At 59.7% G+C, this 115,343-nt stretch carries 101 protein-coding genes, 1 other RNA gene and 1 riboswitch (1 of these 103 cut by a window edge); of the genes, 73 read left to right on the forward strand and 29 right to left on the reverse strand.

Annotated elements, in window-relative coordinates; genetic code table 11:
• Positions 1-86, reverse strand: partial view of a hypothetical protein gene (locus LK493_RS03070; RefSeq protein ID WP_227790092.1) — the 5' portion only. Its footprint begins 1,210 nt before the window's first position; 86 of the gene's 1,296 nt are visible here — the first part of the coding sequence; the start codon lies at positions 84-86; its stop codon lies off the left edge, out of view.
• Positions 87-226: 140 nt separating this feature from the next.
• Positions 227-1,189 carry a hypothetical protein gene (locus tag LK493_RS03075; protein WP_227790093.1) on the reverse strand — a complete coding sequence of 321 codons (963 nt, stop codon included), beginning with the start codon at positions 1,187-1,189 and terminating at the stop codon, positions 227-229.
• 203 nt (positions 1,190-1,392) lie between these two features.
• On the opposite strand from LK493_RS03075, the gene LK493_RS03080 reads away from it, so the two are divergent.
• The 5 genes from LK493_RS03080 (at position 1,393) to LK493_RS03100 (ending at position 8,213) form a co-directional block, all read left to right on the forward strand.
• Positions 1,393-3,372: an NAD(+) synthase gene (locus tag LK493_RS03080; protein ID WP_227790094.1), complete on the forward strand. Its 1,980-nt coding sequence runs from the start codon at positions 1,393-1,395 to the stop codon at positions 3,370-3,372.
• Between the two features lie 118 nt (positions 3,373-3,490).
• Entirely contained in the window at positions 3,491-4,654 is a 1,164-nt protein-coding gene (locus LK493_RS03085) for a pyridoxal phosphate-dependent aminotransferase (protein WP_006234344.1), read from the forward strand.
• 201 nt (positions 4,655-4,855) lie between these two features.
• Positions 4,856-5,806, forward strand: a complete 951-nt coding sequence (locus LK493_RS03090; RefSeq protein WP_006234343.1) for an L-lactate dehydrogenase — start codon at positions 4,856-4,858, stop codon at positions 5,804-5,806.
• 130 nt (positions 5,807-5,936) lie between these two features.
• Positions 5,937-7,097, forward strand: coding sequence for a DUF2974 domain-containing protein (locus LK493_RS03095; RefSeq protein WP_006234342.1), 1,161 nt, complete (start codon positions 5,937-5,939; stop codon positions 7,095-7,097).
• Positions 7,098-7,208: 111 nt separating this feature from the next.
• Entirely contained in the window at positions 7,209-8,213 is a 1,005-nt protein-coding gene (locus tag LK493_RS03100; RefSeq protein ID WP_022094136.1) for a nucleoid-associated protein, read from the forward strand.
• Positions 8,214-8,458: 245 nt separating this feature from the next.
• Here the strand turns inward: LK493_RS03100 and dapD are convergent, their stop codons facing one another.
• The 3 genes from dapD to dapA are packed head-to-tail and all read right to left on the reverse strand — an operon-like array spanning position 8,459 to position 12,260.
• Entirely contained in the window at positions 8,459-9,178 is a 720-nt protein-coding gene (gene dapD / locus LK493_RS03105) for a 2,3,4,5-tetrahydropyridine-2,6-dicarboxylate N-acetyltransferase (RefSeq protein ID WP_227790095.1), read from the reverse strand.
• Positions 9,179-9,217: 39 nt separating this feature from the next.
• Positions 9,218-9,958 (reverse strand): 4-hydroxy-tetrahydrodipicolinate reductase, encoded by a 741-nt coding sequence (gene dapB, locus LK493_RS03110; protein WP_227790096.1) that lies wholly within the window; start codon positions 9,956-9,958, stop codon positions 9,218-9,220.
• The gene (gene dapA / locus LK493_RS03115; RefSeq protein ID WP_006234337.1) at positions 9,951-12,260 is read right to left on the reverse strand and encodes a 4-hydroxy-tetrahydrodipicolinate synthase; all 2,310 of its coding nucleotides are present in this window, start codon (positions 12,258-12,260) and stop codon (positions 9,951-9,953) included. The genes dapB and dapA overlap by 8 nt, the downstream gene beginning before the upstream one ends.
• Positions 12,261-12,325: 65 nt before the next feature.
• A riboswitch (Lysine riboswitch) is annotated at positions 12,326-12,494 on the reverse strand.
• A 144-nt stretch (positions 12,495-12,638) separates the two neighbouring features.
• On the opposite strand from dapA, the gene LK493_RS03120 reads away from it, so the two are divergent.
• The 7 genes from LK493_RS03120 to LK493_RS03150 all read left to right on the forward strand — a co-directional run bounded on the left by LK493_RS03120 (position 12,639) and on the right by LK493_RS03150 (position 17,414).
• On the forward strand, positions 12,639-13,826 hold the full coding sequence (locus LK493_RS03120; protein WP_227790097.1) for an N-acetyldiaminopimelate deacetylase: 1,188 nt from the start codon (positions 12,639-12,641) through the stop codon (positions 13,824-13,826).
• A gap of 102 nt (positions 13,827-13,928) precedes the next feature.
• Positions 13,929-14,210: a type II toxin-antitoxin system RelE/ParE family toxin gene (locus tag LK493_RS03125; protein WP_006234335.1), complete on the forward strand. Its 282-nt coding sequence runs from the start codon at positions 13,929-13,931 to the stop codon at positions 14,208-14,210.
• Entirely contained in the window at positions 14,182-14,523 is a 342-nt protein-coding gene (locus LK493_RS03130; RefSeq protein ID WP_050766086.1) for a HigA family addiction module antitoxin, read from the forward strand. The genes LK493_RS03125 and LK493_RS03130 overlap by 29 nt, the downstream gene beginning before the upstream one ends.
• 29 nt (positions 14,524-14,552) lie before the next feature.
• Positions 14,553-14,876 carry a hypothetical protein gene (locus LK493_RS03135; protein WP_227790098.1) on the forward strand — a complete coding sequence of 108 codons (324 nt, stop codon included), beginning with the start codon at positions 14,553-14,555 and terminating at the stop codon, positions 14,874-14,876.
• A 164-nt stretch (positions 14,877-15,040) separates the two neighbouring features.
• Positions 15,041-15,484, forward strand: coding sequence for an FxLYD domain-containing protein (locus LK493_RS03140; RefSeq protein WP_006234331.1), 444 nt, complete (start codon positions 15,041-15,043; stop codon positions 15,482-15,484).
• A gap of 32 nt (positions 15,485-15,516) precedes the next feature.
• Entirely contained in the window at positions 15,517-15,939 is a 423-nt protein-coding gene (locus LK493_RS03145) for a hypothetical protein (RefSeq protein WP_006234330.1), read from the forward strand.
• 98 nt (positions 15,940-16,037) lie between these two features.
• Complete coding sequence (locus LK493_RS03150; RefSeq protein WP_227790099.1) at positions 16,038-17,414, forward strand: serine/threonine protein kinase; 1,377 nt, start codon at positions 16,038-16,040, stop codon at positions 17,412-17,414.
• A 37-nt stretch (positions 17,415-17,451) separates the two neighbouring features.
• Here LK493_RS03150 and LK493_RS03155 read toward each other — a convergent pair whose 3' ends face one another.
• Together LK493_RS03155 and LK493_RS03160 are read right to left on the reverse strand one after the other, a co-directional pair.
• The gene (locus tag LK493_RS03155) at positions 17,452-18,585 is read right to left on the reverse strand and encodes a coiled-coil domain-containing protein (protein WP_055287231.1); all 1,134 of its coding nucleotides are present in this window, start codon (positions 18,583-18,585) and stop codon (positions 17,452-17,454) included.
• Positions 18,586-18,819: 234 nt separating this feature from the next.
• Positions 18,820-19,452 carry an MOSC domain-containing protein gene (locus LK493_RS03160; protein WP_227790100.1) on the reverse strand — a complete coding sequence of 211 codons (633 nt, stop codon included), beginning with the start codon at positions 19,450-19,452 and terminating at the stop codon, positions 18,820-18,822.
• A gap of 222 nt (positions 19,453-19,674) precedes the next feature.
• On the opposite strand from LK493_RS03160, the gene LK493_RS03165 reads away from it, so the two are divergent.
• Together LK493_RS03165 and LK493_RS03170 are read left to right on the forward strand one after the other, a co-directional pair.
• Positions 19,675-20,931, forward strand: a complete 1,257-nt coding sequence (locus LK493_RS03165) for a carboxylate--amine ligase (RefSeq protein WP_035137907.1) — start codon at positions 19,675-19,677, stop codon at positions 20,929-20,931.
• A gap of 84 nt (positions 20,932-21,015) precedes the next feature.
• Positions 21,016-21,762, forward strand: a complete 747-nt coding sequence (locus LK493_RS03170) for an aspartate/glutamate racemase family protein (protein WP_040358337.1) — start codon at positions 21,016-21,018, stop codon at positions 21,760-21,762.
• Between the two features lie 125 nt (positions 21,763-21,887).
• Here LK493_RS03170 and LK493_RS03175 read toward each other — a convergent pair whose 3' ends face one another.
• The 5 genes from LK493_RS03175 to LK493_RS03195 form a co-directional block, all read right to left on the reverse strand.
• Positions 21,888-22,634 (reverse strand): energy-coupling factor transporter transmembrane component T family protein, encoded by a 747-nt coding sequence (locus tag LK493_RS03175; RefSeq protein ID WP_227790101.1) that lies wholly within the window; start codon positions 22,632-22,634, stop codon positions 21,888-21,890.
• Entirely contained in the window at positions 22,627-24,378 is a 1,752-nt protein-coding gene (locus LK493_RS03180; RefSeq protein ID WP_227790102.1) for an ABC transporter ATP-binding protein, read from the reverse strand. The genes LK493_RS03175 and LK493_RS03180 overlap by 8 nt, the downstream gene beginning before the upstream one ends.
• Positions 24,379-24,591: 213 nt before the next feature.
• Positions 24,592-25,164: a hypothetical protein gene (locus LK493_RS03185; RefSeq protein ID WP_227790103.1), complete on the reverse strand. Its 573-nt coding sequence runs from the start codon at positions 25,162-25,164 to the stop codon at positions 24,592-24,594.
• A 390-nt stretch (positions 25,165-25,554) separates the two neighbouring features.
• Positions 25,555-27,519 carry a C69 family dipeptidase gene (locus tag LK493_RS03190; protein ID WP_148345576.1) on the reverse strand — a complete coding sequence of 655 codons (1,965 nt, stop codon included), beginning with the start codon at positions 27,517-27,519 and terminating at the stop codon, positions 25,555-25,557.
• A gap of 408 nt (positions 27,520-27,927) precedes the next feature.
• On the reverse strand, positions 27,928-28,845 hold the full coding sequence (locus LK493_RS03195) for a diacylglycerol/lipid kinase family protein (protein ID WP_227790104.1): 918 nt from the start codon (positions 28,843-28,845) through the stop codon (positions 27,928-27,930).
• Between the two features lie 98 nt (positions 28,846-28,943).
• Between LK493_RS03195 and rnd the strand changes: the two genes are divergently transcribed.
• The 9 genes from rnd (at position 28,944) to LK493_RS03240 (ending at position 37,961) form a co-directional block, all read left to right on the forward strand.
• Positions 28,944-30,077 (forward strand): ribonuclease D, encoded by a 1,134-nt coding sequence (rnd, locus tag LK493_RS03200; RefSeq protein WP_227790105.1) that lies wholly within the window; start codon positions 28,944-28,946, stop codon positions 30,075-30,077.
• A gap of 64 nt (positions 30,078-30,141) precedes the next feature.
• Positions 30,142-30,846 (forward strand): zinc metallopeptidase, encoded by a 705-nt coding sequence (locus LK493_RS03205; protein WP_227790106.1) that lies wholly within the window; start codon positions 30,142-30,144, stop codon positions 30,844-30,846.
• Between the two features lie 115 nt (positions 30,847-30,961).
• Positions 30,962-32,413 (forward strand): exodeoxyribonuclease VII large subunit, encoded by a 1,452-nt coding sequence (xseA, locus tag LK493_RS03210; protein WP_408583388.1) that lies wholly within the window; start codon positions 30,962-30,964, stop codon positions 32,411-32,413.
• 42 nt (positions 32,414-32,455) lie between these two features.
• Positions 32,456-32,722 carry an exodeoxyribonuclease VII small subunit gene (gene xseB / locus LK493_RS03215; RefSeq protein ID WP_117773930.1) on the forward strand — a complete coding sequence of 89 codons (267 nt, stop codon included), beginning with the start codon at positions 32,456-32,458 and terminating at the stop codon, positions 32,720-32,722.
• A gap of 49 nt (positions 32,723-32,771) precedes the next feature.
• On the forward strand, positions 32,772-33,107 hold the full coding sequence (locus LK493_RS03220; RefSeq protein WP_227790107.1) for a histidine triad nucleotide-binding protein: 336 nt from the start codon (positions 32,772-32,774) through the stop codon (positions 33,105-33,107).
• A 41-nt stretch (positions 33,108-33,148) separates the two neighbouring features.
• Entirely contained in the window at positions 33,149-34,039 is an 891-nt protein-coding gene (locus LK493_RS03225) for a LysR family transcriptional regulator (RefSeq protein ID WP_196025611.1), read from the forward strand.
• A 119-nt stretch (positions 34,040-34,158) separates the two neighbouring features.
• Positions 34,159-35,319: an MFS transporter gene (locus LK493_RS03230; protein ID WP_196025612.1), complete on the forward strand. Its 1,161-nt coding sequence runs from the start codon at positions 34,159-34,161 to the stop codon at positions 35,317-35,319.
• A 120-nt stretch (positions 35,320-35,439) separates the two neighbouring features.
• Complete coding sequence (locus tag LK493_RS03235; protein WP_006234305.1) at positions 35,440-36,618, forward strand: acetate/propionate family kinase; 1,179 nt, start codon at positions 35,440-35,442, stop codon at positions 36,616-36,618.
• Positions 36,619-36,782: 164 nt separating this feature from the next.
• Positions 36,783-37,961 carry an acetate/propionate family kinase gene (locus LK493_RS03240; RefSeq protein WP_227790108.1) on the forward strand — a complete coding sequence of 393 codons (1,179 nt, stop codon included), beginning with the start codon at positions 36,783-36,785 and terminating at the stop codon, positions 37,959-37,961.
• A gap of 350 nt (positions 37,962-38,311) precedes the next feature.
• Here LK493_RS03240 and pta read toward each other — a convergent pair whose 3' ends face one another.
• Positions 38,312-39,292, reverse strand: a complete 981-nt coding sequence (pta, locus tag LK493_RS03245; RefSeq protein WP_195535875.1) for a phosphate acetyltransferase — start codon at positions 39,290-39,292, stop codon at positions 38,312-38,314.
• 231 nt (positions 39,293-39,523) lie between these two features.
• On the opposite strand from pta, the gene glf reads away from it, so the two are divergent.
• Together glf and LK493_RS03255 are read left to right on the forward strand one after the other, a co-directional pair.
• The gene (glf, locus tag LK493_RS03250; RefSeq protein WP_022094097.1) at positions 39,524-40,726 is read left to right on the forward strand and encodes a UDP-galactopyranose mutase; all 1,203 of its coding nucleotides are present in this window, start codon (positions 39,524-39,526) and stop codon (positions 40,724-40,726) included.
• Positions 40,719-41,750, forward strand: a complete 1,032-nt coding sequence (locus tag LK493_RS03255; RefSeq protein WP_227790109.1) for a glycosyltransferase family 2 protein — start codon at positions 40,719-40,721, stop codon at positions 41,748-41,750. Before glf ends, LK493_RS03255 begins: the two co-directional genes overlap by 8 nt.
• Positions 41,751-42,126: 376 nt before the next feature.
• Here the strand turns inward: LK493_RS03255 and LK493_RS03260 are convergent, their stop codons facing one another.
• The 5 genes from LK493_RS03260 to ppk1 form a co-directional block, all read right to left on the reverse strand.
• The gene (locus LK493_RS03260) at positions 42,127-43,128 is read right to left on the reverse strand and encodes a P1 family peptidase (RefSeq protein ID WP_227790110.1); all 1,002 of its coding nucleotides are present in this window, start codon (positions 43,126-43,128) and stop codon (positions 42,127-42,129) included.
• Between the two features lie 101 nt (positions 43,129-43,229).
• Positions 43,230-43,811, reverse strand: a complete 582-nt coding sequence (locus tag LK493_RS03265; RefSeq protein ID WP_117635392.1) for a Maf family protein — start codon at positions 43,809-43,811, stop codon at positions 43,230-43,232.
• Positions 43,808-44,350, reverse strand: coding sequence for a DJ-1 family glyoxalase III (locus LK493_RS03270; protein WP_138374490.1), 543 nt, complete (start codon positions 44,348-44,350; stop codon positions 43,808-43,810). The genes LK493_RS03265 and LK493_RS03270 overlap by 4 nt, the downstream gene beginning before the upstream one ends.
• A gap of 106 nt (positions 44,351-44,456) precedes the next feature.
• Positions 44,457-45,785, reverse strand: a complete 1,329-nt coding sequence (gene rlmD / locus LK493_RS03275) for a 23S rRNA (uracil(1939)-C(5))-methyltransferase RlmD (protein WP_227790111.1) — start codon at positions 45,783-45,785, stop codon at positions 44,457-44,459.
• A 98-nt stretch (positions 45,786-45,883) separates the two neighbouring features.
• Complete coding sequence (gene ppk1 / locus LK493_RS03280) at positions 45,884-48,379, reverse strand: polyphosphate kinase 1 (protein WP_227790112.1); 2,496 nt, start codon at positions 48,377-48,379, stop codon at positions 45,884-45,886.
• A 556-nt stretch (positions 48,380-48,935) separates the two neighbouring features.
• Between ppk1 and arcA (LK493_RS03285) the strand changes: the two genes are divergently transcribed.
• The 32 genes from arcA (LK493_RS03285) to LK493_RS03440 all read left to right on the forward strand — a co-directional run bounded on the left by arcA (LK493_RS03285) (position 48,936) and on the right by LK493_RS03440 (position 85,486).
• Positions 48,936-50,177: an arginine deiminase gene (arcA, locus tag LK493_RS03285; RefSeq protein WP_227790113.1), complete on the forward strand. Its 1,242-nt coding sequence runs from the start codon at positions 48,936-48,938 to the stop codon at positions 50,175-50,177.
• A gap of 149 nt (positions 50,178-50,326) precedes the next feature.
• A complete protein-coding gene (locus tag LK493_RS03290) occupies positions 50,327-51,451 on the forward strand; it encodes an aminotransferase (RefSeq protein WP_195363478.1) in 1,125 nt (374 codons plus the stop codon).
• Between the two features lie 574 nt (positions 51,452-52,025).
• Positions 52,026-53,267, forward strand: a complete 1,242-nt coding sequence (gene arcA, locus LK493_RS03295) for an arginine deiminase (RefSeq protein ID WP_227790113.1) — start codon at positions 52,026-52,028, stop codon at positions 53,265-53,267.
• A gap of 105 nt (positions 53,268-53,372) precedes the next feature.
• Positions 53,373-54,368, forward strand: coding sequence for an ornithine carbamoyltransferase (gene argF, locus LK493_RS03300; protein ID WP_006234279.1), 996 nt, complete (start codon positions 53,373-53,375; stop codon positions 54,366-54,368).
• A gap of 138 nt (positions 54,369-54,506) precedes the next feature.
• Positions 54,507-55,994, forward strand: a complete 1,488-nt coding sequence (locus LK493_RS03305; RefSeq protein ID WP_408583389.1) for a YfcC family protein — start codon at positions 54,507-54,509, stop codon at positions 55,992-55,994.
• 554 nt (positions 55,995-56,548) lie between these two features.
• Positions 56,549-58,030, forward strand: coding sequence for a DUF1846 domain-containing protein (locus LK493_RS03310; protein WP_022094206.1), 1,482 nt, complete (start codon positions 56,549-56,551; stop codon positions 58,028-58,030).
• A 256-nt stretch (positions 58,031-58,286) separates the two neighbouring features.
• Positions 58,287-58,625 carry a helix-turn-helix domain-containing protein gene (locus LK493_RS03315; protein ID WP_161115922.1) on the forward strand — a complete coding sequence of 113 codons (339 nt, stop codon included), beginning with the start codon at positions 58,287-58,289 and terminating at the stop codon, positions 58,623-58,625.
• Between the two features lie 178 nt (positions 58,626-58,803).
• Positions 58,804-60,465 carry a CTP synthase gene (locus LK493_RS03320; RefSeq protein ID WP_227790114.1) on the forward strand — a complete coding sequence of 554 codons (1,662 nt, stop codon included), beginning with the start codon at positions 58,804-58,806 and terminating at the stop codon, positions 60,463-60,465.
• Between the two features lie 2 nt (positions 60,466-60,467).
• On the forward strand, positions 60,468-61,409 hold the full coding sequence (gene xerD / locus LK493_RS03325) for a site-specific tyrosine recombinase XerD (protein ID WP_172677979.1): 942 nt from the start codon (positions 60,468-60,470) through the stop codon (positions 61,407-61,409).
• Positions 61,410-61,871: 462 nt separating this feature from the next.
• Positions 61,872-62,306, forward strand: coding sequence for a division/cell wall cluster transcriptional repressor MraZ (locus LK493_RS03330; protein ID WP_006234269.1), 435 nt, complete (start codon positions 61,872-61,874; stop codon positions 62,304-62,306).
• 20 nt (positions 62,307-62,326) lie between these two features.
• Positions 62,327-63,292, forward strand: coding sequence for a 16S rRNA (cytosine(1402)-N(4))-methyltransferase RsmH (gene rsmH, locus LK493_RS03335; RefSeq protein ID WP_227790115.1), 966 nt, complete (start codon positions 62,327-62,329; stop codon positions 63,290-63,292).
• 90 nt (positions 63,293-63,382) lie between these two features.
• The gene (locus LK493_RS03340; protein ID WP_022094483.1) at positions 63,383-63,853 is read left to right on the forward strand and encodes a hypothetical protein; all 471 of its coding nucleotides are present in this window, start codon (positions 63,383-63,385) and stop codon (positions 63,851-63,853) included.
• A 182-nt stretch (positions 63,854-64,035) separates the two neighbouring features.
• Positions 64,036-65,736, forward strand: a complete 1,701-nt coding sequence (locus tag LK493_RS03345) for a peptidoglycan D,D-transpeptidase FtsI family protein (protein ID WP_321573264.1) — start codon at positions 64,036-64,038, stop codon at positions 65,734-65,736.
• A 126-nt stretch (positions 65,737-65,862) separates the two neighbouring features.
• Positions 65,863-67,287 carry a UDP-N-acetylmuramoyl-tripeptide--D-alanyl-D-alanine ligase gene (locus tag LK493_RS03350; RefSeq protein ID WP_227790116.1) on the forward strand — a complete coding sequence of 475 codons (1,425 nt, stop codon included), beginning with the start codon at positions 65,863-65,865 and terminating at the stop codon, positions 67,285-67,287.
• A 3-nt stretch (positions 67,288-67,290) separates the two neighbouring features.
• On the forward strand, positions 67,291-68,310 hold the full coding sequence (gene mraY / locus LK493_RS03355) for a phospho-N-acetylmuramoyl-pentapeptide-transferase (RefSeq protein WP_006234262.1): 1,020 nt from the start codon (positions 67,291-67,293) through the stop codon (positions 68,308-68,310).
• A 9-nt stretch (positions 68,311-68,319) separates the two neighbouring features.
• Positions 68,320-69,726, forward strand: a complete 1,407-nt coding sequence (gene murD, locus LK493_RS03360; protein ID WP_227790117.1) for a UDP-N-acetylmuramoyl-L-alanine--D-glutamate ligase — start codon at positions 68,320-68,322, stop codon at positions 69,724-69,726.
• Between the two features lie 35 nt (positions 69,727-69,761).
• Positions 69,762-71,255 carry a putative lipid II flippase FtsW gene (gene ftsW, locus LK493_RS03365; protein WP_227790118.1) on the forward strand — a complete coding sequence of 498 codons (1,494 nt, stop codon included), beginning with the start codon at positions 69,762-69,764 and terminating at the stop codon, positions 71,253-71,255.
• Positions 71,245-72,360: an undecaprenyldiphospho-muramoylpentapeptide beta-N-acetylglucosaminyltransferase gene (murG, locus tag LK493_RS03370; RefSeq protein ID WP_227790119.1), complete on the forward strand. Its 1,116-nt coding sequence runs from the start codon at positions 71,245-71,247 to the stop codon at positions 72,358-72,360. The genes ftsW and murG overlap by 11 nt, the downstream gene beginning before the upstream one ends.
• 97 nt (positions 72,361-72,457) lie before the next feature.
• Entirely contained in the window at positions 72,458-73,876 is a 1,419-nt protein-coding gene (gene murC, locus LK493_RS03375) for a UDP-N-acetylmuramate--L-alanine ligase (protein ID WP_227790120.1), read from the forward strand.
• 5 nt (positions 73,877-73,881) lie between these two features.
• Positions 73,882-74,793: a UDP-N-acetylmuramate dehydrogenase gene (murB, locus tag LK493_RS03380; protein ID WP_006234257.1), complete on the forward strand. Its 912-nt coding sequence runs from the start codon at positions 73,882-73,884 to the stop codon at positions 74,791-74,793.
• Between the two features lie 424 nt (positions 74,794-75,217).
• Complete coding sequence (locus tag LK493_RS03385) at positions 75,218-76,006, forward strand: cell division protein FtsQ/DivIB (RefSeq protein ID WP_227790121.1); 789 nt, start codon at positions 75,218-75,220, stop codon at positions 76,004-76,006.
• Between the two features lie 199 nt (positions 76,007-76,205).
• Entirely contained in the window at positions 76,206-77,360 is a 1,155-nt protein-coding gene (gene ftsZ / locus LK493_RS03390) for a cell division protein FtsZ (RefSeq protein WP_022094491.1), read from the forward strand.
• Between the two features lie 210 nt (positions 77,361-77,570).
• Positions 77,571-78,371: a polyphenol oxidase family protein gene (locus LK493_RS03395; RefSeq protein WP_227790122.1), complete on the forward strand. Its 801-nt coding sequence runs from the start codon at positions 77,571-77,573 to the stop codon at positions 78,369-78,371.
• Positions 78,368-79,204, forward strand: a complete 837-nt coding sequence (locus LK493_RS03400) for a phosphate ABC transporter substrate-binding protein (RefSeq protein WP_055251678.1) — start codon at positions 78,368-78,370, stop codon at positions 79,202-79,204. The genes LK493_RS03395 and LK493_RS03400 overlap by 4 nt, the downstream gene beginning before the upstream one ends.
• Position 79,205: 1 nt before the next feature.
• Positions 79,206-80,132: a phosphate ABC transporter permease subunit PstC gene (gene pstC / locus LK493_RS03405; protein WP_117769999.1), complete on the forward strand. Its 927-nt coding sequence runs from the start codon at positions 79,206-79,208 to the stop codon at positions 80,130-80,132.
• Between the two features lie 3 nt (positions 80,133-80,135).
• A complete protein-coding gene (gene pstA / locus LK493_RS03410) occupies positions 80,136-81,041 on the forward strand; it encodes a phosphate ABC transporter permease PstA (RefSeq protein WP_006234250.1) in 906 nt (301 codons plus the stop codon).
• Between the two features lie 12 nt (positions 81,042-81,053).
• Positions 81,054-81,857 (forward strand): phosphate ABC transporter ATP-binding protein PstB, encoded by an 804-nt coding sequence (pstB, locus tag LK493_RS03415; RefSeq protein ID WP_089571588.1) that lies wholly within the window; start codon positions 81,054-81,056, stop codon positions 81,855-81,857.
• A 92-nt stretch (positions 81,858-81,949) separates the two neighbouring features.
• A complete protein-coding gene (locus LK493_RS03420; protein WP_006234247.1) occupies positions 81,950-82,807 on the forward strand; it encodes a phosphate signaling complex PhoU family protein in 858 nt (285 codons plus the stop codon).
• A 119-nt stretch (positions 82,808-82,926) separates the two neighbouring features.
• On the forward strand, positions 82,927-83,664 hold the full coding sequence (locus tag LK493_RS03425) for a YggS family pyridoxal phosphate-dependent enzyme (protein ID WP_117746754.1): 738 nt from the start codon (positions 82,927-82,929) through the stop codon (positions 83,662-83,664).
• Between the two features lie 60 nt (positions 83,665-83,724).
• Complete coding sequence (locus LK493_RS03430; RefSeq protein WP_006234245.1) at positions 83,725-84,447, forward strand: cell division protein SepF; 723 nt, start codon at positions 83,725-83,727, stop codon at positions 84,445-84,447.
• A gap of 57 nt (positions 84,448-84,504) precedes the next feature.
• Positions 84,505-84,750: a YggT family protein gene (locus tag LK493_RS03435; protein ID WP_227790178.1), complete on the forward strand. Its 246-nt coding sequence runs from the start codon at positions 84,505-84,507 to the stop codon at positions 84,748-84,750.
• Positions 84,751-84,811: 61 nt separating this feature from the next.
• Entirely contained in the window at positions 84,812-85,486 is a 675-nt protein-coding gene (locus tag LK493_RS03440; RefSeq protein ID WP_227790123.1) for a DivIVA domain-containing protein, read from the forward strand.
• Positions 85,487-85,652: 166 nt separating this feature from the next.
• Here the strand turns inward: LK493_RS03440 and LK493_RS03445 are convergent, their stop codons facing one another.
• The 3 genes from LK493_RS03445 to LK493_RS03455 all read right to left on the reverse strand — a co-directional run bounded on the left by LK493_RS03445 (position 85,653) and on the right by LK493_RS03455 (position 88,203).
• Positions 85,653-86,183, reverse strand: coding sequence for a nitroreductase family protein (locus LK493_RS03445; RefSeq protein WP_227790124.1), 531 nt, complete (start codon positions 86,181-86,183; stop codon positions 85,653-85,655).
• 279 nt (positions 86,184-86,462) lie between these two features.
• Positions 86,463-87,086: a DUF47 domain-containing protein gene (locus LK493_RS03450; protein ID WP_138112201.1), complete on the reverse strand. Its 624-nt coding sequence runs from the start codon at positions 87,084-87,086 to the stop codon at positions 86,463-86,465.
• A 67-nt stretch (positions 87,087-87,153) separates the two neighbouring features.
• The gene (locus tag LK493_RS03455) at positions 87,154-88,203 is read right to left on the reverse strand and encodes an inorganic phosphate transporter (RefSeq protein ID WP_117655139.1); all 1,050 of its coding nucleotides are present in this window, start codon (positions 88,201-88,203) and stop codon (positions 87,154-87,156) included.
• Between the two features lie 250 nt (positions 88,204-88,453).
• Here LK493_RS03455 and LK493_RS03460 point away from each other — a divergent pair, with 250 nt between their 5' ends.
• The 4 genes from LK493_RS03460 to LK493_RS03475 all read left to right on the forward strand — a co-directional run bounded on the left by LK493_RS03460 (position 88,454) and on the right by LK493_RS03475 (position 91,564).
• Positions 88,454-88,792 carry a hypothetical protein gene (locus LK493_RS03460; protein WP_117746758.1) on the forward strand — a complete coding sequence of 113 codons (339 nt, stop codon included), beginning with the start codon at positions 88,454-88,456 and terminating at the stop codon, positions 88,790-88,792.
• 79 nt (positions 88,793-88,871) lie between these two features.
• A complete protein-coding gene (locus tag LK493_RS03465; protein ID WP_117746759.1) occupies positions 88,872-89,567 on the forward strand; it encodes a Bax inhibitor-1 family protein in 696 nt (231 codons plus the stop codon).
• A gap of 137 nt (positions 89,568-89,704) precedes the next feature.
• A complete protein-coding gene (locus LK493_RS03470) occupies positions 89,705-90,826 on the forward strand; it encodes a TIGR02452 family protein (RefSeq protein WP_227790125.1) in 1,122 nt (373 codons plus the stop codon).
• Positions 90,827-90,904: 78 nt separating this feature from the next.
• Positions 90,905-91,564, forward strand: coding sequence for an SGNH/GDSL hydrolase family protein (locus LK493_RS03475; protein ID WP_138339890.1), 660 nt, complete (start codon positions 90,905-90,907; stop codon positions 91,562-91,564).
• Positions 91,565-91,625: 61 nt separating this feature from the next.
• On the opposite strand, the gene thiD is transcribed toward LK493_RS03475, so the two are convergent.
• Positions 91,626-92,456, reverse strand: coding sequence for a bifunctional hydroxymethylpyrimidine kinase/phosphomethylpyrimidine kinase (gene thiD, locus LK493_RS03480; protein WP_227790126.1), 831 nt, complete (start codon positions 92,454-92,456; stop codon positions 91,626-91,628).
• Between the two features lie 182 nt (positions 92,457-92,638).
• Positions 92,639-93,973, reverse strand: a complete 1,335-nt coding sequence (gene thiC, locus LK493_RS03485; RefSeq protein WP_195620580.1) for a phosphomethylpyrimidine synthase ThiC — start codon at positions 93,971-93,973, stop codon at positions 92,639-92,641.
• Between the two features lie 171 nt (positions 93,974-94,144).
• Here thiC and LK493_RS03490 point away from each other — a divergent pair, with 171 nt between their 5' ends.
• On the forward strand, positions 94,145-94,666 hold the full coding sequence (locus LK493_RS03490) for a hypothetical protein (RefSeq protein ID WP_227790127.1): 522 nt from the start codon (positions 94,145-94,147) through the stop codon (positions 94,664-94,666).
• 136 nt (positions 94,667-94,802) lie between these two features.
• Here LK493_RS03490 and LK493_RS03495 read toward each other — a convergent pair whose 3' ends face one another.
• Positions 94,803-95,612 (reverse strand): YaaA family protein, encoded by an 810-nt coding sequence (locus tag LK493_RS03495; protein ID WP_195620582.1) that lies wholly within the window; start codon positions 95,610-95,612, stop codon positions 94,803-94,805.
• A gap of 102 nt (positions 95,613-95,714) precedes the next feature.
• The gene (locus tag LK493_RS03500; RefSeq protein ID WP_227790128.1) at positions 95,715-97,112 is read right to left on the reverse strand and encodes an aminopeptidase; all 1,398 of its coding nucleotides are present in this window, start codon (positions 97,110-97,112) and stop codon (positions 95,715-95,717) included.
• 166 nt (positions 97,113-97,278) lie between these two features.
• Between LK493_RS03500 and polA the strand changes: the two genes are divergently transcribed.
• The gene (polA, locus tag LK493_RS03505) at positions 97,279-100,029 is read left to right on the forward strand and encodes a DNA polymerase I (RefSeq protein ID WP_138112213.1); all 2,751 of its coding nucleotides are present in this window, start codon (positions 97,279-97,281) and stop codon (positions 100,027-100,029) included.
• Between the two features lie 345 nt (positions 100,030-100,374).
• Here polA and LK493_RS03510 read toward each other — a convergent pair whose 3' ends face one another.
• On the reverse strand, positions 100,375-101,202 hold the full coding sequence (locus LK493_RS03510; protein ID WP_227790129.1) for a Cof-type HAD-IIB family hydrolase: 828 nt from the start codon (positions 101,200-101,202) through the stop codon (positions 100,375-100,377).
• A 554-nt stretch (positions 101,203-101,756) separates the two neighbouring features.
• Between LK493_RS03510 and LK493_RS03515 the strand changes: the two genes are divergently transcribed.
• From LK493_RS03515 to ndk, 4 genes are all read left to right on the forward strand, one after another.
• Positions 101,757-102,983 (forward strand): argininosuccinate synthase, encoded by a 1,227-nt coding sequence (locus LK493_RS03515; protein WP_227790130.1) that lies wholly within the window; start codon positions 101,757-101,759, stop codon positions 102,981-102,983.
• A 233-nt stretch (positions 102,984-103,216) separates the two neighbouring features.
• Positions 103,217-103,387: a hypothetical protein gene (locus LK493_RS03520; protein WP_227790131.1), complete on the forward strand. Its 171-nt coding sequence runs from the start codon at positions 103,217-103,219 to the stop codon at positions 103,385-103,387.
• A gap of 118 nt (positions 103,388-103,505) precedes the next feature.
• Positions 103,506-104,936: an argininosuccinate lyase gene (gene argH, locus LK493_RS03525; protein WP_195232051.1), complete on the forward strand. Its 1,431-nt coding sequence runs from the start codon at positions 103,506-103,508 to the stop codon at positions 104,934-104,936.
• A 377-nt stretch (positions 104,937-105,313) separates the two neighbouring features.
• A complete protein-coding gene (gene ndk / locus LK493_RS03530) occupies positions 105,314-105,718 on the forward strand; it encodes a nucleoside-diphosphate kinase (RefSeq protein ID WP_055251725.1) in 405 nt (134 codons plus the stop codon).
• 182 nt (positions 105,719-105,900) lie between these two features.
• Here ndk and rpiB read toward each other — a convergent pair whose 3' ends face one another.
• Positions 105,901-106,368, reverse strand: coding sequence for a ribose 5-phosphate isomerase B (gene rpiB, locus LK493_RS03535; protein ID WP_227790132.1), 468 nt, complete (start codon positions 106,366-106,368; stop codon positions 105,901-105,903).
• 269 nt (positions 106,369-106,637) lie between these two features.
• Here rpiB and LK493_RS03540 point away from each other — a divergent pair, with 269 nt between their 5' ends.
• Positions 106,638-107,957, forward strand: a complete 1,320-nt coding sequence (locus tag LK493_RS03540) for an L-cysteine desulfidase family protein (RefSeq protein ID WP_227790133.1) — start codon at positions 106,638-106,640, stop codon at positions 107,955-107,957.
• On the opposite strand, the gene LK493_RS03545 is transcribed toward LK493_RS03540, so the two are convergent.
• Positions 107,954-108,712 carry an HAD family hydrolase gene (locus tag LK493_RS03545; protein ID WP_227790134.1) on the reverse strand — a complete coding sequence of 253 codons (759 nt, stop codon included), beginning with the start codon at positions 108,710-108,712 and terminating at the stop codon, positions 107,954-107,956. The two genes, LK493_RS03540 and LK493_RS03545, sit on opposite strands and share 4 nt — an antisense overlap.
• A gap of 315 nt (positions 108,713-109,027) precedes the next feature.
• Here LK493_RS03545 and rpsA point away from each other — a divergent pair, with 315 nt between their 5' ends.
• From rpsA to LK493_RS03560, 3 genes are all read left to right on the forward strand, one after another.
• Positions 109,028-110,194, forward strand: coding sequence for a 30S ribosomal protein S1 (rpsA, locus tag LK493_RS03550; protein WP_022095232.1), 1,167 nt, complete (start codon positions 109,028-109,030; stop codon positions 110,192-110,194).
• Positions 110,195-110,536: 342 nt separating this feature from the next.
• An RNA gene (rnpB, locus tag LK493_RS03555) (RNase P RNA component class A) lies at positions 110,537-110,898 on the forward strand.
• Positions 110,899-111,167: 269 nt separating this feature from the next.
• Positions 111,168-111,806 carry a YigZ family protein gene (locus LK493_RS03560; protein WP_227790135.1) on the forward strand — a complete coding sequence of 213 codons (639 nt, stop codon included), beginning with the start codon at positions 111,168-111,170 and terminating at the stop codon, positions 111,804-111,806.
• Between the two features lie 67 nt (positions 111,807-111,873).
• On the opposite strand, the gene LK493_RS03565 is transcribed toward LK493_RS03560, so the two are convergent.
• Positions 111,874-112,320, reverse strand: a complete 447-nt coding sequence (locus tag LK493_RS03565) for a C-GCAxxG-C-C family protein (RefSeq protein ID WP_227790136.1) — start codon at positions 112,318-112,320, stop codon at positions 111,874-111,876.
• A gap of 230 nt (positions 112,321-112,550) precedes the next feature.
• Here LK493_RS03565 and LK493_RS03570 point away from each other — a divergent pair, with 230 nt between their 5' ends.
• Positions 112,551-113,834 carry an O-acetylhomoserine aminocarboxypropyltransferase/cysteine synthase family protein gene (locus tag LK493_RS03570; RefSeq protein ID WP_227790137.1) on the forward strand — a complete coding sequence of 428 codons (1,284 nt, stop codon included), beginning with the start codon at positions 112,551-112,553 and terminating at the stop codon, positions 113,832-113,834.
• A gap of 141 nt (positions 113,835-113,975) precedes the next feature.
• Positions 113,976-115,280: an MFS transporter gene (locus LK493_RS03575; RefSeq protein ID WP_227790138.1), complete on the forward strand. Its 1,305-nt coding sequence runs from the start codon at positions 113,976-113,978 to the stop codon at positions 115,278-115,280.
• Positions 115,281-115,343: the final 63 nt, after the last annotated feature.

The raw sequence follows: 115,343 nt of genomic DNA on the forward strand, positions 1-115,343 counted from the left end.
CCGCACCCAATCGCGTCGCGCAGCAGGCGATACAGATAGATGTGGTTGCCCAGCGAAAGCGTGGACCTAACTATTGTCTTGCTCATGGCAAATCTCCTCTTTACACATGTAAAGCATCTTACCATCGCATAGCGTTCGCCATGGCGGCGCCCAAGGCAAACGGGCGCGAACCGCTTTCGATTCGCGCCCGTTGTACAGGTCGGTTATCTATGAGAGGCAAATGTACTTAGTTGCCCGATGCCGTGCCTTGGCTCGAGTTGTCAGATGCCGTGCCGGACGCGGTTCCACTCGAGCTGTTCGAGCCGTTGGTGTTGTTGCTGTCTGCTGTGCCCGTTCCCGAAGTGGTGTCGCTCGTCTGGCCGCCCGTGCTCGGCTGCGAACCGCCAGTCGTTTGGCTTGAGTCGGTCGTGCCGGACGGCGTGCTACTGCTGGCCGTAGAGGAATCGGTGCCCTGCGATTGGTTTTGGGTGTTCGAGAACGAATTGGCAGAGGTAGAACTGTCTTGCGTATCGTCCGTCTGCGCCTGCTGATCTTGCGACTGGGTGTTGCCATTTGCATCGCTCTCGGTCGTGCGCGACGAAAGGATTGGCTCGGGGCGCTCGCCCAGACCCTCACCGGCGGTGGTTATAAGGATGGCGCCGGTGCAGGCGATGACCGCGACGATGGCGATGGCGATCGAGAAGACGATGACCTTCTTTTGCGTCTGGCTGCGCTCTGCCGCGGCCTTGGCGCGCAGGCTGTTAGGGGCGACGCGCGCCGTGGTCGCACGCCCCGCAACCTGGCGCATCTCCTGCGTAGTCGCGGCGCCGCCCAGGTGCTCCTCGGCATTAAGCTCAACGGGCTCATAGGCGCCGGCGGGGTAGTCGACGTCGGCGTGCGTACCTTTGAGGGCTTTGGCGCTGGCAGAGATAAAGTGGCGGTAGACCTGCGAGGACACAACGGTGATGACCGAGCTCACGGCGGCGCCAATTACTGAACCAGCGATGCCAATCTTGGAAGCAAGCGCGACACTTGTGGCGGCGGCTGCGGCGCCAGCGATGATCTGAGGAATGGAAATGTCATCGAACAGGCCCTTTTTGGGCGCGATGGCCATGGTCTGTCCGATGGAATGGTTTTCGTGCACGCCGTTGTTGAGCGCGGCCGGTGTCATGACGCGCGTGCGCGGCGCGTCGGTGTACTTGGTTGTCATACGGGGTCCTCCCGGTGTAAATCTGCTTCGTTTCGTGTAGCCATCAGGGTACCCACCAGATGTGAATCGTACGTGACATTTAACAGATACCATCAACTCATCAATTGCTCACCAAGTTGGTGGGATGCGGTTACACCCGGCGGTTGAACTACAATAGGACTTGCTAATTGTTGTGAATGGCGTCTACGCACGGGAGCATTCTTATGAATCTTCACCTTTCTCAGTCTGATGGCTTTTTGCGTGTGGCGGCGGCATCGCCGCAGATTCGCGTTGCCGATGTCGAGGGCAATGCCGAGGTTGCGTTGGCAGCTGTTCGCGAGGCTGCCGAGCGCGGCGTTCGTGCTCTGGTGCTGCCCGAGTTTAACCTGACCGGCTATACCGCGGCCGACCTGTTCCATAACCGCACGCTGCTGCATGCCTGCGAGACCGCGCTGGCACATGTTCTCGATGAAACCCGTGAGCTGCCGATTGTCTTTACCATCGGTCTTCCCGTTGCAGTTGCCGAGAATATTTACAACTGTGCCGCCGTGTGCTGTGCGGGCGAGCTTTTGGGCCTCACGGCCAAGAAGTATCTGCCCAACTATGGCGAGTTCTACGAGCGCCGCTGGTTTGCTCCGGCGCCCGCAGATCCCGTGTGGGTCGAGTTTGCCGGTCAGGGTCCGGTTCCGCTGGGTTCGGGACTTGTCTACCGCTGCTGTGATGAGGGTGCCGAGGATATGGTGCTGGGCGTTGAGGTCTGCGAGGACCTGTGGGTGCCGGCGCCCCCTTCGACCGAGATGGCGCTTGCCGGTGCGACGGTGATCCTCAATCCGTCGGCTTCGGACGAGATTATCGGTAAGGCGGATTACCGCCGCAGCCTCATTTCCAACCAGAGCGCGCGCCTGTACTGCGCCTATGCCTACGCGGACGCGAGCGAGGGCGAGTCCACGACCGACATGGTCTTTGCGGGCGAGAACCTCGTCTACGAAAACGGCTCCAAGCTCGCCGCGACCAAACTGCTTACCTGCGATATGGCCATCGCCGACGTTGACCTTGACCGCCTGGTTGCCGAGCGCCGTCGCTCGACGACGTGGACGCGCGCGGACGATGCGCCGGAGGCCACGACCATTGAGTTTTCGTTTGAGGGCGTGCTGGCCGAAGAACCTGTCTTGCGCGATGCCTGCGATATCGACCGCGTTTTCCCGCGCGCGCCCTTTGTGCCGGCCGACCACGGCGACCTGGCCGAGCGCTGCGAGACCATCCTCGACCTGCAGACTGCGGGCCTCAAGACCCGCCTCGCCCATACGGGTACCAAGGCTGCGGTCATCGGCCTTTCGGGCGGCTTGGACTCCACGCTGGCACTGCTTGTGACCGTGCGTGCCTTCGATGCACTGGGGCTGTCGCGCACGGGTATCACGGCGGTTTCCATGCCCGGCTTTGGCACGACGCACCGCACTAAGTCCAATGCCGAGTCGCTCGCTCGTGACTTGGGTGTGAGCTTCCGCGAGGTCTCAATCCATGCTGCCGTGGAACAGCACTTTAAGGATATCGAGCATGATCCGGCCGTGCAGGACGTGACCTACGAGAACAGCCAGGCGCGCGAGCGTACGCAGATTCTGATGGATCTGGCCAACCAGGCTGGCGGTTTTGTCATCGGCACGGGCGACCTGTCGGAGCTGGCGCTCGGCTGGGCTACCTATAACGGCGACCACATGAGCATGTACGCCGTCAACGCGAGCGTGCCTAAGACGCTTGTGCGCCATCTGGTGCGCTATGCGGCCGATGTGTTTGGCGGGCGTATTGCCGAGACGCTGCTCGACATCCTCGATACGCCGGTGTCCCCCGAGCTTCTGCCGCCCACGGGCGACGGCGAGATTGCGCAGAAGACCGAGGATTTGGTGGGCCCGTATGAGCTGCACGACTACTTCCTCTACTACCTGCTGCGTTTTGGCTTTGAGCCGGGCAAGATCTACCGCATGGCGCTCAAGAGCTTCGAGGGCGTCTACGACGCCAAGACCGTCCACACGTGGCTACGTACGTTCTACCGTCGCTTCTTTGCCCAGCAGTTTAAGCGCAGCTGCCTGCCCGATGGTCCCAAGGTGGGTTCGGTGACGCTCAGCCCGCGCGGCGATTGGCGTATGCCGAGTGACGCTAGCTCGCGTCTGTGGCTTGCGCAGATCGACGCGCTCAATCCAGTTGACTAAGGTTGGCTAAATTGAACCAATACGGGGGTTGCAAGCGTTACACTTTTGCAATCTGATGGCCCGTATCGCGCGGTGCTCTTGTCGGAGCGCCGCGTTTTTTATATCGAAAGGTGGCACCATGCAGGCATCGCAGCGTCTCGACCGCTTTGGCGCGGAGGTCTTCGCCTCGCTCAACAACAAGCTTCTCGCGCTGAAGGCTCAGGGCAAGACCATTTACAACATGAGCGTGGGCACGCCCGACTTTAAGCCGTACGACCATGTGGTCGAGGCGCTCACGCAGGCAGCCCAAGATCCCGAGATGTGGAAGTATGCCCTGCGCGACCTGCCCGAACTCAAGCAGGCCGTGTGCGATTACTATGAGCGTCGCTTTGGCGTTTCGGGCATTACGCCGTCTATGGTGCAGTCGTGCAACGGCACGCAGGAGGGGGTGGGCCATTTGGGCCTTGCCCTGCTCGATCCGGGTGACACCATTTTGGTTCCCGATCCGTGCTACCCGGTCTTTGAGGCGGGTGCCAAGATCGCCGATGCCAAGCTCGAATACTATCCGCTGGTTGCCGAGCACAATTACCTGCCCTATGTGGCGGGTATCGATCCCGAGGTTGCCGATCGTGCCAAGTACATGATCGTGTCGCTGCCCGCGAACCCGGTCGGCTCGGTGGGCACGCCCGAGGTCTACGAGGAGATTATCGCCTTTGCCCGCGAGCATGATCTGTTGATCGTCCATGATAACGCGTACTCCGACATCGTGTTTGACGGCGAGCCCGGCGGCAGCTTCTTGCAGTATCCCGGCGCGCTCGAGGTGGGCGTTGAGTTCTTCTCGCTCTCCAAGTCGTTTAACGTCACCGGTGCCCGCATCGGCTTTTTGGTCGGTCGCGAGGATGTGGTCTCTGCCTTTGCCAAGCTGCGCGGCCAGATCGACTTTGGTATGTTCTTCCCGATTCAGAAGGCCGCCATCGCGTGCCTGAACGGTCCGCGCGATGAGGTCGAGGCGCAGCGTCTGAAGTACCAGGAACGCCGCGATGCCCTGTGCGACGGTCTTGAGGGCCTGGGCTGGGAGCGTCCCAACGCGCATGGCTCTATGTTTGTGTGGGCCAAGCTTCCCGGTGGTCGCACCGATTCCATGGCGTTTTGCGAGGAGCTCATGGAGAAGGCCGGCGTTGTGGTGACGCCGGGCGCGAGCTTTGGCCCTTCGGGCGAGGGGCACGTGCGCATGGCGCTGGTCCTGCCGCCCGATCAGATCGCTTTGGCTGTCGAGGCCATTCGCGAGGCGGGCCTGTATTAGAAACCTATTTCGACTCGTCAATAGCTCGAAACCGATTTCGTGCAGTTATTTTACGAATTCTGCAAACAATTTCGGTAAACGGTCGATTTTTGGCTGCGAATAGGAGCATAATCAAAGTCCCGATTGGATGTATTGGGATTACGGCAAGCCGCTCGGGTCGTTCCCGGGCGGCTTGTTTGTGGAGAGAGATGGGAGTTTCTAATGGTTAACGAGAAGAAGGTCGCTATTGTCGGCTGCGGCTTCGTCGGTTCGTCTTCGGCGTTCGCTCTGATGCAGAGCGGTCTGTTCTCCGAGATGGTCCTCATCGACGTGGACAAGAACCGCGCCGAGGGTGAGGCTCTGGATATCGCGCACGGCATGACGTTTGCCGAGCCGATGAAGATCTACGCCGGCGATTATTCCGATGTCGCCGACGCCGCCATGATCGTCGTCACCGCTGGCGCTGCCCAGAAGCCCGGTGAGACCCGCCTGGACCTGGTCAACAAGAACGTTAACATCTTTAAGTCCATTATCCCCGAGATTAAGAAGTCCGGCTTCGACGGCATTCTGCTAATCGTCTCCAACCCGGTTGATGTTCTGACCTATGCTGCCATCAAGATGTCCGGCCTGCCCGAGGGCCATGTCATCGGCTCCGGTACCGTGCTCGACACTGGCCGTCTGCAGCAGATGCTTGGTGCCCACGTCGAGGTTGACCCGCGCGATGTCCAGGCCTATGTCATGGGCGAGCACGGCGACTCCGAGTTTGTCGCTTGGTCCAGCGCTCAGGTTGCTGGCGTTCCGCTGAACACCTTCTGCGAGCTTCACGGTCATCTGGAGCACGAGGCTGCCGAGAAGCGTATCGCCGAGGACGTTAAGAACTCCGCCTACACCATCATCGAGAAGAAGCACGCCACCTACTACGGCGTCGCCATGGCCGTTAAGCGCATCTGCACCGCTGTTATGCGTGATGAGCAGACCGTTCTGCCCGTTTCCTCGCTCATGGTGGGCGAGTATGGCCTGTCCGATCTGGCCATCTCCATGCCGACGGTCGTTGGCCGCGACGGCGTCGTCTGCCGCGTCCCCGTGCCGCTGAACGATGACGAGCAGCATGAGCTCACCGCCTCCGCCAAGGCCCTCAAGGACATCATCGACAGCGTCGACTTCTCCTGCTAAATTCGGCTCGTTTGGGCAACAGGCTACAATGAAAGGCGTCCGGGCCACACGGTCCGGGCGCCTTTTTAGTGCGAGGGGGGGGTCAGGTTACTTTGCACCACCCCAATGCACCATAGTTGATGGGAGGGCCATGTCGGATTCGCCTAATTTTTTGACCTATGCCCAGACGGCGTTTGATCCGTTTGAGGAACGGCCGTTCTGCGCGGTGGATAGCCTGGTCTTTGCGTGGTTGTCCTATTTGCGTTTGCCGGGTGATATGGCGGAGCTGACGAACTGGCAGGGCCTAGACGTACGCGAGCTGCTGCGCGCCGAGTGCTACCAAGACATGATTGGCGACCTGTGGGATCCGGAGGGGAGTCGTGCCCTGTTGGAGGCTGTGGCAGCAAGCCCTCGCTACCGTGGCGTTCGTGTTTGCGGCTATCGTAGCGTGAGTGATGCCGAGACAACGGAGCAGTTTGCGGCCATGACGTTCCGATTTCCGGCGGGGTTTAGCTATCTTGCCTTCCGGGGGACCGACAGCACGATTGTGGGCTGGAAAGAGGACTTTAACATGGCGTTCCGGTGTCCTGTGCCGGCCCAGGAATCCGCGGCGCGTTATGTAGACGAGGCGGCGGATGCGATTGACGGGCCGCTTTTGTGCGGAGGTCATTCCAAGGGTGGAAACCTTGCGGTGTACGGTGCGGCGATGTGCCCCGATGTCGCCCGTGAGCGAATCGAAAGGGCGTATTCCCATGATGGCCCGGGCTTCGTCGAGGAGTTTCTGAGCGGCAACGCCTTCGCCGATCTATCCGGTCGAATCGACAAGACGCTACCTCGGTCGTCGATCTTTGGCATGATGTTCGAGACACAGGAGGACTATGCCATCGTTGAGAGCACCGAGTTCAGCCTGCTTCAGCATAATCCCTTTAGCTGGGTGGTTGATGGTCGCGACTTCGTGTACTGTGAGCGCCTGTCCGCCGGTGCTCGATACGTTGATGGCTCCATTCGCGAGATGCTGCTTGCGGTGTCGCCTAACGAGCGCGAGCGTTTTGTAGATGCGTTGTTCTCCGTGCTTGAGGCTACGGGTGCTGAGCGGTTTGCGGATATCGCTGGGAATCTACGCGAGAGCCTGCCCGTGATGCTCCAGGCTGCGCAAGGCTTTGACAAGGATACGCGACGCTTTGTCTCGCAGACTATCGTTGCGATTCTTAAGTGTGCGCTTCTGCCCAAACGTCCCCAGATCGACATGCCCGCTGCCGGCAAGAGCTTGGCAGAACAGCTCGAGGCTTGGCAGTCCGAGCTCCTGCGCTAACCATTGGTGCAAAGCAACCTGTCCCCGATGCACCAATCTTCGATGCGCCTGGGGCGGGATCGACCGCTATACTGGTTCGTGCCGAAATCGATCTAGAACGGAATGCCGTATATGAAAATCAATCACGCGATTCTGCATATCCTGGACTTTGACTCTGCCGTCAACGTTATGAGCCAGCGCGAGCTCGATATCGAGAGCCGCACCGTGCGTAATTTCGTAACCACGCACCTGCGGCGCGCTCGTACCTCGGCCGACAACAAACGCGCCACGTTTGCCGAGAACTCTGCGTTTGGTGGTGAGCTCAAGGGCTATTTCTTTGGCGAGCGCGAGTTCGTGGACCTGTCGCAGCAGATTGCGGAGTTTATCTCCTCCGAGCTCACCAAAGCCGAGAAAGCCGAGTCCACCGACGTGCTCGTGGCTGATTTTGACGACGATGAGGATGCCCGCTGGTTTGCCGTGATGCTGCTGGGCTCCAAGCAGGCTTTTATGCACGAAGTGGGCCGCGAAGAGGGGGAGGTGCGCAACGACATCGCGCGCCACTACGCCATTCTGCCGAACCCCTCGCAAAAGGTGCCGAGCTATGCAATCGTGCGTGCAAGCACCATGGAGATCGGCTATGTGGATAAGAAGCGCAAGATTGCCGGCGAGGATCGCATGCTCATTCCCGATGGCCTGCTGCAGTGCGACACGGGGGTATCGGGCAAGGAGGTCATCGACACCGTGACGCGTGTGGTCGAGGAAGTCGCCGAGGAGCACGGTGCCAACACGGCCGTGGCGCTCGCCAAGGTTAAGGCTGCCGTTGCCGAGAAAGTCGAGGATGACGAGGAGCTGCCGCCTTGGGATATCGTCGATGAGGTCTTTGAGGACGAACCAGTTATCAAGGAGAGCGTGCGCGCGGCACTGACTGAGGAGAAGGTGCCTGAGCGCGTTCCCGTGGAGCGCAAGCAAGTTGAGCGCGCGGCCGTGCGCAATCACAAGATCCGTACCGACACGGGCATCGAGATCAGCTTCCCGGCCGAGATGGGTTCGAACTCCGAGTACATCGAGTTCGTCAATGAGCCCAACGGCCTCATCTCCATCGAGCTCAAGAATATCGGGTCAATTGAGAATCGATAAACTGCGCTTGGACGCTGCAAAAATAAAGGCCGAAGCCCCGGATGAGGGCTTCGGCCTTTTTACTTGGGGCTGAATTACGTTGCAGGTCGAGCATACGTCAGCGAAAACGACCCAGAGCGAGCAAGGTGACGTGAAAGAGGAGGGCATCGACCTTCTGGTCATGCCCGACGATTGAACGTCAGATTGCCGCTTAGGGGCGTTTGCAGCGTCGAGCCGTTACGCGGTTTGGTAAAACCGCGTAACTTCTACAGCTGGCGCAGGCCCTCTTCCAGGCCGGTCTTGCTGTCGGTCTTCTCGTCGCGCATCTTGATGACGCGGGCGGGGACACCGGCCACGACGGCGCCGGCGGGGACGTCCTCGACGCACACGGCGCCGGCGGCAACTACAGCACCCTTGCCCACGTGCACGCCTTCCAGGACCACGGCGTTTGCGCCGATCATGACATCGTCCTCGATGATGACGGGCGTGGCGCTGGCGGGCTCCACAACGCCTGCCAGCACGGTGCCGGCGCCGATGTGGCAGTTCTTGCCCACGGTGGCGCGACCGCCCAGCACGGCGCCCATATCGATCATGGAACCCTCGCCGATAACGGAGCCGATGTTGATGATGGCGCCCATCATGATGACGGCACGGTCGCCAATCTCGACGCGGTCGCGGATGATCGCGCCCGGCTCGATGCGGGCGTTGATGCCCTTAAGGTCGAGCATGGGCACGGCGGAGTTGCGGCAATCGTTTTCAACGTCGTAGTAATCGATGGAATCGGCATTGGCGTCCAGGATGGTCTTGAGCTCGTCCCAGTCGCCAAAGACGGTCTTGCCGCGACGGCCGCCGTAGACATGTGCGTCGCCCCAGGCAACCTTCATGCCCGGCTTCTCGCGCACGTACAGCTTGACGGGCGTCTTTTTGGGCGCGGTGGCGATGTAGTTGATAATCTCCTGTGCATCCATCTCGGCTGCGTTGCTCATTTGCTATCTCTCCTTTGGGTGGATTCGGTTGATACCTGGTTAGGCAAACATGACCTTGTCGAACGTATAGAAGCCGGGTTCGCGGGTGACGAGCTTCTGCGCGGCTGCCAAGGCGCCGTTGACAAAGATCTGACGGCTCGTGGCGCGGTGGGTGAGCGTGACCTCCTCGTCCTGGCCAAAGAAGCTCACCTCGTGCACGCCGGCGACGGTGCCGCCGCGCAGCGAGTGCATACCGATTTCCTTGGGATCGCGTGCTCCGCACATGCCCTCGCGGCCATAGACGGGGTGGTAGCCTGCCTCGGGCTCGGCTTCGACGACGGCGTCGAGCAGCAGCTTGGCAGTGCCGCTGGGGGCGTCGACCTTTTTGTTGTGGTGCGTCTCGACGATTTCGCAGTCAAAGCCGGGCAGCTCGCGTGTAGCCTGCGCTACCAGATGGCGCAGGGCTGCGATACCGATGGAGTAATTGCCCGAGTGCATAACGCGGGTGTTCTGGCCCAGCTCACGCAGGCGGTCCATCTGCTCGGGGGTGTAGCCTGTGGTGCCTGAGACCAACGCCGCGCCCGTGCGCTCGACATAGGCGACGACGGCGTCGAAGGTCGCGACGTTCGAGAAGTCGATGATGACGTCGGCAGCCGGTGCGTTCTCGAGCTCGCTCAAATCGAAGCCAATCTGGGCCACGATATCAAAAACGGGCTGCCCGGCGGCGTCGACAATGCCTTCGGCGGTAGTGCGGATGAGCGAGCCCATGCGGCCCGTTCCCATAATGACGGTCTTAATCAAGTAGACCAGCTCCCTTCAGAGCATCGGTAAGTGCGGCTCGCGTGTCGTCTGCCATGGGGCACAGCGGCATACGGTAGTTTGCCTCGATCATGCCCATCTGGGCGAGCGCTTCCTTGACGGGGATGGGGTTGACCTCGCTAAAGAGGGCGTTGATGAGCGGCTGGCCGGCAATCTGGATATCGCGGGCGCGCGCTACGTCGCCGTCCAGATAAGCGCGGCACATGTCGTGTACAAGCTGCGGCTGCACGTCGGCCCACACGCTGATGGTGCCCGAAGCGCCCAGGCTCATGAGCGGCACTGTGAGTGCATCCTCGCCCGAGTACATGCGGAAATCGTCGGACAGCAGGTGGGCGATCTTGGCCGCGTAGGCGACGTTGCCCGAGGCCTCCTTGATGCCCATGATGTTGGGGTGCGCGGCTAGGCGCTCTACGTTGCGCTCGCTGATACCGCAGCCGCAGCGGCCGGGGATGTTGTACAGGATGCAGGGGATGTCAACGGCATCGGCGACGGTCTTAAAGTGCTGATAGATACCCTCTTCGTTGGACTTGTTGTAGTAGGGGGTAATGAGCAGCAGGCCGTCGGCTCCCAAGCCCTGGTAAGTAAGCGACTTGGTGAGCATGGTCTGCGTGGAGTTGGAGCCTGAGCCGGCGATGACGGGGACGCGTCCTGCAACATGCTTGACCACGGCGGCGACGACGGAGTTGTCCTCGTCATCGGTCATCGTGGCGCTCTCGCCGGTGGTGCCCAGGGTGAGAATGGCGTCGGTGCCATTTTGCAAGTGGAAATCGATAAGGCGCTCGAGCGCGTCAAAGTCGACACTGCCGTCCTTTTTAAACGGCGTAACCAGGGCGACGATTGAGCCCTCGAGATTGCGGATGTCCATGTTCTTCTCCTTCGCCTCCGCGATCTGGATGCGTTTGTTCCATTGAGCTGCGACTGCCAGGCGCTCGTCTTGGGCGCGACGGCGGGCGCTTTCGGCGCGCGACTTGGCCAGCAGCTCTCGGCCGCACGGCAGCACGTCGAGCGTGGAAAAGTAATCGCCCGGGCGCTCGGCGCGGCGGATGAGGTCGGCCGCGCCATCGGGGCGCAGCAGGACCTCGGCGGAGCGCAGACGTCCGTTGTAGTTGTAGCCCATGGAGTAGCCATGCGCACCGGTATCGTGGATTACAAGCAGGTCACCCATGTCGATATGCGGCAGCTCGCGGTCGATGGCGAACTTGTCGTTGTTTTCGCACAGGTTGCCCGTGATATCGTACGTGTTCGTGACGGGAGCTGCGGACTTGTCGGGGCCACCCGGCTGGCCCATCACTGTAACGTGGTGGTAAGCGCCATACATGGCAGGACGAATGAGGTCGACGGCACTTGCGTCCACGCCGATATAGTCTTTGTAGATCCGCTTTTCGTGAATGGCCTTGGTGACCAGGCACCCGTAGGGGCCCATCATAAAGCGGCCCATCTCGGTGCAGATCGCCACATCGCCCATGCCGGCGGGAACCAGGATCTCGTCGTAGGCCGCGTGTACACCCTCGCCGATGGCGTGGATGTCATTGGCCTGCTGCTCGGGCAGGTAGGGGATACCCACACCGCCGGACAGATTGATAAAGGCGACATGTGCACCGGTCTCGCGCTCCAGGCGCACGGCAAGTTCAAAGAGGATTCGCGCGAGCTTGGGGTAGTAATCGTTGGTGACGGTGTTGCTGGCAAGGAAGGCATGGATGCCAAAGTCCTCGGCGCCCTTGGCCTTGAGCATGCGGAAGGCATCAAAGAGCTGCTCGGTGGTCATGCCGTACTTGGAATCGCCCGGGTTGTCCATAATGCCGTTGGAAAGCTGGAACAGGCCGCCCGGGTTAAAACGGCAGCTCACCGTCTTGGGGATGGGTCCCGCGACGCGCTCGTAAAACTCAATGTGGCTGATATCGTCGAAGTTGACGATGGCGCCCAGCTTGTCGGCAAGCTCAAAGTCTGCCGCCGGCGTGTCGTTGGACGAGAACATGATGTCATGGCCGGTGATGCCCAGCGAGCGGGCGATCATGAGCTCGGTATAGCTCGAGCAATCGCAGCCGCAGCCGTATTCGTTGAGAATTGAGATAAGGGCCGGGTTGGGGTTGGCCTTGACGGCAAAGTACTCCTTAAACCCCGGGTTCCACGCAAAGGCGTCGCGCACTTCTTGCATGTTGCGGCGGATACCCGCCTCGTCGTATAGATGAAACGGCGTGGGGAACTGCTCGACGATATGCTCGAGTGTCTCCTTGTCCACAAACGGCTGCTTGGCCGCATATGCCTCGTTGGGGGTCAATGCCATGTCCCGTAAACCTCGCTATCCAGACGGCGCCATCTGCGCATCGAATCCGCATAGCGTGGACCCAATGTCCGGATAGCGCTCCCGCATTGCTGCAGACAGTCCTGCGAGTGTTTCCCGCAGGCCCACCAGGCTGTTCGTGCCCGAAAAACCCAGTTCGGCGGGTTTCGCCTCCCCGCGGGGTCAAAGTCTGCCGACTCGCCCGCGGCTCTTCGTGCCCGCGCCTCTATCAAGTGGTAAAGACCCTACCACGTTGCACTTTACCAAACAAGAGTATTCGTATATAACGTTTAAAAAATGCAGCATCATGCTAGAAACGAGGGCGCCACAATCCTGCGTCACAATAGGTGACAACTGAGTTGCCCCATGAAAGGAATCCCCATGACCGAGCTCCAAGAACTCCGTCGCTATCGCCGCGATCTCCATCGCATTCCGGAGCTCGATTTCGATCTTCCGCAAACCATTGCCTATATCGAGGGCGTGCTGGCACCGCTCACCTGCGAAGTGACCCATCCGTGCCCCAGCTGCGTCTGCGCTTTCTTCGACGCCGGCGTTGATGCCGCGCATGCCACGGCGATTCGCGCCGATATGGATGCGCTGCCCATCGCGGAGGCGACGGGAGCGGCCTTTGCCTCAACCCATCCCGGCAAGATGCACGCTTGCGGACATGACGGACACATGGCCATGGCGCTTGCCGCCGCGACGTATGTCGACCGTACGATTCGCGAGCATCCGGGCGCCATTAGGCGCAATGTTCTCTTTGTGTTCCAGCCGGCCGAGGAAACGACCGGTGGTGCCAAGACGGTATGCGAGAGCGGTGTGTTCGAGCGCTATGGGGCCGACCGCATTTTTGGCTTCCATGTGTGGCCCGATCTGCCCGCCGGCACGTTGGCGAGCTGCCCCGGTCCGCTGCTAGCGCGTTCGAGCGAGACGCATGTGCACATTCACGGGACGAGCATCCATATCGCCAAGACCTACGGCGTTCCCGTTGGCGAATCGCACGATGCGGCATTGGCGGCTGCCAAGTTCTTGGTTTCCGAGCGCGAACTCATGGACAAGCTGGGTGCCGACGAGCCCTGCATTGGTAAGTTCGGCTTGCTGCAGGCCGGTACCGTCTGCAATGCGGTGGCAGGGGAGGCCCATGTTGCCGGCAGCCTGCGTGTGTTTACGGACGACATGTTCGACCGTGCGCGCGAGGGCGTACGCCGTGTACTCGACGAGGCGTGCACCGCAACGGGCTGCACGTATGATCTCGACTTTGCCGAGGGCTATCCACCGGTCGATAACGACCCCGAGCTGTTTGCCAACATCACGCCTGCCTTGCCCGGGCTGCAGCTTGTAGAGGAGCCGCTGTTAATTGCCGAGGACTTTGCTTTCTATCAGCGCCATCTGCCGGGCGTGTTCTTCTTGCTGGGCACGGGTATGCCAGAGGACCAAGACAACCCGAGTGATTCGGATGGCTGCCCCGCCTATGCCACAAGCGCTCTGCATACCGATAGCATGCTCTTCGACGAGGAAATCCTACTCAAAGGCCTCGATGTCTACAAACGATTACTTTCGCTTGACTAAGGCGTGAAGGACTATTTGTTCTAGAAAACACGAACAAACGTACGATATAATAGAGATGTAAGTCTATAGAAACGTTTGACGTTACTAACGTAAGGCGATACTATGATTGCATCGTATAAAGATGAGGATACCGAACGCTTTGCCATGGGTGTGCGGGTCAGGAGGTTCGTGCCCTTTGAGCGTGTTGCGTTGAGGAAGATTCGCCAACTGCAGGTTTGTGCTTCACTTGATGATCTTCGCGTTCCACCGGGCAACCGCCTGGAAGCTTTGAAGGGCGATCGTGCCGGTCAATATAGCATCCGTGTTAACGAGCGCTATCGGGTCTGTTTTGAGTGGAGACAGGAGATGGCTTGGAATGTCGAAATCGTCGATTATCACAAGTGATGAGACTTCGGCCGATTTGCTGTCGCCGGTGACTCCTGGTGAGCTTCTCAAAGAGGAGTTTCTTGTTCCCATGGGCATTTCTCAATATCGCCTTGCGAAAGAGACTGGGATTCCGGCTCAGCGTATCGGGCAGATTGTCTTGGGAAAACGTCGCGTGACGGCCGACACCGACCTCCGTCTTTGCCGTTATTTTGGCCTGACGGATGGTTATTGGCTGCGCGCTCAGGTGGCGTTTGACCTTGAGGCCGAGAAAAGGCGGATCGAACCGGAACTCGACAAGATCGTTCCTGTTCAGCAGGCTATCGCACTGTAGTGCTCAAAGATGATGGGGGTGGCGCGGCGATGAGGCGACGCCGACAGTCTGCCGTATATAGTCCGGGTGGATGCGGGTGCGGTTTGCTGCTGCTTCCGGTTATTGCTGTGAGCATTGGCGTGATGTTTGCGCTTGCCGGGCTTGCCGCGGCGGCGCTCGTGCTGTTTATCACTGCCATCGGCGTGACGATTTGGCTCTGCCGCAATCGCGAGCAACGCCGTGCCGACGGTAAAACCAATGTCGGCTGGGTCGTCTTTCTGATCATTGCGTACCTGCTGAGTGCCAGCTACCTTGTTTTCTTTGTCCTGTTGATGATCAGTGCCTTTACCGGGGAATCCGTCACGGTGGGTTGATGCACTGCCAGCAGACGGTCGCGCGCAGTGCGTTTGCTCGGCGTTTGGATAACTGCATTGGTCGTTTACCGCAGCCTTAGCTCTCAGCTAATGAATTCAAGTTCAATCCTTCCTACGATGTGCTGTGTACCGGCACGGTAGCCGGATCGTAGGAAGGATGAATAATGGCAAAAGAGGGAAAGAAGCCAATCGGCAAGATTGTCCTAGGCATCATCGTGGTGCTGGTTATTGTCGGTGCCGTGGGCTCTATGGGCGGCAACTCAACCGATTCGTCTGCGAGCGATTCGGCAAAACCTGCCGAGACGACACGGCAGGCTGAGGAGCAAAAAGAACCGCAAGAACCGTATACCATTGCTGACGAGGCTGAAGACACTTCCAATCAGTTTACCTATAAGATCACGGGCACCCTGACCAATAACACGGACAAGGAAAAGAGCTACATTCAGATTGAATATGTTCTGTATGATGCCGATGGCAACCAGGTTGGAACGGCTCTTGCAAACACCAATCATCTGAAGGCGGGCGGCTCCTGGAAGTTCGAGGCGCTGGGTACGGTGTCTCCCGACCAGGTTGCTAGCTGGGAGCGTTCGGACGTAAGCGGTTTCTAGCATGTTGCATGCACTGGGGGAGGTGAAGTCGTATGTCCGATAAAAAGCTGACCGAGGAGTTGCTCAATGAGCTTCTCGATGCGCCGAACATCGATGGCTATATCAGGGAGCACGACTTTGCCGCCCCGTCGCTTTCGGACTACCTGAAGCAGCTACTGCAGGAAAAGGGCTTGGAGCGCTCGCGCGTGGTCCGTATGGCTGATCTCAATGAGACCTTTGGCTATCAGATTTTTACCGGTGCGCGGCATCCGAGCCGCAATAAGGTGCTGCAGATTGCCTTTGCGATGGCGCTGACGCTCAAAGAGACTAACCGTGCGCTGACGGCTGCCGGGGTAAGCGTCCTTAACTGCAAGGACCGCCGCGATGCGATTATCATCTTTTGCATCGATCGCGGGTGCAGCCTCCAAAAGGTCAACGAGGAGCTGTATCGCTTTGGCGAGGAGACGGTGAGTTAGCGGCTGATATCTGAGCCGGCGGAGCTGCCGAACAACGATGCAAACGAACGGGGCGCGGATGCCATGGGGTGTCTGCGCCCTGCGCTATGATGGAGGCTATGGATACTCAGACCCCAACATATTCCGATGACGAGCTGACCGCAGCGCTTGCCGAGCACCTGGCGTCGCTCGATTGCGACGACAACTATCGCGTGGAGCGTGTACTTAAGCGCTCGACCGTTGAAACAACCGAGCTCGTGTACTTTGAAGGAACCGGCGGTGGCTCGCTCGGCCCCTTTGTCCGTAAACGCATCGATGCTTCGGCTCAAATCGGCGGGGCATACGAGCGTCTGTTTGCCGTTCAGCGTGCAGGCAGGCGTTTTGAGCACCTGCCCAGAATCGTCGATTGTCGTCGTGTGGGCGACGAGCTCAACGTGGTTATGGAATACATCGAAGGGGAGACGCTCGGGGCGCTGGTGGACCGTCTGGGAGCCACCCCCGATTATGCGTGTGAATTGTATCCTGTCCTTTGCGACGCCGTGGGCGAGCTCCATACCGGTTTTGCAATGGCGGGGGAGACGTCGGCGCCGGTGATCCATCGTGACCTCAAGCCGTCGAATATCATCGTGACAGGTGCCAACTATACGCCTGATGACGGCCTGACGTTTTCATCGCTGGTGATTATCGACCTGGGGATCGCGCGCGTATGGCACGATGGCGCCGATGCCGACACCGTCAAGTTTGGCACGCGACCCTATGCGCCGCCCGAGCAGTATGGGTTTGGGCAGACGAGCGTGCGAAGCGACGTCTACGCACTTGGCGCCCTGTTGTTCTTCTGCTTGACGGGAGTCGACCCTAAGCCAGGGCTCGAAATGCGCGAGCAATGCGAGGCGCGCGGCATTCCCACTCCACTTGCCGATGCCGTCTGCATGTCGATGGCGCTCGACCCGGCCAAGCGTTTTGCGAGTGCGGAAGCGTTGGGACGGGCGACGCGCGCGGCATACGATCTGAGTCGCCCCGTGCGGCCTCCTGCGCCGCCTGTCCGAACTCCGGCCTCGGAGACGGTGTTGACGCCCCAAGGGCTCCAGAACCCCGCAGGGCCTCCTGGCCCTGCCGCCTCCGCTGCATGCGGCCTGCTCTCTCGCGTTCCGGAGTCTCTGGGCCGCATTTGGAATACGCTCGTCTGCTTCTCGCTGCTTGTGTTCTTTGCCGGAAGTCACTTTGCCGTCTTTCACCCCACCGGAGCAAACCAAAGCTACCCGACGTGGCTTCTCATAATCGAGTATTTTTTCTTTGTCGATGGCCTTATGGTGCTTATGCATTTCGCACTGCTCGATAAGCGCCGTCTTCGTCGGCGATTCGCACTGCTCGACAGCTATCGCGGCAAGAAACTCGCGAAACTCTGGCTCAAGGCATTGGGTGTGCTGCTCCTATGCATGATTGTCATAGTCGCGGTTGCCAATGCGACCGGCGTCGTCGATACCTCCGCTACCTAAAAGAAAAGGACCCCATTGGGGCCCTTTGCAGTTGCACTTAGATGCGGTTCATCTGAGCGGCGACTTTGTTGTACCAGTCCTGCCACGTGGGCGGGCAGTACTTTTTGGCCGCTGCCGGGGTAAGGGTGGAGCCGTAGTTGGCGCCCAGATAGGCAACGTGAGCGGAGATGCCCTCGCTCCAGCTGCCAAAGCTGCGCCAACCGCCGCCACGTGCACTCCAGCCCCAGGCGTTGTAAGAATTGGCGCAATAAGCACCCTTGGTGCTCTCGATGCAGGCGATGGCGGGGGACCAACGGGGGTCGACACCGGTATTCCAAGCGGCGACGGCAAAGTTATAGCCCTGGCCTGCCATGGGGGAGCCGGCGAGATAATTGTCGATGCGGCCTGTCCACTCATTAATGAACGAATCGTAATCGGAGCTACCAGTATTGGAGCTGTTCACCGTGGTGTCGATGGTGGTGTTGGTGTTGGTGGCCTGGCTGCTGGAATTGCTGCCGCTTACGCCCTCGCCCGAGAGCTTCTCGGCGGCAGCGGCCTTATCGGCCTCAAGCTTGGCAAGCTCGGCGGCATTTTCCTGCTCGGCTTTTGCCTGTGCCTCGCTGCGGAGCTGCTGGGCCTGTGCCAGCGCATCCTCGGCGTTTTTCTGCTCTGCCTCAAGCTGAGACTTGGCCTGCTGGAGCTCAGCCTTGTTCTGCTCGAGTTCGGTTTGCATGTTATTGAGCTGTTCGATCTCGTCGACGCTCGAGCTCGTGATCTGGTTGGTGTATTTGCAGGTCGTGATGAACTCACCCAGGCTCTGTGCGTTGACCAGGAAGCTCACGATGGGATTGGTGCCCTTCTGATACTTGTACAGATCGCGCATGGCGGAGCTTGCCTTGGCCTGCTGCTCGGGAAGCTTGGCCTCGATTTCCTCGATGCTTGCCTCATTGGAGTCAATCTGCTTTTGCAGGTCATCGAGTTTGGTGCGGGCGTCGTTGTAGGCGCTCGTGGCGGCTTCGATCTTCTGCTGGGCTGCGGAAAGCTGGTCCTGCGTTGCCTGCGAGGCGGCATACGCCGCAACGGGGGAGAGCATCGGCGTGGCCGTCAGCGCAACGGCGAGCACGGCGCTCGTGATGATACGAGCCGGCTTCGACGCAATGAACGCTGCGGTGCGATGATTCGAATGCTGCATCCAGTCCCTCTGCAATCAATCGTAGGTTATGGTTCGAACGGTATTCTACTACTGCTTTCGACCTCAACTTGAACCTTAAAGGTTCCAAAGGGTCAAGTTGAACTTGAGGCTTTGGCTTTGACCTGCAGTTATGATGAATTGTTGAGAAACCATAGAGTTCAACTTTAACGTTACAGAGCTCTGTTTGAGAGGAGTTTTGGGCTGTAAAAGCCATCTCAACGTGGGGTTTTATAACTACAGCGTGCCCTTCTGGCGAGCCTGCTCAATCTCTTCGAGGGCCTCGGCGGGGGTGAACGAACAGGTGCCGTCGCCGAGCTTGACTACCTGGATTTCGTCACCGGCGTTGACCTCTCCGCCCTTTAGTACCACGCCGAAAACGCCCTCGTGGGGAAAGATGCAGTCGCCGGCGAGATAGTAGATGGCGCAACGGGTGTGGCAGACCTTGCCGATTTGGCTGATTTCGACGAGCACGTCGCTTCCAAGCTTGAGCTGTGTGCCCAAAGGGAGCGAGAGCAGGTTGATGCCCCGGGTTGTGAAGTTCTCCCCAAAGTCACCCTCGTGTACGTCGAGCCCGCGTGCCTGCGCCGTCTGGATGGACTCCGCGGCTAAAAAGGAAACCTGACGGTGCCAATGTCCGGCGTGCGCATCGGTGGCGAGGCCAAATTGCTCTATAACGGTGTCGCGTCCATCGGCGACGGGCGACTTGCGAGTGCCCTTGTGTACCGACGTGTTGATCGAGACGATGTGGGCGGGTCCGTTGTAGGCGTCGTTTGCCGTGCACAGGGGAGCGGTCGCTTTCGCACGTTTCGCCAGCTCGCGCCTCGCGGCATTGAGGATGGGATTATCGGTCGGATGGTCTTGGGGCACGTGCGCGCCTTTCGCTCGAGGATGTCAATACACTGAATCCTACAACAATGGTAGGTTCATTGCCCGTTGTCATACAACGGTGAGCGCCGTCTTCGTGCTGGACGATTACGTCGATTGCCATAGATACGGTGGAGCTTTGGGCGCCGGCGGCTTGGCACGCTAAAATAAATCAGTTGCGCAAAGACCGCCCGTTGTGTGGGCAGTTCATGATAGGAAGTTTCCATGGCATTGCAATTTACAGAGCGCGAGTTCATTCCCGTGCTGCTTGGTGGCGACATCAACGCCTATTCGGTGGCGCGCGCCTTCTACGAGGAGTACCAGGTCAAGAGTCTGGTCTTTGGCAAGTATCAGACGGGTCCCGCGTACCGCAGCCAGATTATCGACTACACGCCCAACGTGGATATCGACACCATGCCCGTGATGCTCAAAACCGTCAACGGCATTGCCCAAGCGCATGCCGACAAGACTATTGTCCTTGTGGGCTGCGGCGACAACTATGTCGCTCTCGTGGCTCAAGCCAAGGATGCTCATGAGCTGGCGGATAACATCGTCGCTCCCTACGCGCCCTACAGCATGCTCGAGCAGTGCCAGAAGAAGGAGATCTTCTACGAGCTGTGCGAGAAGCATGGCGTGCCCTATCCACACACGTTTACCTTTACCAAGGCGATGCTCAATGCTCAGGGTGAGGCGCCTGCCGAAGTGCTCGACCAGATCGATTTTCCTTACCCGATGATTCTGAAGCCTTCTGACGGCATCATGTGGTGGCAGCATGAGTTCGAGGGCCAGAAGAAGGCCTATGAGATTGCCGACCGCGCCGAGCTGGAACAGGTCATTCGCGATTCGTATGCCAGCGGCTACACCGACGATCTGATCTTGCAGGATCGCGTGCCCGGCAACGACGAGTACATGCGCGTGCTCACCAGCTATTCCGACCGCAACGGTAAGGTCCGCATGATGTGCCTGGGCCATGTGCTGCTCGAGGAGCATCAGCCCCACGGTGTCGGCAACCATGCCTGTATCATTACCGAGCCTAACGACGAACTCATGGGCGGCGTGCGCAAGTTGCTCGAGGACCTTCACTTTGTGGGCTATTCCAACTTTGACGTTAAGTACGACGAGCGCGACGGCTCGTTTAAGTTCTTCGATTTCAACACGCGCCAGGGCCGCAGCAACTACTACGTCACTAACAGTGGCTTTAACGTTGCCAAGTATGTGGTGGACGAGTATGTGTTCAACCGCCCGTTTGAGCCGGAGTTTGTGACGGCGCAGGACGAGGCCCTGTGGATGGTCGTCCCCATGGGCGTCGTCGACAAGTACGTCAAGGATCCCGAGCTGCGCGCTAAGGTGCATCGCCTGGACAAGGAAGGTAAGGGCGCCGACCCTTCGTTTATGAAGGGCGACTTTGTCTTTAACCGCTGGCTGCGCATGTGGCACACCAAGCTGCGCCACTTTAAGCTGTTCAAGACGTATTACAAGTAGATGAGTGCGGCGCCCGTCCGGTTTGCATCGGGCGGGCGCGGGTATGATACGCGCAATTGCGCAAGCGTCACCAAGGAGGCGGCGATGGAAAAGCTGGGAGTTATCGGCGGCATGGGCGCCGAGGCCACGTCGTATTACTACGACCAGGTGGTGCGTCATACGGCTGCTGCCTGCGATCAGGAACATATCGACATGGTGGTGCTCTCCAAGTCGACCATGCCCGACCGCACGTTGGCCATTAAGACCGGCGAGCATGCCAAGCTGCTGGCGACCATGAAAGAGTGTGCCCAGGCACTCGAGTCGCTGGGCTGTGCGCACATTGCCATTCCCTGCAACACGTCGCACTACTTCTACGACCAGATCCAGTCGTTTACGAAGGTGCCGATTATCCACATGCCGCGTGAGTCGGTGCGCTATGCTCTGGCCGGTGCGGTGATGGGGGAGTGCGAGTTCGACCCCAACCTGAGTATGCCGGCCGAGCCGGTGCACAAGATTGGCATCATGGGCACCGACGGAACCGTGGGCGCGGGCGTCTACGGCCGCGAATGTAAGGCTGCGGGTGTTGAGGTCGTCTATCCCAGCGAGAAACGTCAGAACGATGTGATGTCGCTTATCTACGATGATGTGAAGGCCGGACGTGAGCCCGATATGGATAAGTTCGACCGCGTGATGTGGGAGTTCGCCCGTAGCGGCTGCGACCGCGTCATTCTGGCCTGCACCGAGCTCTCGGTGCTGCAGAAGTACCGAGAGATGCCCGAGATCACCCTCGACGCCATGGATGTCCTGGTGCGCGAATCCATCATCCGCAGCGGCGCCCCCTACCGCCTCTAGCTTCCGACCCGCCAAAAAGGGACAGGTTAATTTTGGTAGGTTTTATCTGGTGAAACAGTAAAGGCCTCGGCTCGTTTGGTGCGAGCCGAGGCCTTTTGCGTTGGGCGGTTGCTGTCGGTGGTGAACTAGAACAGGAAGCCGATGGCGATGAGGGCGATACTGACGATGAGCACGGCGATGTCCAGGCCCTTGATGGGGTAGCGCTTGTACGAGCTGGCGCGCGTACGCAGATAGAAGCCGCGCTGCTCGGCGGCAAGCGCGGTGGCATCGGTCTTGCCCACGCTCGAGATGAGCAGTGGCACGCACAGTGGCAGCATGAGCTTGAGCTTCTTGATGGGGTTCTTGGTGTCGTACTCGACGCCGCGTGCGGTCTGCGCCTCCATGATGGCGTTCATCTCCTGACCAAACACCGGCACGAAGCGCAGCGCCGTGGTAAAGGTGAAGGCATAGCGATACGGCACGTGCAGCACCTCGACGCAGGCGTTGGCAAGGTCGTTGAGCTTGGTCACCATGAGCATGAGGATGAGTGGTAACGCCACGCCCAGCAGGCGCAGACAGGCCTTCGATCCCGTGATGAGGCCCGTGTCGGTGATAAAGCTCCACACCACGTTGCCATCGCGCATAAAGGCTAGCTGGAGCACCAGCATGATAAGCGCGAGCGGAATCAGCAACTTGAGCAGCGAGAGCAGACGATCGACGACGCCGGCATAGGCACCCAGTGCAAGGGTGAGTGCCAAAAAGCCCAGCAGCGCTACGTAGGTGTCGGACAAGAAGATGCCGACGATGATGGCGGCGGCGAGGCCCAGTTTGACGACGGGGTTCAGGCGATGCAGCAGCGTATCGCCCGGCATGTAGTCGATGACGTTAACCACGGTGGACCATCTCCTTGGTAATTCGAACGACATCGGTGACCTCGCTCACCTGCGCAAAAGCGGGCGAGACGGAAGATGCCAGACGGCGCGAGAGTTCAATAACCTGGGGAGGCTCCACGTAGGCACGCCGCATGAGATCGATGTTCGAGAACAGCTCGTGCGTGCGGCCGCGGTCGAGGATGCGGCCGTCGGCCATTACTACGATGCGCTCGGCAAAGTCGGAGACGACTTCCATGTCGTGGCAGACCATGATGACGGCGCATCCGCGCTCGGCCATGGTGCGCACGGTTTCCATGACGGTCATGCACTCGCGGTAGTCAAGGCCGCTCGTGGGCTCGTCGAGCACGACGATCTTGGGCTCAACCACTACGACGGAGGCAAGTGCCACCATTTGTCGCTGGCCACGCGAAAGCGAGAACGGTGCCTCGTCGGCGGGCAGACCAAAGCGGTCGATGACCAGCTGGGCGCGACGCAGAGCCTCGGCACGGTCGATGCCGGCAAGCTCCAAGCCAAAGGCGACCTCGTCGAGCACGGTATCCTTGCAGATCTGGCGGTCGGGGTTTTGGAAGAGGGTCGCGACCTCGCGGGCAATGCGGCTCGTGGGAACGGTTGCAGTATCCAGTCCCGTGACGCGCACGCTGCCCGAGGCGGGCTTGAGCAGGCCCGTGAGCAGCTTGGTGAGCGTGGTCTTGCCGGCACCGTTCTGACCGACGATGCCCACGAGCTCACCGGGGTAGAGGGTCAGGTTAAGGTCGTGTACGGCGGCGCCGCCGTTGGGATAGGCAAACTCAACATGGTCGAAGGTGAGTACGGGTTCGGCATCCTTGGCATGAGGACGCAACGACGGTGCATGCGGGGAACCGGCGGGCGCCTGGGCTTCGATGGCAGCGTGTGCGGGGTCGACGATACCCGAAATCAGACACTCGGCTTCGTCGACATCCAAGCAAGGGGCGCCGCTTGCCAGGCCATCGGCCTCGAGGCTATTGAAGATGCGTGTGACACGGGGACAGTCGACGCCAATGGTGCGAAGCTCATCGGTGTGTGCGAAGACCTCGTGCGGCTCGCCCTGCAGTGCGATTTCGCCATGGTTGAGCACGAGCACGCGGTTGCAGTACTCCGAGAGCAGGGCGACCTTTTGCTCAACGACGACGATGGTGATTCCAAGTATGCGGTTTGCCTCACGCAGCGTCTCGAAGACCAGCGTGGAGCTGGCGGGGTCGAGTGCCGCGGTGGGCTCGTCGAGAACCAAGACGCGCGGACGCATGGCGAGGATGGCGGCGATGGCCACCTTTTGCTTCTGTCCGCCCGAGAGGGTGGCGATCTCGCGGTCGCGCAGGTCGCTGATGCCGACGGTCTCGAGCGTCTCGCTCACGCGCTGCTCGATCTGGTCGTGGGGAACGGCAAAGTTCTCGAGGCCAAAGAGCATCTCGTCCTCGACGACCGAGGCGACCATCTGCGTGTCGATATCCTGCAGCACACTGCCGACGATTTGCGACACGTCGGTCAGCGAGACCTCGCAGGTGTCGTGGCCGTCAACCATGACGGACCCGAAGAACGTGCCGGTGTAGTGGTGGGGCACAGCACCCGACAGACAGGCGGCAAGCGTGGACTTGCCGGCGCCCGAGGGTCCGATGATGCCGATGAAATCTCCCTTGTTCACGCTGAGCGAGATGTGGCTGAGCGCCTGCTCGGTCTGCGTGCCATAGGAGAACGAGACATCGTCGACGTTGATGATCGTTTCCATGGATACCTTTCATAGTCATTGGGGACAGTCTTAAATGACCAGTTGTTTAAGACCGTCCCAAAAAAGCTCGTTGTTTGGGACGGTCTTTGGTGGTGAAGCACGGAGACGGCTTTACGAGGGGCCCCAGGTTGGCGCGAAAGAGGAGCGAAGCGTACTTGGGTACGCGAGCGTCGAATGAACGCCAAGATGGGGTGGCTCGTAAAGCCGAGCGGGTTAGTTGAGCCTAAGGGCCTTCTGGATGGGCAAGTAGAGGGCACCGACCAGAATGGCGTTAAAGACGGCGGTCATGGCGACCACGGGCAGCATAGCGGCAGCGAGCTCGCCCACCACGCCGAGCATAGCCATCTTGATAACCATGAAGATAACGCCCGAGACAAAGGTGGTCACGAAGGTTGCGACGATGGCGATGGCAGGCTTAACCTGCCCGTTCTTGCCAGCGGCGTTGACGATGGCGGCCATGAGCATAGCGGCGATGCCCTCGGCGGCAAAATCGACGAACGGCGAGGTGGTGGTGATCTGAATCACGGCGGCCGAGATGAGGCCGATGACGAGCGCCTGGCCAATATTGGGGCGAACGACCAGGATAGTGAGGCAGAAGGCCGAGATGATGAACTCGGGGCTGATCATGCCGCCCGAGATGCCCGAGATGGCCTTGCCAACAGTGAAGTTGAGGATGAAGCCGGCGGCAAGCAGGATGGCGAGCAGGACAAGGGCGCGGACATCGAGCTTGCCGCGGTCGGCGGTCTGGACGGTACGGGGCTGGGTGGCGGTGGTGTTCTGGGACATGGTGAAAATCCTTTCGGAAGGGGGTGTAAGAGAAAAGCGGAGGCGCGTGATGCGAATGCGATCGGGCTCGAGATAGAAAAAGGCCCCCGGTCGAAACCGGAGGCCTTCCAATCACCTAGAGCGCAAAAACAGGCGTGAGGGACTCACCGTCGACCGATCGTATTCGCATCACGCCACCACCAGTTGTTGAGAGACTTCATCGTGTTCTTCATATCGGTGGCTCCTTTCGTGATGCCGTGGCGCAGTAGCACCTGATTGCTGTTGCGCTGCACTATAGCACAGCAAAGTGTTTGCGGGGAAATCTTTTTTGAAAAGATTTCAGCGGTGTTTCCCACTGGTCAAAAAGGCAGGCGGGACGAACCGTGCCATCCCGCCCGCACCAGTGAGGGATTACTCCTTGTTGCGGCGATAGAGGATATAACCGCCTGCGGAGATGACGGCAACGCCAGCGATGGCGAATGCGGCCACCATGCGGCCATCAAAACGATCGCCAGTGGTGGGCAGGCCGCCCTTGGTGTTCGTCTTGTTGGTGGTTACCGTGGTCGTGGTGTTGTCCGACTTGCCAGGCTTCTCAGGCTTGACAGCGGGCTGCTCGGGCTTAGTGGGCTGCTCAGGCTGCTCGGGGGTGCTGGGCTGTTCGGGCTTACCGGGCTGCTCGGGAGTGCCGGGCTGATCCGGGGTGACCGGGTCGGTGGCAAGGGCGTCCTTGGCGTAGGTGATGGACTCCTTGAGGCCCTTGGTCTCGGTGTTCAGGTCGCTCGGGGTGAAGCGCTCGTCAAAGTTTCCGGCCTTCTGATAAGCGCGCATCTCCTGGAGCAGGGCCTTGCACTTCTTGTAGGTGTTCTCGGTGGCAGCCTTGCCTGCCTTGTTGGCCAGAGCGGTGCGACCCTCGGTGGTCGTCTCGGCCAGCATAGCGGCGTCAACTTCCTTGTTCTGCTCGATGAGCTCGTTCTGGAGCGCGTCGAGGTAGGTGCGGACACTGGTACCAAGGGTGTCAGGGTTCTCAAAGCAGAGCGAGCTGATGTCCATGAGGACGTAGTTAATGGAGTTCTCGGGCTCCTCGTTGTACACGACGTCTTTCGCATTGCAGTGGTCGAAGGAGACGGTCTGATCGCTGAAGTAGGGGCTAACTTCAGTTATCAGAGCGGAGTACAGCGGGATGGCGACAGAGTACGCGGCACGGGAGAGCATTTCCCACTGGATGGTAGCGACTTCGGGATCATACCCGCGACGAATCTGGAAGAGATTGATCTCGGTGTTGCGCTCGCTGCCGATGCAATAAACGCCATCAGTGTTCGCGTTGAGACCAGGGACGTTCTCTCCGCGGTTGCCGAAGGCACGAATCAGCTCAAAGGTGCTCCAACCAGACTTGCCAGGCTTGAAGAACAGAGGCTGGATTTCGCTGACCATAGCTCCCTTTTGGACGGGTTTTCCATCCTTATCGGTGATAGTTTTAATTTCGTAATCCGTGCCTTCGGTCAGCTGACTAGCAAAATAATGGCGGCCTTGCACATAGCGGGACCATTGGTTAACGCCAGAATCGGCGAGGCTTTCGCCATACGTTTGGGCGACATCGAATTTACCGTCAGCGGAGTATTTGGCGAAACCCTTCTCCACGGGCATGGACTCGATGTCCTTGGAGTGCAGGCAGTTCTCAGTATCGTTCAGGTCGACATCGTAGTTGAGGCTGCCGATGTTGGGGTTGAGTGAGGCGACGTCGTCGGCCAGCTTCATGGCAATCCATTGATGGGCAGAAAGCGTGGCGAACAGCCAGGTCTCGTTGTTGTCGGCGATAATGATCTGGTCGTTAGTGCAAGTGCCCTGCTCGTCGATCAGGCTGCCGAGGAGCTCGACGCCCTCGCGGGCATTGGCGCTCTGGCCCAGGATGACGCTGCCGTAGCTGTACTCGCCGATGCCGGTAGCCTCATCGATTGGGTCTGCTGCTTTGGCATCCTCGTTATAGGAGGTGCTCAGCGTAGCGGAGCAAGAGACACCCTTCTCGTTGATACCGGCTTCGGAGTAGGCGTCGGTGTGGCCCTCCCAATTGGAGGGATGGTCACGTACGTAGCTGTAGCGATATGTAGGCTTATTCGAAGTGTATTCGAAAGCAGACTCATTCGAGCTGTACGTAAAGCCGGCTTCGTGGGCGGGTTCGATGCCATAGTGCTTGAGATAGCGCTTGCCAAAGTCCTCGGCACGGCCATAGTACGTGTTGCCGTCGGCCGTTAGATCTTTGCCCATGTACATCTGCGTGCAGGCGAGCGCAGAGGTCGGCATGGACATGATGGTTGCAGCTCCAAAGGCGAGGCCTATGCCCAGCTTTTTGAGCGCGTTGACGGGGTGAGTTTTCCTCATAATCCCTCCCAGCGTGCGAAAGCCCTCTGTCGCCAGAGGGCTTCAGCCAATAAAGACACTCCCTTAGCGTAACGAATCGGAAACAATATTCATCTATGAAAAATACTTACTCGATAAGCGTAATGAAATATACGATGAGCGGTTAATTATACTCAGTCTGTAGCTTTAGCCAAATAAAGACGCCCTGCAATTACTGTATCTGGATAAAGCGTCTGGAAATACCGAAATGAAAAATCCCCCGCTGTTTGGCAAATGCATAAACAGCAGGGGAGACGATAATTGGATGAATATCATACCAATGTGGAATTACTTCTTCCGGCGGTGGATCACGTTGATCGCATAGCCGACGAGCATGGCCAAAACGATGATGATAAAGCCGATCAGGGGATTGTCGTTCATGGGGTCCTCCTATTTACCAAGCGGTGAGAATTCGTCGACGATGAGGTCGAGGCATTGCGGAAGCGCGCGGGCTCCAAAGACGCCCGAATTGCTGGAGATAATCTCGCCATCGAACTGCATGCCCAGCGACGGGGTGCAGGTAATCTCGGCTTCCTTGGTCTGGATGATCTTGAACTGCGGGCGCCCGAGTACCTTACCGGCGGGGTCAAGCGCAGCGGTGATCACAGTAGGCAACAGCTGCACGGTGCGCACGGGTTCGATGACCGCAATGTCGACCATGCCATCGTTCATGCGGCAGTCGGGGAACAGGTTGATGTCGTTTTGGATGACCGAGGTATTGCCGGCCATGCAGCAGATGCCGTCGAGCTCCTCGACAATGCCGTCGTGCTCAATCGTAAAGTGCGCCACCGTGGGGTTGGGCGTGGCGAGCGCAGAGAGGAAGTAGGCGATCTCGCCGATGTCGTTTTTGGTGGGAGCGGCCTTCATCATGATCTCGGCGTCGAAGCCTGAGCCAGCGATGATGATAAAGCCATGGCGCTTCTCGTTGCCGTTCTCGTCGAGCCAAAAGAGCTCGCCCATGTCGACTTTGACCGTGCGGCCGGCGCGGCATGCCTTGGCGAGCGCCGCCGCCTCGGGGGCATTGCCGATGTTGTTGAAGAACAGGCAAGCCGTGCCGGAGGGGAAGACGAGCGTGGGGACGCCGCACCCGCGCATCTGGTCGAGCACGTTGGAAACGGTGCCGTCGCCGCCCGAGACAACCACGCGATCGAATTCGCGCACGTCTGCCACGGCGTCCTCGGGCTCCATGCCATCGCCGATAAAACGCATCACGACCTCGTCGCCGCCCTGCGCAAGGGCGTGTGTGAATGCGTAGATTTCATCTGAGCTGGGACCCGATGCCGGATTGTGGATGATAAGGCAGCGCATACTTACGTTCCCGTTCTGTGACTAACCGAGTATAGTTGTAGGGCAATGCCGATATCCTACCCGTGTTTTTCGGGCCTAACCTTATTCGATGGGTTGATATGTACATTTCCACACATCAGGCTCTGCTCGACTTTTGCCAGCGCGCCCGCGAGTTCGACGCGATTGCCGTCGATACCGAGTTTTTGCGCGAGCGCACGTTCCATCCGCGTCTGTGTTTGGTTCAGATTGCCACCCCTGCCGAGAGCGTAGCGGTCGATCCCCTGGTAATCGACGACCTATCGCCGCTGGCCGAGCTTATGGCCGACGAGAGCGTGACCAAGGTCTTTCACGCGTGCTCGCAGGATATGGAGGTCATGCTCCATACCGTAGGCGTGCTGCCGCGTCCGATTTTTGACACGCAGGTGGCCGCCGCCTTTTTGGGCGAGCGCCAGCAGATTTCGTATGGCGCGCTTGTTCAGACGTTCTGCGGTGTATCGCTGCCCAAGACCGAGTCGCTGACCGACTGGTCGCGCCGCCCGCTGACCGATAAACAGATCGAGTATGCGATCGATGACGTCAAGTACCTGATCGTCGCCTATACCGAGATGATGAGCCGCCTGCGCGAGCTGGGCCGTGTGGACTGGGTGCTCGACGAGCTGCGCCCGCTGGCTGACGAGTCGCACTATCGCGCCGATCGCCACGAGGCGTTCCGCAAGGTCAAACGCATCAATTCGTGCAGCCGTCACCAGTTGGGCATCGCGCGCGAGCTCGCCGCCTGGCGCGAGGACCGCGCCGAGCGCCGTAACATCCCGCGCAAGTGGGTCATGTCCGACGACACGCTGCTTGCGCTCGTTAAGCGCAATCCCGTGCGCGTTGAGGAGTTCCGCAGCATTCGCGGTACCGATCAGTTGGGTGAGCGCGATGTGGACGGCGCGCTCATGGCCATCAAGCGCGGCGCAAGCTGCCCGCACGATCGCCTGCCGCTCATGGTGCGCGGGCATCGCCAGATCTCTCCGGAGCTGGAGAGCGTGACGGATCTCATGTACGCGCTCATCCGCCTGGTTGCCGAGCGCTCGGGCGTGGCGACCTCGGTCATTGCCTCGCGCGATGACCTGGCCGACTATATTGACCACCCCGAGCAGAGCCCCCTGCGCGAAGGCTGGCGCTTTGAGCTTGTGGGCTCGCGCCTGGACGATCTGCTCTCCGGCAATATGGGACTCACCGTGAAGGACGGAAAGATTGAACTGTTATAGGGAAGCCTAGCCGGCTGAGTGGGTAAAATGCCTCCAACGTGTAACTCGATTCGGAGGAATTCGCATGCCCTATTACTATGGTTACGGCTTTGGTATCGACCCGCTGTACCTGCTGGTTGTTCTTGTTTGTACAGTGCTTGGCCTTGCTGCGCAGAGCTATATCAATTCGACGTACAAGACCTGGTCCAAGGTTCGCTCGGACGGCGACACGGGCGCCACGGTTGCTCGCCGCATGCTTGACGCCAACGGTTGCAATGCCGTGGGTATCAAGGGTGTCGCCGGTGAGCTCACCGACCATTACAACCCGCAGGATAACAACCTGTATCTGTCGGATGCCAACCGTTCGGGCGGTTCGGTCGCAAGCGTTGCCGTCGCCTGCCACGAGGCGGGCCATGCCGCCCAGCGTCAAAGCGGCTATGCCATGATGAAAGTACGTACCGCCCTCGTGCCGGTCGTCAACTTTACCCAGAACACCTGGACCATCGTGTTGCTCTTGGGCCTGTTTATGAACATTGCCGGGCTCACATCCCTCGCGTTGATCTTCTTCTCGTTTAGTGTACTGTTCCAACTCGTTACGCTGCCTGTCGAGATTGACGCCAGCCGACGCGCCGTGGCGTACATCGAGCAGTCGGGTATGAGTTCCAAGCAGGTCAACGGTGCCAAGAAGGTACTGACGGCCGCCGCGCTTACCTATGTTGCCGCTGCGCTCACCTCGATTATTCAGCTGCTCTATCTTATGGCTCGCTACAACAGAAACTCCAACCGATAACAAATTGGATCGCTGGGCGCCGCGGGGATTCGTGTCCCCGCGGCGCTGTACTATGTGTTGGACTTAAATTTGCGCAGGGCCGGAGTCCATGTGCACGATGACGAAAGGAGGCTGCGTGGCGGGCTGGAATCTAACCGGCAATGCCGTTTCCGCCGAGATTGACGGTTCGGATGAGCAGGAGCGCAAGGAGCTCAGCGTGAGCCAGGCGGTAGAAATCGCTGCCGGTGCGCTCGATGCCATTCCGCAGCTGAGCGTTCTGGGCGAGGTCACGGGTTTCCGTGGTCCCAACGCCCGAAGCGGCCACTGCTACTTCCAGATTAAGGACGACTCGGCCGCCGTCGACTGCATCATTTGGAAGGGCGCCTATCTCAAGCGTACCTTCGATCTGCGTGACGGCATGCAGGTGAGCTTTAAGGGCAGCTTCAACCTCTATAAGCCCACGGGTCGTATGAGCTTTGTCGCTCGCTCGTTTTCGCTGGCGGGGGAGGGTCTGCTGCGTCAACAAGTGGCGCAACTGGCCGAAAAGCTACGCCGCGAGGGCCTGATGGACGAAGCGCGCAAACGCCGCATCCCGGTGTTCTGCTCACGCGTGGCGGTTGTCACCTCGCTTTCCGGTGCGGTAATCGACGACGTCAAGCGTACGCTGCGCCGACGCAACCCGCTCGTCGAGCTCGTCTGCGTGGGCGCAAAGGTCCAGGGCGAGGGTGCGCCGGCAGAGCTTATTGAAGGCTTGCGCCGCGCCGCTGCCATTACGCCGGCGCCCGACTGTATTTTGCTCGTGCGTGGTGGCGGTTCCTTCGAGGACCTCATGACCTTTAACGACGAGGAGCTTGCCCGCGCGGTGGCGGCTTGCCCTGTGCCCGTGGTGACCGGCATTGGCCATGAGCCCGATACCTCGATTTGCGACATGGTGAGCGACCGCCGCGCCTCCACGCCCACGGCGGCGGCCGAATCGGTGGCGCCGGCCATGACGGAGTTGGCCGATGTGCTCGAGGCGCGCCATCAGCGTCTGGGTGCCGCGATGGCATCGATGATTGGGTCGGCCCAGGTCGACCTGGAGATGCTCGATCAGCGTGGCCGTCGTTCCTGGGATACCTATACGGCTCGCTTGGGCGACGCGCTCGATGCGGCCGCATGCCGCCCGTGTCTCAACGATCCGACGTTTATGGTCGAGCGTCGTGAGTCAGAGCTTGCCTTGACGGCCGATCGTTTGTCCGGTGCCATAACGCGCTCGGTCGGGGCTTTCCGATCCAGCTTTGAACGCCTGCCCGAGCGTCTGGCTGCAAGCACCTCGGGACTCGATGGCAAGCGCCATGCGCTCACGCTTGCGAGTTCCCGTCTGGAGCATCAGGGACGTACGATGCTCAGCAAACCCGCGTCCGACCTGGGCCGAGCTGCTGCGTCGCTCGATGCCCTGTCGCCGCTTAAGGTGCTTGCTCGCGGCTATTCCATCGTATACAGCGATGACGGTGTGGCTACGAGCGCCAAGACCTTTAAGCCCGGCGACGCCATCCGCGTGCGCATGGCAGACGGCAACGTTGCGGCAACGGTCAATACGGTCGAATAGGCCGCGTTTCACAGCGATAAACCTTTAGGAAAGGAAACAGATATGGCAGAGAAGACCCCGGTCGAGCAGCTTACGTACAAGCAGGCTTCGCAGGAGCTGGAGCTCATCATCCGCAGCTTGGAGTCGGGCGATATGGAGCTTGAGGAGTCGCTCGAGAGCTATACCCGCGGCGTCGAGCTCCTCAAGAGCCTGCGCACCCGTCTGTCCGATGCCGAGCAGAAGGTCTCGGTGCTTCTGAAGGACGTCGACGGCAACGACGTGCTCGCTGACGGCGAGGCCGCCAACACCGACGACAGTCTCTCGTTCTAACCATCTCGACCAAATATAATTACCTTGGTCTGTGAGAAAGGAACCTACCATGTGTGATTGCATCTTCTGCAAAATTGCCAACCACGAGATCCCTTCGACCGTTGTCTATGAGGACGACCAGGTCATCGCCTTCGACGACCTCAACCCCCAGGCGCCGGTCCACACGCTCGTGATCCCCAAGAAGCACTACAGCGACATCGCCGACAACGTGCCTGCCGAGACCATGGGCGCCATGGCCCACGCCATCCAAGAGGTCGCTAAGGCCAAGGGCCTGGAGGACGGTTTCCGCGTCATCTCCAGCAAGGGCGTCAATGCCGGCCAGACCGTCATGCACTTCCACATGCACGTCCTCGGCGGCAAGAACCTGGGCGAGAACCTCATCTGAGGACGCACAGCCCGTCGCCTTGGCTGCCTTTGGAGTAACCTATGCAGCTTTCTCAACTCGAATACCTTCAAGCGGTAGCGAACTACGGCGGCGTGCGCAAAGCGGCTCGCGCCGTTCACGTGAGCCCACAGGCCGTTTCGTCGGCAATCAAAAAGTTGGAATCTGAGTATCAGATTGTTTTGCTCGACCGATCGGCGGGGGAGGCTGTTTTGTCTCCGGCGGGCAGAGAATTTGCGCGTCGTGCACGCGTGATCCTGGCACAAGTCGACGATCTCAAAAAGTACGCTCAATCGGGGAACGGTGGCGTTTCGCCCGACGGCCACTTCCGTCTTTACGCCCCCTGTCTTCACGGGCGGGGGCGTCTTTTTGCCGAAAACTGGTACGACTCGTTTGAAAGCTCGCACCCCCAGATTCACCTTGATGTTTGGCATCAGCCAACGGCCACATGCTTTGAATCACTTGTGCTTGGCATTTCGGATGCGGCCATCTCATTTGAGGAGCCAAGGGACAGTGTCCTTTCTTCGAAATACTTGGGTGAAAAGGAGCTCAAGGTTCTTTCTTGCCCAGCGGGTCATCAATCTGTGGGCGCTATGACCGTTCGTGAGTTACTGGGCGGCAGGTTAGCTGTTCCCATTAATTTGTCGCCCTGTCTCAATGCAATCAATCAATGCCCCGAAGCTCAGCTGGTTAATTTCCGCTTTCGCGATGTCGAATACGGAAACAGGGCACAGGCTGAGTTTCTTCAGGCCGGGGGATTGATATTGAGTTTTTCTGGCTCTTCTCTCGCATCAGATGGACTGGAAGTGAGCGAGTGCTCCATTGAAGGCTCGCATGACGTAGCCTTGCCCATCTACTTTTGCTATCGACAAAATGTCTGGACCGATCGACACCAGACGGTATTTCTTCACCTATTGCGTCACCTTGCTTCGTGAGGTCATTTGGCCTCGTGGCGTCAAGTGAATGTTGACGCCTTGTAACACATGACTGACGGCTCTGCCCTCATGCTTTTCCAAGATTTCGGTTTGGGTTATTGGCTCTTGGAGGGCGGAGCATGAACGATCGTACGATTTTGCTTTATATGACGTTTGTTTTTCTGTCGAACTTCAGCACCATTTTGTATTTTCTGACGGTTTACCTTGAATTCGTCGGATTCTCGATGGTGGCGATTTCTAGCATGATGATTGCATATCAAGTGAGCAAGTTCATCCTTGAAGTTCCCACTGGCTATATTGCCGATAGGTTTGGACGAAAGACAAGTGGTCTCGTTGGCGTCGTGGGGATGCTTGGATACTATGTCGCCCTGCTTCTCGTCCGTTCTCCTCTGCTTTTAATCGGCGCGTTTGCTCTCAAAGGTTTTGCCGTTGCATGTATGAGCGGATCCATAGAAGCGATTTACATTGACAGCGTCTCTCAGGACCAGCTCGTAAGACTTAATGTCGTTGAGCGATTCATCTTCTATGTGTCTTATGCCCTCTCCGCTTGTGTGGGCGGTTTCATTTCGTCCGCTGGCGCGTATCTCATTGGGCTTTCGGTCGATATCATCGCAATGGTGCTGACATTGGTTGTCGTTGTCTGTATTCCTGAGGTGAGAAGAGAGGGCACCGCGGTGACACCTGAGTATGGAATTAGCCCGAAGATGATCGGTGCTGCTATTGCGGGTAATGGCATTCTTCGGTCAGCGTTCATCATGGACTGTTCTCAAGCATTTGCTTTTGTCGCCCTGGAAGACTTTTTCTCACTGTTGCTTGCGGGTCGCGGAATGAATGCCGTCGCTTCGGGTGTGATCATTGCGGTCCAGCTCCTTGCCTCGGCCTCCATGGGGCTTATTGTGCCCAGTGTGATTGCTCATGTCGACAAGGGCCGTTTTGCGCGTATTTGCGGCATCGTGCGCCTTTCCCTGACTGCTCTATTTTTGATTCCCTTTACTCCGGTCTATTTGCTGCCCGTGTTCTATGTGTTGCAGACGGTCGCCTACTCGTTATTTGCTCCAATTAAATACTCAATTTTTCAAAATGCTGTCGATTCATCGATGCGCTGTTCACTGATTTCGGTTCAAAGCCAGATGGTGGCGGTGGGTGCTGTTCTTTTCTATCTGCTCAACTCTGTGCTGAGTAGCGTTGCGGGCATTCGAGTCGTATTGCTTGTTGCGCTCGGGATTTCTTCCCTGGTGTATATCCCCGCGCTATTTCGTCTTACAAGTCAAAGGCCATGAGTATTTAGGCACCGATAACTTATATATCAACGCAACAAACCCGAGCGCGAGGGCGTTTGGGTTTATTATTGAAGCGTATGTAACCTGGCGGTGCCACACCGCCTGTTAGTAGGGAGACACATGAACGTTCTGGTCGTCAACGCAGGATCTTCGACCCTTAAGTATCAGGTCATCGATACCAAGTCCCACAAGGTGTCCGCAAAGGGCTCCTGCGAGCGCGTCTGCTTTACCGGCGGTACCTTCACCCACGCTGCCAACGGTTCCAAGAAGGTGACCGAGAACATCGAGTTCCCCGACCACAAGGTCGCCATCGAGGTCGTTCTGAAGGACCTCGAGGCCAACGGCGTCAAGATCGAGGGCATTGGTCACCGTATCGTTCAGGGTGGCTGGTACTTCGGCGATTCCTCCCTCGTCGACGAGGACGTCCTCGCCAAGATCCGCGAGGTCGCTCCGCTGGCGCCGCTGCACAACAACCCCGAGGCCAACGTTATCGAGTACTGCCTGGAGCAGTATCCCGACCTGCCCAACGTCACGGTCTACGACACCGCTTTCCACTTCAACATGCCCGAGGTCGCCAAGACTTACGCCCTGCCCAAGGACGTCTGCGACAAGCTGCACATCCGTAAGTACGGCGCCCACGGCACCAGCTACCGTTACATCTCCAAGAAGGTCGCCGAGATGACCAACGGCGAGGCTCGCAAGGTCGTCGTGTGCCATATCGGCTCCGGCGCTTCCCTGTGCGCCATCGAGGACGGCAAGTGCATGGACACCACCATGGGCCTCACCCCGCTCGACGGCGTCATGATGGGCACCCGTTGCGGCTCCATCGACCCGGCTACCGTGTGCTACCTGCAGCGCGAAGGCGGCTACACCTTCGACGAGGTCGATGAGATGATGAACAAGAAGTCCGGCCTTTTGGCTGTGACCGGCGGCAAGACCAACGACTGCCGCAACGTCGAGGAGCTCGCCGCTGCCGGTGACCCCGAGGCTCAGCTCGCCTTCGATATGTTCGTCTACAAGATTGCCGCCAAGGCTGCCGAGATGGCCACTTCCATGTGCGGCATGGACACCCTGGTCTTTACCGCCGGCATCGGCGAGCACGCTCCGGCTGTTCGCGCCGGCGTTGCCGACCGTCTGGCCTTTATGGGCGTCAAGATGGATCATGCGCGCAACGCCCTGCGTGGTGACGGCGCTTGGTGCCTGTCTGCCAAGGATTCCAAGGTCAAGATTTTCGTCATTCCCACGGACGAGGAGTTCATGATCGCTTCCGACGTCGAGCGCATCGTCAACGGCAAGTAATTGTAAGAGGGGAGGGGCTGGACGACCGAGTGCCGTTCGGCCCTTCTTTTGTGCTCGTTGGGCGATATGCCTGATAGCTATTTATTAAGTTATGATAACTTCTTATTAACATGCGGCCGCCTTAAGGGGTCTGCGTCGACCGTATTGCACTGCAAAGGAGTCTCATGAACGTACTTGTTGTCAACGCCGGCAGCTCAAGCCTCAAATATCAGCTTTTGGATACCGATACCCGCGAGGTTTTCGCCAAGGGCAACTGCGAGCGTATCGGATCGGACATGGGCATCTTTGGCCACTCCGAGAACGGTGGTGCCAAGCAGACCGAGGAGATTCCTTTTCCCGATCATCGCAGCGCCATTGCGCGCGTGCTCGAGGAGCTCGAGAAGACCGACTTTACGATCGATGGCATCGGCCACCGTATCGTTCAGGGTGGCTGGCACTTCGATGATTCCGCGGTCGTCGACGATGAGGTCATGGCTAAGATCCTTGAGGTGGCCCCGCTCGCCCCGCTGCACAATTACGGCGAGGCTGCGGCAATCGAATATTGCCGCGAGAAGTATCCGGAACTGCCCAACGTGGCCGTCTTCGACACCTCGTTCCACATGACCATGCCCGAGGTCGCCTACACCTACGCGCTGCCCAAGGACGTGTGCGACAAGTACCATGTGCGCAAGTATGGCGCGCACGGTACGAGCCACCGTTACGAGTGGATGATGGCCAAGGAGATCCTGGGCTCGCGTTGCCACCGTCTGCTTTCATGCCATCTGGGCAACGGTGCTTCGCTCGCCGCCATCGAGGACGGCGTTTGCCGCGACACCACGATGGGCCTCACGCCGCTTGACGGTCTGATGATGGGTACCCGCTGCGGTTCCATTGACCCGGCTACCGTGTGCTACCTGCAGCGCGAGGGCGGCTACAGCTACCAGGAAGTCGACGACATGATGAACAAGCAGTCCGGTCTGCTTGCCATCTCGGGCATCTCCAACGACGCCCGCGACATCCGAACGCGCGCCTCCGAGGGCGACGAGCGCTGCCTGCTCGCCTTCGATATGTTCGCCTACAAGGCTATGCAGCAGGCCGGCTCCATGATTGCTTCTATGGCGGGCGTGGATACCATCACCTTTACCGCTGGCATCGGCGAGAACGACTGGTCAATCCGCAAGGCCTTCTGCGACTGCTTTGAGTGGCTGGGCGTGCGCATCGACAACAACAAGAACCGCGAGGCCGTGGGCAACGGCCCGCAGGTCATTAGTGCCGCCGGCTCTTCCGTCACGGTCATGGTCATCCCCACCGACGAGGAATACATGATCGCCCACGACGTCGAGCGTCTGACCAAGAACAACTAACGCACGCATTTGCAAGTAAACGAAAGGCCTCCAGAGCAACAGCTCCGGAGGCCTTTTTGCTAGCAGGTGAAAATTCCAGTCCCAAAGAGATCATCATCAGCAACGCCTGCGCTCCCAGCAACGGCATCCAACCATTCAGATCTTCAGCCTCAGCTCGTAGCCAAGCCGCCGTCCACTCCAGATGCCCTAATTGCTACGTAGCGGTAGAAGGCCGTACGGGCTAACCCCTGAAAACATTCCGCACCAGAAACGCCCCCGTTCGTAGCTCCGAAGGAGCAGAACGGGGGCGTTTCATTGGTCGAGGACGTTTTCAGGGGTTAGCCCGTACGGCCTTCGGGCGAGTGCGTGCGCTACTCAGCCATCTGAGCCTGGACGGCGGTGATGGCCACGACACCCACGATGTCGTCGGCAGAGCAGCCGCGCGACAGGTCGTTGACCGGCTTGGCGATGCCCTGCAGGATGGGGCCGTAGGCGTCAGCGCCAGCGAAGCGCTGGACCAGCTTGTAGCCGATGTTGCCAGCCTCGAGGTCGGGGAACACAAGCACGTTGGCCTTACCGGCGACGGAGGAGCCGGGAGCCTTGAGCTGGGCGACGGTGGGGACGATAGCGGCATCGAGCTGCAGGTCGCCGTCGATGGCGAGCTCGGGAGCCTTCTCCTTGCAGAACTTCACGGCCTCCTGGACCTTCTTGGCGACCTCGCCACCGGCGGAGCCCATGGTGGAGTAGGAGAGCATGGCCACGTGCGGCTCAACGTTGCCCATGAAGGTGGACCAGGAGTGGGCCGAGGCGATGGCGATCTCGGAGAGCTCGTCAGAGGATGGGTTGATGTTGAGGCCGCAGTCGGCGAAGATCAGCGTACCGTCGGTGCCGAACTGCGGGGTGTCGGTGCACATCACAAAGAAGGCCGAGACCAGCTTGGTTCCCGGGGCGGTCTTGAGGATCTGCAGCGCAGGGCGCAGGGTGTCGGCGGTGGAGTGGCAGGCGCCGGAGACCAGGCCGTCGGCATCGCCCATCTTGACCATCATGGTGCCAAAGTAGGTGGCGTCCATCACCTGGGCGCGAGCCTGCTCGATGGTGACGCCCTTCTTGGCGCGGAGCTCGGCAAACTTCTGCGCGTACTCCTCGTGCTTCTCGGCGTTGCGCGGGTCGATGACGGTGGCGCCGGGAACGTTGATGTCATCGGGGTTGCCCAGGATGACGATGTTGGCCAGGCCCTCCTCGATGATCTTGTTCGCCGCGACGATGGTGCGCGGGTCCTCGCCCTCGGGCAGGACGATCGTCTTAAGGTCGGCCTTGGCGGCAGACTTCATACGGTTAAGGAAATCGCTCATGTTACTCCTTACAAGCGTTTCACTAAGCTCCAGGCGCCCGGCTGTTCACGAATAAACCCGCTACTAGCGGGTTTACCTTTCAATTATGTACGCCGCGGTGCTTGAGCTTTCCTTGTGTGGCAAGCTCATTATAGGACGCATTAGCGCTATAATCGCTCTGATAAATGTGTCTCGAAGAATGTTCGAGAAAAGCCCAGCTAACGAGCCCGTGGCTTTTGACAAGGAGTATCGATGCAGATTACCTCAGGCCTGCCTGAAGGCTTTAACGCCGGCGCGTACGACATGATTGTCGTCGGTGCTGGATATGCCGGTGCCGTTTGCGCCCGCCGTCTTGCCGAGACCATCGGCTATCGTGTTGCCGTTTTGGAGCGCCGTAGCCACATTGCGGGCAATGCCTATGACTGCACTGACGAGGCCGGAATCCTGATCCACGAGTACGGTCCGCATATCTATCACACCTTTAACGAGCGCGTGCACAATTTCCTGTCGCGCTTTACCAAGTGGACGGATTATCAGCACAAGGTGCTCGCCAACATCAACGGTACCCTTATGCCCGTGCCCTTCAACCACGCGAGCCTCAAACTTGCTTTTGGCGATGAGCGCGGCGAGGAGCTGTATCAAAAGCTCGTGGAGACCTTTGGCAAGGATGTCAAGGTTCCCATTATGGAGCTGCGCAAGAAGAACGACCCGGATCTCGCCGAGGTTGCCGACTATGTCTACGAGAACGTCTTTTTGCATTACACCATGAAGCAGTGGGGTCAGACGCCCGACCAGATCGATCCCTCGATCACTGGCCGCGTTCCCGTCTTTGTGGGCGATGACGACCGTTACTTCCCGCAAGCTCCCTTCCAGGGCATGCCGCAGGACGGCTATACCGCGCTGTTCGAGCATATGCTCGATCACGATCTGATCGACGTATTCTGCGATGTGGATGCTCGCGACCTCTTTGAGATCGACGAGACGACCGTCAAGATTGACGGCAAGGTCTATGGCGGCGAGATCGTCTACACTGGTCCGCTCGATGAGCTGTTCAACCTCGACCTGGGTGCCCTGCCGTACCGTACGCTCGACATGAAGTTCGAGACGCTCGATATGGATCAGTTCCAGCCCGTTGGCACCGTCAACTACACCACGAGCGAGGACTACACGCGCATTACCGAGTTCAAGAACATGACCGGTCAGGTCTTGCCCGGCAAGACCACCATCATGAAGGAGTACTCCAAGGCCTATACGCCTGGTTCGGGCGAGACGCCGTACTACGCCATTCTTGAGCCGGAGAACCGTGAACTCTACGAGCGCTATCTTGAGCGCGTCCAGAACCTGACGAACTTCCATCCGGTGGGTCGTCTCGCTGAGTATCGCTACTACGACATGGACGCCGTGACCAATTCCGCCCTCGATCTTTCGGATGAGATTATCGCCTGCCATGCATAAAGTCATAACATTCGGTATTCCTTCGTATAACGCCGCCAAGGACATGGACCATTGCATCACCTCCATTCTGGAGGGGAGCAATTACGCCACCGATATCGAGATTATCGTGGTGGACGATGGCTCCAAGGACGAGACGGCCGCCAAGGCCGACGAGTGGGAGGCCCGTTATCCCGGTATCATCCGCGCGGTGCACCAGGAGAACGGCGGCCACGGTATCGCCGTTCTTTCGGGCCTGCGCGAGGCACAGGGTACGTACTACAAGGTCGTCGATTCGGATGACTGGCTCGACGGCGCGGCCCTTTCGACCATGCTGTCGATCCTGCGTGGCTTTGAGGAGCGCGACCAACGCGTCGACCTGTTTATCTCCAACTACGTGTACGAGAAGGTCTACGAGGGCACGCATACCGCTATTGGCTACAAGTTTGCCCTGCCGCGCAAAAAGATATTCACCTGGGATCAGATCGGGCACTTCCGTCTGGACCAGAATCTGCTTATGCACAGCCTGTGCTATCGCACGGACGTGCTGCGCGAGTCCAACCTGCCTATGCCGCCGCACACCTTCTACGTGGATAACATCTACGCCTACGTGCCCCTGCCGCGCTGCAAGACCATGTACTATGCCGACATCGAGCTCTACCGCTACTTCATTGGCCGCGAGGGCCAGAGCGTCAACGAGGCTACGATGGTCAAGCGTCTGGACCAGCAGTTCCGCGTTACGCGCATCATGATGGAGTCGTTTCACCTGTACCAGGATGTCGAGTCTTCGCGCCTGCGCTCCTACATGATGGGCTATTTCACCATGATGATGGCAATCTGCTCGGTGCTCACCAAGCTTTCCGAGGAAGAATGCGCCGATGAGCGCCTGAAGACGCTGTGGAGTGATCTGAAGGCCTATGACGAGCGCATGTATCGTCGCGCTCGCTACGGCGTGGTGGGCTTCTTTACCAATCTGCGCGGACGGGCCGGAGACAAAACCACACTCGGCCTATACCGTCTTGCCTCAAAGATCTTCAAATTCAACTAGCTGCTGAGTAATCGCTGCTGATAGGTTGACTGGGCCCCTTGGCCTTTAGTTTGCTACTGCGAACAGTCCTGCTCGCACGGAAAGCACATTAAGTGCTTTCCGGCTCGTGCGGAACTTGTATCAAACTAAAGGCCAAGGGGCCTCTGCTATAAGAATCGATTGTCAGTTTATTTGAATTTGAAGATCTTCGACGCGCGGTACACAGGGGCCTGGGCTGAAAAGAATTAAGTTGGTAGTCGGTCGGAGGCGGGCGGGCATTACGTTTGTCGCGAGTTCCGCATGCAAAGAAGGCCACTTAATGTGGCCTTCGTCTTGCATAGGACTGTAGAGCAGCAAACGTAATGCCCGCCCGCCTCCGACCGACGGTCGAGTAGGGTTACTTCGCGGCGCCGGGGATGCCGTGGGAGGTTTTGGCGGTTTTGGCTCCGTTTACGATGGCGGTCTGTAGGGCCCTTACGGCGAGCATGCCCAGCAGGTCTAGGGGAACGGCGGCGCTTGCCTGGGCGCCCAGTTTGCCGCTGGCGAGGGTGTAGATAGTGTCGCCGTCGTTGGTGGTGTGCGTGGGACGGATGGCGTGTGCGTAGGCGTCTGCGGCCATCTGGGAGACCTTGGTGGTTTGTGCCTTAGTGAGTTCCACGTTGGTGACGATGCAGCTGATGGTGGTGTTGGTGCGGTCGAGCGGCATCTGCATGGATCCGGCGGCGGCAAAGGCTGCGAGTTCCATGTCGACGATCTGGTCGCTATCGGCGGCGGCGCGCATGCCGGCGACCCACTCGCCGGTGAAGGGGTCGACCACGTTGCCGCAGGCGTTGACCGAGACCACGGCGCCTACCTTAACGGGACCGAGCGCCACGGCGGCAGCGCCAAGGCCGGCCTTCATACAGGTAGCGGGGCCCATGAGCTTACCTACCGTGGCGCCCGTGCCGGCGCCTACGTTGCCCTGTTCGAGCTTGGTGGGGGTGTTGTCGAGTGCTTCGCGCACGGCGGCGATGCCGGCCTCAATGTCGGGGCGAACGGTGGGGTTACCAAAGGCGAGGTCGAAGATACAGCTCGAGCACACGATAGGCACCTGCGTGGGGCCGACGGGAAGGCCGATGCCGCGGCTCTCAAGCTCGCGAGCGACGCCGCTTGCAGCCTCGAGGCCAAAGGCCGATCCACCCGAAAGGCAGACGGCGTGGACCTTGTCGACAGTGTTCTCGGGTCGCAGCAGGTCGGTTTCGCGCGATGCGGGAGCACCGCCGCGAACGTCAACGCCGCCGGTGGCGCCCTCGGGTGCCACGATTACGGTGCAACCGGTGCCGGCCTCCTCGTCCGTATAGTTGCCATAGCAAAAGCCATCGACATCGCAGACGTCAATGGCCTCGAGCAGTGTATCCATGTTTAACTCCTATCGGTTTTCCGCCGCGCCTTGTGCCCGGTCGGGATCCGTACGGTACGCCAAAATTGTAGGCGCCGGGGGATACCCAGCGCCAGATGCAATTACGAGAGTTTTTGAATCGCGCGCGCGACGCGGGCGATGGGTAGGCCCACCACGTTATAGAAGTCGCCCGAAATATCGTGCACGAGCATGCGTCCTCCTGTGCCCTGAATGCCGTAGGCGCCGGCCTTGTCCATGGGCTCACCCGAGGCGACGTAGTGCTCGATCTGCTCGTCGGTGAGCTCGTAGAACGTCACGTCGGTCACATCGACAAAGGACAGGCTCTCGGCGGCATGCGGGGCGGCCGTGTCGCCTGCCTTAACGATGCAGACGCCGGTTGCGACCTGGTGCGTGCGGCCCGAAAGCTCACGGAGCATGGTGCGCGCCTCGTCCTCGGTTGCCGGCTTGCCCAGAATCTTGCCGTCAAAGGTGACGATGGTGTCGGCCGCGACCGTCAGCTCATTGGGCTCGGCATGTTCGGCGGCAACGGCGGCGGCTTTGGCGCGTGCTAAGCGTTCAACGAGCGTAAGCGGGGCCTCGCCATCAAACGGCGTTTCGTCGATATCGGCAGGAATGATGCGAATGTCATAGCCCGCCTCGCGCATCAACTCGATGCGGCGCGGTGATTGCGAAGCCAAAATCATAGCTGAATGCCCTCGGCGACCTTATCGACGGCCTTGTCGCCGGCGAGCGTGCGCAGCAGCTCAAGCGCAAAGGGGAGCGACTGGGCCATGCCGCTGGCGGTGATGATGTTGCCGTCTTGCGTGACCTTCTCGCCGGTATAGGCGCCTTCGGGGAAGCTTTTCTCAAAGCCAGGGAAGCACGTGGCGTGGCGCCCCTCGAGCAGGTCGAGCTCGCCCAGGATAAACGGGGCGGCGCAGATGGCGGCGACGTGCTTGGTTGCGGCGAACTCGCGGACCACGTCGCAGACGCGCTGATCGGCGCGCAGGTTGGTAGCACCGGGTAGGCCGCCGGGTAGCACGACGCAGTCGTACTCGTCAAAGTCGATCTCATCAAAGAGCGCATCGCAGGTCACGGGGATCTGCAGCGAGCTTACGACCTCACGCGTGGGCATGATCGAGACGAGCGTGGCGCGCACGCCGCCGCGACGCATGACATCGACCATGGTCAAGCATTCAATAGTTTCAAAGCCATCGGCGGCGAGAACGGCAACGCTGGGCATGGGGGTTCCTTTCATAGGCGGCATACAATTAGCCGTCTTATACCCCGAAGACCTCCGCTTGCCACGCTCGATTTCCCAATGATTTTTCTGAGCAATGATCATGTGTCTAGTTGCGCTTGAGGTGGACGACGGTTTCGCAGTGGAAGGTTTGCGGGAATAGGTCGACCGGCGTGATCTTGATGGGAGAGAAGGTGCCCTCCTCGACAAAGCGTTTGAGGTCGCGGGCCAAAGTTGCCGGGTCGCAGCTCACGTAGGCAACATCTCGGGCACTCGTACTCGCGATGAGGTCGATGGCCTCGGGCGCCAATCCTGCGCGCGGCGGATCGACTACCAGGACATCGGCGTCCTGGTCGGGGAACTCGCGCACCGCGTCTCCGCCAATGACGTCGACGTTATCAAGCTTGTTGATTTCCAGGTTACGGCGTAGATCGCGCACGGCGGGGCCGTAGGCCTCGACGGCAGCGACAAAGTCGCAGCGGCGGGCGAGCGGCAGGGTAAAGGTGCCGGCACCGCAGTACAGGTCCACGGCAAGCTCGTCTTCCTGCGGGTCGAGCGCTTCCATGACAAGCTCGATCAAAATCTCGGCACCCTTGGTGTTGACTTGGAAAAACGATGGGGCGGACAGGCGCATCTGACCCTCGGCGATATTCTCGGTCCATGAGCCCTCTCCGGCGAGCATTTCGACCTTGCAGACACGGCGGGCCTTCTTTTCGCCCTTGCTCATCACGCGCACGATGCTCGTGGGATGAGCGGCGTCTGCCAGAACGCGGGAGACCTGCGAGCGCGGGAAGGAGCCCGTAGGCGTCCAGAGAGCGACCTCGAGCGCCTTGGTGCGGCGCGAGGCGCGAATGCCCACGCGCTCGAGGCCCAGGTCGTGGCTGCCGCTCAGATAGTTGAGCGCGCCGACGACCGATTTGAGCGCCTTCGGGAAGCGCTTATCGAACAGCGGGCACGTATCGACGGTCACGATTTTGCTGGGGTCGACACCGTGCATGCCAAGGCGCACGCGACCGTTGACGACGGTCGGTTCGAGCTCGATTTTATTGCGGTAGCCCCAGTCGTCCTTGGTGTGGCAGATGGGCTGTACCAACTCATCGACCTGCTCAGGAGCGAACTTGCCGATGCGCTCGAGCGTGGAGCGCAGGTTTTGCTCCTTGGCGGCGAGCTGTGCCGTGCGTGAGAGATTGCCCCACGAGCAGCCGCCGCAGATGCCCACGAAGGGGCAGGGAGGCTGAATGCGATCGGGGCTTGGCTCCAGAATCTCGGTGGTGCGGGCTCGCATGAACGACTTGCCGTCCTGTACGACCTCGGCCTCGACGGTGTCGCCTGCCACGGCACCCTGCACAAAGACGGCCTTGCCGTTGTCGGCGTGCGCCAGCCCGTCGGCGCCGTATGTCATCGATTCTATAGTGAGCTTCATATCCCTGCCTGTCATTCGCGTTGTTGTTCGCACCATGGTAGCAGGGAAAAGCGCCCCGCATCCGAGGCTTTCCTCAAATGCGGGACGCTTCTACAAACTGCTTCTACAAACGACTATTTCGTCTTGCCGGTAATGAGCGTCTTAAGACCCAGACCGATCAGGCCCAGGCCCATGCGCACGCGGCCGGGGCGATGGCGCTCGATGGCCTTGGTCTTGCCGGCGGGCTTATCGCGACGGGCGTTCGGCTCGGGTGCGGGCTTGGTGACCTGCGGCTCGGGCCGAGGTACAGGTGCGGGCTTGGGCTCAATGACGGTCGCCTGGACCTTCTGAACCTCGGGCGCTTTCTCCACGGCGGGCTCTGCGGCAGCCTCGGGCTCATTCACCGGGGGAGCGGCAACCGCCTCCGGTTTGGCAACTGCCCTATGTTCAACCTCGGCCTGAATAGCTTCTTCGGCCACGCGTTCCTTCTCCTGTGCGCGCTGCTGCGCGGCCGCCTCGGCGTTGCGATATGCACGCTCCAGCAGGGCTTCCTGCGAGTTGAAGGGCCTCTCGCCTTCGTGGCGCTCCACGGGGACCCAGGTACCGTCGCTCGTGAGGCTGCGGGCCTTCACATTGTCGCGCAGCTGCATGCTCATGTACTCATGGACCAGGGCACGGCAGGTGGGGTCGAGCACGGGGAAGGCGATCTCCACGCGGTGCTCGGTGTTGCGCGTCATCATGTCGGCCGAGCTCAGATAGATCATGTCCGAGTCCACGCCAAAGGCGTAAACGCGCGCATGCTCCAAAAAGCGTCCGACGATAGAACGGACATGCACATTCTCGGTCTTGCCCGGAACGCCCGGCTTGAGGCACGAGATGCCGCGGATGATCATGTCCACGCGGACTCCTGCGCACGATGCCTCGGCAATCTTGTCGATGACCTCGCGGTCGGTGAGCGAGTTGAGCTTAAAGAACACGCGGGCGGGTTCGCCAGCGAGGGCGCGCTGGATCTCGCGATCCAGGCCGCGCATGATGAGCGGCTTCAGGCCGACCGGCGCCACGCCCAGGAAGCGGTAATCGCCGCGCAGGTTGCCCAGCGACAGGTTGCGGAAGAACAAGTTGGCGTCCTCGCCGATGCCGGGATGGGCGGTCATGAGCATAAAGTCGCTGTAGAGCTTGGCCGTCTTCTCGTTAAAGTTGCCGGTGCCCAACAGCGTCAGGCGTGTAAGCGCCATGCCCTCGCGATAGGTGAGCTGGCAGATCTTGGAGTGGCACTTAAAGCCCTCGGAGCCGTAGATGACGGTGCAGCCTGCCTCTTCCAGACGCTCGGCCCACTCGATGTTGTTTTGCTCGTCGAAGCGGGCGCGGAGCTCCATGAGCACCGTGACCTCTTTGCCGTTCTCGGCGGCATCGATCAGCGACTCGCACAGGCGGCTCTGCTTGGCCACGCGGTAGAGCGTGATGCGCAGTGAGATGCACTCGGGGTCGTAGGCGGCCTCGTGTACCAGATCCAGGAAGGGGTTCATGGCCTCATAGGGATAAAAGAGCAGCTTGTCGTGCTGAAGTACCTGCTCGCGGATGGAGCGGGTCATATCGATGGTGGGGTTGGGCTGCGGCTTAAACGGCGTAAAGAGCAGCTCGTTGCGCAGGTGCTCGGGAATCTTGCCCTCAATGCCGAAGACATAGCCCAGGTTGAGCGGGATATCGCAGGTAAAGACCGAGCGACGCGAGAGCTCGAGCGCCTTGCGGATAGTCTTGAGCGTTGCTTTTTCGAGTGAGCCCGAGACGGCGAGCACTACCGGCTGCAGGCGCAGGCGCTTCTTGAGAATGCGCTTCATGTGCTGGCGGTAATCCTCTTCCTCCTCGACGCCCTCGCCGTCCGGGTCGATATCGGCATTGCGGGTGACGCGGATGAGCGCGCGATCCAGCGGCTTATAGGAGCCAAAGCAGCTGTCCAGGCAGGCGAGGATGACGTCCTCGAGCAGAATGTAGGAGTAGGTGCCGGTGGGCGAGGGGATCTCGACCACGCGGTTCATCGAGGCGGGAATCTCGATCAGGCCCAGCAGACTTTCCTCGTCGGTGATGCCGTCCAGGCCACAGGCCAGGTAGAGTGCGCCGTTGCGCAGGTTGGGGAAGGGGTGGCGCGGGTCGATCACCAGCGGTGAGATGACCGGCGACACGTAGGCCTGGAAGTAGCGGGTTACAAAGGTGCGCTCCTCGGGCGTAAGCGAATCGATGCGGGCGCGGTGAACGCCCAGGGTGTCGAGCTTGCCCTCGATGCTCTTAAAGATGGACTCCCAACGGGTAAGGAGCCCGGGCAGCTCCGCCATGACAGCGTCGACCTGTTCGGAGGCGGTCATATTGCTCTTGTTGTCGACAGGCTGCTTTTTGAGCTCGGCAAGGTCAGACAGGCCACCCACGCGCACCATGAGGAACTCATCGAGGTTGGACTCGAAGATCGATACGAACTTAAGGCGCTCGAACAGCGGCACGGACTCATCAAAAGCCTCGTCGAGCACGCGGTTGTCAAAGCGCAGCCAGCTGAGCTCTCGATTTTGCGTGTACGAGAAGTCGCGCGGCGGCTTGCGCAGCTTAGCGGCCTTTTGCTTCTTTTCGATTTTGCTCGGCATATGCATCTGTCCGTTCAGTCCCCGCAGGGGACGGTAGCCTAACACTATTCACTATTGTCTCAATTTAGTCGACTTGTGGCACGGACGTATTGTGCGAACGGTATCTTTACCTACTTCTTACGCTGTCAAGCATGCAACTAACTGCCTGACTCGTTTTGAAAACAATCCATATCCATACTCAACTGGTGAGAATGTATGAATAAGAATGATTGCAAGCTGAATATAATCGAATCCAAATCGAATCGTGGACAAACGACATATATATGCAGAAAACCGTTTTATCTATGCAATTCCTAAACATGAAAATATTCGTGCAATCTTGCTTAATTCCTTAGAAAAAAGAACGTTTACCTTTGAAAACCTGCTTTAGAGAACTGAAGTGCATCATGGGGGAATCATATGCGATATACCGTTCATCGCACTTTGCTGACCGTTCGGGGGCGAGGTGGAATTGCGGGTGGAATTTGGATATAACTAGAGCTGTCAGCAAGCAGCGTCCGCTATGGAAGGGCGCTGAGAGATTCGGCCGAAAGGCCCGAAAGAAAGGTAGGAGGCCATGACGAAAGGTCTGCACGTGCCTTCCGAGATCGGCAAGCTCAGGAAGGTCTGCCTGCACCGTCCCGGCGACGAGCTCCTCAACCTGCCGCCCGACGAGCTCGAGCGACTCCTGTTCGACGACGTCCCGTTCCTGGAGGTCGCGCAGCAGGAGCACGACACCTTCGCCCAGATCCTGAGGGACCAGGGCGTGGAGGTCCTCTATCTCGAGAACCTCGTCGCCGTGGTGTTCGACCAGGTCCCCGGCGCCCGCGCCGAGTTCACCGACCAGTACATCGCCGAGGCCGGCATCCGCGGCCAGCACATGCCGCAGATCGTCCGCGAGAAGCTGGACTCCATCGAGGACAACCTCGAGTTCGTCAAGAAGACCATGGCCGGCATGACCAAGTCCGAGATCGACATGCCCCTCACGGCGTCCACGACCCTCGACTCCCTGGTCAACTCCGAGTCCGAGTCCGACCTGATCATCGACCCGATGCCCAACCTCTACTTCACCCGCGACCCGTTCGCGGTCATCGGCGAGGGCGTCAACCTCAACCGCATGTACTCGGTCACCCGCAACCGCGAGACCCTGTACGGCAAGTACATCTTCAAGTACCACCCCGACTACAAGGACGTCTCGCTGTACTTCCGCCGCGACTGCCAGTTCCACACCGAGGGCGGCGACGTGCTGAACATCAACGAGAAGACCCTCGCCGTCGGCATCTCCCAGCGCACCCAGGCCGCCGCGATCGACGTCATGGCCCAGAACATCTTCTGGAACTCCGACTCCAAGGTCGAGCGCATCCTGGCCTTCGATATCCCGGTCTCGCGCGCCTTCATGCACCTCGACACGGTCTTCACCCAGATCGACGTCGATAAGTTCACGATCCACCCCGCCATCATGGGCACCCTGCGCGTCTACGAGCTGACCGCCGGCAAGAACCCGGGCGACGTGAACATCCGCCTGATCGAGGACACCCTCGAGCACGTCCTGGAGGACGCCACCGGCGTCGACCAGGTCAAGCTGATCCCCTGCGGCGGCGGCGACCCGATCGCGGCCTCCCGCGAGCAGTGGAACGACGGCTCCAACACCCTGTGCGTCGAGCCCGGCAAGATCTGCGTCTACGCCCGCAACACCGTCACCAACGACGTGCTGTACAAGGAGGGCCTGGACCTTCTCGTCGTGCCCTCCGCCGAGCTCTCCCGCGGCCGCGGCGGCCCGCGCTGCATGAGCATGCCCTTCTGGCGCGAGGACCTCTAAGGTCTTCAAGGACCCGTACAGGTCATAATACATACATCTAGCTGCCATTAGATGTCTCCCATTGGGGCGGTGCGGGTTTTCGCACCGCCCCAATCTTGTATGAGGAACGTCAACACGATTGGATGACTGCTTTTGTAAGGAGCTTGGCCATGGACATCAAGACGATTGGCGTTGAGGAATGGCTCAACGTTTGGGAGAAGAGCGCCACGTGGGACATCGCCCAGTCGACGATCTCGTCGCTCACCATGGGCGAGCTGCGCGCGCTCGATGAACAGGACGGCGCCACGTTCTACGAGCGCCTGGACCGCGAGAAGATGAACTACGGCTGGATCGAGGGCTCGCCGGAGTTTAAGGCCGAGGTTGCCAAGCTGTATCGTCGGGAGGTCAATCCCGATCACATTCTGCAGACCAATGGCTGCACGGGCGCTAACCTCAACGCCATCATGGCTGTGGTCGAGCCCGGCGACCATGTTATCGCCGAGTGGCCCACCTATGCGCCGCTCTACGAGATTCCGCGCACGCTGGGAGCCGAGGTCGAGTATTGGGAGCTTCGCGAGGAACTCGGCTGGAAGCCCGATATCGAGGAACTCAAGCGCTTGGTGCGTCCCAACACCAAGCTTATCTGCATAAACAACGCATCTAACCCCATCGGTACGGTGCTCGATGCCGATATGCTCGGCCAGATTGCCGAGATCGCCCGCTCGGTGGGCGCCTACGTGCTGTGCGACGAGGTATATCTGCCGCTCGAAAACACTGAGTCCTTTATGTCGATGGTCGACGTGTACGAGAGGGCCATTGTCACCAACTCGTTGTCGAAGACCTATTCGACACCTGCGGCCCGCGTGGGCTGGGTCCTGGCCGACAAAGAGGTGTCCAACCGCATCCGTACCTATCGCGATTACACCATGATCTGCGGCGGCGTGTTCAACGATGCTCTGGCGACCTATGTGCTTGAGCACAAGGATAAGATTCTCGAGCGCAATCGCAAGATCGTGTTTGGCAACCGCGATATCGCGCAGGCTTGGATCGATACGCAGCATCGCGTTTCCTGGACGGCCCCGCAGGGCGTGTCCACCTCGTTTATCCAGCTGGATATTCCCGAGGATGACGAGGAGTTCTGCAGGCGCCTGCTGTCCGAGAGGGGAGTGCTGCTGGTCCCCGGTAGCCGTTTTGAGCTTCCCTGCGGCGCACGCCTGGGCTACTGCGCGAGCGAGGACGTTCTGCGCGAGGGCCTGAGGCTTTTGGGCGAGGCACTGGCGGAGTTCGATCGCTAGGATTCCGATGGTCTTCGGTGGCCTTATCCAAATTAGCCGAAGATAATCGAAAACGGACCCGTTTCCCTAGGGGAAGCGGGTCCGTTTTTCTATACCGAGAAGTCAAGTTGTTACAAATGGGGCCGTAAAGCGAGGCGGTATCCGCTGGGCCTTATACTGAGTTTCCGGTGAACGGTATCAAGCGTCTGGTAAACGGTAATTTATTTACCAGAAATGAATAGGACAAACTTTTTTCTGAATAAAAATGAAAATGGTTGAGACGCGGTATGAACCGCTAATTCTATTCATAGCTTTAGTGGAAATATGCAATTTGAGGATGGTTTAACAAAGTTAAGTTCCATTTGATTTTAGGATTGAAAACGCGTTTAAGCACGTAAATACGCTTTATTAAGATGAAGTGTGCCATGCGTGAAGTATATGTGTATGCCGTTCACCCCCTATAAAAAACCGTTCGGGGGCAAGGTGGAAGTATGGGCTGATTTTGGATATAAATATGTCGTCAGCAATAACGCCTCACACGGAGGGGCGCTAACGAATCGGCCCTGACAAGGGCCCGAAAGAAAGGTAGGAGGCCATGACGAAAGGTCTGCACGTGCCTTCCGAGATCGGCAAGCTCAGGAAGGTCTGCCTGCACCGTCCCGGCGACGAGCTCCTCAACCTGCCGCCCGACGAGCTCGAGCGACTCCTGTTCGACGACGTCCCGTTCCTGGAGGTCGCGCAGCAGGAGCACGACACCTTCGCCCAGATCCTGAGGGACCAGGGCGTGGAGGTCCTCTATCTCGAGAACCTCGTCGCCGTGGTGTTCGACCAGGTCCCCGGCGCCCGCGCCGAGTTCACCGACCAGTACATCGCCGAGGCCGGCATCCGCGGCCAGCACATGCCGCAGATCGTCCGCGAGAAGCTGGACTCCATCGAGGACAACCTCGAGTTCGTCAAGAAGACCATGGCCGGCATGACCAAGTCCGAGATCGACATGCCCCTCACGGCGTCCACGACCCTCGACTCCCTGGTCAACTCCGAGTCCGAGTCCGACCTGATCATCGACCCGATGCCCAACCTCTACTTCACCCGCGACCCGTTCGCGGTCATCGGCGAGGGCGTCAACCTCAACCGCATGTACTCGGTCACCCGCAACCGCGAGACCCTGTACGGCAAGTACATCTTCAAGTACCACCCCGACTACAAGGACGTCTCGCTGTACTTCCGCCGCGACTGCCAGTTCCACACCGAGGGCGGCGACGTGCTGAACATCAACGAGAAGACCCTCGCCGTCGGCATCTCCCAGCGCACCCAGGCCGCCGCGATCGACGTCATGGCCCAGAACATCTTCTGGAACTCCGACTCCAAGGTCGAGCGCATCCTGGCCTTCGATATCCCGGTCTCGCGCGCCTTCATGCACCTCGACACGGTCTTCACCCAGATCGACGTCGATAAGTTCACGATCCACCCCGCCATCATGGGCACCCTGCGCGTCTACGAGCTGACCGCCGGCAAGAACCCGGGCGACGTGAACATCCGCCTGATCGAGGACACCCTCGAGCACGTCCTGGAGGACGCCACCGGCGTCGACCAGGTCAAGCTGATCCCCTGCGGCGGCGGCGACCCGATCGCGGCCTCCCGCGAGCAGTGGAACGACGGCTCCAACACCCTGTGCGTCGAGCCCGGCAAGATCTGCGTCTACGCCCGCAACACCGTCACCAACGACGTGCTGTACAAGGAGGGCCTGGACCTTCTCGTCGTGCCCTCCGCCGAGCTCTCCCGCGGCCGCGGCGGCCCGCGCTGCATGAGCATGCCCTTCTGGCGCGAGGACCTCTAAGTCTTTCCGTTTCCGGTGCGGTCCCCCTACAACCGCACCGGCTTCGCCCGTTAAACGGGCACCACTAATACTTACGTAATTCATTTCTTCGAAAGGAATCAAACCATGGGTGTTAACCTCTCCGGCCGTAGCTTCCTCAAGCTTCTCGACCTCACCACCGAGGAGATCGAGTACCTGCTCAAGCTCTCCAAGAACTTCAAGGATATGAAGCGCGCTGGCGTTCCGCACCGCTATCTCGAGGGCAAGAACATCGTTCTGCTCTTCCAGAAGACCTCTACTCGTACCCGCTGCGCCTTCGAGGTCGGCGGCATGGATCTGGGCATGGGCGTCACCTACCTCGATCCGGGTTCGTCGCAGATGGGCAAGAAGGAGTCCATCGAGGACACCGCCCGCGTTCTCGGCCGCATGTATGACGGCATCGAGTTCCGTGGCTTTGCCCAGGACGACGTCGAGGAGCTCGCTGCTAAGTCCGGCGTGCCCGTGTGGAACGGCCTGACCACTGAGTGGCATCCCACCCAGATGCTCGCCGATATCCTGACCGTCCAGGAGAACTTCAACTACGACATCAAGGGCAAGACCCTCGTCTTCATGGGCGACTGCAAGAACAACGTCGCTCGCTCCCTCATGGTCGTCTGCTCCAAGCTCGGCATGAACTTCGTGGCCTGCGGCCCCGAGGAGTGCATGCCCGCCGACGACGTCATCGAGGCCTGCAAGCCCATCGCCGAGGCCAACGGTTGCACCATCAAGCTGACCACCGACGTCAAGGACGGCGTCACCGGTGCCGACGTTATCTACACCGACGTGTGGGTCTCCATGGGCGAGCCCGACGAGGTCTGGGCCGAGCGTATCGCTCAGCTCACCCCGTATCGTGTTACCTCCGAGGTCATGGCTATGGCCAACCCGGGCGCCATCTTCCTGCACTGCCTGCCCAGCTTCCACGACACCAACACCACCATTGGCGCCGAGAAGTGCGAGCAGTTCGGCATCACCGAGCAGGAGGTCACCGACGAGGTCTTCGAGAGCCCCGCTTCCAAGGTCTTCGACGAGGCCGAGAACCGCATGCACACCATCAAGGCTGTCATGTACGCCACGCTCAAGTAAGAGCATCTAGCATCTCGCTCGGGGTGTCTTGCTGCACACCCCGAGCGGCTTTGTCTGGTAAATATCTCGCACCAGGCGGCAGGCACGGCACGGAAGAGCCGCTTCGGGCGAGATCAGTAAATGATTTATGAAGGGGGGATGAGAACTATGACTGAGACCGCTAAGAAAAAGCGCGGTATGCCTTCATCGTTCACCATTCTTCTTGCTCTGCTGGCAATTGTCGCAGTGATTACCGTTATCGTTTCCGGCACGTCCGGTGGCGCGGTTACTGCCGCCCGTCTGAGCGATTTCTGCACCGCCCCGATTAAGGGCTTCGCTGACGCTCTGCCCGTCTGCCTCTTCGTTATGATCCTGGGCGGCTTCCTCGGCATGATGACCGAGACCGGCGCCCTGGACAACGGCATCGCCGTCCTGGTGCAGAAGCTTAAGGGTAATGAGATCATGCTCATTCCCGTGCTGATGCTCATCTTCTCCCTCGGTGGTACCACCTATGGTATGTGCGAGGAGACCGTTCCCTTCTACGCCTTGCTTGCCGCTACCATGATGGCCGCTGGCTTCGACCCGATGGTCGGTGCCGCTACCGTCCTGCTCGGCGCTGGCTGCGGCTGCCTGGGCTCCACGGTTAACCCGTTCGCCGTCGGCGCTGCCGTCGACGCTCTGACCGGCGTTGGCATTGAGGTCAACCAGTCCATCATCATCGGCCTCGGTGCCGTCCTGTGGATTGTCACTACCGCTATGTCCATCGTCTTCGTGATGAACTATGCCAAGAAGGTCAAGGCTGACAAGGGTTCCACCATCCTGTCGATGCAGGAGCTCAAGGACGCCGAAGAGGCTCACGGCAAGGCTGCTTCCGAGGTCCACAAGGAGGTCAAGCTCACTGGTCGTCAGAAGGGTGTTCTGATCGCCTTCGCCTTCACCTTCGTCGTCATGATCGTCGGCTTCATCCCGCTGGCCGACCTCAACGAGGGCGTCGCCAACTTCTTCGACGCTGGCGCTGTCTACGACGCCGACGGTAACGCCGTCGTCCAGGGCTGGTCTGCCCTGATCACCGGCCTGCCCATTGGCCAGTGGTACTTCGACGAGGCTTCCACCTGGTTCTTCCTCATGGCCGTCCTGATCGGTATCATCGGTGGCCTGTCCGAGAAGCAGATCGTTAACACCTTCATCACCGGCGCTGCCGACATGATGTCCGTTGTTCTCGTCATCGCCCTCGCCCGTGGTATCTCCGTCCTCATGGCTAACACCGGCCTCGACGTCTTCGTCCTCGACGCTGCCGCCAATGCCCTGGCTGGCCTGTCCGGCGTGATCTTCGCTCCCATGAGCTTCCTGGTCTACTTCGGCCTGTCCTTCCTGATCCCCTCGACCTCTGGTATGGCTACCGTCTCCATGCCCATCATGGGACCGCTGGCTGTTAAGCTCGGCTTCTCGCCCGAGGTCATGGTCATGATCTTCTCCGCTGCTATCGGTGTCGTGAACCTGTTCACCCCGACCTCCGGTGCCATCATGGGCGGTCTCGCCCTGGCCAAGATCGAGTGGACGACCTGGCTCAAGTTTGCCCTTAAGCTCATCGTCGCTCTCTCCGTCGTCTGCGCCGTCATCCTGACCGTCGCCTGCGTGCTGCTCTAAGTACCCAACGGGTACCCCACGGAAACCTTGACGATCCTGTAAAGGATCACCTGGTCATCGTCTGTCCGGTGGGGTAAACCCACCGGTAGACTCCTACCTTTAGCCCCCTCCCGTTCCGTGCGCGGGAGGGGGCGCTCTTGTGTTCCGGCGTTTTACCAAACGCCGGAACCACTCGACGCTGCAAGCCCGCCAGAGCGGCAATCTGACGTTCAATCGTCGGGCATGGCCAAAAGGCCTATGCCCTCCTCTTTCACGTCACCTTGCTCGCTCTGGCGGGCTTTCGCTGACTTTTGCTCCACCTGCGGCGCTGCCATTGTTGGTGCAGGGGGTAGCTTGCTCGCTCTGGTGCCCGTTCGCTGGCTTTGGCTTTGCCTGTGACGTTTTCATTGTTGGTGCTGAGTGCCTTGTTTCCCGTCCCAAATGATCTACCCCGGGTCCCCGGTGGTTGCGGTGGGCGTGTTTGGTTGGTGCCTGTTGATGGTCTGGGTATCGGGGAGGGCGGGCTCCGTTATAATCGCCTAGAACATTAATTGGAAACGGGACGGGAGCCATACATGCGCCAGGGTTTCGACAACGCGAAGTATATCGAGCTGCAGGCTGCTCACATTAAGGAGCGCATCTCGCAGTTTGGTGGCAAGCTCTATTTGGAGTTTGGCGGTAAGCTGTTCGATGACTATCATGCGAGCCGCGTGCTGCCGGGTTTTGAACCGGACAGCAAGTTCCGCATGCTCAAGAGCATCGCCGACGATGTCGAGGTTATCATCGCGATCAACGCGAACCACATCGAGAAAAACAAGGCTCGTGGTGACCTTGGCATTACCTATGACGAGGATGTGCTGCGCCTGGTTGACCTGTTCCGCGGCAACGGCTTTGCCGTCGCGGCCGTGGTCATCACCCAGTACGCCGGCCAGCCCGCCGCCGATGTGTTCCGCAATCGCCTGAACGCGCTCGGCATTCCCGCCAAGCTGCACTATCCCATCGAGGGGTATCCGCACGATGTCGATCTGATCGTTTCTGACGAAGGCTACGGCAAGAACGAGTTTGTCGAGACCACGCGTCCACTCGTTGTCGTGACGGCACCCGGCCCCGGCTCGGGCAAGCTCGCCACTTGCCTCTCGCAGCTGTATCACGAGCATAAGCACGGTACCGCCGCCGGCTATGCCAAGTTCGAGACCTTCCCGGTCTGGAATCTTCCTCTGACGCATCCGGTCAATATTGCCTACGAGGCCGCCACGGCTGACCTCGACGACGCCAATATCATCGATTCGTTCCACCTTGAGGCCTACAACAAGACCACGGTCAACTACAACCGCGACGTCGAGGCCTTCCCGGTAGTCCGTGCCCTGATGGAAAAGATCTTGGGCAAGAGCCCCTACCAGAGCCCTACGGACATGGGCGTCAATATGGTCGGCTTTGCCATCACCGATGACGATGCCTGCCGCGACGCTTCCAAGATGGAGATCGTCCGCCGCTACTTTACCGCGGTCGAAAATGTGCGCCGTACCGGCGTGGGCGATGAGCAAGTCGACCGTCTCAAGATTATTATGAAGAAAGCCGGCATCGATAAGAACTACTCACCGGCGCGCTCGGCGGCCCTCACCAGGGAGCAGCTGACGGGTGGTCCCGTGGGTGCCATGGTCATGCCCGATGGCTCCGTGGTGACCGGTAAGACCTCCACGCGCCTGGGCGCCGCAAGTTCGCTCATTATGAACGCCCTCAAGCATGTCTCGGGCGTCGACCTTGAGCTCGAGGTCATTAGCGATGAGGCGATCGAGCCCATCAGCAAGCTCAAGACGCATTTCCTGGGAAGCAAAAACCCGCGCCTCCACACCGACGAGACGCTTATGGCGCTGTCGATCACCTCGGCCACGAGTGAGACGGCCGCTCGCGTCCTTTCGGGCCTGGAGCAGCTGCGCGGTTGCGATGCCTTCTTTAGCGTGATCATCTCGCCGACGGACGAGACGGTACTGCGCAAACTGGGTATCAACGTGTGCTGCGAGCCCAAGTTTGAGCGCCGCGGTTTCTTCCATCGCTAAGTTTGAAGCACCGCGGTAATTGCATTGCATTTTGGCCGTATCGGGTTAGCGCCCGGTACGGCTTTTTGATCAATAAAGCGCCTATTTCGGCGAAAAATAGCTGTTTACCTGCCTAGAAACAATTTGAGCGGTATACAATAACCGTAACTGTTTCATCCTTAGCGGGATGCCGCATGATGGATATTACCTGCCATCGTGAGGTGTGTCGGTCGCGCACGGCGCGTTAGATGCTCGTGCTCGGTTTGAGGAGGCTGCTATGGCGGGCAAGGGTCGTGCGAGTGTCAACGATATGAAGCGTGTCGAGGTGCTGGTGTTGATGGAGATCGACCAGCAAACCGAAGACAATGGCGGGCCGTATGGTTTCTCGCGCAAAACGCTTGCCGAGCGCGTGGGGGTTTCGCCGTATCGTGTCCGCGCCGCAATCGATCGCTTGGATTCCGAAGGCATGATTGATGTCGTCTCGCGTTATAGCGACGACGGCGGTCAGCTTGCAAATGGCATTTGCCTCACCGAACGTGGCGAGTGGTATCTTGAGGGCGTCCGTACCGGCATGCTCGTTCAAGAAATGCTTGAGGACGAGGTTGCTGATCGATAGCAGCATGTAACCCTTGCCACAGCGACGCCGCCTGGGAAACCGGGCGGCGTTTTGTTTCAAGATTGAGAAATGCAATCGCACGCGAGAAAAATTGCGAACGGTCCGCGGCGCGAGTATTACAATGAAGACCCGTAAGATGTGGATAAACAACTTCTACGGGAAGTGCAGGTAACTCAATATGACCAAGCATGTGTTCGTAACCGGTGGCGTGGTTTCGTCCTTGGGCAAGGGTATCACCGCGGCCTCGCTGGGCCGTCTGCTCAAGTCGCGTGGCTACAAAGTAACGATGCAGAAGGCCGATCCGTATCTGAACGTCGACCCCGGTACCATGAGCCCCTTCCAGCATGGTGAGGTCTTCGTTACCGAGGATGGTTACGAGTCCGACCTGGACCTGGGTCATTACGAGCGCTTTATTGATGAGAACCTGACCCGCGATTCCAACTTTACGACCGGCGCCATCTATAAGAGCTTGATCGCCCGCGAGCGTCGCGGCGACTTTTTGGGCGGTACCGTGCAGGTGATTCCTCACGTCACCAATGCCATTAAGGACAAGTTCCGCCGCATCGAGGAGCAGACCGGCTCCGATGTAGTCATCACCGAGCTGGGCGGCACGATCGGCGACATCGAGTCGCAGCCGTTTGTCGAGGCCATCCGCCAGTACCGCAAGGAGGCCGGCCCCGAGAACGTCTGCTACATCCACGTGTCGCTCGTTCCCTATATCGCCGCCGCCCACGAGGTCAAGACCAAGCCCACGCAGCATTCCGTCAAGGAGCTCCGCAGCTTTGGCGTCCAGCCCGATATCATCGTGCTGCGCTCCGACCACCATATCGATGACGCTATCCGCGGAAAGATCGCAAGCTTCTGCGACGTCGACACCGATTGCGTCTTTACCAACGAGGACTGCGCGAGCATTTACGATGTTCCGCAGCTGCTTGCCGAGCAGGACTTTGACCTGCGCATTTGCGAACGCCTGGGTCTGGATCCGCGTGAGCGCGACATGAGCGAGTGGAACGAGTTCCTGCGCAAACAGAATCACGCCAACCATCACGCCGACAAGGTGAAGATCGCCGTCGTGGGTAAGTACACGCAGCTGCCCGATGCGTACCTGTCGGTTATCGAGGCCCTGCACCATGCGGGCGTCTTCTACGATCGCCATGTGGACGTCCAGCTGGTCGACGGCGAGAGCCTCGACGAGCAGAATGTCTCCGAGGTTTTGGGCGACGCCTCGGGCATCCTGGTCCCCGGCGGCTTTGGCAAGCGCGCCCTGGAGGGCAAGATCCTCGCGGCCGAGTTTGCCCGTGAGCACAAGATTCCGTATCTGGGCATTTGCCTGGGTATGCAGGTGGCCGTGTGCGAGTTCGCCCGCAACGTCGTCGGCCTTGCCGGCGCCAGCTCCTCCGAGTTCGATCCGGACGGCCCGTTTAGCGTCATCGATCTGATGAGCTCGCAGGAGGACGTGACCGAGAAGGGCGGCACCATGCGCCTGGGCGCCTATCCGTGCAAGCTCGCCGCCGATACCCTTGCTCGCGAGGCATATGGCGAGGAGCTCGTCTACGAGCGTCACCGTCACCGCTTTGAGTTCAACAACGCCTTCCGTGACCAGCTCGAGGACGCCGGTTTGGTTATCTCGGGTCTGTCGCCCGACGAGCGCCTGGTCGAGATGGTCGAGCTGCCGCGCGACGTGCATCCGTGGTATGTGGCAACCCAGGCTCATCCCGAGTTCAAGAGCCGCCCGACCAACCCGCAGCCGCTGTTCCGCGAGTTCGTGCGCGCTTCGATCGGCCAGCACGAGGGTGTCGACCGTCTGCAGGTGACGCCCATGAACCTCGCTACGGACTAAGGGTGCCGGCGAATAAGGAACATACCGAAGCTACTCCCTCGTCGCTCGCCGTGGCGGCGGGGGAGTATCTCGATTACCTCGCGGTCGAGCGGGGTTTGGCGCGCAACACGATTGCGGCCTATCGTCGTGACCTGACGACGTACTGCGCCTATCTGGAGCGGGCGGGTATTGTGTCTTTTGAAGAGGTGACCCGTCAGGTCGTGGAGGGCTTTGTTGCCGACCGTCGCGATGGGGGCTATTCCGATGCCTCGGTGGAGCGTGCGCTTGCGGCCGTGAAGGGCCTGCATGCCTTTTTGGTGCGCGATGGGGCTGTGGCCCAAAATCCAACGGCGGCGTTGCGCCTGCCTAAAAAGGCTGAGCGTTTGCCGGAGTATCTATCGGTGGAGGATGTCTCGGCGCTGCTCGATCAAGACTTCCCCGAGGGCGAGATGGGCTTGCGCGACCATGCCATCTTGGAAGTGCTCTACGGATGCGGTTTACGTGTGAGCGAGTTGGTGGGGCTCGATGTGGGCGATATCCATATCGACGATGGCTTTGTGCTCGTTCGCGGTAAGGGCTCAAAGGAACGCCTGTCACCGCTGGTGGGAAGCGCGGCGCGAGCTCTGACGCTCTATGTAACTGAGGGGCGTTCTCGCTTGGCGGCCCATGCCCGCGGAACCGAGACCTCGGCGGTCTTTTTAAATAAGAACGGCCGCCGTCTGTCGCGCCAGGCCGTGCATGCGATATGCGAGCGGTATGGGCGTCAGGTGGGGCTGGTGGGGCTCCATCCCCATACCTTGCGCCACTCCTTTGCCACCCACATGCTCGCGGGCGGTGCCGACCTGCGTGTGCTGCAGGAGATTTTGGGCCATGCCGATATTTCGACCACGCAGGTCTACACGCATGTCGACCGCACGCAACTGACCGAGGTCTATCTGGCGGCGCATCCGCTGGCGCATCGTTAACACATCGCTGGCCTGCATATTTATAGGTATTTGGGGACGGGCCCCAGATTGCTGCGGCGTGCTTTTGCGCGCGCATGGGCAATCTGGGGCCCGTCCCATTTTTCGCCACTTGTCGTCGCGGTGGTGGGCCGCACGTGCCTTGGGTGGGGGAGTTTGGGGGCGATGTGAACGCCATGTAAAAGGACGCAAAAATCGCCTCAAGGTCAACTTGAAGGTTGAGGTTGAAAGGCGGGGTGCCACAGGTGGCATCCCGCCTTTGCTGTAAACACAACATATTGTGTTTTCGAACATATGATCGGGGGTGTTTTACAACATATTGGGGGTGGAATGGTGGGGCGGGGTGGGGGAAGGGGTGGGGAAAGGTGTTGAAAAATGGGGCGGTTCCCCATATTATTGATGACGTCGACAGGCGGGGTGGTTCCCCGCGTACGTGCCATCTGAGTAACCGAGGGGAGGGCGCACATGGGAATGACTGGTGCATACGAGCGCAATCTCGATGCAAAAGGTCGTCTATCCCTGCCTGCACCCCTTCGCGAGGAGCTTGGAGAGCACGTTCGCGTGTTTAAAGCCCTGGATGTCGATGCTCTGTACGTGTTCTCTGCCGAGGCCTTCGATAAGTGGGTCGAAGGACTCTTCGCGGGTCGTGAGGGCCACGAGGGTTTTAACCCGCGTGACATTAATGACCAGAAGCTCATGAGGGCGATCAACAAGCGCACCACGTCGATGGACGTGGACAGCGCCGGTCGTATCGGTCTTTCCGAGTCTCTCCGCAAGCAGGCGAACCTCGACCGCGAGGTCACGGTTGTGGGCAACTACGACCACCTTGAGGTTTGGGATCGCGCCGCGGCCGATGAGGACGATGACGATGAGGCCCTGCTGGACCTCTTCTTCTCGTAAGGGCAAGGCACGGGTAACGGATGGAGCGTGGGATCTTGACACAAGAATATCGGCATGAACCTGTCATGCTCGGCGAAGTGCTTGAGTCGCTGCGGCTAAAGAGCGGCTCCGTTGTCTGCGATTGCACCCTTGGCGGTGCCGGCCATTCGGTAAAGATGGCCGCGCAGGTGGGGGAGACGGGCCTTTTGCTCGGCGTCGATCAGGACGACATGGCCCTCGAGGCCGCTGGCGCCCGTCTGGACCGCGAGGTTCCCGGAGTTCCGCACCAGCTGCTGAAGGGCAACTTCGGCGACTTGGACGAGCTGCTTTGCTCGGCCGAGGTGCCCGGGGTCGATGGCTTCCTGTTCGATTTGGGCGTTTCGTCACCGCAACTCGATATCCCTGGCAGGGGCTTTTCGTATAACGAGGACGCCCCATTGGACATGCGGATGGATCCGGGTAATAACACCTTAAACGCAGCTGAGGTCATCAACACCTATAACGAACACGACCTCGCCCGGATTCTACGCGTCTACGGCGAAGAGAAGTTTGCCTTGCAGATCGCGCGCGAGATCGTGCGCCGCCGCGAGCAAGAACCGATCGAAACCACCGGCCAATTTGTCGAGATCATCAAGGCGGGTATCCCGGCTGCCGCTCGTCGGCATGGCGGACACCCGGCCAAGAAAAGTTTCCAGGCCATTCGCATCGAGGTCAATCACGAGCTCGATGTGCTCGAACGAGGGCTTGATGCCGCCACCAGGTGGCTCAACCCGGGCGGACGTATCTGCGTCATCTCGTATCACTCGCTCGAGGACCGTATCGTAAAGAACCACTTTAAGGAGATGAGCCAGGGGTGCACGTGTCCGCCGGAGATTCCGGTGTGCGTGTGCGGCAACGTGCCGATACTCAAGGTCATCACCCGCAAACCCTTGGTTGCCCAGCCTGATGAGGTTGAGCGCAACCCTCGGGCGAGATCAGCCAAAATCCGCGTGGCGCAGCGTCTGTAGGCGCGACCGCGCGATATTGGACCTCCCGCTCGCACCATAAACGAAGTTTAAACACACTACCAACGTACTCGGGATGGGAGGCGGCATATCATGGGCTACAACACTTCAAGCGCAGCACTCGCCTATGATATGAACGCCATGCCCGCCTATCGTGAGACGCCGCAGGCCCCCGTTGCTCCCCGTGAGCAGCGCACGCCGCGCTTTGATGTCTACACGGGCGCGGGCCGTCAGGCAAACCAGGCGGTAAGCCCGGTTTTCATGAGCGTTCTTAAAACGTTTTGCATCATTGCGGCTATCTTCATGACGATCGGCGTCGCCCGCGTGGCACTCGCCGGCGTTACGGCCCAGGTGCTCAACAGCAACGCCGAGCTTACCAACACGCTCGAAAAGGCGACCGATGAGAGCTCCGACCTGGAGGTCATGCATTCGGTCTATGGCGCCGACACGCGCATTCGCGACCTTGCGGGCGCTTATGGCATGGTGGAGCCCAGCGAGAGCGTTACACTTGACTTTTCGCAGGATGCAGCCGCGGGCGCCAACGCGACCGCGACCGCTCAGTAGCAAGACGGTAGCTGAGTATGACAAATGACTATCGCCGCGGTTCCGATGGGGGCCGCGGTTCTGGACGTCCCTCGTCGCGGGGACGTTCTGGTTATCAAGGAACGGGTCGGCAATCTTACAACGCCGGGCGGTCCCGTGGCAACGACCCGGCGTCGCGACTTCGCGGCTCGGGCGGCCCTCAAGTGCATAACACCAGGTCGCGCAAGAGTTCGTCGACCGAATGGCTCACAGGCGCACCTCTGCCTCGCCGCAAAGCCGTCATGGGCTTCATCGGGCTTGGCTTGGGCTTGGGCGTCTTTCGCCTTGCCGACTATCAAATTGTCGAAGCCGATAAACTGCGCGAGCGTGCCGATGCGCGCCGCCTGCTTGCGCAGACCCTCTATGCCAAACGCGGCACCATCTACGACCGCAACGGCAACGTGTTGGCGTCGTCGGTCGAATGTCGCAACATCGCCGTGAACCCGCAGCTTGTCGAGGATGTTGACAAGACGGTGTCGGCGCTGGTCAAGGCAACTGGAATCGATAAAAAGACCTGCCGCAAGCTCGTTGAGTCCGATGGAACCTGGGTGTATATCAAGCGCCAGGTGGACGAAGACGATGTTGCGCCGCTGGAGAAGAAGAACCTGCCCGGCGTGCTTTTTGAGCAGGCCATGAAGCGCGTATATCCATACGGCAATCTGGCATCGCAGGTGCTGGGTGTAGTGAATGTAGACAACGATGGCTTGACGGGTCTCGAAAAGCAATACAACAAGCTTCTGACCGGCACGAACGGTTCTCTCGTACGCGAGCGCGCGAGGGACGGCAGCTATATTGCGGGCGGTGCCTATAAAAAGGTGGCTGCGGTCGACGGCGTTGATATCGTGACGACGCTCGACGTCAATATCCAGCGTGCGGCCGAGGATGCCCTGGCAGAGGCAGTTGAGAAGACTAAGGCCAAGAACGGCTCGGCGCTGGTCACCGATCCTACGACAGGCGAGATTTTGGCAGCCTGCTCGTACCCGACCTACGACCAGACCGATCTGGAGAATGCCAAGACCGAGGATATGAATCTGCGCCTGGTCACCGACGCCTACGAGCCCGGCTCGGTCTTTAAGACGCTCGTGGCGGGCGCCGGCTTCGACTTGGGCGTCGTGCGATCGAGTACGTCGTTTGAGGTGCCGGCGAGCATCAAGGTGGGCGACGATACCGTCACCGATGCCGACAAGCGCGACTATGCCATGACCATGGATGTGCGCGAGATGATGCGCCGTTCGTCCAACGTGGGCTTTGTCCTAGTGGGGCGCAAGATCGGTGCCGACGACTTTGCCGCCTATGTGGACAAGTGGGGCATCGGTCACAGCTCGGGTGTCGATTTTCCGGGAGAGAGCCTGGGTATCGTCAAGGAGCGTGACCAGTATGACGGCGCCACGCTGGGCTCGATGAGCTTTGGACAGGCACTGTCCGTCTCGCCGATTGAGATCGCACGTGCCGTGGGCGGCATCGCCAACGGCGGCGTGATGATGACACCGCACTTCTATAAGTCCAGCAAAGGCGACGAGAAGGACTGGGGCGAAGGCGAGCGCGCGATTTCGGAGGACGCCGCATCCCAGGTGACATCGTGCATGCAGACGGTCGTGTCCGAGGGAACGGGCGTTGGCGGCGCGGTTGACGGCTATGACGTGGCGGGTAAGACCGGTACGGCCGAACGTGCCGACGAGAACGGCGGCTACCTCAAGGAGAACTACATGTCGTCCTTTATGGGCTTTGCACCGGCACAATCGCCCAAGGTGCTGTGCTATATCACGCTCGACGGAACGCCGAGCGGCTCAGATGCCGCTGCGGTGCCGTTCCAGTCCATTATGGCCAACGCGCTCGACGTGCTGGGTATCCCGCACACGAAGTAGGGGGTTACAATCTTTGGGGCGTGGTTTGTTGTCCCATATGAGGGTGTTCACATGCCCTGCACCACGCATGCGCGGCGCTGGGATACAATACGCCGATAGCATTATTAGGTTTACAGGGGAGCTGCAATGATAGAGATCGCCGTCAACAACCTCGCGGCCGCAACAGGGGCCCGAACCGTGACGGGAGAAGCCGATCGGGTATGCCGCGGGTGCGTTATCGACTCGCGCCAGGTCGAGGAAGGGACGATTTTCGTCGCCTTTCCCGGTGAAAACGTCGACGGCAATGATTTTGCTTCCCGTGCCGTCCAGTCGGGTGCCGGCGCCGTCGTGATGACGCGTGAGCCCGAGGCCGAGCTGGTCTCGCTGGCGCAGGACAAAGGATGCGCCATCCTGCTGACCGATGATCCCGAGGAGTTTCTGCTGCGTTTGGCGCACGCGTATCGCCTGGAGCTTGGCTGCCTGGTCGTTGGCATTACCGGTTCCATCGGCAAGACGACGACCAAGGACGTGCTCGCCGCCGTGCTCGCCAAGCGCTATCGTGTCTGGGCCACCAAGGGCAATTTCAATAACCTGATCGGCATGCCGCTCACGGTGCTTTCCGCTCCGGCCGATACCGAGGTCCTGGTGCTCGAGATGGGCATGAACCATTTCCACGAGATCGAGCGCCTTTCCCAGTCCGCCAATCCCAACTTTGCCATCGTGAGCAAGATCGGCACCTCTCACATCGGCATTTTGGGCAGCCGCGAGAACATCGCCCGCGCTAAGGCCGAGATTGTCCAGGGTATGCGCGCCGCCGGCGACTTCTTGCCGCTGCTGGTTTTGGGCGGTGAGGACGACTTTACGCCGTTCATTCGCGATACGTTCGCCCAGCCTGCTGGTATCGATGTGATGCTGGCCGGCGTCTCGGACGATGATGAGGTCCGTGCCCGCGACATTCGTGTTGATGACGAGGGCCGTCCGGTCTTTACGCTCGATTTTGGCCAGGGTGAGACGACCGATACCATGCTTGCCATCCCCGGCGTGCAGTCCGTCCCAAATGCCGTTAAGGCCGCCGCAGTTGCCTATCGCTTGGGCGTGACGCCCGAGCAGATCGATGCTGCCTTTAGAGGCCTCACGATCACCGGTCACCGCCAGGAGATCAAGCGCGCCAAGAGCGGTGCCCGCGTCATTGACGATTCCTATAACGCCAGCGCCGAATCCATGGCTGCTGGTCTCGATCTACTGTGCTCGCTTTCGTGCACGGGGTCTCGCATGGCGATCCTGGGCGAGATGGGCGAGATGGGCGATGAGGCTCCTCGCATGCATGAGCTCGTGGGCGCCTATGCCGCCGCCAAGAAGCTCGACATGCTGGCGTGCGTGGGTGGTGAGCTGGCCCAGCTTATGGCCGATGCCGCGCGCATGATGGGTATGGACGAGGACCGCATCCAGGTGTTCTCCGATTATCAGCAGGTGCTCGACCGCATGGGCGGCGCGCTTGAAAAACATGATGTTGTACTGGTCAAGGGTTCCCGCTTTGTTGAGCTCGACCGCTTTGTGGAAGGTGTGTGCTAGCCCATGTTCGGCAATCCCTCGTATCCAACGTATCAGGCTTTTTTGGGGCTTGGCATCGCCGCTGCCATTGCGCTGCTGCTCATGCCGTGGTGGATCAAGCTGCTCAAGGTCGAGGGTATCGGCCAGCAGGTTCGTGCCGACGGCCCCAAGCGTCATTTGGTTAAGCAGGGAACGCCCACCATGGGTGGCGTTGTCATCCTCGTCGCGATCTCGCTGACCTGCCTGCTGATGGGCAAGCTCACCACCGAGCTCGTGCTCGTGCTGCTCGCCACGCTGGCGACCGGCGTGCTGGGCCTGATCGACGACCTGACCTCCGTTACGCATGGGCGCTCGCTCGGTCTGACGCCTCATGCCAAGATGATCGGCCTAACCATTATCTGTGTCACCTTTACGGTACTTGCCGTTAACTGGTGCGGCGTCGCCCCCGAGATTCGTTTTCCCGGCGGCCTGACGATTGACCTTGGCGTGCTTTCGACCACCATCTGCGGCCTTTCGTTCCCGTGGCTCTACATTGTCTTTTGCTGGCTGATGATCGCCGGTCTTTCTAATGCCGTGAACCTGACCGATGGCCTTGATGGTCTTGCTGGCGGCACCTCCATGATCGCCATGCTCGCCATGGCTGCCATGGCGTTTTTGCACGGAGACGTGAACCTGTCCATCTTCTGCACCGCGTGTGCCGGTGCCTGCTTGGGCTTTCTGTGGTTCAACTGCTATCCGGCGAGCATCTTTATGGGCGATACCGGCTCGCTTGCCCTGGGCGCCGCGTTTGCCTGCACGTCCATCATGACCAACACCGAGGTCGTCTCCCTCATCATCGGCGGCCTGTTTATCGTTGAGACCCTGTCGGTCATGATTCAGGTTGTCTACTTCCACTTTACGCACAAGCGCGTCTTCCTTATGGCGCCCATCCATCATCATTTCGAAAAGAAGGGCTGGGCCGAGACCAAGGTCGTCATCCGTTTTTGGATTATCGCTGCTGCCTTTGGTGCCGTTGGCCTTGCCCTGTTCTTCCAGTTGGGATAGTGGTCTTTCATGCCTCTTGCTGATGTCTTTAGCCTGCTCGTTTTGGGTCAGGGCAAATCCGGTCTCGATGTCGCCCGCTGGGCGCTGGCACATCCCGAGCGCGTAAGTGCCGTTACCGTGTATGGCGGTGGCACCTCTGAGCCCAATGACGCCACGCGTGCGCTCGAGGCTGCTGGTGCGTCGTTTGTCTATGGGACCGAACAGGTCGAGGGCGCCTATGACGTATGCGTGACGTGCCCGGGCATCTCGGAGTTCTCGGGCTTCTTTAAGGCCGGGCGCGAGCGTGCCGCCCAGATTATGGGTGAGCCCGAGTTTGCCTATCGCCTGTCGCCCGATAACTGGATTGCCATCACGGGCACCAACGGCAAGACGACCACCACGTCGCTGACTGATTATCTGCTTAAGGCTGCCGGCGAGGCCAGCGTTGCTGTCGGCAACATCGGCGAGCCGCCGGTCAACGAGATTGACGGCCGAGCCCACAACGAGTGGTTTGTGGCTGAGCTCTCGAGCTATCAGATTGCTACGACAACCGAGCTCCACCCCCGCGTGGCGGTGCTGCTCAACATCACTCCCGACCACTTGGGCTGGCATAAGAGCCATAAGAACTATGCACTTGCCAAGATCAAACTGTTTGACAATATGGTCGATGACGATCTGGTGGTTGTCGACGTCGAAGACGCCGGCATTCACGAGTTCGATGAGTACATCTATACGCCGGGTCGTCGCATCTGCAAGGTTGCCTTTGACGAGCCTGAGGGCGAGGATGCCGCCTTTGTGCGCGACGGCAAGATGATCGTGCGTCTGAAGGGTGTCGAGACCCCGCTCATCGCTACATCCGAGCTCAAGATCTCGGGCCATCACAATGTTATCAATGCCCTGTGCGCTGCCACGGCTGCCTTGGCTGTCGGTGCCGATGTCGATGGTGTCTGCCGCGGTCTTGCCTCGTTCCAGCCGCTCGAGCACCGCGTGGAGCCGTGTGGCGAGATTGACGGCGTGCGCTACGTCAACGATTCCAAGGCGACCAACACCGATGCGGTCGAGAAGGCGCTGACGGCATTTCCCGATGACGATGTGATCTTGCTGCTCGGCGGCCACGATAAGGGCACGCCGCTCACGGACTTCGCGCGCGTCGTTATGGACAACGTGCGCTCGGTCGTCTGCTTTGGCGATGCGCGCGAGCGCTTCACCGCCGCTATGGACGAGGCCGATGTCGATGGCGATGTGGATATCGCCCAGGCGGATGACCTACGCGACGCCGTGGACGTTGCCCGTTCGTTGTCGAGCCGTGGCGACGTGATCTTACTTTCACCTGCCTGCTCTTCGTTCGATGAGTTCTCGGGCTATGAGGAGCGCGGCCGCGTGTTTAAGGACTACGTGGCCCAGCTTGCCGCTGCGGCGAAATCACAAATGGAATAGGGGTTGCGGTGAGAGAGGAGAGCCCCCGACAAGGTATGAGGAGGCCCGACTCGGACCGTGCTTCCTCACGTCGCACCACACCGCGTTCCGGCCGCGGCGGGCAGTCGTTTAGCGAACGCTATATTGCCGGCGTTCCCGCCCGTATCATGCGCCCCCGTTTGATATTCATGGCCTGCTTGTTTACCTTGGTATGCTTTGGCCTGCTGATGGTGTACTCGGCGTCTTCGGTCGAGGCGCTGCACGAGAATGGCTCGGCGACGTTTTTTCTGGGTCGACAGGCCGCGTTTGCCGTGGTCGGTGTTCTGGCGCTGATTGCCATCGTGCGCGTTTTGCCGGACAGCTGGTTTGGGGAGGATGTGCTCAGGATCTTTCTTATCGGCATGATAGGGCTACTGCTTCTGGTGTTCTTGGTGGGCAGCGGCAGCCGCGGCGCCACGCGCTGGCTCAACATCGCCGGCATTCAGTTCCAGCCTTCCGAGTTTTTAAAGCCATTTGCCATTGCGTATTCGGCCATCATGCTTGATCGCTTCTTTTCGCCCGGTGGCAACATCAACGAATTCCTTCGCAAGATGGGCATCTACCTTGGCATTTCGCTCTTTCTGATCTTTATCCAGCCCGATTTCGGTACTGTCCTGATCATCCTGTTGACCCTCATGTGCATGGCGTTGTTTGCGGGTCTCGACCCCAGATTTATCATCGGCGTGCTAATCTTCGGCATTCTCGTGATCGTGATTGCGCTTGTCGCAGAGCCGTACCGTATGGTGCGTATTCAGGTTGCCTTGAACCCTTGGGCCGACGAGTATGGTGACGGCTATCAGGCCACGCTTGCCATCATGGCCTTTGCCTCGGGCGGTCTGTTCGGCCGTGGCATCGGCAACTCAACCATGAAGTACTCGTATCTGCCCGAGGCACACAACGACTACATCTTGGCCATCATTGGCGAGGAAGTCGGTTTTGTCGGAACCGTGCTGTTCTTCTTGGTGTTTGCGATGCTGATCTACTCGGCGTTTCGCATTGCCGAGCAGGCGACCGATCGTCGGGGCGCGCTCATGGCGTCTGGCTCCGCAGTCATTCTCGCGGTGCAGTTTTTGATTAACGCGCTGGGCATCCTCAACGTATTTCCCATGACGGGCAAACCGTTGCCGTTTATTAGCTACGGCGGTTCGTCGATTATTGTGTCGCTCATGCTTGCCGGGTTGATCCTGCGCGTTTCGTACGAGAGCGCCCGCCGCGATGAGTATGACCGCCGCCGTGAGAGCTTTGCCGTTATGGATGAGAGCACCGCCGGCGTGCCCCACGTGCGCGGCGAGCGATCTTCGCGTAACGGTTTTACCGTCCTGGATGGCTCTGCGACCGAGCCGGCAGCCCGCCCGCGTCAGCGAACGGCGCCGCAAGGTCGTCCTCAGCGCTCCAGCCCTCGCAATGCGGGCGGCGGATATAATCGAATCGATTTGAACTCGGACCCGTCGGCGCGTCTGCGCACCGACGACCAGGGACCGCGTGTACGAAGGGACTACCATGACCGATAAGATGACCGTTGCTATTGCAGCCGGCGGTACGGCAGGACACATCAACCCCGCGCTCGCCTTGGCCGAAGAGCTGCGTGATCGTGGCCACCACGTTGTGTTCGTGGGCCAGTCGCGCAAGCTCGAGGGTCGTCTGGTCCCTGAGGCTGGGTTTGATTTTGTGCCCATTACGGTCACGGGCTTCGACCGCTCCCGTCCTTGGACGGCGCTGACCTCGCTATGGCGTGTCAACAAGGCCAAGCGTGCGCTCGCCAGTCATTTCTCAAAGGTCGGCAAGCCCGATGCCGCCATCGGTTTTGGTGCCTATGTCGAGGTTCCGCTGCTGGGGTGGTGCAAGGGCGCGGGTGTTCCGTATCTGCTGCATGAGCAGAACTCTGTTCCGGGCCTGGCCAACAAGATGATGAACTCCCACGCCGCCCGCGTGTGCATCTCGGTGCCGGCAGCGCGCTCGGTCTTTGAACGCGAAGGTGACCCTGACCACGTGCTCATGACCGGCAACCCCGTACGTCGCTCGGTGATCGAGGGCGATCGCGCTCGCGGCCGCAAGGCACTTGGCGTTCCCGAGGACGCTACGCTGCTGCTCGTCTTTGGCGGTTCACTTGGCGCCCAGCACCTCAACGAGCGCGTGGTCTCGCTCAAAAACGAGCTGCTTTCGCGCAAGAACCTCTATGTGTTGCATTCGACGGGTGCCGACGGCTTTGAGGAGACCGAGAGCGCTTTGGCGCTGACGCCCGAGGAGGCGAAGCGTTACCGCGTCCAGCCTTACATCGACAACATGGGCGATATGCTGGCTGCTGCCGATTTGGTGCTCTCGCGTTCGGGCGCATCGAGCGTGGCCGAGATCGCTGCACTCGCCGTGCCTTCGGTGCTCGTGCCGTACCCGCATGCGACGGCCGACCACCAAACCACCAATGCCCGGTATCTGGTCGACGCCGGGGCCGGTGTGCTCTGCGCCGATGCCGATATCGACGGTTCTGCCTTTGCCGATGAACTGCTGCACCTGGTCGATGACGCGGCGGCGCGCGACGCCATGCGTCAGGCGGCGCGTGGTCTGGCCCAGGATAGGGCCGCCGCTCTTCTGGCGGATGCGGTAGAGGGTTTGCGTTAGTTAGACGGGATATCGTCGGTCGCCCTCGCGCTGATGCGGTAGGTGCGGTACAGTTAACGGGTTACAGGCAGTGTTTACGCAAGGAGTACACGAGCACATGGCTGATTCCCAGACTGCAACCTCCGCGCCCGAGTTTAAGAGCGCCCACTTTATCGGTATCGGCGGCGCCGGCATGAGCGGCATCGCCCTCGTTCTGCACGAGCGCGGTTATGCCGTTACCGGCTCCGACCTTAAGACGTCACGTTATATCCGCCAGCTTACCCGCGCTGGTGTGAAGGTGCATGTGGGCCATGAGGCCGCCACGATCGACGAGGTCAAGCCCGACGTGGTTGTTGTCTCCACCGCTATTCCGGAGTCCAACCCCGAGCTCGTGCGCGCTCGCGAGCTTGGTATTCCCGTGTGGCCCCGTGCCAAGATGCTCTCTGCTTTGGGCCACGGCTACACCACCGTCGCTGTTGCCGGCACGCATGGCAAGACCACCACGTCTTCGATGTGCGCCACCATGCTCGACCGCATGGGTCTGGATCCGAGCTTCCTGATCGGTGGCATCGTCGAGGGCTATGACACGAACGGCAAGAACGGCTCGGGCGACTACTTTGTCGCCGAGGCCGACGAGTCCGACAGCTCCTTCCTGTTCCTGGACCCCAACGTGGTCATTGTGACCAACGTCGAGGCCGATCACCTCGATCACTACTCGGGTATCGAGGAGATCGAGGCAACTTTCGCCAAATTCATGAGCCTGGTGGGCGAGGACGGCACCGTCATCGTCTGCGGTGAGGACCCGCATCTGGTCGAGCTCGCCAAGTCGACCGGTCGACGCGTGCTTTCCTACGGCTTTGCCGAGAGCAACGACATCGTCTGCATGCACCCGGATGTCAAGGGCATCCAGAGTGACTTTATCGTTCGCTTTGAGGACGGCACTGAGCATGCCGTGGAGATCAAGAGCAATCCCGGTCGCCACAACATGCTCAACGCCACGGCGGTGCTCACCGTCGCCCATGTCCTGGGCCTTGACATCGACGCCGCCGCCAAGGCGCTCTCGAGCTTTGAGGGCGTCCGCCGTCGCTTTACCCACGTGGGCGATATCGATGGCATCACCGTGGTCGATGATTACGGCCATCACCCCACCGAGATCAAGGCGACGCTTGCTGCCGCTTCGTCGCTGGGCTACAAGCATGTCGACGTCGTGTTCCAGCCGCACCGTTATTCGCGCCTGCAGGCCCTGTGCGACGACTTTGCCGACGCATTTGCCAATGCCGATAAACTGCTGCTGATTGATGTGTTCTCGGCTGGCGAGATGCCCATTCCGGGTGTCACCTCTAAGATGCTCGCCGATACCGTGCGCGCCAAGCATCCTGGCAAGGAGGTCGTGTACTGCTCCAGCCGTCTTGAGCTCAATCAGGAGCTCGAGCAGATGGTGGGCGCGGGCGACCTGCTGCTCACTATGGGTGCCGGTGACGTTACGACCGTCGGCCCCGAGTTCATTGAGTATCTGACTGCCAAGAAAGACGCTTAAGTCTAATGGGTCTGTTTAACGCCGTCATGGCGCTCTCGGGCATGATCGACACGGATGTGATCGAGGACGAGCGCCTTGCGCGTCATACGAGCTATCGTATCGGCGGCAAGGCCGACCTCTTTGTGACGTGCCATAGCTATCATGCCCTCCGCCGCGCCGTGGCGGTGCTCGATCGCGAGCAGGTGCCGTGGGTCATCATCGGCAAGGGCTCCAATCTGCTGGTTGCCGATGGCGGTTATCGCGGTGCCGTCATTTCGCTCGGACGTGAGTTTCAGCGCACGGTTGTTGCCGATGACGGTTGTACGCTGACGGTCGGTGCGGGCGTGATGTTTGCGCGCCTGGTCAACGATGCCCTGTCGCGTAGCCTCTCGGGCCTTGAGTTTGCCGTTGGCATCCCTGGTTCGGTTGGCGGTGCGATATCTATGAATGCAGGCACACGGACCGAGTGGATTGGCTCGCTGGTTGAGGATGTCGTAACGTTTGACCCGGCATCCGGTATCAAGCATTATGCGGGGTCCGAGATCACTTGGGGCTACCGAGAATGTAGCCTTCCCCGCAATGAGATCATCCTCGAGTGCGTGCTTAAGCTTAAACCGGCGCCCAAGGCCGACATTCGCGAGCGCATGGAGCGGTACCTGACGAGGCGCAAGCGTACGCAGCCCATGGGTCGCGCATCCTGCGGGTCGGTCTTTCGCAACCCGCCCGATGCGAGTGTGGGCAAGCTTATCGAGGATTGTGGATTAAAGGGTTTTTCGATTGGCGGTGCGGAAGTTTCGCCCGTTCACGCTAATTTTATCGTTAATAACGGAACTGCCTCGGCCGATGACGTTGCCGCGGTTATCAGACATGTGCACGGAAAGGTGAGGGAGGCGTATGGCATCGAGCTCAGACCGGAAGTTAAATTCCTCGGCTTCTAGAGCATCGAAACCCACCTTCCGCCGCGCCGGAGGGCGTTCCGGCGCGCCTGCCAAACCTCAACGCAATACCGTCGCGCATTCTAAGTCTGTCGGGCATGCTCGACAGACCAGTCGTCCGGTCGTCGGCTCGCAGCTCGGTAATCGTCCGGCCGCAAAAAAGTCCTCGCGTCCCTCGGTGACTTCAAAGCCTGTTATGGGCGCCAAGCCTGCCCGCCCCATGGCAACTCCTAAGCCCTCGACGGGAACTAAAGCGGCGCGTCCAGGTCGCACACTGGGCGCATCGAAACCGCGCTCGCTGACATCGGTGCCGGCTACCGCCAAGAAGCCTTCGGGTAAAAAAAGCGTCAACCCGTTGTCTTCACTTGGGGCGATGGTAAATAAAACATCAGACGCCGCTTCTGTCGTTGCAGGCAAAGGCAAAATCGTGGGCGGCGTTCTGGCCGCCTTGGCCGTGCTCGTCGTCGTTGCCATCGTGGTGATCAACTCTGGATTGTTTACCGCCACTGATATTCAGATTCAAGGCAGCGAGCATGTGACGAAGCACGATGCTATCCAGCTGATCGATTTGCCCGAGGGAACGTCGCTTTTTAACGTCGATCCCGACCAGATTACCGAGGACCTCAAGCAGAATCCGTGGGTCTCGGGCGTGGATGTCCAGCGTCAGTTCCCGCATACGCTCATCATTACGCCGATGGAGCGCAAGGTCATCGCAATTGCCTATATCAGTTCCGATGACCTTGCCTGGGCCATCGGGGATGATGACACCTGGATCGCCCCACTGTCGACGTCGGTCGAAGTGGACGACCAAGGCAACGTCATCACGACAGGGCAGGGCTCAAATACCTTGACCGGAATCGATGCCGCGCTGGCGCTCGCTAAGCACTATGGCGCGGTGCTGTTGACTGATGTCTCGGCGGATGTCGCTCCGGTTTCCGGCCAGGCAGTGAGCTCCAAGGCCGTTAAGGCTGGCTTGGATTATGTGCGTGGTTTTTCGAGCGAGTTCTTGGGACAAGTCAAGGATATTTCCACGCCTTCGGTCGAAGCCATCTCGGCAAACCTCAATAACGGCATTGAGGTGTCGCTGGGCGATTCGAACGATATCGTCAAGAAGGAGCGCGTAGTCACCAAGCTGCTTTCGCAGGTAGAGGGCGTAACGTATATCAATGTGCGCTCTCCGGGTAACTATACATTTAGGAACGCTCCGACCTCGTAGCGCTGGTTGATGCTTTGTTGAGGGGCCATACCACGCCGTTTATCTGGTTTGTTTGGTTTTCACGGTCAATTATTTGACTGATACGTTCATAATGTGCAAACATAATACGGTTTACCTTTGCATTTACTTTCAACCTGAAGGTTAATGTGCGCAGGGGTCGACCCATGCTATGGCTATAACCTTTGTTCGGAGGACCGACATGCACGAGACAGAGATCAACAACTACCTTGCCGTCATTAAGGTGGTCGGCGTCGGCGGCGGCGGTACCAACGCGGTCAATCGAATGATCGAAGAGGGCATCCGCGGCGTCGAGTTTGTTGCCATCAACACCGATGCTCAGGCACTCGCGATCTCTGATGCCGATATCAAGGTGCACATCGGCACCGACCTTACCCGCGGCCTGGGCGCCGGCGCCAACCCCGAGGTTGGCCGCAAGGCTGCCGATGAGTCCCGCGACGACATTGCCGAGGCGCTCGCTGGCGCCGACATGGTGTTCATCACCTGCGGCGAGGGCGGTGGCACCGGTACCGGCGCTGCTCCCATCGTTGCCGATATCGCGATGAACGAGGTCGGTGCGCTGACCGTCGCCGTCGTGACCAAGCCCTTCACCTTCGAGGGCCGCAAGCGCAAGAAGAGCGCCGAGGAGGGCATTAAGACCCTCTCCGATTGCGTCGACACCATGATCGTCATCCCTAACGATAAGCTGCTCGACATCGCCGAGAAGAAGACCACCATGCTCGAGGCCTTCGCGATTGCCGATGGCGTCCTTTCCCAGGGCACCCAGGGCATCACCGACCTCATCACCGTCCCCGGTATCATCAACCTGGACTTCGCCGATGTTAAGACCATCATGAAGCAGGCCGGTACCGCCATGATGGGTATCGGTACCTCTTCTGGGGACACCCGTGCCGTCGACGCTGCCCAGCAGGCCATCTCCAGCCCGCTGCTCGAGAGCTCCATCGATGGTGCCACGCGCGTGCTGCTCTCCATCGCCGGTTCCAAGGACCTGGGCATCCAGGAGATCAGCGACGCCGCCGACGTTGTCGCCAACGCCGTCGACCCCGAGGCCAACATCATCTTCGGTACCGTTGTCGACGAGTCCCTGGGCGATCAGGTGCGTATCACCGTCATCGCTACGGGCTTCTCCGACTCCAACGTCAACCGTCAGGACGAGCTCTTTGCTGCTCAGCAGTCTCAGAGCAAGGCCGCTGCCTCCGCTGAGCCGCAGCGCACCGCTCCTGCCACGAGCCCGGCTCAGGCCGCTCCGACCCGCAACGTCGGTGGCACCGAGCTTCCTAACTTCGGCAACGATCAGTTCGAGCTTCCCGACTTCCTGAAGCGCGGTAGCTTCTAAGTCGTTCTTTGCATTGTTGTGCACAGGGGCGTGTCCGTATGGACGCGCCCTTTTTATTTCGACTTTGTAAACTAGAACCTCCAATCTCTTTACGTTCCCTTTACGATTGCCTCCAGCGCAGCAGGTATCCTTTTAGAGAAGTATGACAGCCGTATAAACGCGGGCTGTAGCGGCGATGCCGCGGTACTTGTGTTATTAGGAGGCTTTAGTATGGCAGCACGTGCGGACAAAGTTTCGCGTGTCGACCATGATGGAGTTACGTTGGTGGAGGGCGCGACATCCGATGTTCGCTTTGCCTTCACCGAGCGCGCCGGTGGCGTTTCCGAAGATGCGTACTCCTCACTCAACTTGGGCTCGCATGTTGGCGATGACCCCTTTGCTGTTCAAGAAAATCGTCGTCGTGCGCTCGAGGCTATGGGTGCCGCCGAGTGCGAGCACAACCTGCTCGTTCCCAATCAGGTCCATGGTGATCATATCGTTGCGGTGCCCTCGAACGGCGCCGATGACCTTGAGGACGTTCGCGAGCAGATTGCCGAGGGCTGTGATGCCATCGTCTGCACGGCGCATAACGTGCCCGTGCTGCTCTGCTTTGCCGACTGCGTTCCCGTGGTGCTGGTGGCCCCCGGCGGATTTGCCGTGGTGCACTCCGGTTGGAAGGGCACGATTGCACGTATTTCCGCCAAGGCGTGCCAGGCGCTTTGCGATGCTGCCGGTTGCGATGCGAGCGACGTTTCCGCCTATATCGGCCCCCATATCTTGGGTGACGAATATGAGGTATCCCAGGAACTCATGGATCGCTTTGCCGCCGAGTTCTCTTGCATCGATGCGAATACCTCTCGCATGCTTGATCTTTCCGCTGCCATTCGCGAGGCGCTGGTAGATGTCGGTGTCGACGCGGATAATATCGTGGATACCCAGCTTTCGACCGTGCGTCAGAACGACCGCTTTTATTCCTACCGTAACGAGGACGGCACCTGTGGGCGCCATGCTGCGATCGGCGTGATGCTATGAGAAAGATCGTATCGGTCCTGAGCGCCGCTGTGCTTACGCTTACGCTGTGCGCCTGTTCTTCGGGATCTTCTACCTCTTCCATTACCGTGGCCGGCTCCACGACCTGCCTTCCTATCGCCGAGATTGCGGCCGAGGGCTTTAAGGAGGAGACCGGCATCGACGTGCTCGTTTCCGGTTTGGGTTCTTCCGCTGGGATCGAGGCCGTCAGCGCCGGCACGGCCGATATCGCCAGCTCCTCCCGTGGACTCAATGCCGACGAACAGGATCTGGGCCTGACTCCCATCGTCATTGCCCACGACGGTATTGCGGTCATCGTGAACGACGACAACCCCGTCGATAACCTCTCGACCGAGCAGCTCCGCGATATCTACGCCGGCAAGATTACCAATTGGAAAGAGGTCGGTGGCGAGGACCTGAGGATTCAGGTCATCAACCGAGACGAGGCGTCCGGTACGCGCGAGGCCTTCCGTACCATCGTGATGGATGGCACGCCGTTCGATCGCCGCTCGGCTGTTCTTTCGGGTACGGGCCAGGTGCGCGACGTGGTATCTCGTTCGCGTGGGGCCATCGGCTACATTTCGCTGGGCTTCGTCGATAGCCTCAACGCCAAGACCTCGGTCAAGGCTGTCTCGGTCAATCATGTTGAGGCGTCCGAGAAGACGGTCGCGAGTGGCGGCTATCCCATCTCGCGCGACCTTTACTTCTTTGTGAAGGGTGCGCCTTCGCAGCAGGCGCAGGATTACATCGACTACGTGACGTCCGAAAAGATGGACAAGCAGATTCGCGAGGCGGGCTTTATTCCCGTCACCAACGACGAGAAGGGGAGTGAGTAGCATGGAAGCACAGGAAAACTCCCAGACTGAGCAGAATGCTCAGGCACCCAAGAAGCGCGAGCTGGCGCTCGTATCGCGCAGTACCTATATCAAGGAGAAGGCGCTGCAGTGGATCTTCTTTGCCTGCGCGTTCTTGGCGGTCGTTACCGTCATCCTGATTTTTGTCTTTACCACGTACTCGGCGCTGCCCGTCTTTACCGACATCGGTCTGGCGGACTTCTTTAGCTTTACGTGGGCGCCCTCTGAGGGCCACTACGGCATCATGTCGCTGCTTGCCGGCTCAGGTCTGGTGACCGTCGGTGCGCTCGCCATGGGCGTGCCGCTGGGCGTGGGTACGGCCGTTTACCTGGTCGAGATTGCCAGCAAGCGCGTGCGCAAGCTCATCAGCCCCGCCGTTGACCTGCTGGCGGGCATACCCTCCATCATCTACGGCTTTTTCGGCATGATCATCATCCGCCCGTTTATCGCACAACTGACCGGCGGCCTTGGTTTTGGTGCGCTGACGGCGTGGTTTGTGCTCGCCATCATGATCGTCCCTACCATCACCACGCTCACCATCGATGCCCTCAATTCCATTCCCATGGGCATTCGCGAGGCATCGTATGCCATGGGTGCTACTAAGTGGCAGACCATCTATAAGGTCGTGCTACCTGCCGCTAAGCTGGGTATCGTGGATGCCATCGTGCTGGGTATGGGCCGTGCCATCGGAGAGACCATGGCCGTGCTCATGGTCGTGGGTAACGCCCCGGTTATTCCCGACAGCATTGCGAGCCCTATCTCGACGCTCACGAGCCAGATCGCGCTCGACATGAGCTATTCCTCGGGTCTGCATCGCTCGGCGCTGTTCGGCATGGGCGTGGTCCTGTTTATCATCTCCGCCACGCTGGTGGGCATCGTCCGTCTGATTTCCAAGAAGAAGAGGGGGTAGGCTATGTCCGATTCCGTTGACACGACGGTCGATACGACCTCGTCGCGCGAGCGCATCAAGCGTGCCCTTTCCCACGGCAAGAAGGGCCGCATCAACAAGGACCTGTCCAACAAGATCATGCTTGGCGTGTTTCGTGCCGCTGCCTACATCACCACGCTGGTGCTGGTCGCTATCATCGCCTACGTGGTCATCAACGGCCTGCCACACATCTCGCTCGACTTTATCTTCGGTTGGCCCCAGGGCGTCAACGCCGAGGGCGGAATTTGGCCCACGATCGTATCGACCGTCTACGTGACGGCGCTCGCCATGCTTATCTGCACGCCGATCGCTGTGCTGGCAGCCGTCTATCTGGCCGAGTACGCCAAGCAGGGCAAGGTCGTCGAGCTCATTCGCTACGCTGCTGACGCTTTGGCCTCGGTGCCCTCCATCGTTATGGGCCTGTTTGGCTACGCCTTGTTTGTCGAGGCCATGGGCCTGGGCCTTTCGATGGTCTCGGCCGCCCTGGCACTCGCGCTCTTGATGCTTCCCATCGTCATGCGTACCACCGAAGAGGCCATTCGCGCCGTTCCGCGCTATATCCGCTGGGGCGCATATGGCCTGGGCGCCACCAAGTGGCAGGTTGTCTCCAAGATCGTGCTTCCTTCTGCCTTTGGCCGTATTGCCACGGGCATCGTTCTCGCCATCGGCCGTGCCATTGGCGAGACCGCGGTGGTGCTCTATACCATGGGGCAGGCCATCAATCTACCTATTTCGCCGCTCGATTCCGGCCGCCCCATGACGGTTCACCTGTATCTGCTTGCCAACGACGGCATCAACATGAACGCAGCCTACGGCACCGCGCTCTTGCTGATGGTGATCATTCTGGCCTTCAACCTGTTTGCGCGCTTCCTGTCGCGCAAGCGTCGCTAGTTAAGGAGTCCCATGTCCGTTTATCAGTCCGCTCCCACGTTGGAGCAAGCGGCCATTACGGCCAAGGATTTCAACTTTTGGTACGGTGACTTTCATGCGCTGACGGGGCTTGACCTCAACATCGCCAAAAACGCCATCACCTCCTTCATTGGCCCTTCGGGCTGCGGCAAGTCGACGTTTTTGCGCTGCATCAACCGCATGAATGACCTGATCGAGGGCACGCGCGTCGAGGGCACCATGACGCTCGACGGCAACGATATCTATGCCGAGGGTGTCGACCCGGTCGATCTCCGTCGTCGCGTGGGCATGATCTTTCAGCAGCCCAACCCGTTTCCTAAATCCATCTACGAGAATGTCGCCTTTGGCCCTCGTCTGCAGGGCGTGACTAGCAAAAGTGACCTCGATGACATCGTGGAAGAATCGCTCAAGCGCGCCAACCTCTGGAAAGAGGTATCCAATCAGCTCAACAAGGATGGTTTGGCGCTCTCGGGCGGTCAGCAGCAGCGTCTGTGCATCGCGCGCGTGCTTGCGGTGCAACCCGATGTCCTTCTGATGGACGAGCCCTGCTCCGCCATCGACCCCACGTCCGTCTCTAAGGTCGAGGATCTGATGGCCGAGCTGGCGCCCGAGATGACGATCATCATCGTCACGCATTCAATGCAGCAGGCAGCTCGCATTAGCGACTACACCGCATTCTTCTTGCAGGAAGTTGCCGGCGAGCCCGCTACGCTCATCGAGTATGGTCAAACCGACGCGATCTTCACCAGCCCGGTGGACTCGCGGACGGAAGACTATATCACCGGCCGCTTTGGCTGATCGGTGCGACTAGTCCCAAGCCGATCGGATCTGGTCCGGTGCGTATTCACTGTGCGGGCGGCATGACCGCACCCAACTGATTGGAGTGAACCATGCGCAAACTGTTTTCCCGTCAGCTCATCGAGGCCCGTCACGAGATGCTGAGCATCTACGAGGCCGTCGATCTGGCCCTCCACGATGCCGTGAAGGCCTATGTGACCGACGACCGCAAGCTCGCCACCAAGACCAAGAAGCGCACGCTTTCGATTGACGCACGCTGCGCCAACCTGGAGGCCGTCTGCTACAACCTGATTGCCACGCAGTCACCGGTCGCCTCCGACTTCCGCTTGCTGCAGACGATCATCTACGTCGACTTTAACCTGCAGCGCATGACCGATAAGGTTCGCCAGATTTGCCGCGCCACGCGTCATATGATCAAGGCCGACATCTCGCTGCCCAAGGAGCTTGTCGGCACGGTCGAGGCCGAGGCTGAGGCCGTCTACCAGGTGCTGGGCTCTTCGCTTTCTGCGCTCGTCACCAACGACATGTCCATCATCTGCAACTTGGCCGTCGAGGACGAGCCAGTGCACGCCGCCTACGAGAAGTTCTTCCGCACCTTTAACCGCATGGACACGGGCGATTTTATGGACGACGACAGCAACTATGACGACCTGCGCCGCGCCATCATGGTATCGCGCTATCTCGATCGCATCGCCTCGATTTCCATCGATGCCGCCTGCCGTCTGACCTTCCTGTTGACCGGACAGCGTATGACTGCCGGTGATATCGCCTGCACTGATGAGGATGAGCTCGAGAGCATGCGCGTGCCTTCGGGCGAGGGTGTTATCATGAGGCCCGCCGTCGATGCACGCTACGTTGCCAAGGTGCCCGTTAACGAGGTCAGCGAGGGTCTTCGCTACCTGCTCGATCATCTTGAGGATGAGGACGATGGCGAGGACGACGAGGAGTAAGTAACCCCGTTCGTCGAAAGATTGTAAATACCTAAGTGAGCGCGGCCTTGCACATGCGGGGCCGCGCTCTTGCGTTAGCATGGGACTACTTGTTTGGCTGTCAGCGGAGGCGATTGGCAATGGATAACTATTTGGACTTGATGCGCGCTCGCCGCGAGCAGATTCTGGAACGTTTTTATGCGGCGCTCGATCGCGCGGGCCGTCCCCACGACGCCGCGAGCCTCATTGCCGTGTCCAAGACCGTTGGTGTCGATGAGACCGTTGCCGCCATCCAGGCGGGGTATCGCCATTTTGCCGAGAACCGCCCGCAGGAGCTGGTTCGCAAGCTCACGGGTCTGGCGGAGCATCCGGAGCTGCCCGAGGTGCGCTTCGATATGATCGGCAACCTGCAGACCAATAAGATCAATGCGGTGCTGGGCTCAGCCGAGCTGATTCACTCGGTGGGTTCGCTGCATCTGGCGCAGGCGATCTCGAGCCGTGCTGTTCGCAAGATTGAGGCAGGCGAGCTCGTCGGCCCCCAGCGTGTGCTCATTGAGGTCAATGTGAGTGGTGAGGAGTCGAAGGGAGGCTTTTCACCCGATGAGATTCGCGCCGCCGCGGGTGAGCTTGCAGAACTTGAGGGAATTTGCGTACAGGGGCTTATGACTATGGCGCCCCGGGGGAATAAGGATGTGGCACGCCGCACCTTTGCGGGGCTTCGTGAGCTGAGGGATGAGCTGGAGGCGGCGCATCCCGATTTGAACCTGCCTGAGCTTTCCTGCGGTATGAGCGAGGACTTTGAGTCTGCCCTTGAGGAGGGCTCTACGCTCGTTCGCCTGGGCAGGGTAGTATTTAGCCCGGAGTTTGCAGTAAAATAAGGCTCTGAAGTGCGCACTGATTATCGGGGCGCCTGCACTAAACCGCGAGAGGACACAACCATGGGCTTCCTTGACGAGATTAAAAATAAGATGCACCTGGGCGGCCAGCAGGGTTACGACCAGGGTTATGGCCAGGACGACGACTACGGCTACGATGACGGCTACGACGATGGCTATCAGAACAACGGCTACAGTGGTGCTTCGGGCGAGGGCTTCTACACCCAAGACGAGCCGAGCAACGGTCTGCTTGGCCAGACGCGCCGCGGTGAAGCTGAGTCGGTTGCCGTGTATACGCGCTCCGGTCAGCTGGTCGGCGATGACTCCCGCCATGCCACGACGTATAACCCGCCTTCGCGCTCGCAGGACAGTGTTGCGAGCGGTTATCGTCCTGGTGCCTATGACACGCCGTCGAGCTACGCCGAGAATACCCGCGCCCGTGCCGCCGCTGCACCCGCGCCTGCACCGAGCGATGCCTCGGCCTATGCGAGCAATATCATCAACGCCACGCCGCAGCTGCCGGCCTATGTCCTGCGCCCCGAGAGCTATGACGACGTGGAGACCGTGGTGCGCCGCGTTCGCACCAAGCAGCCTGTCGCACTGATTTTTGTGGGCGTACGCACCGAAGTTGCCAAGCGCGTCTTGGACTTCTCTTACGGCTTTGCCTGCGGTCTGGGTGCCACGGTCAAGGAGGTGGGCGACCGCGTGTTCATGGTGCTGCCCGCCGGTTGCGAGGTCAAAGATTCCGATCTCAAGAAGCTTCGTGCCGACGGCTACCTTAAGTAAAGACAAGACGAGGAGATTCCCATCAACATCTACACTATCGTCCAGCTGGTCAACACGCTGTTCAACTTCTATTCCACGCTCATTGTCGTCTACTGCTTTATGACGTGGATTCCCATGAAGCAGGGTGGTTTGCTTCAGGATATTGCCGCGGTGCTTGATAGCGTGTGCGGTCCGTGGCTCAACCTGTTCCGTCGTTTCATCCCGCCGATGGGCGGTATCGATTTTTCGCCGGTCGTTGCGATTATTGCGTTGCAGTTGGTGCAGAGGCTGGTTCTGCAGCTTCTTATAGGTATACTCGTGTAGAACTGTCTTAGTAACTTACGTCGGGCGTGTAGCGCCGAGGCGATGAAAAAGGAGACTTGTTATGGCTATTACCCCTGCAGACATCCAGGCTCAGACTTTCTCTGAGGCCAAGCGTGGCTACGATCCTGCCGAGGTCGACGTCTTCTTGGAGACGCTGTCCTCCGAGGTTGACGCTATGCTCGCTAAGATCGTCGACCTTAAGGGTCGTCTGACTGCTACCGAGCAGCAGCTTGCCGATGCGCAGGCTCAGCTTGCCCAGGCTCAGGATGCCGCCGCCCAGGCCGTTCCTGCCGCCCCCGTGGCTGCTCCCGCCCCTGACTTCTCCGCTCAGGAGCGCCAGATTTCCGCTGCCCTGATCGCTGCCCAGCAGACCGCTGAGACCATCGTCAACGATGCCAACGAGAACGCTGAGCGTATCCGCAACGAGGCTGACGCCAAGGCCCGCGAGGTTATCCGCCAGGCTCTGACCGAGAAGCAGGCCGAGCTCGAGGAGATCGATCGTCTCAAGGCTTCCCGTGAGGAGTTCAAGGCAGAGTATCTCAAGCTCATCCAGCACTTCATGGACGATGCCCAGAATTCCTTCTCGGCCGATCTGATGGCTTCCACGCCGGTCGGTTCTGCCGCTTCTCCTGCAGTGACTGTTCCCGCCGAGCCGCTGCCCGTCGCTGACCCGGTTGTCCCCGTGGCCGATCCCTTCGCCCCGATCGACAACTTTGCTGCCGACGACCTGGACTAACATTCGGCCTACAATTTAGTGCCTAGAAAGGACCCGCAGCTTGCGGGTCCTTTTTTATGACTGTGCCGGAGTGCGTAACATAAAAAACCGAGCCCTGCACATAATGGCGCAGAACTCGGCGAACGGGTGAGCGGTCAAGGGTAGGTTTTAAGGCATGTCCCAAAACCTACTTGAGGAGGAAGTCGGAGAGGGGAATGGTACGGGCCTCGCGATGCTCGGGATCGGCGATGTGGTCGGCAGGATATCCACAGACGAGCATGTGATAGGGATAGACGCCCTTGGGCAGATTGAACTGCTCCTGTGCCACCCCAGGCTTAAAATGGCATACCCAGCACGTTCCCAGGCCCTGCTCGGTGGCCTCCATCATCATCTGATCGCAGACGATCGAAGTATCGATGGCACTCGAGTTCATCTGATCATACGGGCGCACCCAGGCATCATCGGTAACGCTGCAAATAAGGAAGATAAGCGGAGCGCCAAAGATAGACCCATCACGAGCAAACCGAGGCTGACAAGCAGCAGCCTTCTCCAGAAGCTCAGGCGTATCCAACACCATCACACGGGTTGGATGATTATTACAAGCAGAAGGAGCAATACGCCCAGCCTCAACAATGGCATCCACCACAGCCTGCTCCACAGCCCGATCTTCAAACTCACGACAAGAATACCGAGCCCGAGCCAGATCCAAATAACTCACAACCAAGCCCTCCAAATTCAGTGTATCAACCCAAAGCAAAACAAAGGGTACCCAAAGCTCCATCCAGCCAAACGTTTAAGGCGGTCCCAAAGTTCCCAATCGGGCTCAAGGCCCTGCCAACAAAAGCCTCATTGCTTTCAAAGTATCAGCCAAAGTTCCCAATGGTGGTACGTAAGGCGAAGGGCCGGCCACGGTTTGCTTTCGAACGACTCTGCAAAGCAGCTGGAGTGAGAAAGCAAACCGTGGCCGGCCCTTCGCCGCCGGGACACGTACCCCCAATTAACTGTTCTTCATGACAATCGAATCCACGACATCGGCCACATTCTCGCAGCAGTCGGCGCAGTACTCCAGGAATGCGTAGACGTCACGCCAGGCGATGACCTCGAGCGGGTCCTTGCCGTTGACGTGCAGGTTGCGCATGGCGTTGATATAGAGCTCGTCGGCCTCGGACTCGATGGTGTTGATCTGGATGACGAGCTCGCGCAGCGTTTTGGACTTGCGGTAGTTGGGCAGCTCGACCATCAGGTCTTTCATGGCGCGGCAGGCGTCAGTCACCTTGTGGGCGATGACGATGGCGTCGGGATGGATGCTCTGGATGTTGGTGAAGTAGACGCGCTGCACGACGCCCTCGATGCGGTCGAGCACGGTGTCGAGCGCGCAGCTCATCAGATCCAGATCCTCGCGCTCGAGCGGGGTGATAAAGGCGGTGAGCAGGGCGTCTTCGAGCTCGTGGTGCTTCTTGTCTGCCGCATGCTCAATCGCATGCATCTTATTGAGCATGTCGTGAATCTGCGCGGGATCGAAGTTCTCAAAAATCTTGGTGAGCAGCTCTGCGGCCTGGACGGCGAGGTCGGCGCAAGCGACGTAGTTGTCAAAGTAGAACGAATCGGGTTTCTTTGCCATGGGTGGGTCCTTTCGAGGCGAAGACGGGTGGGCGAAGTGTTGCGGTCCGGATGGACGTTCGGTTTGATTAGAGGAACATCATGAACAGCTTGGCCATGACAAAGCTGATGAGTCCGCAGGCGGGGAAGGTGAAGAACCAGGTGAACATCATGTCCTTGACGACTCCGAAGTTGATGGCCGAGAGGCGCTTGACGGCACCGACGCCCATGATGGCGCAGGTCTTGATGTGTGTGGAGGACACGGGGATGCCGGTAAGGGTGGCAAGCAGCAGGTTCGCGGCGCCCGCGAGGTCGGCGGAGAAGCCCTGATACTTCTCGAGCTTAACCATGCTCTGGCCGACGGACTTGATGATGCGCTCACCGCCCACGCTGGTACCGATACCCATAGTGGCCGAGCACAGCAGCATAATCCAGATGGGGATGCCGGCATCGCCGACGCTGGTCTGGCCGTTTGCGAAGGCCACGCCTAAAAAGAGCACGCCGATGAACTTCTGTCCATCCTGCGCGCCGTGCATAAAGCTCATGGCCGCGGCGCTCGCGATCTGAGCGTATTTAAAGAAGACATTGGCACGTCGCCTGTTGGCGGCGGCGAAAAGAATCGAGACGAGTTTGCACAGGACCCAGCCCATGACAAAGCCCAGGCCGATGGAGAGCGCCAGGCCGTAGATGACCTTCATCCACTCGTGGACGTTGACGCTGCTCGCGCCGCCGAGGGCGATAGCGGCACCGGTCAGGCCGGCGATAAGGCTGTGGCTTTGCGAGGTGGGGATGCCAAAACGCGACGCTGTGGCACCGTAGACGACGATGGAGAACAGCGCCGCGCACAGACAGGCGAGCGCCATGGTGCTGTTTCCGCCAAAGTCGACGATATGTGAGATGGTGTTGGCGACGCTCGCATTAAAGTGCGTCATGATGAGCACGCCGAGGAAGTTGAATGCGGCGCTCATGAGAATGGCGGCGCGGGCGGGCATGCAACGCGTAGTGACGCAGGTCGCGATGGCGTTGGGCGCGTCGGTCCATCCATTGACGAAGATGGCGCCGAGCGCGAGGATCACGGTGACGGCAAGGACTGGGTTCGACACAATTTGGCCGAGGAAGGTTGAGAACGTTACGTCCATATATGGGCTTTCTCGAAGTTTGCAGGCACGTTACAAAAACATGATAAATCGTATCACCTCCTGCGGGTTTCTTTACCGAGTTCTGATGGGAGAAGTGAATTTTTTGGCACTAATATTGAATATTAGCCCTGTTGACCGCGGGTGTTCTTTTTGCTAACACACCATGAGGACACGTGTGCGTGCCCCAACATCCCAAAACCACAGTCTGTTCGCTTTACAATATGCAAACATGCGTTCGATAATAGGAGGCATGGAATATCGACAGACAGATGGCAAAACTCGGCGCGTGCACAAGCAGTATGTGGACGTCGTGGCTCGCATCCTCGCGGGCGGACAGGTCGTGCCGGTCACCGTCTGCTGGGTCGACGGTCGTTGCTTTACGATTGACGAAATTATCTCGACCACCGGGTTTGGCCTGATGGTCCACGGCATCCGTACGGCAACCTATAAGGTGCGTTTTGGCGGGCACGCGACCGAGTTGTATCTGGAGGACCAGACGCGCGAGCGGGCGGACGGCTCGCAGGCACACGTGATGCGTTGGTGGGTCTGGGCCTTTGATCGCACGCTCGAGGGCGAGCGCCGTAGGTAAGGACGTACGGCATTCGGGTACAATGACAGGAATCTTGTCAGCTACTGCGCTGTCGCGGCGCTTTTGAAAGGACGAAATTATGAACGATATTCAGGGCTATCAGAACGGCCCCATCGAAACCGGCGCAAGCCGTGCCAAGGAGATGTCGCCGCGTGCGTATAATCTTGCCATGTCTGCCCTCATCTTCTTGGGCTTTTGTGCCATGGGCGTCGGTGCTTACTTTACGAGCACCATGTCGTTTGCGCGCATGATGATGAGCGGGGCTGCCCTACCGCTGGTTTTTGGCTCGTTTATTTTGACCATCGTCGGCATGGTCATGATGTCGGCCGCCGCCAGCAAGCAGTCCGTGGGCCTGTCCCTTGTGGGCTACGTAATCTTTGCGAGCACCTTTGGCCTGACCGCGTCGTTTGGCCTTGCCAACTACGACCTGCCCACCATCAACACTGCCTTTATCGCCACGGCCGCCATCACCTTTGTCTTTGGCGCCTTGGGCGTGACGTTCCCCAAGTTTTTCCAGCGCGTATATGGCATCGGTTTTGGCATTCTGCTCGCTACTATTCTGGTTGAGATCGTGCTGATGTTCATGGGCGTCTCACAGACCATCACCGATCTGATCGTGATCGTGGTGTTCGCCGGCTTTATTGGCTACGACACCTATGTTGCCACGACGGTGCCGCCTACGCTGCCCAACGCCGTGCTCATGGCGTCCAATCTGTTCGTGGATATTATCAACGTGTTCCTGCGCATTCTGAACATCCTCGGCCGTCGCGACTAGTGGCGAATTGCGGCGGTGCTTGCCGTACGTGCAAATCGATGCGAAAGGCGGTCCTTCGGGGCCGTCTTTTTTGTACTCGGCGGGGTATCATGGATGGGAAAAGCCGATAGCGGCAGCGACAGGAAAGGTGACCACTTATGGCAGACGTCGACAACAGGAACCGTAACCGCAGGTCCAACCGAGCGGGTCAGCCCAATCCCAAGCGCGAGGCCCGTGCCAAGGCCGCCGAGCGTCACGTGGCAACTGTGTCCGAAGCGTGCGCCAAGGATATCGAGCGTTCGCTTGCCGGCGTGTGCGAGTTCGATGGTATGCCTGCCGGTTTTGTCGCGGCGATGAAGGCCAAGGTTCAGAGTGCTGTGGCCGCCGAAGAACAGGTTGCCGAGGACGTCGAGGGCGCGGAGGCTGCCGAGACCGAGACGGCGCCCGAGACCGAGGCAGCGCCTGAGCCTGCCGAGGAAATCGCCGAAGCTGAGTCCGCGCCTGCTGAGGAGCCCGCTCCGGTTCTGCCTGAGGTCACCGTGCTCGATGCCTCCGCCACGCAGGCCATCCTGGACAACGGTCGTGGCTATGCGCAGTTCTGCGACATGGCCGTGCTCGCCTTTGCCTCGTTCACCAACCCGGGCGGTGGCTACATCCAGGGCTATCTGGGCCAGGAGGCCACGCTGTGCGCCGATTCGTATCTGTACAACATTCTCGATAAGCAGCGCAAATGGTACGGCGAGAACCGTCGCCGCAACATCAACTGCGAGCTTTACCGCAACCGTGCGCTGGTGGTGCCTGCGGTGCGCTTCGACCGCAACCACGTGCATGCATACGCCGACGTGATCGTGGCCGCCGCGCCCAACGTTAAGCGCGCCCGCCAGGAGTATCGCGTGAGCGACGATGCTCTGCTGGACGCCCTGCGCGACCGCATTCGCTTTGTGCTTGCCATCTGCGACGAGCTGGGTCGCGAGAAGCTCGTACTGGGCGCTTGGGGCTGCGACAACAACGGCTTTGACGCCGAGGCCGTGGCCGAGCTCTTCCGCAAGGAGCTCGCGTCGGGCGACTTTAAGGTCAAGCAAGTCTTCTTTGCCGTGCCTTCTACGCGCTGGGATGAGGATTTTGCCAAGTTCGAGCACGTGCTGGCAAACTTCCCCGAGCGCAACGAGGAGTCCTATGCCCAGGTTGCCGCTCGCGCTGCGGCAGCTCGCGCCGCCGAGCAGACCCAGGCTGCTACCGAGGATGATGAGGACGAGGACGATTGGCGCAAGTACCTGTAATTGGTACGTGCTGACAGATGGGTCGAGCCGGCGGGAGAGGCTGCTTCCGTCGGCTTTTTACTGAGCGAGGGGCTTACGATGAAAAACGTTCTATGCTTTGGCGACAGCAACACCTATGGTTACGATCCGGCGGGCATGCGCGACGGCACCGCGGTGCGCTATGCGCAGGATGTGCGCTGGTGCGGCGTGGCCCAACGTGACTTAGGCGAGGGCTGGCATGTAATTGAAGAAGGCCTCAACGGCCGCACGACGGTACGCGACGACATGTGCCATCTGGACACCAATCTTAACGGCATCCGCGCACTTCCGATGCTGCTCGAGGCCCATAAGCCGCTGGACGCCATTGTGATCATGCTGGGCACCAACGACTGTAAGACGGTCTTTAACGTGACAGCTTCCGATATCGCCCGTGGCGCCATGGCGCTGATTCGCGCCGTCCGCGCGTTTCCGTGGACCGACGCTGCGCCTTGTCCGCGCATTCTGCTGATGGCGCCTATCAAGATCAAGCCGCAAATCGCCGATGTATATATGACCGATTTTGACGAGCGTTCCGTCGAGGCCTCGGAGCATTTTGGCGAGTACTACGCACATGTGGCTGAGCAGTTTGGCTGCGACTTTTTGAATGCCGCCGACTTTGCCGAGCCGGGCGATATCGACTATCTGCATATGATGCCCGAAAGCCACGAGAGCTTGGGACATGCCGTGGCGGCCAAGCTCCAAGAGATGCTCGGTGAGTAGCACGGCCCCAAACCACCGCAAAGGTGCCTGTCCCCTTTGCGGTGGTTTTGGGCTGTGAATCTTAATACTGCCACATGTGGTTGACAGGGCCGGAGCCTTTGCCCATGTCAAGGCCGGCGGCGAGGGCGCCCGTTAGGTAGGCCTTGCCGGCGTTGACGGCATCGGCAAGATCCATACCCTGGGCCAGCGCACAGGCGATGGCGGACGAAAGCGTGCAGCCGGTACCATGCGTGTTGCCGGTCTCGATGCGCTTGTGGCGGAACCACGTGGTGAGCGGATCGCCCAGGTGGTTGCCCTCGTCATCGAGCGGTGCGGGCTCTGCTAGCACATCGTTGGCCTCGTTGACAAAATGCCCGCCCTTAACGAGAGACGCGCACCCAAAGCGGCGGGTGAGGAGCATAGCGGCATTTTGCTGCGTGCGCTCGGAATCGACCTCGTAATCGAGCAGCGCCATGGCCTCGGGAATATTGGGCGTGATGACGGTCGCCAGTGGGAACAGGCGGCGTGTAAGCGCTTCGGCGGCGTCCTCTGCGATCAGGCGAGCGCCCGAGGTGGCGACCATGACGGGGTCGACGACGATATTTTGTGCGTCCCAGGCGCCCAGGCGGTCGGCGATAACCTCGATAATCTCGGCAGAGGAAACCATGCCGATCTTGACGGCGCTGGGTCGGATATCGTCAAAAACGGCATCGATTTGCGCGGCGACAATATCCGGGGAGATGTTCTGTACGGCGGTGACGCCCAGGGTGTTCTGTGCGGTGATAGCGGTGATGGCCGTCTCGGCATACAGGCGGTGCGCCGTGATGGTCTTGATGTCGGCCTGAATGCCGGCACCACCGCTGGAATCTGATCCTGCGATGGACAGGACGGCGGGTACCTTACTGCGATCCATGTTCGCTCCCTTGTTCGGTCGGATTCAAATGGGTCTTTAAGCCAGCATTATAAAGATGCCCGGGCCGACTCTATGTCGAACCCGGGCGGGCGATGCAATCTTTACGCAAATGTAAGCAAATGTTCACACGTCAACAATTGAGGGGCGCCGGCTCGCCGCTAGAAGCGATCGCAGCGAGGAGTCTAGTCCTCCATGCCAAGGTCGATCGTCGTGCCCTCGAATACCTTGTTGACGGTGCGGACGGCGCACATCTTGCCGCACATGGTACAGGTGCCCTCGGTGGCGGCAGGGGACTCCTCGTAGCGCTTCTTGCCGGTGACGGGATCGAGGGCGCACTTCCACATGGCGTCCCAGTCGAGCTTGCGGCGTGCCTGGCCCATCTTGTCGTCCAGATCGCGGGCGTGCGGCACCTTCTTGGCGATATCGGCGGCGTGTGCGGCGATCTTGGTGGCCATGAGGCCATCGAGCACGTCCTGGGCGTTGGGCAGGCACAGGTGCTCAGCGGGTGTCACGTAGCACAGGAAGTCGGCGCCGGAGCTCGCCGAGATGGCGCCACCGATGGCGGCGGTGATGTGGTCGTAGCCCACGCCGATATCGGTCACCAGCGGCCCCAGCACATAGAACGGCGCATTATGGCACAGGCGCTTCTGCAGCTTCATGTTGGCGGCGATCTCGTCGAGCGCCATGTGACCCGGTCCCTCGACCATAACCTGGACGCCGGCGGCCCAAGCGCGCTTGCACAGCTTGCCCAGCTCGATCATCTCGGCGGTCTCGGTGGCATCGTTTGAGTCGTAGAGACAGCCCGGGCGGCAGGAATCGCCGAGCGAGATCGTCACGTCGTACTCGTGGCAGATCTCGAGCACCTCGTCGTAGAACTCGTAGAAGGGGTTTTCGTTGCCGGTGACTTCCATCCAGCCAAACAGCAGCGAGCCGCCGCGGCTGACGATGTTCATGAGGCGGCCGGTCTCCTTAAAGGTCTTGATGACCGACTTGTTGATGCCGCAGTGGATGGTCATGAAGTCCACGCCGTCCTCGGCGTGCGCGCGAACGACCTCGAGCAGGTCGTCCTTGGTGAGCTTGACCAGCGGCTTTTCCATGTAGCCGATGGCGTCGTACATGGGGACGGTGCCCACCATAAGCGGCGTCTCGTCGATGAGCTGCTGGCGGAACTGGCGCGTCTTGCCCGAGTTGGAGAGGTCCATGATGGCGTCGGCGCCAAAGTCCTCGGCAATCTTGACCTTCTTCCATTCCTCGGCGGCATCGGCCTTGTCGCCCGAGATGCCCAAGTTCACGTTGACCTTGGTGGACAGGCCCTCGCCGACACCAAAGGCGCGCATGCCCTTTTTGATATGCACGATGTTGGCGGGAATGGCGATGCGGCCGTCTGCCACGCGCTCGCGGATGTACTCGGGGTCGCGATGCTCGCGCTCGGCGACCTCTTTCATCTGAGGTGTGATCTGCCCAGCGCGGGCGAAGTCGATTTGCGTGACGAGCTTGGGCTCGGTCTGTGTGCTCATTGGCACGGCTCCCTTCGTTGGCATTACCCATATCAGGTTTGCGGGTCAGGGCGGGCGCGCCCAGTCTCAGCCTGCCGTCTTGTCCTGCAAGCTCCCCGTTTATGTGGTGGGCTCAAGTATAGCTCGAATGGGTACGATTGACGCGATGAGCATGCCCGTGGGGAGGCGAACATGGAAGACAAGCATCTATATCGAGAGATGCAATGGGACGTATCGGCCGAGGAGGGCCGTGCGCACCATGGCCTTGTCGCGATTGGTTTTGCGATCCTTGTCGTGATGGTGATTGCCTGTTGTATCTGGACGTTTGGTGGTCGCGGCGGCGCTGCATGGGAGTTCGAGGCTGATGATAGCCTACCGATTATGACGGTGAGGAGTACTGGCGGTAATGCCAATACGCTCGCCATTCCGGGCGATTATTGGTACCCGCGCGATGAGTTTGTGCAGTTGCAGCTGAGTGGTGGGTCCATTCCGGGCGAAGAAATCGAACGCGTGACGTTTGGCGCGGCGCTCAAAACGCTGACGGTGAAGCTCAAAGATCAAGGAGATGTGCCCACGACCATGGATATCGCCCTGACGGAATGGCGTCTGGAGCCTCCGACGGGTGTTGCGGTTTCCGAGGTTGAGCACGTCAAGATTATCTATCAGGACGGTTCGACAAACGGGATTGCAAAGGCCGACGGTCTAGCAGAATAGGTGTCGAGCCTAGCCAGCCAATTCATAAAAGTTGCGGTGGAATAGTTCCTGATTGTGCGATAAAAGGCTCAAATAGGAACTATTCCACCGCAAGTTATATAGAGAAGGCTGAGCGGGTCAGTTTTGGGTGGCGGGTCTAGAGCATCTGTTCGTTGATGAACACGAGGGTGCCTGGGTATGAGATCTCGGGGGCGTGGCGATAGCCGATGTTGAACTCGGTAAGACCGGCGGCGTCCTCGAGCTTGTTTTCTGCCATCCAGCGCACCATGGAGCCGCGCGCCTTTTTGCTGGCGGTCGAGCGCTGGATGGGCTTGCCGTTGCGGACACCTTCGCCAAAGAGACAAGTGACGGTTGTGGCGTCGCCTGCGAGATGGGGTAGAACGGCCTTGGCGTACTCCGCGCTGGCAAGGTTGACGACCGTGGTGTTGGAGCCGGTCGGCGCAATGGCGCATGCAAGTTTGTCGCCCCAAAACGCATAGAGGTCACGGGCGTTGTTGACGGCGAGCTTGGCTCCCATTTCGAGCCGATAGGGCTCAACGCCATGGAAAGGCCGCACACATCCGTACAATCCGGAGAGGATCCAGAGATGGTTTTGCAGCCAGTCGAGCTGTGCAGCATCCATGACCTCGGGCGCCATGCTTTGGTATTGGATGCCGTGGTAGGACATGACGGCGGGGGAGATTCGGCGCGCGATATCGGGATCGGCGAGGTCGGCATCGCTCAGGGCGGGCATAAATTCGTGAAGCGTATCCAGGCACGTTGTAAGCAGCCTGTCGCTCACGTTCCAAAGGGCCTGAAGACCTGCTGCGCCATCCTCGCGTTCGATGCCCAGCAGTGCCTGATGGAGCCGGGCCGTCTGATGTGCAAAAGGCGGTATGCCCAAAACGTCAAAGGCATCTTGAGCTGTCCGCATCTGTTTGGCGGGCGAAATGACGACCTGTAGCACGGAATCCTCCTCCCGCTAAAAAAGTTGCGGTGAAATACAGACCGCTTTCCCCGTTGGAAGGCCTGATGAATCCGTATTTCACCGCAAGTTACAAGGGTTTGGTTAGGCGCGCTCGAGGAAGGCCTTGTAGCCGCGGTAGGCCTCGTAGATATCAGCCTTGTTAGCGACCTCCCACAGGGCGTGCATGGACAGGACGGCAACGCCAGAGTCGATGACGTTCATGCCGTACTTAGCCATGATGTATGCGATGGTGCCGCCGCCGCCCGCGTTGACGCGACCAAGCTCGCAGGTCTGGAAGTCCACGCCGGCCTCGTCCATGATGTCGCGGATGAGGGCCACATACTCGGCGTCGGCGTCGTTAGAGCCGCCCTTGCCGCGGCTGCCCGTGTACTTGTTAAAGCACAGGCCGCGACCCATAAAGGCTGCGTTCTTGGTTTCGAACTTGCCGGCGTAGCCCGGGTCGAAGCCGGCGGACACGTCGGAGGAGAGCATGCGGCTGCGGGCGAGCGCGCGGCGCAGGGCCAGCGGGCTATCCTCGCCGGCGAGCGTCATGATCTCGGCGACGGTGTTCTCGAAGAAGCGGCTCGTCATGCCGGTGGCACCTACGGAACCGATCTCCTCCTTGTCGACGATGAGTGTGATGCTCGTGCGCTCCACGTTGGCGACGTTGATCTGGGCGAGCATGGACGGATAGGCGCAGACACGGTCGTCGTGGCCATAGCCCAGAATCATGGAGCGGTCGAGGCCCATGTCACGGGCGGGGCCGGCGGGCACGACCTCGATCTCGGCGGAGAGGAAGTCCTCCTCCTCGACGTCGTACTGCTCCTTGAGGATATCCAGGAACATCTGCTTGACGGGCTCCTTGGGAGCGTCCTTGTCGTCCTCGTCAAACTTGACGGGGCGGCCGCCCACGATCACGTCGAGGATCTCGGCGTCGACGGCGTCCTTGGCGGGCTTGGCCATCTGCTCGCTCGAGAGGTGGATCAGCAGGTCGGAGATGGTAAAGACCGGGTCGTCGGCCTTGTCACCGATGTTGATGTCGACGGTGGTGCCGTCCTTTTTGCAGATGACGCCCACGAGTGCGAGCGGGGAAGCGACCCAGTGGTAGCTCTTGACGCCGCCATAGTAGTGCGTGTCGAGATAAGCCATGTCGCCGGCCTCGAAGGCGGGATTCTGCTTAAGGTCCAGGCGCGGCGAGTCCACGTGGGCGCCCAGGATGTTAAAGCCCTGCTCGAGCGGGGCGGTGCCCAGGTTGACGAGCATAAGGTCCTTGCCGTGGTTGGCGGCGTACACCTTGTCGCCTGCCTTGAGCTCGCGGCCCTCGGCGATCACGGTCTCCAGGTCGACGTATCCCGCCTCCTCGGCCATCTTGATGCCGGTCTTGACGCACAGGCGCTCGGTCTTGTTCTCGCTCAAAAACTGCTTATAGCCGCGGCAAAGCTCCTCGAGCTCCTCGACTTGCTGTGGCGTGTACTTTTTCCATGCGCAGGGACGCTCCATGACGCAGGCTCCTTTCGGATCGATCGTGCTGGTTGATGTACCGTGAGCCATCGTATCACGCGCGGGCCCGCGGCGGCAGGGAAGCCTGATGTGCGGTGGCCGCGGGGCGGGGAGCGTGTAAACTGGTGTGAGCAAACCGTGCCCAGCCCAAAGCGAGGTATTCAATATGTCTGACAAGCGCCGCACCTTTGCCGTTATCGACGGCAACTCGCTCATGCACCGCGCCTTCCACGCCGTGCCGCCCACCATGAATGCGCCGGACGGCCGCCCCACCAACGCGATCTTCGGCTTTCTGAACATGTTTCTCAAGATGATCGATGCCTTTAACCCCGACGGTGTGGTCGTGGCGTTTGACAAGGGCAAACCGCGCGTGCGCATGGAGATGCTGCCGCAGTATAAGGCGCAACGCCCGCCCATGGACCCCGATCTGCATGCGCAGTTTCCGATGATCAAGGAGCTGCTCACCGCGCTCAACGTGCCGATTCTGCAGTCCGAGGGCTGGGAAGGCGACGATATCCTGGGAACCATGGCGCGCCTGGGTGAAGAGGCCGGCTGCGACATGCTGCTGGTGACCGGCGACCGCGACATGTATCAACTCGTGACCGAGCACGTCAACGTGGTCTCGACCCGCAAGGGCCTGTCCGACGTGGCGATCATGACGCCCGAGAGCGTGGACGACCTGTATCACGGCATTACGCCGGCGCTCGTGCCCGATTTTTACGGTCTAAAGGGCGATACGTCGGACAACATTCCCGGCGTACCGGGCATCGGCCCCAAAAAGGCGAGCGCGCTCATCGCACAGTACGGCAGCTTGGACGAGGTCATCGCGCATGCCGACGAGGTCAAGGGCAAGATGGGCGAGAACCTGCGTGCGCACATCGACGATGCGCTGCTGAGCCGCAAGGTCGCAACCATTCGCACCGATGCGCCCGTCGAGCTCGACTTTGACGAAACGTCCTTCCCGGCGTTTTCTGCCGACGAAGTGTCCGCGGCGCTGGGCACACTTGGTATCACCGCCATGCAGAACCGTTTCTTGGCGCTGGTCGGCGGCGAGGGCGGGGCTGCTGCTGCCTCCAGTGTGGTTGAGATACCTGCTATGGTTCGCGCAGCCGCCGGCGATGCCGACGCGCTTGGTGCCGTTGCGGCTGAGGTCTCCCGCGCGATTGATGCCGGCGAGTGGGTCGCCGCCGTGGTGGACGACGACAAGGAAGAGGGCGCGCTCTTTGGACTGACGCGCACGCTGTGGTTGGCGACGTCCAAGGGCCTGTTCGCGCTCGAGGAGGGCGACAGCTGTGCGGCGGCTGAGGTTGAGGGCTTCAACTTCGTTCACGGCGTGATTGCCGGCGTGCTCGCGCGTCTGTTTATGGAGGGTCGCGTGGCGAGCCCGGATATGAAGGCGCTGTTGCACGAGCTTTCGCCCGTCGATTCTTCTGAGCCCGAGCTCATGGATCCGCTCGCTACCGATTCCACGCGTATCTTCGATACCGTGGTCGCTGCCTATCTGCTGGATTCCGATCGCTCCGAGTTCGATGAGGCATATCTTGCCGATACGTATCTGCAGATGGCGCTGCCTGCGGCGCGCGGCGCAGAGGGTGCCGGTGAGGACGCTCCGGCGCCTGCCGCCCGTACTGCGGCTCTGACGCTGGCGCTCGTGGCACCGTTGCGCGAGTGCATGGCCCGCGAGAATGCCGCCAACGTGTTCGATGGCATCGAGATGCCGCTCGTTCCGGTACTTGCCAAGATGGAGCGCGCGGGCATGCTCGTGGACCCCGACCGTCTGCACAGTCTGTCCGAGGGTCTGGCGACCCAGATTACCGAGGTTGAGCGCAGTATTCGCGACCTGGCGGGTGACGAGACCTTTAATATTGGCAGTCCCATGCAGCTGTCGCACGTGCTCTTTGATGTGATGGGGCTTCCGACCAAGGGCCTCAAGAAGACTAAGCGCGGCTATTATTCGACCAACGCCAAGGTGCTGAGCGACCTTGCGCGTGACCACGAAATCGTGCGTCTGATCTTGGACTGGCGTGAGAAGTCTAAGATCAAGTCCACCTATCTGGACACGCTGGGCCCGCTACGCCGTGGTGACGGTCGCGTACACACTACGTACAACCAGACCATCACGGCAACGGGGCGTCTGTCCTCGAGCGACCCGAACCTGCAGAACATCCCGACGCGCTCGGAGCTGGGTCGTACCGTCAAGACGGCGTTTTCGGCAGGCGAGGGAAGCGTCTTTTTGGCGGTGGACTACTCGCAGATCGAGCTGCGTCTGCTGGCGCATCTCTCAGGTGACGAGCACTTGGTGCGCGCCTTTAACGAGGGCGAGGACTTCCATGCCGAGACGGCGGCGCGCGTGTTCGGTGTGCCGGTGTCCGAGGTAACGCCCGACCTGCGCAGTCGCGCCAAGGCCGTGAACTTTGGCATCGTGTATGGCCAGCAGGCCTACGGCCTGTCGCAGTCGCTGCATATCTCGATGGCCGAGGCACGCGACATGATCGACCGCTACTACGAGGCCTACCCGGGCGTGCGCACGTTCCTCGACAACGTGGTGGCACGCGCCAAGCAGACGGGCTACGCCGAGACCATGTACGGCCGCCGTCGTCATATTCCGGAGCTCAAGGCCAAAAACCCGCAACTCCGCGGCTTTGGCGAGCGCACGGCCATGAACCATCCCATGCAGGGAACCGCCGCCGACATCATCAAGATCGCGATGGCCCGCGTAAGCCGCCGCCTGGAAGAGGAAGGCTTTGCCGCCCACATGATCCTGCAAGTGCACGACGAACTGGACTTTGAGTGCCCCATCGACGAAGTCGAGCGCCTAACCACCATGGTCCGCGACGTCATGGAGCACGTAGTAGACCTCCGCGTACCGTTGATCGCCGAAGCCAGCACCGGCATAACTTGGGCCGACGCGAAATAGGGAAACGCCCATAAGGCAGACTGGCCTACAGCGCAAGCCTCCACATACTTAAGATTTGGGACAAACACTACTGATTAATTTGTCCCACGGTAACCAAAACAGAAGGGTGCCCCTCAACAACAAGAGGCACCCTTCATTCAATTAAATTCAGCCAAGTATCTAGAGACATGCAAGAGGCCATCTCGGCGGCAAGCAGGTGAACCTAGGGTCTGGCCGGGCGGCAGGGGTTAACTTTTCGTAGATTCCGCACGCAAAGAAAGCCACTTAATGTGGCTTTCGTCTTGCGCAGGACCTGACCGAGCGAAAAGTTAACCCCTGCCGCCCGGCCAGGTCCGACGAGCAACGTTACCGAGCCGCCAGGATGGCGTCGATGAGCGTCAGTACGCCCCCGTCGTTGTTGCTCGGAATGCGCCACTTGGCATGCGCGTTCATATGCTCCTCGGCATTGTCCACGATAAAGCTGTGACCGACACGCTCCAGCATGGGGATATCGTTGTAGGTGTCGCCCACGGCGGCGGCATCGGCGATGTCGATGCCCAGTTGCTCGCACAGATGCGCCACGCCGGCGCCCTTGTCGACGCCTAGGTTCATAAAGTCGATCCACTCGCGACCGGCATTGGTGACATAGAGCTGGTCGGAGAACGCGGGGTTATAGGTCTCGCGGAACGCGGGCTCGGCATCGTAGGCAGGGAAGAAGATCGAGATCTTGTTGGACTCGAGATCGAGGCCCTCAAAGGTGTCGACGTAGTTGATCGTGTTGTAGTAGACGCTGATCTCGTCGTGATACTGGTGGTCGCGGGCGAGCACATAGAACTCGTCGTAGCAGCACAGAACGGGAACGGCGCGCGAGTCCTCCGAGGCACGGGCAAGCACCTGCTGATACAGCTCCACGTCGATGTTGCTCTTATAGATATAGTTGCCGCGATAGATGACGCAGGCACCGTTGTCGGGACAAAACGCGAGTCGGTTCTTGATGCCCTCGAACATTTCCTCGAGTTTGGGGGCGGGGCGTCCGCTGGCGGGGCAGAATACGATACCGGCATCGGCGAGCTTGTCCAGACGCTCATCGAGGCCCTGGGGCAGCACGCGCTCGTCAGTGAGAAGCGTCTTGTCCATATCGACGGCGAGAATCTTAATGTTGCCGATATTGGCATCCGATTCGTAAGTTTGCATAAAAACGCGCCTTTCGTTTCGAAATTGTTTCAGACGTTATAACCATCAACTGGTAGTCGGGCGTATTTTCGCAGGATTGGCGCGTATTTGCATCATGATTCACAAAGTAATGAAAAAACTTTTCAGAAATTTGAATTTGTCGCTTGTGAAGCGGGCACTTTAGCGTAATATAGCGACCATCGAAAACGGAGGCGGAAAAACAGCCGTTTACCGAGGAATAGGTACCGTTTACGATATATGAATTGCGCCCGGCGATAAGCGAAAGGAGAGGCAGATGCAGTTCGTACAGATCATCACCACTGCAGACAATGCCATCCGACGCCAGCGCGCAATTTCCCGACGACGATAACAATCGTCTCTGTCCGCATGGGGCGAAAAGCTCCAACAGAGTCATTTTGAGGTCGTTGGGTTTTAGCACGACATTGCTGCATGTTTCTAGGGCATGTATGTGCTGATTTTTGCTATTTAACCTGATATTGCACGGTATTTGACCTCAAGGTGACTTGCAACTGACCGATGTTCTAACTAGCTACCAAGGGCGAAAGGAAACAGCCATGAGCAAGGAAAAAGTCGTTCTCGCATATTCCGGTGGTCTTGATACATCCGTATGTGTCAAGTGGCTCCAGGATGAGAAGAATCTCGATGTCGTTTGTGTCTGCGGCAATGTGGGCCAGGAGGAGACCGGTCTGGATGCCAAGAAGCAGAAGGCTCTCGACCTGGGCGTTCTGGATTGCCAGGTGCTCGACCTGCGCGATGAGTTCTCTGATGAGTTCCTGACCAAGGCCATCGCCGCCAACTCCATGTACGAGAACAAGTACCCGCTGCTCTCCGCTCTTTCCCGTCCGCTGCTTGCCAAGAAACTTGTCGAGGTTGCTCACGAGTTCGGCGCCACCTATGTCGCCCACGGCTGCACCGGCAAGGGCAACGACCAGGTCCGTTTTGAGGCTGCCGTCAAGGCCCTCGACCCCGAGCTCAAGGTTATCGCCCCGGTTCGCGAGTGGGATCTGAAGTGCCGTCCGGACGAGGTTGCCTACGCCCACGCCCACAACGTGCCGGTTCCCGAGGGTGCCAACGACAACCCCTATTCCATCGATGACAATCTGTGGGGTCGCGCCATCGAGTGCGGTCACCTGGAGGATCCCTGGAACGAGCCGCTCGATGACGCTTGGGTTATGACCAAGAACCCCGAGGACACGCCCGACACCCCGACCTACACCGAGATCGAGTTCGAGGCCGGCAAGCCCGTTGCGGTTGACGGCAAGAAGATGAAGCTCTCCGAGATCGTCATCGAGCTCAACAAGATCTCCGGCGACAACGGCTTTGGTCGTCTCGACCTGGTCGAGGATCGTCTGGTGGGCCTCAAGAGCCGCGAGTGCTACGAGGTTCCCGGCGCCCTGACGCTCATCACCGCCCACAAGGCACTCGAGGACATCTGCGTCGAGGGTGACCTGCTCAAGACCAAGATCAAGCTCGAGCAGGATTGGGCCACCGCCGTGTATAACGGCCAGTGGTACAGCCCGCTCAAGAACGCGCTCGACGCCTTTATGGCCGATACTCAGAAGTTCGTGACCGGCACCGTCCGTCTGAAGTTCTTTAAGGGCAACTGCCATGTCGTCGGCCGCAAGAGCCCCTTCAGCCTCTACGACTACGGTCTGGCTACCTACGACCGCGACACCACGTTTGACGAGAAGGCCAGCGCCGGCTTTATCGAGATCGATACGCTGTCGCTCAAGACGTGGGCTAAGGTCCAGGGGCCCAGCTCTGCTGCCGCCCAGGCCTAGCGCCTCCTTCCCTTGGTATCCGCGCGGCCCATCCGCGTGATACAAAACGGGCGCACGGGGTCCCTACCTTTCGTTATGCTTGCTGACACTTCTTAACATCGGTGGCCCCTACGTTCCGCCCGCATATATGATGCCGCGTCTGCGGCTGAGTCCGAGCCCCGCCGGGGTTGTCCGGCGGGGCTCCTTCTATCAATTTGGCGACTCTGTGCCCATATATATGAGGAGTATCCATTATGTTCAATGCTGTCGCGCATGCCTTACTTGCCCTCGCGCCCGAGTTCGATGCTGCAAAGGTCGAGGACGTTCCTATGAGCCTGAAGGCCTGGATCGATGGTTCGCAGGGCAACATCCGGAGGGAGACGTTGGGCGCCAAGTGCCTGGTGCGTCACTTCTTTGCAAATTAGCTACATGGCCCCGCGCGCGGTGGGGAATGTGTAAAACTAGCGGTTGAAAAATCGCTTTAGCGACATGGCGCATTGCTTTGGGCGCTTGTTTTGGTATTTGGAGAAAGGGGACGGTTCCATGGCTCTTTGGGGCGGTCGTTTTGAGGCGGGAGTGGCCGAGGTCACGCAGGAGTTTGGCGCGTCGCTGCCGGTCGACAAACATCTCTATAAGCAGGATATCGCCGGTTCTAAGGCGCATGCCAAGATGCTGGCGGCCCAGGGCATCATCAGCGCCGAGGACGAGCAGGCGATTGCCGAGGGCCTGACCGGAATCGAACAGGATATCGATGCCGGCAACTTCACCTTCGATATCAACGATGAGGACATTCATATGTCCATCGAGAGCGAGCTGACGCGCCGTATCGGCGAGGCCGGTAAGCGCTTGCATACCGGGCGTTCGCGCAACGACCAGGTGGCGACCGATACGCGCCTGGGCGTCAAGGCGTTGGCCAAGGAGCTCATGGAGGCCAATCTTGAGTTGCGCCATGTGCTGGTGGATGCGGCCAAGAAGTACGACAAGGTGATTCTGCCGGGCTACACGCACATGCAGCATGCTCAGCCCGTGCTGCTGTCACATCATCTGCTGGCGTATTCCTGGATGTTCGCGCGCGACTTTACACGCCTGAAGGCCGCCTTTGATGCCGCCGACAACTGCCCGCTGGGTGCTGCCGCGCTTGCCGGTACGAGCTATCCACTCGATCGTCAGATGACGGCTGCCGAGCTTGGCTTTGCGGGTGTGATTCCCAACTCGCTCGATGCTGTTTCGGACCGTGACTTCCTGCTCGACCTGCACTATGCTGGCTCCGTTATGGCGATGCATCTGTCGCGTCTTTCCGAGGAGATCGTGCTGTGGTCGAGCTCCGAATTTGGCTTCATCACGCTTTCCGACTCGTACTCCACCGGCTCGTCCATCATGCCGCAGAAGAAGAATCCCGACTTTGCCGAGCTTATCCGCGGCAAGAGCGGCCGAGTCTATGGCAACCTGGTGCAGCTGCTTGTGACCATGAAGGGCCTGCCGCTGGCCTATAACAAGGACTTGCAGGAGGACAAGGAGGGCGCGCTCGATACCGCCCACACGCTCATGCAGTGTCTGTCGGTTATGGCCGGTATGATTTCGACTTGGACCGTCAACGAGGATGCCATGGCGCGCGAGTGCGGCGTGGGGCACCTTGCCGCTACCGATGTTGCCGATTACCTGGCCAAGCGCGGCCTGCCGTTCCGTGAGGCGCATGCCGTGGTGGGCCATCTGGTCCTGATGTGTGAGAAGCGCGGCTGCAATCTTGAGGACCTGCCGTTTGAGGTGTTCCAGGAGGCAAGCCCGCTCTTTGAGCGCGATATTACCGAGGCGCTCGACATCCCGTCGATTGTCGCCGCGCGCACGACCGAGGGCGGTACCGCCCCTGCCGCTGTTGCCGTGCAGCTGCAGCGTGCCGAGGCACAACTCGTTGCCGACGAAGGTGTGTTTGGCTCGTTGACCAAGGTCGTCGAGATGGGCCACGGAGCTAATTAGCTTATAGGATGCGTCTGTCTGGTGCGTTCATCATATCTTGCCTTTACGGGTGCTCGCTACGGTGGGCGCCCGTTTTGTTATAAGGAAGGGAGGAGCTTGTCGAGAACTTCTGTAGGACCTTTGGGCAGGTTGTGAAGGGGGTGCGTTCACGGGCGGCAACCGACCGTCTGCTCGGTTCGGTGCAGTTGGTGGCGGAGCGGATGGTACTCTAATCGGGCTTCGAAACAGAAGTGACATATATGGAACGCTTCAATAAATTACAGCGCTTCAATAAACAGCTTTTTGTTTAACTGCAGCTAAAACTCTGTTACGATGCAGTTCAGGCGGGTGCCGGAATGGGACTTGGGCACGCGCGAACCTACTTGAAAGGCTACCTTATGGCTATCGAGAAGACCTTCATCATGATTAAGCCCGACGCTGTGCGCGATCGCAAGATCGGCGAGATCGTTGCTCGTATCGAGCGCAGCGGCCTTGTCATCGAGCGCATGGAGATGACCACGCTCGAGCGCGCTACCGTCGAGGAGCACTACGCCCATCTGGCCGACAAACCCTTCTTTGGCGGTCTGTGCGACTTTATGACGAGCGGTCCGGTCGTCAAGATGGTTGTTTCCGGTCTTTCCGCCGTCTCCAAGATGCGCACCCTTATGGGCGCCACCAACCCGCTTGATGCTGCCCCCGGCACCATCCGCGGTGACTTCGCCGTCGATGTCAACGCCAACGTGATTCACGGCTCCGACTGCCTGGAGAACGCCGAGATCGAGATCAAGCGCTTCTTTGGCTAAACCAGCTTTGACTCCTTAAAGCTGTTAGCGTGTGGCTTGGGCGCCGCGGAATTCCTTCCGCGGCGCCCTTTTTATCCCAACAGGTTTTTGGTAAACGCTCACAAATCTACTAAAGAGCCCCCGCCTGGAATGTGCGTGCATTCCAGGCGGGGGCTGTCGTTAGCGTATGGCGTTGTAAGTCTTTAGGCCTCGTCGACGACCTGGAGACCGCGGGTCTGGTCGATCTCGTTGAGGAGGTTGACGCGACGCTCGTGACGACCGCCCTCAAACTCGGCGTCGAGCCACTCGTCGACAATCATCTTGGCGAGCTCGGAGCCCACGACGCGGGCGCCAAAGGCGAGCACGTTGGTATTGTTGTGCATGCGGGAGAGCTTGGCGCTGAAAGGCTCGGAGCACACGACGGCGCGTACGCCCTCGACCTTGTTGGCAGCCAGACTTATCCCGACGCCGGTGCCGCAGATGAGGATGCCCAGGTCGACGTCGCCGTTGGCAACGGCCTTACCCACCTTGTAGCCGGCGATGGGGTAGTCAAAGCTCTCGGAGGTGTCGGTGCCAAAGTTCACGACCTCGCAGCCGCGCTCCTTCAGGTGCTCGGAGATGATGTTCTTGAGCTCGACGGCGGCGTGGTCGTTACCGATACCGATCTTCATGGATGGTTCCTCTCTGGTCCGTGCGGCGGAATTGCTAAAGGTTTTACCGCGTTCGACTGCATGATAACGCGACTCTTGCGTAAACGCTCGGGCGTTTTTTGGTCAAACGCTTTAGCATGCAACAAGATTGGCTTCTCATGAATAATGCCACCAATTTGTGCTCGAGCGCCGTCCGCCGGAACCATGGTTGCGGTTTTTGATGCATTGTTATCAAATAAAGGAGGTAACTTTTTTGAGAGCCCAGCCCGTTATGCAAGCAGGAGATACCTATGCCTACCGATTCCATCCGTGATGCCGCGTTTTGCGATGTTTTGAACCGCGAACTTGTCTGTGCACTCGGCTGCACCGAGCCCATTGCCGTTGCCTATGCAGCGGCGCTGGCGAGCCAGACGCTCGGTTGCGAGCCCGATCATATGGATGTTGCCTGCTCGGGCAACATCATCAAGAACGTCAAGAGCGTGACCGTGCCCAACTCGGGCGGAATGCATGGTATTGAAGCCGCGGCCGTGCTGGGTGCCGTGGGCGGCGACGCCAAGAGCGCGCTCGAGGTGCTCGAGAGCGTCGATGACGCGGACCGCGCCCGCCTGGCCGAGCTGCTTGCCGATGCGGACTACTGCGATGTGTCACTTGTCGAGGGTGTGCCCAACCTCTACATCAAGGTGACTGCGACGGCCGGGGGCCATACCGCGGTCGTCGAGATTACCGATCACCACACTAATGTCACGTGCCATACGCTCGACGGTATTCCGGTATGCGGTAAGTCGGCGGGGGAGTGCGCCGCCTGCGCCGAGCGCGTGGTGGCCGAGCGTGCGGCAGATAACGCCGACACGCCCATGTCGATCGAGGCCATCATCGACTTTATCGAGGACGGTGACATTGAGGACGCCCGCGCTGCCGTTGAGCGTCAGATTGAGCTGAATGGCGCGATCAGTGCTGAGGGCCTCGCGCACGCTTGGGGCGCCGAGGTGGGCCGTACGCTGCTGGGTGCTCGTGCCGATGACGTCGCCTGCCGCGCCCGTGCCCGTGCGGCCGCCGGGTCCGACGCCCGCATGAACGGTTGCGCGCTGCCGGTCGCCATTGTGTGCGGCTCGGGCAATCAGGGCATTACCTGCGCATTGCCCGTCATGGAGTATGCCGAGTACCTGCGTTGCGACCACGAGCGCCTGGTGCGCGCCGTGATGCTGTCCGATCTTATCGCCGTGCATATCAAGAGCTATATTGGTGCGCTCTCGGCGTTTTGCGGTGCTATTTGCGCTGCGTGCGGCGCCGGCGCTGCGATTACCTGGCTGTGCGGTGGCACGCGCGAGCAGATTGGCGCGACGGTCTCGAATACGCTCGGTAACGTGGGCGGCATCGTGTGCGACGGCGCCAAGGCGAGCTGTGCCGCCAAGATCTCGGCTGCCGTCGATGCGGCGATTCTGGGCCACGATATGGCCATGCAAGGCCGCGGCTTCCGCGCCGGCGAGGGCCTGATCCAAGATACCGTTGAGCAGACGATCGCCAGTATGGGCTACGTAGGCCGCGTGGGCATGAAGGACACCGACGTCGAGATCCTCAACATCATGATCGGCAAAACCCAGGTCTGTTAAGACAGTTCGTCGGCTACTTGGTGTTCGTAGAAGGCTTCTACTACGGCGTTAAAGTCGCGGGCGAAGTCTTCCATGGTTCCGCGCCAGGTGGCTCGGCTGGGCTTGCCCTGGCCCACAAAGGCGGTTTGGATGCCGCAATCGGGGGACGGGAAGTCGCGTTTGGGATCGTTGCCCACCATAAGGACTTCGTGCGGCTCGAGCCCCATCACCTGAAGCTGCTTTAGATAGTAGGTGGCATCGGGCTTGCAGCGGGTGGTGTTTCCCATGTGCGTGACGAGTTCAAAGGGGGCGTCGGCCAGGTCGCCCCAACCCATGCGACATTCGATGGCTCCCTGGGGAAAGCTGGGGTTGGTAAAGAGCGCGCAACGCAGCCCTGCGTCCTGTACGGCCTGGAGCGCGGCGTGTGCGCCCGGCATGGCGTGGGCGTTGATGACATCGTCGTTCTTGTACGGAAGAACTTCGCGCTCGTAGTAGGTAAACGCCTCGTAGATGATGGGATCAGAGAGGCAGATGCCGCACCTGCGCTCGACCTCGGTGCGGTAAAACTCAAGATTGGTGCGATTGTCCGTGCCGCTGCGGCGATTGGCGTTGAGGTCGACCAGGATGGTGCCGAGGCGTGCCATCGTGCCGCCACGGCTGCGACGGCCGATATCCGCGAGCATCGACGAGACATCCTTAAAATAGCGAAGGATAAACGCATTGAGGTTGATGCTAAGAAGCGTTTCGTCCATATCGAAAACGACAGCTTTGAGCACGCGAGCACCTTTCTCGTAAATTCGATCTAGAATCGTTGGTTTCGGATACTTTACCCCAAAGCCATCTTGCGCACTGTTTATCGTCAAGTTGTGGAGGCGGCTGTCCATAAGATTACGAAAAAGTCTCCACACGAGTAAAAAATCGCAGTTCACGCTTGAAATCGAACTCATTTCCCCGTAACCTATACGAACGTGATTGCATAAGCGTCACATTAGTATCTGTCGGCTCCCGAGTGTTCCTAAACGTTGTGTGCTTGTCGCACCCTTCTGTAGGTCCTAGCAATCGGGGCCCCGTAGTTCGAAAGGGGTCCACCTTTGAGTGAGATTCAGAACTCGTCCATTTTCTCTCTTGACGATGTCAATGAGGAGGAGATGAACAACCTCATCGACGGTACGATTACCGACTTTGATGAGGGCGATCTCGTTAACGGCACTGTCGTTAAGATCGAGCATGACGAGGTGCTCGTTGACATCGGATTCAAGTCCGAGGGCGTTATCCCGGTCCGCGAGCTGTCCATCCGCAAGGACGCTAACCCTGCAGACATCGTTGCACTCGGTGATCCCATCGAGGCTCTGGTTCTCCAGAAGGAGGACAAGGACGGTCGTCTGGTCCTGTCCAAGAAGCGTGCCGAGTACGAGCGTGCTTGGAACCGCATCGAGGAGAAGTTCAACTCCGGCGAGAACGTCGAGGGTGAGGTTATCGAGGTTGTCAAGGGCGGCCTGATTCTCGACATCGGCCTGCGTGGCTTCCTGCCCGCTTCCCTCGTCGACCTCCGTCGCGTCAAGGACCTCACCTCCTACATGGGCACCCGCATCGAGGCCCGCGTCATCGAGATGGACCGCAACCGCAACAACGTCGTCCTCTCCCGTCGCGTCGTGCTCGAGGAGTCCCGTAAGGCCGAGCGCTCCGAGATCCTGTCCAAGCTCAAGTCTGGCATGCGTCTCCAGGGCACCGTTTCCTCCATCGTCGACTTCGGCGCCTTCGTCGACCTCGGCGGTATCGACGGCCTCATCCACATCTCCGAGCTCTCCTGGAACCACGTCAACCATCCTTCCGAGGTTGTCAAGGTCGGTCAGGAGGTCGAGGTCGAGGTTCTCGACGTCGACCTCAACCGCGAGCGCATCTCCCTGGGTCTCAAGCAGACCACCGAGGATCCGTGGCGCGCACTGGTCAAGAAGTACCCCGTCGGCGCTATCGTCGAGGGCACTGTGACCAAGCTTGTCCCGTTCGGCGCTTTCGTCGACCTGGGCGAGGGCATCGAGGGCCTGGTGCACATCTCCGAGATGGCCAACAAGCACGTCGACCAGCCTTCTCAGGTCACCCACGTGGGCGACAAGGTTCAGGTCAAGGTCATGGAGATCGACCTCGACCGTCGTCGTATCTCCCTGTCCATGAAGTCTGCTGCTGAGACTCTGGGCGTCGAGATCGAGGTTACCCCGCTGCCTTCCGAGAAGAAGGACGAGGAGACCGACGCCGAGTAAATCGGTTTGACGATCACTTGTTTTAAGGGATCCGTCCGCAATGGACGGGTCCCTTTTTGCATTTCCTGCCGAGATGCGCGATGCTGCCCGTGTGCAATGCCGCCTAGGCTGTTCACGGGCTATTGGGTTGTCGGTGCATGAAAAATGCCGACATCCCGCCTCGGGGAGGAGGCGGGAACGCACCGAGTAGACGGAGGGGTGCGGAGCGCGGTCGCGTCTCGACTGACGACGTTGCCCATCGACGATACTATTGTACTGCATAGCGTGGTTCTTGGTTTATCGTGTCGAACGCTTGTGTTGTGCCATTGCCTGTGACAACGGTGTGCTACACTCTTGCACTGCTGAGTGGGCCAGACGGTCGCGCGATGTGCTGCTTGCAGCACGCGTGAGGAAAGTCCGGGCTCCAGAGGGCGGGATGCCGGCTAACGGCCGGGCGGAGTGATCCGACGGAAAGCGCCGCAGAAAAGAAGACTCCCACCTGCGCCGCAAGGCGTAAAGGGAAAAGCTGAAACGGTGGTGTAAGAGACCACCAGCGTCGTGGTAACACGGCGGCTTGGCAAGCCCCATCCGGAGCAAGCGCGAATAGGAACGCTATGGGCCGGCCCGGTCCGCGTTCGGGTAGCGTGCGTGGAGCTGCATGGTAACGTGCAGACAAGATAAATGACCGTCCACGACAGAACCCGGCTTATAGGCCCACTCAGCAACTAAGTTGACGCTGCGAACCCGTCAGCGCGGCAATCTGTCTTTCAAGCCTTCGGGCATGACCATAAGGTCAATGCCCTCGTCTTTCAAGGCACCTTGCTCGCGCTGACGGGTTCTCGCTTTCGTTGACGGAATCATCGGCGGTTCCGTTCTTGGCATCTCGCTGTCTTTGCCTGGTCATCGGCGTCGCCGTTCTATTTACCGGGGTTATCGGTACGGCCTTTGCCGTATTATTGAGGCTGTTTGTTGCTTTGCTTGTGTTTGAGGGGCTTTGTTGGACAGCTATTTTACTCTGCAATCGAATATTGAGGCTTCGGGCGAGTTTGTGGACCGCAAGAGTCGGTTTATTGCTCAGCTGGTCCATATTGAGTCCGAGGATGAGGCGAATGCCTTTATCGAGATGGTTCGCAAGCGTCATTATGACGCTCGGCATAATGTTCCCGCGTGGATTTTGGTCGATGGACGCGAGCGCCAGAGCGATGATGGTGAGCCGAGCCGCACGAGCGGTATGCCGACGCTCGAGGTGCTGCGTGGCGCGGGGCTCAAAAATGTTTGCTGCGTAGTGACGCGCTATTTTGGTGGCACGCTGTTGGGGCCTGGTGGCTTGGTGCGCGCCTATACCGCGGCGACGCAGGCGGCGGTGGCCGCGGCTCAGGAGGCCGGGCAGATCGTCGAGATGACAAGCGTCGTGCCGGTTGACGTGTATGTGGCCTATCCACAGTATGAGCAGGTGCTTCGCTTGGCGCAGGATTTGGGTGCCAAGGTTTCGGATACCGATTACGCGGATACCGTTACACTTCACTTGGTGTTTAAGGCGGGGGAGCAGGAGCCATTTTGCGCCAAGATGCGCGAGCTTATGGCGGGACGCGAGGAGATCGAGGTCGGCGCTCCCGAATTTGCCGAGTTCTGACGGCGACGGCCGGCGTGCTTTTGGATGAATCCCAAGCGCGCCGGCCGTCGTTTTCTGTTGCTGTCGTTTACTCGGCGAGCTGCTTTAGCATATCGCAGGCGATCTCGATGGCATCGTCGATGCAACCGGGGCAGCTGCGGAGCGGACCCTTATCCGATCCGATGCCCTTGAGCGTGCCGCAGACGGTCGTCGTGTTCTTCTCGCCAAAACGCTTGGCGATTTCGCGCGACAGCTTGTAGGTCTGGCCCTTGGTCTTGGGGTTTTCCATGCCGTCGCTCATCACGAAGCCCATGATGGCCACGGCACCCGAGATGGCGCCGCAGGTTTCGGTCATGCCGCCCATGCCGGCGCCAAAGCCCTCGGTGAGGGTAAAGGCGACCTGAGGGTCGAGTCCGACGGCAGGTGCGAGCGTGCAGGCGACGGCCTGCGCGCAGTTAAAGCCACGGGCGTGGTATTCGGCAGCCTGAGCCTGACAGGCGGTGATGTCGAGCTGGGCCGTATCGATTTGCTTCATCGTTGTCTCCTTGGTCACGGTGTACCCGCCTATGGTACCCGTGACGGGGCATGTAATCATCGAGAGCTTCATGTATGCCTCATTTTTATCTATCGAGCAAATGCCTAAGGCTTGAGATAAATACCCCTGATCAATTAGTCCAATAACCTATCTTGGTGATGGGTTGAGAGGGGTGCGGGGTAGCGGTATCGTGAACCGAATAAAACGTAACCCAGGCAAGGGAGCTAGATATGAGCGAGCAGACCATCGGTACTACATGTGTTCAGGGCGGCTATCACCCGGGAGATGCCGAGCCGCGCCAGGTGCCCATCTACCAGTCCACCACGTGGAAGTACGACACGTCGGAGCACATGGGCAAGCTGTTTGACCTGGAGGAGTCGGGCTACTTCTACAGCCGCCTGCAGAACCCCACGTGCGATCTGGTTGCCGCCAAGATCTGCGAGATGGAGGGCGGCACCGCAGCGATGCTCACGAGCTCGGGCATGGCCGCGAACTTCCTCGCGATCTTTAACGTGGCCGGTGCCGGCGATCATGTGGTCGCGAGCTCTGCTATCTACGGCGGTACCTACAACCTGCTGGCTCATACCATGGAGCGTATGGGTCTGACCTGCACGTTCGTTGCCCCCGATTGCACCGACGAGGAGCTCGAGGCGGCCTTTGAGCCCAATACCAAGCTCGTCTTTGGCGAGACGATCGCCAACCCCGCCCTTGCCGTGCTCGATATTGAGCGCTTTGCCAAGGCCGCGCATGATCACGGCGTGCCGCTGATGGTCGATAACACCTTCCCGACGCCCGTGATGTGCCGTCCCTTTGAGTGGGGCGCCGACATCGTTACACACTCCACCACCAAGTACATGGATGGACATGCTGCCTACCTGGGCGGCGTGATCGTCGACCACGGCCAGTTTGACTGGATGGCCCATGCGGACAAGTTTCCGGGTCTCACCACGCCCGATGAGAGCTACCACGGCGTGGCCTATGCCGAGAAGTTCGGTCGCGAGGGCGCCTTCATCACCAAGGCAACCGCTCAGCTCATGCGCGACCTCGGCCCCATGCAGAACCCGCAGGCGGCGTTTTTCTTGAACAGCTCGCTCGAGAGCCTGCATGTGCGCATGCCGCGTCATTGCGAGAACGGCCTGGCCGTTGCCAAGTTCCTGCAGAGCCATCCCAAGGTGCGTTTCGTGAGCTATCCGGGCCTGGAGGGCGATAAGTACTATGACATGGCTCAGAAGTACATGCCCAACGGTACGTGCGGCGTTGTGAGCTTTGGCTTTAACGGTGGTCGCGCAGCGGCCGAGACCTTTATGAAGAGCCTCAAGCTCGCCCAGATCGCCACGCACGTGGCCGACGCCCGCACTTGCTGCCTGCATCCTGCTAACGCCACGCATCGCCAGATGAACGATGAGGAGCTCATCGCCTGTGGTATCTCCGCCGACATGGTGCGCCTGTCGTGCGGCCTCGAGGACACGGCCGATCTGATTGCCGACCTTGAGCAGGCGCTCGAGCAGTGCTAGGCTAGCGTGCGTGCGGGGCGTGGGACGGCTTTTCGGCTGACGACGTCCTCATAGTTCCGATTCCGTAGGCGGGACCCCGATCGTGTCCGTTTGTAGGCGATTGGGGTCCCGTTTTTGCGTTGCACGATAGAAAGGATATACATGGAGAAAACTGCCGAGCAGCATCGCCGCGAACACATTGCCCTAGAGGGCGACACCCACGGTAAGAATAAATGGGCGATTCTGTTCACCGTGCTCGTCATGACCTTTATGGCGTGTCTGGATGCGAGCATCGTGACGGTGGCGCTCCCAGTGATGCAAAAGGAGCTGGGGGTGGGTCTCGACCGCATTCAGCTCGTGAGCTCGGTGTATCTGCTCGCGACGTGCGTCGCCATGCTGCCGTTTGGCCGCTTGGGCGATGTGCGCGGCAAGGTGAATGTGTTCCAGCTTGGTGTAATCGTCTTTACGGGTGGCTCGTTGCTTTGCGGGCTTTCGGCTTCGCTCGAGGTGCTTATCTTGGCGCGTTTCGTGCAGGGCATTGGCTGTGCCGCCGCGATGGCCAACAATATGGGCATCATCACCGAGTCGTTTCCGGCGCGTGAGCGCGGCCGTGCCATGGGCATTCTGGCGACCTTTGTGGCTCTTGGCATGATGTGCGGCCCCGTGCTCGGCGGCGTGCTGGTGGCGAGCTTTCCCTGGGAGAGCATCTTCCTTATCAATCTGCCCATTGGCGTAATCTCGTTTATCGTGGGACTCTATACGCTGCCGCATGTGAAGCCGGAGGCTGGCGAACGCCCTATGCCGTTGACAGAGGCGGCGCGTCGCTGCTTTGCGAGCTCGGCTTTCACGATTAACCTGGCTTGCATGCTTATCGTGTTCGTGGGTATCGGTGCCTCCGAGTTTGTGCTGCCGTTCTACTTTCAGGATGCCCACGGCTTTAGCTCCGATATCTCCGGCCTGTTGTTTTTGGCGATGCCGGTCGTGAATGCCTTTGTGGGCCCGCTTTCGGGCTCGGTGTCCGACCGTGTTGGTTGTGAAGCGCCCACAGCCGTTGGCCTGGGCGTGTACGTGTGCGGTCTCTTTGCGGTGAGCACGCTTGACGAGCACTCTTCCATCTTGATGATTGTGTGCTGCGTCGCGTTTATGTCGTGCGGCACGTCGATCTTCCAGAGTCCCAATAATTCGCTGTATATGGGTTCGGCTCCGCGTGAGGCGCTTGGCTTTGCGGGCAGCTTGAGCAGCTTGGCGCGCTATGCGGGCATAGCGCTGGGTATTACGGCGGCGTCGCGCATCCTGTATGGACAGACGAGCGCGGCGATGGGCAAGACGGTCACGAGCTATGTGGCGGGTCGTCCGGACGTGTTCCTCTTTGGCTTCCGTTTGGTATTCTACGTGCTGATGGCCGTTGCTACCGTGGGCTTTGCGCTCACATTGGTACGTTTGGTGAGGACGCGCACCCGGCATTAGCGTGTTGGGAGGCTGTCTGCCACGAATCGGGCCTATCTACTGGTCTTGCAGCTTTATAGTGCG

The sequence above is a fragment of the Collinsella aerofaciens genome (genome assembly GCF_020709435.1).
GTDB lineage: Bacteria > Actinomycetota > Coriobacteriia > Coriobacteriales > Coriobacteriaceae > Collinsella > Collinsella aerofaciens_AU.

What these genes read in the sequence shown, in the direction of transcription:
- LK493_RS03075 (WP_227790093.1), bottom strand. Translation starts at nt 1,189, where the DNA reads ATGACAACCAAGTACACCGACGCGCCGCGCACGCGCGTCATGACACCG.
- LK493_RS03080 (WP_227790094.1), top strand. Translation starts at nt 1,393, where the DNA reads ATGAATCTTCACCTTTCTCAGTCTGATGGCTTTTTGCGTGTGGCGGCG.
- LK493_RS03085 (WP_006234344.1), top strand. Translation starts at nt 3,491, where the DNA reads ATGCAGGCATCGCAGCGTCTCGACCGCTTTGGCGCGGAGGTCTTCGCC.
- LK493_RS03090 (WP_006234343.1), top strand. Translation starts at nt 4,856, where the DNA reads ATGGTTAACGAGAAGAAGGTCGCTATTGTCGGCTGCGGCTTCGTCGGT.
- LK493_RS03095 (WP_006234342.1), top strand. Translation starts at nt 5,937, where the DNA reads ATGTCGGATTCGCCTAATTTTTTGACCTATGCCCAGACGGCGTTTGAT.
- LK493_RS03100 (WP_022094136.1), top strand. Translation starts at nt 7,209, where the DNA reads ATGAAAATCAATCACGCGATTCTGCATATCCTGGACTTTGACTCTGCC.
- dapD (WP_227790095.1), bottom strand. Translation starts at nt 9,178, where the DNA reads ATGAGCAACGCAGCCGAGATGGATGCACAGGAGATTATCAACTACATC.
- dapA (WP_006234337.1), bottom strand. Translation starts at nt 12,260, where the DNA reads ATGGCATTGACCCCCAACGAGGCATATGCGGCCAAGCAGCCGTTTGTG.
- LK493_RS03120 (WP_227790097.1), top strand. Translation starts at nt 12,639, where the DNA reads ATGACCGAGCTCCAAGAACTCCGTCGCTATCGCCGCGATCTCCATCGC.
- LK493_RS03125 (WP_006234335.1), top strand. Translation starts at nt 13,929, where the DNA reads ATGATTGCATCGTATAAAGATGAGGATACCGAACGCTTTGCCATGGGT.
- LK493_RS03130 (WP_050766086.1), top strand. Translation starts at nt 14,182, where the DNA reads ATGTCGAAATCGTCGATTATCACAAGTGATGAGACTTCGGCCGATTTG.
- LK493_RS03135 (WP_227790098.1), top strand. Translation starts at nt 14,553, where the DNA reads ATGAGGCGACGCCGACAGTCTGCCGTATATAGTCCGGGTGGATGCGGG.
- LK493_RS03140 (WP_006234331.1), top strand. Translation starts at nt 15,041, where the DNA reads ATGGCAAAAGAGGGAAAGAAGCCAATCGGCAAGATTGTCCTAGGCATC.
- LK493_RS03145 (WP_006234330.1), top strand. Translation starts at nt 15,517, where the DNA reads ATGTCCGATAAAAAGCTGACCGAGGAGTTGCTCAATGAGCTTCTCGAT.
- LK493_RS03150 (WP_227790099.1), top strand. Translation starts at nt 16,038, where the DNA reads ATGGATACTCAGACCCCAACATATTCCGATGACGAGCTGACCGCAGCG.
- LK493_RS03155 (WP_055287231.1), bottom strand. Translation starts at nt 18,585, where the DNA reads ATGCAGCATTCGAATCATCGCACCGCAGCGTTCATTGCGTCGAAGCCG.
- LK493_RS03165 (WP_035137907.1), top strand. Translation starts at nt 19,675, where the DNA reads ATGGCATTGCAATTTACAGAGCGCGAGTTCATTCCCGTGCTGCTTGGT.
- LK493_RS03170 (WP_040358337.1), top strand. Translation starts at nt 21,016, where the DNA reads ATGGAAAAGCTGGGAGTTATCGGCGGCATGGGCGCCGAGGCCACGTCG.
- LK493_RS03180 (WP_227790102.1), bottom strand. Translation starts at nt 24,378, where the DNA reads ATGGAAACGATCATCAACGTCGACGATGTCTCGTTCTCCTATGGCACG.
- LK493_RS03185 (WP_227790103.1), bottom strand. Translation starts at nt 25,164, where the DNA reads ATGTCCCAGAACACCACCGCCACCCAGCCCCGTACCGTCCAGACCGCC.
- LK493_RS03190 (WP_148345576.1), bottom strand. Translation starts at nt 27,519, where the DNA reads ATGAGGAAAACTCACCCCGTCAACGCGCTCAAAAAGCTGGGCATAGGC.
- LK493_RS03195 (WP_227790104.1), bottom strand. Translation starts at nt 28,845, where the DNA reads ATGCGCTGCCTTATCATCCACAATCCGGCATCGGGTCCCAGCTCAGAT.
- rnd (WP_227790105.1), top strand. Translation starts at nt 28,944, where the DNA reads ATGTACATTTCCACACATCAGGCTCTGCTCGACTTTTGCCAGCGCGCC.
- LK493_RS03205 (WP_227790106.1), top strand. Translation starts at nt 30,142, where the DNA reads ATGCCCTATTACTATGGTTACGGCTTTGGTATCGACCCGCTGTACCTG.
- xseB (WP_117773930.1), top strand. Translation starts at nt 32,456, where the DNA reads ATGGCAGAGAAGACCCCGGTCGAGCAGCTTACGTACAAGCAGGCTTCG.
- LK493_RS03220 (WP_227790107.1), top strand. Translation starts at nt 32,772, where the DNA reads ATGTGTGATTGCATCTTCTGCAAAATTGCCAACCACGAGATCCCTTCG.
- LK493_RS03225 (WP_196025611.1), top strand. Translation starts at nt 33,149, where the DNA reads ATGCAGCTTTCTCAACTCGAATACCTTCAAGCGGTAGCGAACTACGGC.
- LK493_RS03230 (WP_196025612.1), top strand. Translation starts at nt 34,159, where the DNA reads ATGAACGATCGTACGATTTTGCTTTATATGACGTTTGTTTTTCTGTCG.
- LK493_RS03235 (WP_006234305.1), top strand. Translation starts at nt 35,440, where the DNA reads ATGAACGTTCTGGTCGTCAACGCAGGATCTTCGACCCTTAAGTATCAG.
- LK493_RS03240 (WP_227790108.1), top strand. Translation starts at nt 36,783, where the DNA reads ATGAACGTACTTGTTGTCAACGCCGGCAGCTCAAGCCTCAAATATCAG.
- pta (WP_195535875.1), bottom strand. Translation starts at nt 39,292, where the DNA reads ATGAGCGATTTCCTTAACCGTATGAAGTCTGCCGCCAAGGCCGACCTT.
- glf (WP_022094097.1), top strand. Translation starts at nt 39,524, where the DNA reads ATGCAGATTACCTCAGGCCTGCCTGAAGGCTTTAACGCCGGCGCGTAC.
- LK493_RS03255 (WP_227790109.1), top strand. Translation starts at nt 40,719, where the DNA reads ATGCATAAAGTCATAACATTCGGTATTCCTTCGTATAACGCCGCCAAG.
- LK493_RS03260 (WP_227790110.1), bottom strand. Translation starts at nt 43,128, where the DNA reads ATGGATACACTGCTCGAGGCCATTGACGTCTGCGATGTCGATGGCTTT.
- LK493_RS03265 (WP_117635392.1), bottom strand. Translation starts at nt 43,811, where the DNA reads ATGATTTTGGCTTCGCAATCACCGCGCCGCATCGAGTTGATGCGCGAG.
- LK493_RS03270 (WP_138374490.1), bottom strand. Translation starts at nt 44,350, where the DNA reads ATGCCCAGCGTTGCCGTTCTCGCCGCCGATGGCTTTGAAACTATTGAA.
- rlmD (WP_227790111.1), bottom strand. Translation starts at nt 45,785, where the DNA reads ATGACAGGCAGGGATATGAAGCTCACTATAGAATCGATGACATACGGC.
- ppk1 (WP_227790112.1), bottom strand. Translation starts at nt 48,379, where the DNA reads ATGCCGAGCAAAATCGAAAAGAAGCAAAAGGCCGCTAAGCTGCGCAAG.
- arcA (WP_227790113.1), top strand. Translation starts at nt 48,936, where the DNA reads ATGACGAAAGGTCTGCACGTGCCTTCCGAGATCGGCAAGCTCAGGAAG.
- LK493_RS03290 (WP_195363478.1), top strand. Translation starts at nt 50,327, where the DNA reads ATGGACATCAAGACGATTGGCGTTGAGGAATGGCTCAACGTTTGGGAG.
- arcA (WP_227790113.1), top strand. Translation starts at nt 52,026, where the DNA reads ATGACGAAAGGTCTGCACGTGCCTTCCGAGATCGGCAAGCTCAGGAAG.
- argF (WP_006234279.1), top strand. Translation starts at nt 53,373, where the DNA reads ATGGGTGTTAACCTCTCCGGCCGTAGCTTCCTCAAGCTTCTCGACCTC.
- LK493_RS03305 (WP_408583389.1), top strand. Translation starts at nt 54,507, where the DNA reads ATGAGAACTATGACTGAGACCGCTAAGAAAAAGCGCGGTATGCCTTCA.
- LK493_RS03310 (WP_022094206.1), top strand. Translation starts at nt 56,549, where the DNA reads ATGCGCCAGGGTTTCGACAACGCGAAGTATATCGAGCTGCAGGCTGCT.
- LK493_RS03315 (WP_161115922.1), top strand. Translation starts at nt 58,287, where the DNA reads ATGGCGGGCAAGGGTCGTGCGAGTGTCAACGATATGAAGCGTGTCGAG.
- LK493_RS03320 (WP_227790114.1), top strand. Translation starts at nt 58,804, where the DNA reads ATGACCAAGCATGTGTTCGTAACCGGTGGCGTGGTTTCGTCCTTGGGC.
- LK493_RS03330 (WP_006234269.1), top strand. Translation starts at nt 61,872, where the DNA reads ATGGGAATGACTGGTGCATACGAGCGCAATCTCGATGCAAAAGGTCGT.
- rsmH (WP_227790115.1), top strand. Translation starts at nt 62,327, where the DNA reads ATGGAGCGTGGGATCTTGACACAAGAATATCGGCATGAACCTGTCATG.
- LK493_RS03340 (WP_022094483.1), top strand. Translation starts at nt 63,383, where the DNA reads ATGGGCTACAACACTTCAAGCGCAGCACTCGCCTATGATATGAACGCC.
- LK493_RS03350 (WP_227790116.1), top strand. Translation starts at nt 65,863, where the DNA reads ATGATAGAGATCGCCGTCAACAACCTCGCGGCCGCAACAGGGGCCCGA.
- mraY (WP_006234262.1), top strand. Translation starts at nt 67,291, where the DNA reads ATGTTCGGCAATCCCTCGTATCCAACGTATCAGGCTTTTTTGGGGCTT.
- murD (WP_227790117.1), top strand. Translation starts at nt 68,320, where the DNA reads ATGCCTCTTGCTGATGTCTTTAGCCTGCTCGTTTTGGGTCAGGGCAAA.
- ftsW (WP_227790118.1), top strand. Translation starts at nt 69,762, where the DNA reads ATGAGGAGGCCCGACTCGGACCGTGCTTCCTCACGTCGCACCACACCG.
- murG (WP_227790119.1), top strand. Translation starts at nt 71,245, where the DNA reads ATGACCGATAAGATGACCGTTGCTATTGCAGCCGGCGGTACGGCAGGA.
- murC (WP_227790120.1), top strand. Translation starts at nt 72,458, where the DNA reads ATGGCTGATTCCCAGACTGCAACCTCCGCGCCCGAGTTTAAGAGCGCC.
- murB (WP_006234257.1), top strand. Translation starts at nt 73,882, where the DNA reads ATGGGTCTGTTTAACGCCGTCATGGCGCTCTCGGGCATGATCGACACG.
- ftsZ (WP_022094491.1), top strand. Translation starts at nt 76,206, where the DNA reads ATGCACGAGACAGAGATCAACAACTACCTTGCCGTCATTAAGGTGGTC.
- LK493_RS03395 (WP_227790122.1), top strand. Translation starts at nt 77,571, where the DNA reads ATGGCAGCACGTGCGGACAAAGTTTCGCGTGTCGACCATGATGGAGTT.
- LK493_RS03400 (WP_055251678.1), top strand. Translation starts at nt 78,368, where the DNA reads ATGAGAAAGATCGTATCGGTCCTGAGCGCCGCTGTGCTTACGCTTACG.
- pstC (WP_117769999.1), top strand. Translation starts at nt 79,206, where the DNA reads ATGGAAGCACAGGAAAACTCCCAGACTGAGCAGAATGCTCAGGCACCC.
- pstA (WP_006234250.1), top strand. Translation starts at nt 80,136, where the DNA reads ATGTCCGATTCCGTTGACACGACGGTCGATACGACCTCGTCGCGCGAG.
- pstB (WP_089571588.1), top strand. Translation starts at nt 81,054, where the DNA reads ATGTCCGTTTATCAGTCCGCTCCCACGTTGGAGCAAGCGGCCATTACG.
- LK493_RS03420 (WP_006234247.1), top strand. Translation starts at nt 81,950, where the DNA reads ATGCGCAAACTGTTTTCCCGTCAGCTCATCGAGGCCCGTCACGAGATG.
- LK493_RS03425 (WP_117746754.1), top strand. Translation starts at nt 82,927, where the DNA reads ATGGATAACTATTTGGACTTGATGCGCGCTCGCCGCGAGCAGATTCTG.
- LK493_RS03430 (WP_006234245.1), top strand. Translation starts at nt 83,725, where the DNA reads ATGGGCTTCCTTGACGAGATTAAAAATAAGATGCACCTGGGCGGCCAG.
- LK493_RS03440 (WP_227790123.1), top strand. Translation starts at nt 84,812, where the DNA reads ATGGCTATTACCCCTGCAGACATCCAGGCTCAGACTTTCTCTGAGGCC.
- LK493_RS03450 (WP_138112201.1), bottom strand. Translation starts at nt 87,086, where the DNA reads ATGGCAAAGAAACCCGATTCGTTCTACTTTGACAACTACGTCGCTTGC.
- LK493_RS03455 (WP_117655139.1), bottom strand. Translation starts at nt 88,203, where the DNA reads ATGGACGTAACGTTCTCAACCTTCCTCGGCCAAATTGTGTCGAACCCA.
- LK493_RS03460 (WP_117746758.1), top strand. Translation starts at nt 88,454, where the DNA reads ATGGAATATCGACAGACAGATGGCAAAACTCGGCGCGTGCACAAGCAG.
- LK493_RS03465 (WP_117746759.1), top strand. Translation starts at nt 88,872, where the DNA reads ATGAACGATATTCAGGGCTATCAGAACGGCCCCATCGAAACCGGCGCA.
- LK493_RS03470 (WP_227790125.1), top strand. Translation starts at nt 89,705, where the DNA reads ATGGCAGACGTCGACAACAGGAACCGTAACCGCAGGTCCAACCGAGCG.
- LK493_RS03475 (WP_138339890.1), top strand. Translation starts at nt 90,905, where the DNA reads ATGAAAAACGTTCTATGCTTTGGCGACAGCAACACCTATGGTTACGAT.
- thiD (WP_227790126.1), bottom strand. Translation starts at nt 92,456, where the DNA reads ATGGATCGCAGTAAGGTACCCGCCGTCCTGTCCATCGCAGGATCAGAT.
- thiC (WP_195620580.1), bottom strand. Translation starts at nt 93,973, where the DNA reads ATGAGCACACAGACCGAGCCCAAGCTCGTCACGCAAATCGACTTCGCC.
- LK493_RS03490 (WP_227790127.1), top strand. Translation starts at nt 94,145, where the DNA reads ATGGAAGACAAGCATCTATATCGAGAGATGCAATGGGACGTATCGGCC.
- LK493_RS03500 (WP_227790128.1), bottom strand. Translation starts at nt 97,112, where the DNA reads ATGGAGCGTCCCTGCGCATGGAAAAAGTACACGCCACAGCAAGTCGAG.
- polA (WP_138112213.1), top strand. Translation starts at nt 97,279, where the DNA reads ATGTCTGACAAGCGCCGCACCTTTGCCGTTATCGACGGCAACTCGCTC.
- LK493_RS03510 (WP_227790129.1), bottom strand. Translation starts at nt 101,202, where the DNA reads ATGCAAACTTACGAATCGGATGCCAATATCGGCAACATTAAGATTCTC.
- LK493_RS03515 (WP_227790130.1), top strand. Translation starts at nt 101,757, where the DNA reads ATGAGCAAGGAAAAAGTCGTTCTCGCATATTCCGGTGGTCTTGATACA.
- LK493_RS03520 (WP_227790131.1), top strand. Translation starts at nt 103,217, where the DNA reads ATGTTCAATGCTGTCGCGCATGCCTTACTTGCCCTCGCGCCCGAGTTC.
- argH (WP_195232051.1), top strand. Translation starts at nt 103,506, where the DNA reads ATGGCTCTTTGGGGCGGTCGTTTTGAGGCGGGAGTGGCCGAGGTCACG.
- ndk (WP_055251725.1), top strand. Translation starts at nt 105,314, where the DNA reads ATGGCTATCGAGAAGACCTTCATCATGATTAAGCCCGACGCTGTGCGC.
- rpiB (WP_227790132.1), bottom strand. Translation starts at nt 106,368, where the DNA reads ATGAAGATCGGTATCGGTAACGACCACGCCGCCGTCGAGCTCAAGAAC.
- LK493_RS03540 (WP_227790133.1), top strand. Translation starts at nt 106,638, where the DNA reads ATGCCTACCGATTCCATCCGTGATGCCGCGTTTTGCGATGTTTTGAAC.
- LK493_RS03565 (WP_227790136.1), bottom strand. Translation starts at nt 112,320, where the DNA reads ATGAAGCAAATCGATACGGCCCAGCTCGACATCACCGCCTGTCAGGCT.
- LK493_RS03570 (WP_227790137.1), top strand. Translation starts at nt 112,551, where the DNA reads ATGAGCGAGCAGACCATCGGTACTACATGTGTTCAGGGCGGCTATCAC.
- LK493_RS03575 (WP_227790138.1), top strand. Translation starts at nt 113,976, where the DNA reads ATGGAGAAAACTGCCGAGCAGCATCGCCGCGAACACATTGCCCTAGAG.